Below are 115343 nucleotides of genomic sequence, written 5' to 3' on the forward strand. Positions count from 1 at the left end.
GAGTTTGATAAGGTATTAATATCATTACCATTAAATTCTTTCTGCTTGGCGGTATGTTGCAGCCGACTACGCAATAGGGCAGAGGTGTCTGAGTCGTTGCGGAGTTTTTTATGGAGGTGCAATATCCCTAAGCAATAACGCATTACGCTCTTGCGCTCGCCATAGTCATTGCCGCTGAGCAGGTCGCGTAAACCGCGAACGCCCACCTCAAGGTTTTCGATGCTGCCGTAGGCTTCTTCCACTGTCGTGGCTGAAAATTTAAACAAGCTATCTATTGTGGCTTCAACAGCTTGGGGTTCAGCTTGGCCGGTGCGCGCAATTTGATCGACCAAAACGGCGGCCTGGACTATCGCGGCCAAGGCCAATGTTTGCTGGCGGGCTTGTAGGTTCTTATCTGTTTGGGTGGCGCCCTGATTATTGCTCATTAGTATTGGTAACCCGCTTCGATGATGCCACCGCCTAGGCACACCTCATTATTGTAAAAGACCACTGACTGACCCGGTGTGATAGCACGCTGAGGCTCAGTAAAGTGCACGTCAAATCCTGTGTCTGTTGGGCGTATTTCACAGGCCTGATCCGCTTGGCGGTAGCGAGTTTTTGCTGTGCACATAAGGGGTAGTGTGGGTGCTTGGCCGCTTATCCAGTGAATTTCGCTTACCTGTAAGGCTTGCTTGAATAGGGCGGGATGCTGACTTCCTTGGGCGACTAATAGCACGTTGCGCTCTAGATCTTTTTCAATGACGTACCAAGGCTCTTCGCCGCCGCCTTTCACGCCGCCAATACCTAAGCCTTGGCGCTGGCCAATGGTGTGATACATCAAGCCGCTGTGTTGGCCCATGTCGCTACCGTCCAAAGTTTCGATACGGCCTGGCTTGGCAGGCAAATACTGTTGTAAGAAATCTTTAAAGCGGCGCTCGCCGATAAAGCAGATGCCAGTGCTGTCCTTTTTGTCGTGGGTGATCAGGCCGTGTTTTTCGGCAAGGGCGCGCACTTCGGGCTTCTCAATCTCACCGACAGGGAAGAGGGTTTTGGCTAATTGCTCGCTACCCACTGCGTGCAGGAAGTAGCTTTGGTCTTTATTCGGATCTAAACCTTTTAGAAGCTGGCTTGTGCCGTCAATGTCTCGGCGTCGAGTGTAGTGGCCAGTGGCAATATAATCGGCACCCAAGACCATGGCGTATTCAAGAAAGGCTTTAAATTTAATTTCGCGATTACACAAAATGTCGGGATTCGGCGTACGACCTGCCTTGTACTCGGCAAGGAAGTGTTCAAACACATTATCCCAGTATTCAGCGGCAAAATTGGCCGTGTGCAGGTGAATGCCCAGTTTGTCGCAGACGGCACTGGCGTCCGCTAAGTCGTCTTTGGCGGTGCAATATTCGGTGCCGTCGTCTTCATCCCAGTTTTTCATGAACAAGCCTTCAACCTGATAACCTTGTTGCATCAGGAGTAGGGCAGATACCGACGAGTCGACACCGCCGGACATGCCGACAATGACTTTCGTGTTACTGGGGTGTTGCTGATTCATTCATCTAATCCGTTAAGCTATTTTACAGTGTTGGTGAGCAAGTCTTGCGCTAATAAATCATGGATAGCGGGTAGCGCTGCCCTTTTAAGTACCGCTCTAAGCATTCTAAAACTAATGGGCTGCGGAGCTGGTCACGGCGCTCACGCAGTTCATCGGGTGTCAGCCAAATGGCTTGCTCAATATCGCTGTCTAGCTTTTGCTCTGGGCAAAACGCGATAGGGCGCGCAAAAAAGCTTGTTCGGTGGTAGGTCACGCCGTTGGCGGGCGCGGTATATAAGCCGACGCCGACGACGCCTAATATCTCTACTCGCCACTGGGTTTCTTCTAAGGTTTCCCGATATGCAGCCTCTATTAAACTTTCGCCTTCCTCAAGATGGCCTGCAGGTTGGTTTAGCACTCTGCGCCCGTGTTTGATTTCCTCGACGAATAAAAACTTACCGTCGTTTTCAACCAAGGTTGCGACCGTTACGTGGGGCTGCCAATCCATACAATATTCCGCTGAACAAAGCGCTAATTGTAACAGGGGCAATGTGTTAAGGACTATGTTTGCGGCGTGGCCGGGTTCGGGTTTTATTTCGGCTCACGTGTGGCTTGCCACTTTTGCTAGGTTTGTAGCGGACAAGCTCTGGACCTAAAGTGAGCGAGGTGTATTCGCCTGGTGCTAGGTTTTCAATACTCCAGTCGCCAATGCTGGCGCGAATAAGCCGCAGAGTAGGGAAGCCAACCGCGGCGGTCATGCGTCGAACTTGGCGATTGCGGCCTTCAGTAATCGTTAAGCTCAGCCAACTAGTGGGAATGTTTGCGCGAAAACGAACTGGCGGTGTGCGAGGCCAAAGTATTTCCGGCTCGTCGATTTTATTTGCCACAGCGGGTAGCGTTGGGCCGTCATTAAGTTGCACGCCGGTTTGCAGGGCTGCCACCGCGCTACCAGTGATGTCACCGTCAACCTGTACCCAATATGTTTTGGCCAGCTTGTGGCGAGGATGACTAATTTGATGTTGTAGTTCGCCATCACCCGTCAATATCATCAAGCCTTCCGAGTCATAATCTAGTCTACCGGCTGGATATATCGCTGGGATCCTGATGTAATCAGACAGGTTGGCTCGCCCGTCTGAGTCGGTAAATTGACTCATGACTTGGAAGGGCTTATTGAATAAAAAAAGTTCACTCACGCTAAAATAGGCTCATTCATAGAAGAAATCTGGGTATAAAGTGTTATAATGTCGCGCTTTTTGCAGAAGCTGCATTGTAGCAAATTGCTTTGTTTTCGTTTGTGACCGAGCACGAGCACAGATACTAACTGATAAACCATGGAGTCAAAAATGGGATACCAACATATCAAGGTACCTACTGCGGGCGAGAAAATCACCGTTAATGCGGATCTTTCCCTCAATGTACCCGATCGGCCAATTATTCCTTTTATCGAAGGTGATGGCATCGGGGTCGACATTACTCCGGTGATGATCAACGTAGTTGATGCAGCCGTTGAAAAAGCCTACTCAGGCACTAAGAAAATCAGCTGGATGGAAATTTACACCGGCGAAAAAGCAGCAGAGTTATATGACGGAGACTGGTTCCCCGCTGAGACTCTAGATGCAATTAAAGACTACGTAGTCGGCATTAAAGGCCCACTAACTACACCAGTTGGTGGCGGCTTCCGTTCTTTGAACGTGGCACTGCGTCAAGAGTTGGACCTGTATGTTTGTCAGCGTCCGGTACGTTGGTTTGAAGGCGTGCCTTCTCCGGTAAAAGAGCCGGGCAAAACCAATATGGTTATTTTCCGCGAGAACTCCGAAGACATCTACGCCGGTATCGAGTGGAAAGCAGGTACACCAGAAGCCAATAAAGTGATCGAATTCTTCCAAGAAGAAATGGGCGTGACTAAAATCCGTTTCCCACAGGATTGCGGCATTGGTGTTAAGCCAGTATCTAAAGAAGGTACTGTGCGTTTGGTTCGTAAGGCCATTCAGTACACTATCGATCAAGATTTGCCGTCACTGACCATCGTGCACAAAGGCAATATCATGAAGTTTACCGAAGGTGCTTTCAAAAACTGGGCTTACGAGCTGGCGATGGAAGAGTTTGGTGGCGAGCTGATCGATGGCGGCCCATGGGTTAGCATTAAAAACCCAAACAACGGCAAAGAGATCGTTATTAAAGACGTGATTGCTGATGCCATGCTTCAACAAGTTCTATTGCGCCCAGACGAGTACAGCGTTATCGCCACGCTTAACTTGAACGGTGATTACCTGTCTGATGCACTGGCTGCACAGGTTGGTGGTATTGGTATCGCGCCGGGTGCAAACCTAAGCGATAACATTGCACTGTTTGAGGCGACTCACGGCACTGCACCTAAGTACACAGGCCAAGACAAAGTAAATCCAGGTTCTTTGATTTTGTCTGCGGAAATGATGCTGCGTCACATGGGTTGGAACGAAGCTGCAGACCTGATTATTGATGGTATGAACGGCGCGATCCAGGCTAAGACGGTAACCTACGATTTTGAGCGTTTGATGGAAGGTGCTACCTTACTGAAATGTTCAGAATTTGGTGATGCAATCGTTAAGCATATGGCGTAAAGCTGCTTCACCACCGGCGTATGCCGGTGGTGATATTTTCTGTTTAGAAAAACCTCTTTTTTTATTATTCGTCGTCGGATGCTTGAATATCTGTGGCATGTAGTCCTTTTGGGCCTGGCTCGGCGCTAAATTTCACACTTTGTCCCGCCTTTAATGTTTTGTAGCCCTCCATCGTAATGGCGGAATAGTGCGCAAAAATCTCATCTTCACTATTCTCTGAAACGATGAAACCGTAGCCTTTGGCGTTATTGAACCACTTTACAACACCCTGCTGCATAGCTTTATATCCTTAATTGTCGTTATAGTTATTGTCATATTTACGCAAACTACCTTGTATTTTGCGACATAGCCCCCATTTTTAAAACAGTCCGGCCTCGTCGTCAAGTTAAGAAGATGTAAGTGGTGAAGTTGGTGAATTTCCCTATTGCGCGGGGTTAAAGTGGTGATAAGCTCAGGTAAAGCCAGTGAAAATGCACATTAATATACAGAATTCAGGTGATAAGTCAGATGAAGATCACGGTAACGGCTTAGCAATACAAGAGTCGAAACCGGAACTAAAGAAACCTCGTATGTATGCGGTGGTACTGTTAAATGATGATTACACTCCGATGGAGTTTGTTGTCGAAGTATTAGAGGATTTCTTTTATTTGGATCGGCAGCGCGCCACTCAAGTAATGCTTGCAGTGCACACCAAGGGTAAAGGGGTGTGCGGTGTGTTTACCAAAGATATCGCTGAAACCAAGGCGGCGCAGGTAAACCAATACGCAAGAGATAATGGGCACCCGCTACTTGCTGAGATAGAAGAAAGCGATGCTTGAAGTTTGCAATGTCAAAGGGCGGAAGTAGTCTATGTTGAGCAAAGATCTCGAAACAACATTGAGCCAGGCATTTAAATCGGCTCGTAGTCGCCGGCATGAGTTTATGACCGTCGAACACCTATTGCTGGCTTTAGCGGATAATGAAGCCGCAGTAAAAGTTCTGCTCGCATGTGGCGCAGATTTAACTCAGCTTAAAGGCGAGTTGAAGGAATTTGTTGAGGCGACCACGCCTCGAATCCCCGAAGATGACGCAGAGCGAGACACCCAGCCAACATTGGGTTTTCAGCGCGTGCTGCAGCGCGCAGTGTTTCATGTGCAGTCTTCAGGTAAACAAGAAGTCACCGGCGCAAATGTGCTGGTAGCTATTTTTAGTGAGCAAGAAAGCCAAGCGGTTTACTTCTTGAAATCACAAAATGTAAACCGCCTCGATGTGGTTAATTATATTACCCACGGTATTTCTAAGGTGTCTGGCCCAGAAGGGCTTGAGCATGATCAGCAGCATGACCAAGACGTTGAAAATGCCGATCCAGAACAGCGTCCGCTAGAAAATTTTGCGACTAACTTAAATGAAGAGGCGAAAGCTGGCCGTATCGACCCCTTAATTGGCCGCGCTGAAGAAGTCGAGCGCGTTGCGCAAATACTTACTCGTCGCCGCAAAAATAATCCGCTATTGGTGGGGGAGTCTGGGGTAGGTAAAACCGCCATCGCCGAGGGCTTGGCCAAACGCATTGTTGACGGTGACGTGCCAGATGTCCTTATCGGCAGTGTGGTTTACTCCCTCGATATGGGGGCTCTGCTCGCGGGCACCAAATACCGCGGCGATTTTGAAAAACGCTTAAAAGGCCTGCTTGCGGACCTCAAAAAGCGTGAAGGCGCCATTCTGTTTATCGATGAGATTCACACCATTATCGGTGCTGGGGCGGCTTCCGGTGGGGTGATGGACGCCTCTAATCTGTTAAAACCACTATTAAGCTCTGGGCAAATGCGCTGCATTGGCTCAACCACTTTCCAAGAGTACCGAGGTATTTTCGACAAGGATCGCGCTCTTAGCCGGCGCTTCCAAAAAGTGGATGTTAATGAGCCTTCTGTCGATGACACTTTCTTGATTTTGAAAGGTCTGCGTTCGCGTTTCGAAACCCATCACGACCTTAAATACAGCGACGGCGCTTTACGCTCAGCGGCGGAATTGTCAGCTCGTTATATTAATGACCGCTTTTTGCCTGACAAAGCTATCGACGTGATCGATGAAGCCGGCGCTTATCAGCGACTGCAAAAGCCTGAAGATCGCGTAGAAAAAATTGATGTCGCTGAAATCGAAGCGATTGTTGCCAAAATTGCGCGCATTCCGCCTAAGAGCGTGTCTTCCGACGATAGGGCTTCACTTGCGAAGCTCGAAGACAATCTCAAAATGGTGGTATTCGGTCAGGATCAAGCGGTGGCGGAGCTTAGCGCCTCTATCAAACTGGCCCGCGCTGGTTTGAAATCCGTTGAAAAGCCAATTGGTAGCTTTTTGCTGGCGGGCCCAACAGGCGTGGGTAAAACTGAGATATGTCGTCAGCTTGCCAAATTGCTTGGCTTGGAGTTGATTCGTTTTGATATGTCTGAGTATATGGAGCGCCACACAGTCTCGCGTTTAATCGGTGCACCTCCTGGCTATGTTGGTTTTGATCAAGGCGGCTTGTTAACAGATTCGGTAACTAAACACCCGCATTCAGTGGTGTTGCTTGATGAAATCGAAAAAGCGCATCCCGACCTCTTTAATCTGCTCTTGCAGGTTATGGATCACGGCTCGCTCACGGATAATAATGGTCGTAAAGCAGATTTCCGCAATGTGATATTTGTGATGACGACCAATGCCGGCGCCGAAAGCATGAGTCGTCGCTCGATCGGCTTTACTGAGCAGGATAATCAAACTGATTCTACCGAGGCGATTAATCGCCTGTTTACACCGGAATTCCGCAATCGCTTAGATAGCGTTATTTCCTTTGCGCCGCTGGAGTCAGACGTTATATTAACGGTTGTCGATAAATTCTTGGTTGAGTTGCAGGCGCAGTTAGACGACAAAAAAGTGGTGTTGAGCGTAGATGATGCTGCACGCCGCTGGTTAGTCGACAATGGTTACGACAAAACTATGGGAGCGCGGCCGATGGCACGCATTATTCAGCAGCACATTAAAAGACCGCTGGCTGAAATGGTGTTGTTCGGTAGCTTGGAAAAGCAAGGTGGGCTGGTTAATATCACCGTGAAGGGTGATGGTCTAGCTCTAACCGCAGAAACGGTGGATGAGGAGGAGAGCCAGACCTGCGATTGATCTAATCGCGCTTAACGGCCGCGGAAAGTAATGCGGCCTTTGCTAAGGTCATAGGGGGTTAATTCAACCTTGACCTTATCTCCGGTTAGAATCCGGATGTAATGCTTACGCATTTTTCCTGAGATGTGAGCAGTAACAACGTGGCCATTTTCTAGGCGCACGCGAAAGGTTGTATTCGGCAAGGTGTCAATGACTTCGCCTTCCATTTCGATCTGGTCTTCTTTCGCCATTCGGCAACTATCCTCGAAAGTCTTTAAGAATTAATGATTGAGAAGCACTGAGGCCACGGCGGGCTGTCAAAACTGCGCGCATTTTGCCTTAATTTACCGTGTTTGGCAATTTACATCAGGGCTTGTTAGCTTGTGCTTGATTTAGCTGATCAGATAAGTCGAACCCAGCGACTGTTTATTAGCAGTTCTATTGGCCGGTAGTCGGTTTTGTACGTCATTTTTTGGCAGTCGCGTATCCAATATCCGAGATAGATATAGGATAAATTTCGGGATTTAGCCTGCGAAATTTGCCAAAGAATACCGTAAACACCTAGGCTGCGCTGGCTAAATTGAGGATCGTAAAATGTGTAAATGGCAGATAAACCGTCATCAAGTACATCGGTAACTGCTACAGCGACTAAATCTGCGCCTAAATAAAAATGCACATATTCGCTTGCCGCGTTACTCGGCCCAAGAAAACTGTCGAACTGCTCCTTCGAGGGCGGGAACATATCACCGTCACGATGACGACCATTTATATAGCGCTCGTATAAAGAATATGACTGATCTGACGGTGACGAGAGAATTTTAGTATTTAAATCTGCATTGCGTTTTATCGTTCGCCGTTGGCCGCGTGTAGGAGTAAATAAATTTACTGGAACGCGGCTCGCTATACAATCTTTGCAGCGCTTGCAGTCGGGGCGATATATATGATTTCCGCTACGTCGAAATCCGCGTCGAGATAACTCGCTGTATAATGCTGCCGATGGTGTCATCTCAGGGTCAATGAAGATTGTTTTTGCTTCGCGATCGCCAAAATAGCTACAGGGGTGCGGGTGGGTGGCGTAGAGCTTAATTTCCTTTGAATCAGTCATGCTTATTCCGCTAACGAAACGTTTCCGTATCGCCAATTCATGGCCCATTTATCAACGGGGCGCGCGGCGATATTGCTGTATTGATCCAAGTACTGTTTAAATTTATCGCGATTTATTTCCTGTGCGCCCATGCTGTCAAGGTAGTCATTTCCTACCTGACAATCAATCAGTGGATATCCCCATTCCTGCAGTTGCCCACACAGGTGCACTAGTGCAATTTTTGACGCATTTGCTTCGCGACTGAACATGGATTCGCCGAAAAATAATTTGCCGATGCCCATACCGTAAAGGCCGCCGATCAGGATGTCGTCTCGCCAAACTTCGACAGAGTGAGCCCAGCCGTCGTTGTGAAGGCTTAAATACGCTGCGCGCATATCATCGGTTATCCACGTACCAGGGCGCTTTGGGCTAAGTGCAGCGCAGCCATCTAGCACTGCATTAAAGGCCATATCAAAACTTACAGAATAGTCGCCACGGCGGAGAGCTTTGCGTAGACTCCGGTTAACGTAAATCTGTTCTGGATACAGTATGGTTCTAGGCTGAGGAGACCACCACAGGATAGGCTGGGATTCCTCGTACCAAGGGAAAATACCGCGACGGTAGGCGGCTAAAATACGTTCCTTGCTGAGGTCGCCCCCAACGGCCAGCAAGCCGTTGGGGTCTTCTAAGGCGTTTTCGACGCTAGGGAAGTCCAGCTTATCAGTGTCGAGCCAAGGGATAGTCGGCATGAGATAAGCTGCAATATCTTACGCTAGGTCGTCTAAATAGCGTTCTGCGTCAAGTGCTGCCATGCAGCCAAAACCAGCAGAGGTAACAGCTTGACGATAAATATGGTCAGCGACGTCACCGGCAGCAAAAACACCCTCAATGCTGGTGCGGGTAGCGTTGCCTTCGGTGCCGCTGTGAATTTTTAAGTAGCCGTCTTTCATATCAAGTTGGCCGTCAAAAATATCGGTATTCGGCTTGTGGCCAATGGCGATAAACACGCCGGCAACATCAATTTCTTGGGTGCTGTCATCTTTGGTGCTTCGTATGCGCAAGCCTGTCACACCGCTGTCATCACCGAGTACTTCGTCGAGCGTGTTATTCCACAATATATTTACATTGCCATTCGCTGCGCGCTCAAGCAATTTGTCTTGCAGTATTTTCTCTGAACGTAGGCTGTCACGACGGTGGACCAGCGTTACTTCAGACGCGATATTCGACAAATATAGCGCTTCTTCTACGGCTGTGTTGCCACCGCCGATAACGGCTACTTTTTTGCCTCGGTAAAAAAAGCCATCGCAGGTGGCGCAAGCGGACACGCCTTTACCCATAAAGGCTTCTTCTGAGGGCAAACCGAGGTATTGGGCTGAAGCACCTGTCGCGATGATCAAACTATCGCAGGTATAGGTCTTGCTGCCCTTAAGTGTGAAGGGCTTGTTTTTTAAATCGACTGATTCAATATGGTCGAAAATAACCTCGGTGTCGAAGCGTTCGGCATGCTCCTGCATTCTAACCATAAGTTCTGGGCCTTGAACGCCATTCTGATCGCCAGGCCAGTTATCTACATCGGTGGTGGTGGTGAGCTGACCGCCTTGTTGAATACCCGTTATAACCACGGGGTTGAGGTTTGCGCGGGCGGCGTAAACAGCGGCGGTGTAACCGGCTGGGCCCGAACCTAGAATAATTAGACGGTGGTGTTGGCTGTCGCTCATAAAATTACTGCATTCCATTCAGGGGGAGTGAACTTGGTTCAATCCAAAATGACTGATATAAGGCGCATATCATAGGGGAATTTGTTATCCGCATCAAAATCTCTGTGCGGCGACAAATGCCCTGACATAGTGCTAATATTGGGCCCGATTTGAGATTTTCAATAGGCTTGCCAGCAGCTCATAAACATATAATTTTTTTTCGTGACGGCATCGTGAATGTGTGATTGGCCGTTTAAGCTAGAAGTAACTAGGAAATTGTTTTCTTTTGCCTAAACCGACAACAAAATCAGCGGTGGATAATCGCGAAATATTGCATTTACGTCTTCGTGAAGGGCTGTTAATCGGCTTTGTTGCGGTGTGCATTTACATTTTTGTATCTCTTTTAACCTACAGCGGGAATGATCCTGGTTGGTCTAGAACTGGGAGTGGCGACGGCGTGATGAACGCTGGTGGCCCTGTGGGTGCCTGGCTTGCAGATGTCTTTTTTGCTTTGTTTGGTTACATGGCTTATCTATTTCCAAGCATGTTAGCGTTTCGGGCATGGCGTTTATTTAAGTCGCGTTATCGTCCGCCGGCATTTGATTCACTTATTTTCTCTTTGCGCGTTATTGGCTTGGTATTAGTGATGATATCGAGCACTGGCCTCGCGGCGAACGGTGATTTCGGTACTAGCGGATTACCGTTTGGTGCCGGTGGTGTTTTGGGTGATGCCGTTGGCCACGCCACATTGGCATCTTTTAATGAGTTTGGCAGTCGTTTATTACTGCTGGCAATTTTATTGTTTGGCTTAACGGTATTCACTGATTTGTCGTGGATTAAGTTAATGGATACCGTCGGTGCCTTAACGTTGCGCCTTTATGACAAGGCAAACGATTCAATATATCGTTATCGCCAAGCTCGCGCCGAGCGTAAAAAGGCAGCGCTAGCTGCTAGAGAACGCCACGAGGCGTTTACGACCAAAACTGAAATTCAAAAAACGCGTGTGCCGCCGCAGATAGCGTCCCCACCAAAACCTGCACCTAAATCATCCCGGCCGGATAAAGAGCGTCAAGCCTCGTTGTTTGATGGCCCAGTAACCGGCACCTTGCCGTCATTGAGCCTACTTGATAAAGCCGTGCACAACCCGGATCGGGGGTATTCGCCCGAAACATTAGACGCGATGTCCCGCTTACTTGAAATTAAATTGTTGGATTTCGGGGTGTCGGCAAAGGTGGTAGCCGTCTTCCCTGGCCCTGTTATTACACGTTTTGAGTTAGAACCGGACGCCGGCGTCAAAGTCAGCAAAATATCAAATTTGGTGAAAGATTTAGCGCGATCGTTAGCCGTGATCAGTGTCCGTGTTGTTGAGGTTATCCCTGGTAAACCATACGTCGGCATCGAGATCCCTAACGAGGATCGCGAAATTGTTAATTTCCACGATGTGCTTTCCTCGGAAGTGTTTGAATCCAATAAATCACCACTTACTCTCGCCTTAGGTCACGACATTTCTGGTGAGCCGATATGTGCTGATTTGGGGAAAATGCCTCACTTACTGGTAGCAGGTACTACCGGTTCGGGTAAATCGGTAGGCGTAAATGCCATGCTGATTAGTCTGCTTTACAAGTCAACGCCGGAAGAAGTGCGCTTGATGTTGGTTGACCCGAAAATGTTGGAATTGTCCGTATATGACGGCATTCCACATCTACTAACCCCCGTTATTACCGATATGAAAGATGCGGCGAATGGCTTGCGCTGGTGCGTGGCTGAGATGGAACGTCGCTATAAATTAATGTCGAAAATGGGCGTTCGTAATTTGGCCGGATTTAATCGTAAGGTCAAAGACGCGATTCTTGCCGGTGAGCCAATTAAAGATCCACTTTGGAAACCAGAAGAACACTATCAAGCTGGGCTAGAAGAAGCGCAGGCGCCAGATCTCGAAGTGCTGCCATCGATAGTGGTGGTGATTGACGAATTCGCCGACATGATGATGATCGTTGGCAAAAAGGTCGAAGAACTTATAGCGCGCATAGCACAAAAAGCCCGTGCAGCAGGAATTCATTTGCTATTGGCTACGCAGCGGCCGTCTGTAGATGTAATTACCGGTTTGATTAAGGCCAACGTGCCAACTCGTATTGGCTTTCAAGTGTCGTCTAAAATTGATTCTCGGACTATTTTGGATCAGGGCGGGGCGGAACAGCTTCTCGGCCACGGCGATATGCTGTATTTGCCTCCGGGGGCTGGAATCCCGATGAGGGTTCATGGCGCTTTTGTGTCTGACGAAGAAGTGCATCGCGTGGTTGCTGATTGGAAGCGTCGCGGAGAGCCGCAATATATTGACGGCCTGTTAGAAGAGGGCAGTACCAGCGATGCAATGCCAGGTATGGCGGCAGAGGGTGGTGGCGACAATGGCGAAGGCGATGCGCTTTACGATGAGGCGGTACAATACGTTACGCAAAGTCGACGAGCATCTATATCTGCAGTGCAGCGCAAATTACGCATCGGTTATAATCGCGCGGCGCGATTAATTGAAACAATGGAAGCTGCTGGTGTCGTAACAGAGATGGCCAGTAACGGTAGTCGCGAAGTACTGGCTCCACCGCCACGTGATTAGAAGTGAAAAATATGCGTCAATTGTTTCTATTAGTATGTTTGTCCGTGTTCCAGTTGCCGGTCTTTGCTGAAGGCGACGTTGCGCAACTACATTTGCACCTTTCTGGTGCGCAAAGTATTAATTCAAAATTTGTACAGCAGGTTAGGGATGCCAGCGGCGAGCTCTTGCAGGAAAGCAAAGGCACTATCGCACTGAAGCGCCCCAACAATATCCGCTGGGAAAGCTTAGAGCCGTTCCGCTATTTGCTTGTCAGTAACGGTAAAACCGTGTGGCGTTACGATGCGGATCTTGAACAGTTAAATACTGACCCGTTTGATTCTGAGCTATCACAAACGCCGGCAATGATTATCGGCGCATCGATAGATCAGCTGGCTGCTGACTATGTTGTTAGTGTCATTAAATCCGGCAATACGCGGGAGTTTGTTTTAATACCCAAACAACAGAGTGCGTTTACTGAAATGCGCTTATTGTTCAATATGGGCAAGCTCACGGGTATGCGGCTGACCGACACCCTAGAACAAGCCACCCAAATCGATTTTGTCGAGCCAAAATACAACGTTAAATTCGACGCTAAAATGTTTGAATTTAACGAAGCTGAGGCGAGTAGGTCTTGAGCGACACGCCAGCTGCAATGCCGCTGGCCGCAAGGATGCGGCCGCAAACATTGGAATACTACCTAGGCCAAGAGCACCTGCTAGCAGAGGACAAACCACTGCGCAGAGCGCTAGACTCTGGCCAGCTTCATTCAATGATTTTCTGGGGACCGCCAGGGGTGGGGAAAACTACCTTGGCACAGCTAATAGCTCAGCTTTGCGACGCCCACTTCATCAGTATTTCCGCAGTACTGGCGGGGGTAAAAGATATCCGCGCTGCTGTTGAAGAAGCAAAAAAACAACAGTTTTTTCAGCGTAGGACGATCTTGTTTATCGACGAAGTTCATCGCTTTAACAAGGCTCAGCAAGACGCATTTTTGCCCTATGTAGAAGACGGCACGGTCATCTTTGTTGGTGCTACGACTGAAAACCCCTCCTTTGAAATTAATAATGCACTATTGTCGCGTGCGCGGGTTTACCAGCTAAATTCGCTGAATGACGATGCTTTAATACGCATTATTAAGCATGCCGCTGAGCGAGAAGGGTGGAAGATAGATACCGCACAAATCGCTCGTATTGCCGCCCATGCCGATGGCGACGCGAGGCGCGCGCTCAATCTCATAGAACTGGCTGGCGACATGGTGCTCAGCCGTGGTGAAGCACGAGATTTAAACGAAGAAATAGTCGACCAAGTTTTAAATGGGCAACCGCGCCGATTTGATAAAGGCGGTGATCTCTTTTACGAGCAAATTTCTGCTCTGCATAAATCGGTACGGGGTAGCTCCGCGGATGGCGCCTTGTACTGGTTCGCACGTATGCTGGATGGTGGCTGTGAACCGCTGTATATTGCGCGGCGCCTAGTTCGCATGGCCAGTGAAGATATTGGTAATGCTGATCCGCGTGCACTGCGAATTTGTTTAGACGCTTGGGATGTTCAAGAGCGCTTAGGTAGTCCAGAAGGTGAACTCGCGATGGCGCAAGCTGTGTGCTACCTAGCGGCAGCGCCAAAAAGTAATGCTGTATACACTGCCTACAATGCGGTTCGGCGCGATATAGCCGCCGCGCCCAGCTACGACGTTCCCATGCATTTGCGCAATGCACCGACCGGTATGATGAAGACGCAGGGCTTTGGTGAGGGTTACCGATATGCTCACGACGAGGTAGATGCCTATGCAGCTGGTGAAAATTACCTGCCAGAAGAAATTAAAGACACGGTTTATTACCAGCCGGTTGAGCGAGGTTTAGAGAAGAAAATCGCTGAAAAACTGCGATATTTGCGCCAACGCGATGCGGCGTCACCGTATACACGCTATCGTTAAACCAAATACGGTAGAATAGAGCGCCTCAAAATCGGAGACAACGACGTGCAAGTCTATTTGCTAATTGCCTTAGGTGGTGCCTGTGGCGCTTTAAGCCGCTATGGTATCGGCCGTGCGGTGAATATCTATTTAGCACAAGTGCACTGGCCCTTAGGTACTTTTGCGGTCAATCTTGCCGGCTCATTTACTATTGGCGCGCTCTACGTTTTGATTACCGAAAAATCGACAATACATACCGACTGGCGCTACGTGCTGATGGTGGGTTTTTTGGGGGCATTCACTACGTTTTCGACTTTTTCATTAGAGTCAGTGGCAATGCTAGAGGCGGGTAAAATTACCTTGGCATTACTTTATATGTCGGCAACATTGACTAGCTGCGTTGTCGGTTGCTGGTTAGGTATGAGTCTGGTTCGTTAAACAAAGTATATTAAATACAGATAGTTGGAGATTTATTTTAATGTTAGATATTAAGCAGGTTCGGCTCAACCCTCAGGAAGTTGCCGGCGCGCTGAACAAAAAGTTCTATCGTTTTGACGTAGCAGAATTCGAAGCTCTAGATGCCGTACGTAAACAGGCAGATATGAATAGCCAAAACTTGTTGGCCGAGCGTAAAAAGGCATCAAAGCAAATAGGTGAACTGATTAAATCTGGCCTTAATATCGACGAAGCTAAGGCGCAGGTGAACGAAAGTCTGGCAAAAATTGAAACCGAATTAGAAGCACTCAAGCTGCAAGCAAAAGACGCAAACGAAGCCTTAGATCAGTTATTGATGGCGGTGCCGAATTTACCCGCTGACGAGGTGCCCGAAGGCAAAGACGAATCAAATAATATTGAAGTGTTACGCTGGGGCGAGCCGAGAAACTTTGACTTTGACGTAAAAGACCATGTTGATGTCGGTGAAAATCTCGGCGGTCTAGATTTTGAAGTAGCCACTAAAATTACCGGCAGCCGTTTTGCAGTAATGCGTGGTGGTTTGGCGCGTATGCATCGTGCACTCATTCAGCTTATGTTAGACACCCATACCCGTGAGCACGGTTATCAGGAAGTCTACGTGCCGTATATGGTGAACGCCGATTCGCTGCGTGGCACCGGCCAATTACCAAAATTTGAAGCAGACTTGTTTAAGTTACAAGGTGATTCTGAGTATTACCTCATTCCAACAGCCGAAGTGCCGGTAACTAATTTATATCGCGATACCATTGTGGAGGCTGCTGAATTAGACAAAGGGCTTCGCTTTACTTGTCACACTCCCTGCTTCCGAAGTGAAGCGGGCAGCTATGGTCGTGATACTCGGGGCATGATTCGGCAACACCAATTCGAAAAAGTAGAGTTGGTTCAATTTGTCCGCCCAGATGAATCTGATGCTGCCTTAGAGGCCTTAACTGGCCACGCTGAAGCGATTCTACAGAAACTTCATCTACCTTATCGCAAAGTGATTCTTTGCGGTGGTGACCTTGGGTTTTCTGCCCGTAAGACCTACGATTTAGAGGTGTGGCTGCCGGGACAGAGCGCCTACCGTGAAATTTCATCCTGCAGTAGTTTTGGTGATTTCCAAGCGCGTAGAATGTTAGCTCGCTGGCGTAACCCCGAAACGGGTAAGCCAGAGCTGCTTCATACCTTAAATGGCTCTGGATTGGCGGTGGGCCGCACCTTGGTGGCAATTTTAGAAAATTACCAACAAGCGGATGGCTCGCTAGCTGTTCCTGCCGTACTGCAAGGCTATATGGGTGGCGTAGAGCAGTTATTGCCAGGAGAGTTCTAGCTAAATGGACTTTCTCCCTCTTTTTACTGATCTACGTAATAAACCCTGTTTATTGATTGGCGGTGGTCAAGTTGCGCTGCGAAAAGCACGTTTGTTATGCAAGGCCGGTGCAAAATTAAGACTGGTTGCCCACGACATTCTCCCAGAGTTATCGACGCTGTGCTTGAACGCGGGCGGCGAGTGTATTCGTGGTGATTACGGTGACCATCTGCTAGACGACGTATTTTTAGTTATTGCCGCGACGGACGATCATAACTTAAACAGCCGTGTATCGGCGGCCTGTCACAGTCGACAAATTCCAGTAAATGTCGTTGATAGCCCCGATTTATGCAGTGTGATTCTGCCGGCAATTATCGATCGCTCCCCCTTAATGATTGCCGTGAGTAGCGGCGGAAAAAGCCCGGTACTGGCGCGGATGATGCGTTCTCGCTTAGAGGCTAGTATTCCCGCCGCCTATGGCCGATTAGCCAATTTGGTTGGGCAATTCCGTGACGCAGTAAAAACGCGCTTTGCAGATATTGAAGATCGACGTCATTTTTGGGAGCACACCTTACAAGGCCCCGTTGCCGAAATGGTCTTTGCGGGCAATGAGAAGGCCGCAGCTACTATGCTAGACGACGCGATAAAAAAAGGCACCGTCGACGCCGGTGGCGAAGTGTATTTAATCGGTGCAGGTCCAGGCGACCCGGATTTAATGACGTTTAAGGCGCTACGCTTATTACAACGTGCAGATGTGGTGTTATATGACCGCTTGGTGGCGCCGGCCATTGTAGATATGTGCCGTAAAGATGCCGAGCGGGTATATGTTGGCAAGGCGCGCTCGGATCATGCGGTTCCTCAGCAAGACATTAATATGCTGCTGGTGAAATACGCCAAAGATGGTAAAAAAGTAGCGCGCTTAAAGGGGGGCGATCCATTTATATTCGGTCGTGGCGGTGAGGAAATTGAAGAGCTCGCCGAGCAAAACATTCCCTTCCAAGTGGTGCCTGGTATTACCGCAGCGGCGGGTTGTGCGAGCTATGCGGGTATTCCGCTTACCCATCGAGATTATGCACAGTCAGTACGCTTCGTCACTGGGCATTTAAAGGATCATAGTATTAATTTACCGTGGGACGAATTAGTCAAACCCGCGCAAACGGTGGTGTTTTATATGGGTTTGGTTGGCTTGCCTACAATTTGCGAAAAAATGATGGAATTCGGTAGATCGGAAGATACTCCCATCGCAGTAGTGCAACAGGGCACCACCCCTGATCAAAAGGTCGTCGTGGCTACCTTAGCGACTATGGTTGAAGTGTTAAAAGAGAAGCCTGTGCAGGCACCGACGCTGATTATTGTGGGCGAGGTCGTCAAGCTGCGTGAAAAACTTGCTTGGTATGAAAAGTACGATTTAGCCTCAACGTCCATTTAACGAGACGCCAATTTACACCTAAGCTCAAAGGAGAGTGCGTGAGCGAAACAATCTACGACTTATTTGTTATTGGCGCTGGTTCCGGCGGCGTTCGCGCTGCAAGAATGTCAGCGGGATTCGGTGCAAAAGTTGCCATTGCTGAATCGCGTTATTTGGGTGGCACCTGCGTCAATGTTGGCTGTGTTCCCAAAAAGTTATTTAGCTATGCCGCTCATTACCGTGAAGACTTTAATGATGCTCGAGGTTTCGGCTGGGATAGCGCCGTTAGCGACTTGGATTGGCCACGCCTTAGGGACAATAAAACTAAAGAAATTGAACGCCTCAATGGTATTTATGGCAATTTATTAAGCAATGCCGGCGTTGAGCTAATCAATGGTCATGCGCGCATTGTCGACGCCAATACCGTCGAAGTAGATGGTCATAAATACATAGCTAAAAATATTCTTATTGCTGTCGGCGGTTGGCCCTTTATCCCAGACATTCCCGGTCGTGAGTTGGCGATTAGCTCTAATGAATTATTTTATTTAGATACACTGCCAAAGCACGCTGTCGTCATTGGCGGGGGCTATATTGCCACTGAATTTGCGGGGATTCTTCATGGTTTAGGTATAGAGGTAGAACAGATTTACCGCCGTGATTTGTTTTTGCGAGGATTTGATACAGAAATTCGCGAGCAGCTTGCGGAGGAAATGACGAACAAAGGCGTGAAGTTACGTTTTAATGAAAACGTTACCGCAATCGCTGAAAAAGACGGTCAATATTTGCTGACGCTTGAAAGCGGTGAAAGCTTACTCACCGATAAAGTGTTATATGCCACGGGCCGCAAACCTCTTTTAGAAGGGCTTGGTTTAGAAAATACCAAGGTCACTTTAAACGACAAAGGCTATATTGCGGTCAACGAAGGCTTTCAAACGTGTGAGCCGTCAATATACGCAGTTGGTGATGTAACCGGAGGTATGGAATTAACGCCGGTAGCACTTGCCGAAGGCATGAATTTAGCGAAGCGTTTGTTTAAGGGTGATACCACCGTTCTCGATTACAGCTTTATTCCCACGGCTATATTTTCTCAACCCAATCTTGCGACGGTTGGGTTTAGTGAAGAAGACGCGCGGGAGCGTTTTACTGATATCGCGGTGTATACCTCGCGGTTTACCCACTTAAAACACACCTTGAGTGGCAATAAAACCAAGACATTTTTAAAGCTTGTGGTCGATAAGGCCAGTGATAAAGTGGTCGGCGCTCATATGATGGGTGACGATGCGGGCGAAATCATTCAGGGCTTGGCTGTGGCGATTAAGGCGGGGGCGACCAAGGCCGACTTTGATTCGACGATTGGTATTCACCCCACGGTGGCAGAAGAATTTGTAACTATGCGAGACGCTACTCGCTAAACGTCGAAGCCAGCCGCTACGGGCGTCTGGCTAAACGTTCGGGTAAGAAGTAGGGCAAGGCATCGACCAGAATGTGGCTGGCCTCGGTCAGAAGCGGATCTGGCGCCTTCTCTTTATCCTTGTCCTCTTCCTTCTCGGTTTCTGCCTTCAACTCCGACTCTTCGTCTGTCATCGCGATATCGTCGGCACTTTCGTCTTCAAGAGCATCTAAGGGTTCTTCACCCTTGGCCACTCGGCGACGATTCTCCATCGCTAATTGCTGAACTTTTTGCGCGTCACGCTCTTTCTTCCGAAGATCGATATTCAAAGACAGGTGGGTCTTCGCACGCATTTTCTCAACGACTGAAATCTGTTCTTGTAAGAACTGGAAGTCGGGATCTTTCGCAATGCGCTTGTCGTGCTTGCGTTGCAGGGTGTCGATGCCGGACTTTAGATCAAAATAGTAGCGATGACTTGCCTGGGGAATGCGATCCCAGTGCAGGGCATTATCGAGGACGCTTTCACCGATATCCTCTTGGTTGTAGAGGGGCGGGAAGGCGATGTCGGGGATAACACCACGGTTCTGGGTGCTATCGCCAGAAATACGGTAAAACTTAGATTCCGTGAGTTTAAGTTGTCCGTGGCTCAGGGCATTTACCGACTGAACTGTGCCTTTGCCGAAAGATTGGGTGCCAATCACCAAGCCACGCTGATAGTCCTGTATAGCGCCAGCAAATATTTCCGAGGCCGATGCACTCATGCGATTAATCAACACTGCTAGCGGCCCAGTGTAGTATGGCGAGCTGCGGCGTTTGCCTTCACGTAGAACTCTAGAGTTAGACTGCCTAATTTGCACGGTTGGGCCCGATTCTATAAACAAGCCCACCATGCCATTTGCTTCTGCCAAAGAGCCGCCGCCATTATCACGCAAGTCTATAACAATGCCTTCGGCGCCTTCGCTAAGTAGCTCACCCATAATACGATGCACGTCTCGAGTGGTACTACGGAACTCAGTATCACCCATGCGGTAGGCTTCAAAATCAAGATAAAAGGTCGGGACATCAATCACGCCAACTTTGTGGGCTTCGCCATCACTGTCGGTGATCTCAATCATTTCACCTTTGGCACTTTGGTCTTCCAATTTTACTTCATTGCGTTCAATGGTGATTTCGCGACGGGTTTCGTCACTTTTGGCAATGGCGGGAATTACCTCTAGGCGGACAAACGAACCTGCAGCACCGCGAATCAGATCAACCACGTCATCTAAGCGCCAGCCGATAACGTCCTGCATTTCACCTTTTTTGCCTTGAGCTACACCTATAATTTTGTCTGCAGGTTGTAGTTGTCCTTGTTTATCGGCTGGGCCCGCCGCAACTAGGCGCACGACTTTGGTGTAGTCGTCTTCCATTTGTAGCACTGCGCCGATGCCTTCTAGTTTTAAGCTCATATTAATTTGGAAATTTTCGGAAATGCGCGGCGAGAAGTAATCGGTATGGGGGTCGTACAGTGAGGCGAAGGCATTAGCGTAAATTTGGAAGGCGTCTTCGGCTTCTAGCTGTTTCATACGCTTAATTTGGTTTTTAAAGCGCTTAGTTAATAACTCAATGATGCCTTTGTCATCTTTATCGGCGAGGCGTAAGCCCAACACCCGGTTTTTGATTTGCTTGCGCCAAATTTCATCTGCTTCGGCTTTACTTGCCGGCCATACAGCCTTGTCACGATCGAGCTCAATGTCTTCGTTAACGCTGAAATCCATTACCTTAATGTTATCGGGCAAGGTGTCGAGAGTGCTTTGCAAACGGTCAATCATACGTTCGCGGTAGCGATTAAAGATAAAAAAGCCGGAGCTCAAGTCAGATTTCTTTAGCTCATCGTCTAATTGCATGCTGTATTTTTGAAATTCGGTGATATCGCTCTGGAGTAGAAATAAGCGATTCGGGTCTAGGTCATCAAGAAAAGCATTTAGCAGCTTTCCTGAGAACTCATCGTTTAAAGACATTTTTACATAATGGCGACTATTGAGCTGTTCAACCATGTCGTGAACGGCTGTTTTGTGTGATTTTTCTGGTGCTAGTGGTTTGAGTGCGCTGTCGGCAAAGACAGACAAGCTGAACATAGACAAAAATAGGGCGGTAATGAGCGCGCCAGTAAATTTGTCATTGCGAAGTGATTTTATAGTTAGCATTGAATACCGCATCTCAAAGTTCTAGGTGGACGTGACTATGTTACACCGCCAGCGCAGTTAATGCAGGCATGACTGTGATTTCAAATATGCTCTGCATGGTTAGCTGAGCTGTATGCGAATCTTGCCCGCTTTATTAACAAAATGGACATATTCTTACTTAATTTCCCGCGTTACACTGTTTATATACGCTAATTAACAAGTTAAATGGAGTAATTTACGTGAGTAAAAACCCAAAGTTAGCCGCTGTTGAACAATATATTGCTGCCTTAAATAATGGTGATATGACCGCTATTACTGATTTATACGCGGATGATGCCACCATCGAAGACCCAGTTGGTAGTGAGCCTATTCAGGGGCAAGACGCTATTATACGATTCTATGAAGTCGCATTTAGTTCCGGAATTTCTGCTCGTTTAGAAGGACCAGTTCGATTTGCCGCCAATCACGCGGTATTTCCCTTTGTTGTTGAGCTAAACCCTGGCAATGGTGAAATGCGCATAGAAGTGATTGATCAATTCACCTTCAATGACGATAACAAAGTGATTGCCATGAAGGCCTTTTGGGGGGAGCAGAACATGACCACGGCATAGCGTGGCCATGAACGCTAACAGTCGCTCAAGGGTAGTCGCGGCTGTTAGAACCATTCATTTTTCATGGTGAAGGGAATATTGTCAAAACGACAAAGCAGATCAGCCTGCGGGCCAATTTCTGCTAGCTCCCATTGAACGTAGTAGCGTGCGGCGTGAAGTTTTCCCTGATAAAAATGCGCATCAGCGTCGTGAACATCCTTTTTGCTTAAACCTCGTGCAGCAGTTACCCCCTGTTTTAGCCACAGCCACGACATCAAAATACGGCCAAACAAATCGAGATAAACCGTGGCATTGGCCAAACTTAAGTCGGTGTGTTCGGCCATGTTGCCAAGCAGTGTATTTGTTACGGTGGTTAAGGTTTGCAGGGCGTCAGTAATCGGCTGGATTAAGGGTAGTAATTCTTCAAACTCGCGTGCTTCTGACAACGTGTTGCTGACGGTTTCTATAAATAGGCTAAAACCAGCGCCGTTATTTAACAGTATTTTACGGCCTAATATGTCAATGCCGTGAATCGCTTCCGTGCCTTCGTGGATGGGGTTAAGTCGATTATCACGGTAATACTGCTCAACCGGATATTCTCTGATATAGCCGGCGCCACCCAGTACCTGTATCGCAAGCTCATTGGCCTTTAGCCCATATTTCGACGGCCAGGATTTCACAATCGGGGTTATCAGATCTAACAATAAAAAGGCTTGTTGGCGCTCTTGCTCGGTGTCTGCAGTCCGAGAATCTTCATACAGTGAGGTTGCGTACAGACAAAGGGCAAGCGCGCCTTCGGCATAGGATTTTTGTGCCAATAACATCCGTCGTACGTCGGCGTGCTCAATAATAGGCACTTGCGCTGACGTTGGGTCTTTAATGGAGGGCAGCCTGCCTTGGGGGCGCTCACGAGCGTAATTTAATGAATACAAATATCCCTGATAGCCAAGTACGGCCGCACCTAGACCAACACCGATGCGAGCTTCGTTCATCATTTGGAACATATATTGAAGCCCTTTATGAGCTTCGCCAACCAAATACGCTTTAGCGCCGCCGTTTTCGCCAAAGGTTAATACCGTCGAGGTGGTGTTGCGGTAGCCCATTTTGTGCAGCAAGCCCGCCAGCGCGACGTCGTTGCGCTCGCCAAGAGAACCGTCGGAATTAACTAAAAATTTTGGACATATAAACAGGGAAATTCCCTTGGTACCGGCGGGCGCACCATCAATACGTGCGAGCACCATGTGTACTATGTTTTCTGTGATGTTCTGGTCGCCACCAGATATGAACATTTTCTGCCCTTTTATGAGGTAAGTACCTTCGTCAGCGGGGTAGGCGGTGGTCGTAATATCTGCCAGCGCCGAACCCTGATTAGGTTCGGTTAGAGCCATCGTTCCGGCGAATCGGCCTTCGCGCATGGGCGGTAAAAACGTGGCTTTGTGTTCCTTGCTGCCAAATGAGTGAATCAGATTGGCGGCGCCAATGCTTAAAAATGGATAGGCGGAACTCGCGATATTTCCGGCGTTAAAATACGCCATTGCCGCGCGTAGAATAATTTCTGGTAATTGCAGGCCATCTTCGTCGGCGTCGTAATGTGCGGCTAAAAATCCCGCTTCTGCTAAGGCGTTCCATGCCTCTTTAGTCTCCGGAATCATTTGTACGGCGGTGCCATCAAACTGAGGTTCGTTAGCGTCGCCCTTGGTGTTGTGGTTGGCAAAATACTTCTTGGAAATGGTGTGGGCGGTGTCGAGTGTGGCGTTAAACACCTCCCGAGAGTGGTCTTGGTAACGGGGTCTATTTAGCAGGGCTTCGGTGTCGAGTAACTCGTAAAGCAAAAAATCAAGATCGCGGCTATTTAATAGCGTGTTACTCATAGGTTTATCTCTTCGTTATTAGGTGGGTTTTGTGAAGCAAGGCGTCAAGACTTACGTATTAGCGCGATATTATGTAATGCTGGTGTTGCTATGATTATGCTCATTCACATAAGATTGAACTCTAATGTATTCTCTGCTCACATGTGTTCTCGTGCAAGTGCTGAGCTAAAAAATTTAAGTAACATAAGAAAGGCAAATAATAATGATCCCAATGATGAATACCCAGCTCACAATCACCTCGCTCATGGCTCACGCCGAGCAAATTAATGGCTCAGTTGAGGTTGTGTCAGTCACGGCGGATAACCCGCGCCACAGATACACCTATCGGGAGGCCTTTGCGAGAGCGCGGCAATTGGCAAATGTGTTGCAGAAGTTGGGGCTGGAACAGGGCGATACTGTTGCAACTTTTGCGTGGAATGATTACCGCCATTTAGAAATTTACTATGCGGTATCTTGCTCGGGAATGATTTGTCACACCATTAATCCACGCTTATTCCCTGAACAAATTGAGTACATAGTTAATCATGGTCAAGACAAATGGATTTTCGTCGACCTGACGATGGTGCCGCTGCTGGAGTCCCTGCAGCATCTTATGCCCGAGGTGAAGGGCTTTGTGGTGATGACAGATCAAGCCCATATGCCAGAGACTAGCCTTGCCAATGCGCATTGCTACGAAGCTCTATTAGCTGATCAGCCAACTGAATTTAGCTGGCCCGAACTTGATGAAAATACCCCCTCAGCGCTGTGTTATACCTCGGGCACCACCGGCAATCCCAAAGGGGTGATGTACACCCATCGCTCTACCTTATTGCATTGTTATGCAAGCATTGCACCTGATGTATTCGGCTTATCAGTTAAAGATGTAGCACTGCCGATTGTTCCTATGTTTCACGTAAACGGCTGGGGCTTGGTCTATTCCGCGCCAATGACCGGCGCAAAATTAGTTATGCCAGGCCCCAAAATGGGTTGCGGTGAAACCCTTTGTAAATTGATTAACGAAGAGAAGGTCACCGTTTCTGCGGGTGTTCCCACCGTTTGGCTCGCCTTATTGGATTACCTAAAGAAAACAAACAGCACCATCGACACGCTAAATCGCTTAACTGTTGGTGGCGCGGCCTGTCCTTTCACTATTTTTGATGATTTCCGTAGCAAGTACGGTGTAGATGTACAGCAGGGTTGGGGCATGACGGAAATGAACCCGCTGGGCACCTTTAATGGAAATGCTCCGGCGGTTGTTAATGATATGCCCGCTGAGCAATACGACAAAATGCGCTTAAAGCAAGGGCGTCCGGTGTTTGGTGTAGAAATGAAAATAGTCGATGCTGACAACAAACCTTTACCTTGGGATGGTAAGAGCTCCGGGGCGGTAAAAGTGCGCGGGCCTTGGATTATTAACGAGTATTATCGCTACGACGGTCAAACCCTGGATGACGATGGCTGGTTTGAAACTGGCGATGTAGCCAGTATTGACGAATACGGCTATATGCAGATTACCGACCGGGTGAAGGACGTAATTAAATCTGGCGGTGAGTGGATTAGCTCGATCGAGCTAGAAAATTGCGCAGTAAATCATCCGAAAGTCGCCGAGGCTGCCGTTGTTGGTATGCCGCATCCTACCTGGAGCGAAAGACCATTGCTGCTGGTGATTTTACACGAAGGCGAAACCCTCTCGCGGGAAGACATGTTGGCGTGGTTTGATGGCAAAGTGGCGAAATGGTGGATACCCGAAGAGTGCCTGTTTGTAGATGCGTTGCCACACACAGCAACTGGAAAATTAAGTAAAAAAGACATTCGCGCAGAATATGCAGACTTTAGCTGGCCAAATTGATGACTATTATTTTCAATAATATAAGGGCGACGAATGAAAAATTTTCAGGCATTGCTTGAAGGTGTTAAAGCAACTGATCAAGTAAATGAATACAGCGTTCATATTGACGCCTCATGGCTACAAGGCAGAACCGCGTTTGGCGGCCTAAGCGCAGCACTGATTGTAAAAGCCATGTTGCAGAAAATACCGGCTGATCGACACCTGCGCTCTGTTGCGGTTATGTTTGTGGGGCCGGTACCAGCGGGAGATCATCGTATTACACTTCGCGAACTGCGCGTTGGTGGCTCGGTGACTCATATTCAAGGAGAAATACTGTGCAATGGCGAAGTCGCCGCCACGGTCAGTGCTGCCTTTGGTAAAGATCGGCAATCAGCGGCAAGCCTCGCTGGGCCGGCAATGCCAGATGTAGTCGCGCCAGAGTCCGTACAGGCATTGCCCTTTATAGAGGGTTTAACTCCGACCTTTACTCAGCATTTTGACATGCGTATATGCAGCGGCAGTTTGCCCTTTAGTCAGTCTGAATCGGCCGATTTTTCGCTGTGGCTTCGTTTTAAAGAAGCGGGTGCGGCGGATTTAGCAGCGCTCATTGCCATAGCTGATGTGCCTCCCATGCCTGGGCTGAACATGATTAAAGCCCCTGGTATTGGCAGCTCCTTAAGTTGGTATTTGGAGTTTCCTGAAACGCTCTCTAACGCAGATATGTCGGATTGGTGGTTTTGCGATTACCAAAGCCAAGCTGCAGGTAATGGCTATTTTCACAACCATGCCACCATATGGGGCCCAGACGGCAAGGCAGTTATGTTTAGCCGGCAGGTCGCAACGGTTTTCGAAAAATAAAACGCTGTGATCCGTACAAATAGGGACACAGTCGCGGCTAATCCGTATTGTCAGAATTTTCTACGCTGAGTTTAATAGGTGATAAACTCAGCGTAGAGAAATACATGGCAATTGATCTAAGTCCTTTTATTGAAAATACCGCGCGTCTGCCGTCGATTCCTCGCGTGGTAAGTAAAATTGTTGAGCTAGCCCGATCTGGCGACATCGATATTCAGAATTTAGCCACTCTCATTGCCAGTGATCCTGCTCTAGCGGCAAAGACGTTGCAGTTTGCCAATTCCCCCATGTATGCGAACGAGCACAAAATAGAAAACGTGCGCCGCGCCATTGTCTTACTGGGGTTAGATACTACCGTCAATTTAGCATTGAGCTTTTCACTCACCTCATCGCTAAAAGAACAATCACAATCTGGCTTACATTATCCTTTGCTGTGGCGTCGATCCTTAATTGCCGCCGCTGCTGCACGGGAGCTAGGGCGATTACTAGGTGAGCGCGCAATAGAAGAACTGTTCCTTGCCGGGCTTTTACAAGACATAGGCATGATTGCCATAGATCGCCTTAAGCCCGATTTTTATACCGACTTGCGCAGTGACCAAGTATTCCACCAACGTGTGCGTGAATACGAAATCGAGCGTATGGGCGGAGATCACGCCGAGGCGGGCGCATGGCTATGCAAACATTGGGGTTTAGCAGAAAGAACGAGCCTTGCAATTGCGACCAGTCACCGGCCAAATACCTTTGCCATTACTGATGTAGACGGGCTGTTTATACGCTGTGTTTGTGTTTCTGGCATTGCCGCAGATTACCTAATATTGGGTGAGTCGCCAGACGCCACCAAGCAACTTTACCTTCAGGCTCAGAGGGTTTTGGGATTAGACTCCGCGAAAGTAGACAGACTAATTGGTTTTTTACACGATCAAATTCCAGAAATGGAAGCCTTGTTTGATATAAAACTAACGGAAAGCGCCAGTCAGTCCGAACTACTAGAACAGGCAAATGAAACATTAGCCGAGTTGAATTTACAAAATCTAAGCCGCGGTCGCCAGCGTGGGAAAAAATCACCAAAACTAACAGATGAAAAGCGGCTAGACTCAGCAACAGCGGCATTTTCCCGCGAGTTTATTAATGAATTTCTACCCGATAGCTTTGATTTGGCATGCAGAGCAGGACGAGTCTTAAGCATTTTATTACTCGAAATAACTAATTTTAAAGCAATTAGAAAACCCCTTGGCGACGACCTTAACTACTACTTGCGGTCATTGGCTACTGAATTGAAAAACAAGCTCCGAGCCGGCGATATCATTTCCCGCTATAGCGAAACGACCTTCTTGATACTGCTCCATGACACGGCAGAGCCGGAAGCACACGCCATTGCTCAGCGCCTAATTCAAGCGACTCGGGATGTAAAAAATAACAGTCGTGAAGGTTTAGTGGCTGATCCACTAATTGGTATCGCGACCCACGGGCAAGATATTGAGTTTGAAAACACCGACGAATGGATAGACCATGCTAATAAGAATTTGCGCAGTGTATAGACTGCCAGATCAGTAGGTGATTGCTCTTAAAAGAATAGATTAAATAATATTAGCTAGTACACAGAAAAGTAATGGCTTATTCATTTAGCTGTATTTTCCGGTGTTACTAAAATAATAGCTCACAAAATCAAGTTTCGTATTTTCTTAGAAATGCTTGTCATGGGTGCATTATCTCATTCAATGATTGCCCATGCATTTTTAGGTAGCAATACTCGTAAAATAATCGAGAACACTCATTTGCCACTAGTAATTTTGCGGTAGATGTTTTGGTGTTAACGGTGGGCTTCTAATTTAGTTGATACTGGCGATAAATTCACCACTATTATTTTTATTGAGGCATCATTGATCGCTAGTTTTAATTTGAAGCCATTACTTATCCGTTTCTGACTCGCCCTAAAATTCTCAGTTTAAAACCAAAATTTTAGGCCGATTAGCCACGCCACAGATTCTGTTTTTTGTCCGATATTACGGCTATATTTCGCTGTATTACCAATTTTTTGTTCGTAGCTTACACCGATATAAGGAGCAAATTCACGTCGAATTTCGTAACGCAAGTTAAGCCCTGCTTCGATGTTTGATAGGCCACTACCGGTGTGTGTTGCTCGGTCATTTCGGCCATATATATTGGCTTCGAACTCCGACCTTAGTACCCACTTTTGGGTCAGTAATATTTCATATTCGGTATCAAGTCTAGCTGCAGTTTGGCCATGTTGACCCAGATAGAGTGTGAGTTCTGTTTCAAAAAAGTAAGGCGCCACGCCTTGCAAGCCAAGTGCAAACCACTGTCTATTATCGGTGTTGTTAAAATCACCTCGCCATCCGGCCTGGATATCCCAATAGGGAGAAACTCCATGGCTATACAATAATTCAAGCTCGCTACTTTCACGGTTACCGTCACGGTAATTACCTTCCGTTTTAATCCATAGCTTGTGCAGATCTTTACCTAACCAAGCATCAACATCCCATTGGATTTCACTGCCATCGTTATTATTACGTTGTTCTAATTGATTAAAAGACAACATGCTGAGGACAGGGTCGGCAGCAGGATGGCTAAATACCTGCGATGTTACGCCGAGTAAAATTAGTAGTGTAATAAGCCGATGAGCGGTAGATTTAATGTTCATTACACAGCTCCTTCACTGATAAGGACTTCTCTCATCATACCGGGCATGTGGTATAGCAAATGGCAGTGATACGCCCAGCGGCCAACCGCGTCGGCGCTGACTAGATAACTGATTTTTGAACCGGGTTGAACTAAGACCGTGTGCTTTTTTGGTATATACAAAGGATCGCCGGTTTCTAGCTCACTCCATACGCCGTGTAGGTGAATAGGGTGGGTCATCATCGAATCATTGACTAATACAATACGCAGTCGCTCGCCGTATTTGAATTTTAGCGGGCTTGCGTCGGCAAATGGCACACCGTCCATCGACCACATATAGCGCGCCATATTGCCGGTTAGATGCAGCTGAATTTCGCGCTGTGGATCGCGACGGTCTTCGGTTTTATACAAGTTTCGTAAATCGGAATATCTCAGTACTCGACGACCATAGCGTTGTTGGTGATCGCGCAGCCCAATACCCGGATCATCTACCCCATTCATTGGTGACTCGGTACGCATATCAACTTGGGGCCCAAACTCTGCGTTTACGTGTTTGATTTCACGCTGACTGCCCATTCCTGCGGGGGCAGGTTTGCCTGCCTTATGTGCCGAGTTCACGCCCATATTGTGGTTTACATGTGCGTTTGTCTCGTCGCTTTCTGCCTCCATGGCAGACATATCGTGATTGCTGTGGTTCATGCCTGCCATTGCCATGCCCATATCGCGGTGTGCGAGTAGCGGGGCGTGGTCCATTTTCGGAATCTCAACCTGCCATTTAGGGTTGGGGCTTAATGTTCCTCGACAAAATCCGCTGCGATCTATGCTTTGAGCGAACACACAGTAGGCGCTGTTGTCACTGGGGCTGACAACCACATCGTAGGTTTCTGCAACACCAATGCGAAACTCATCAACACTAATGGGTTCTACGTTTTGTCCGTCAGCGGCAACGACAGTCATTTTTAAACCGGGAATTCGCACATCGAAAATTGTCATCGCAGCGCTATTTATAAATCGCAGACGAATCTTTTCACCGCGTTTGAATAAGCCATTCCAACCCTGTTCAGGGGTGTTGCCATTCATCAGATAGGTATAGGCATGGCCGGTGACGTCAGAAATATCACTTTGACTCATTCGCATGTCATTCCACATGCGGCGCGCTGCCCAACTACGCGATATGCCTTTTTCTTTTATGTCCTTCCATAAGTCCACTGTGGTTCGTTGCTTATAGTTGTAGTAGTCCGCCTGCTTTTTTAGCTTGGCGTAAATATCTTCTGGTGCCTGATCTGACCAGTCAGAAAGTTGAATCACGTAATCGCGGTCGTAACTCACGGGATCAGGATTCGCCGGTTCAATAACGATCGCGCCATAAAGGCCGGTTTGCTCCTGAAATCCAGAATGGCTGTGATACCAGTAAGTTCCGTTTTGCTGAACTTTAAAGGCATAGTCAAAATATTCGCCAGGTTTTATGCCGCCAAAACTCAGCCCTGGTACGCCGTCCATGCCGGTGGGTAGAATCATGCCGTGCCAGTGAATAGAGCTGTCGTGATGTAGGTGGTTATGCACTCGCAAGCTAATATCTTCGCCTTCTTTCCATCGTAAAATAGGGCCCGGAACGCTGCCATTGATGGCGGTCGCTATCTGTTGCTTGCCAGTAAAATTTACATTTTGATGGCCAATATGCAGGTCAAAATGCTGACCTTGAAGGATATCTGGTGATTTCATTTTTTGGGTGTTCGCAGCGCCAAAACTAACAGGTGCGCCGCCTAAGCCAATGAGCGCACCAGCACTGGCGGCGCCCTGCACAAAGCGGCGTCGAGATAGGCCTTGTTGATGTACCGAGTTATTGAAAGAGGAAATGATTTTCATAATGTGCCCTACAAAATATCGCAATCGCTAAGGATCTTTGCCGTTGCCTGCGAGCTAGTCATAGATTCTACACGTAGCCGATGAGGTTAATTCAGGGCCACGGCGCAAAAACTAGTAATTAGATTCGACCGGTAATTAATGGCCGTTACCCGAATTAAAGACGGAATACGCCTGTGTTAGGCTGGAATCGGAGGGCGAAATAGAGAAGCGGTAACTTTTACTTGCTGCTGGGCTATGGCAAGTGAATGTGGGACTTGATGACGACACTCACTGTTTAAAAATACCGTTGTCGGTAGTGCCGGCGTATTGCAATGGACAGTGCAGCAGTCACAATTTAATTCGCAGTTTGCACTCCTTTCTTCGTGTTGCGAATCGATTGATGAGGCCTGCTCATGATGATGGTGAGTTTTAACTTGTGGAAAAATTGTCTGGGTATTTTGTGACGGCACTGGCTGATAAATAGCAAAAGCCATTTTGCTGAAGAACATCAGTAAAATCCAGAGTGCTATATTTTTACGAGTGCGAAAGTTCATTTTAGCTTCGTCGGTTAACCTGCATTACTAGCACAGACATTTTCTAAGCCCGACAAAATAGGGCAGTCTGCACGATTGTCGCCGTGGCAATTAGATGCCAAGTCGGCGAGTAAATCTCTCATTGCCGTGAGTTCGTGAATTTTAGCATTTAATTCATCGATATGGCTTATTGCTAGTGTCTTAACATCTGCGCTCGCTCTGTCTCGATCAGCCCATAAAGATAGTAATTGTTCAATTTGGGCTAATGAAAAGCCCAAGGAACGGGCGCTTTTTATAAAGCTGAGGCTGTGCACATCGTTGTCTGAATATAGTCGGTAGCCCGCTGGAGTACGGGCTGCTTCTTTAATTAAGCCAAGGGATTCATAGTGACGAATCATCTTTACCGAAATTCCGCTGGCTTTTGCCGCCTCACCTATGTTCATTTTTTTACTCCAAATGCATTTTTTATCTTACTCGTGTCAGACATAGCATTTTGACCAAGTTCAGCGCCTTGGTTCCCAGCGCCGTAGCAGTAGCGCATTGCAAATCACGCTAACACTGCTAAATGCCATTGCTGCACCGGCTAAGGCAGGGCCAAGTAAACCGCTGGCGGCTAGTGGAATGCCTAACAAATTATAGATGAATGCCCAAAATAAATTTTGACGGATTTTTTGGTAACTGCGCCGCGAGATGTCAATCGCGTCTGCGATTAGCGTAGGATCGCCCCGCATGAGGGTAATACCGGCGGTGTGCATAGCCACATCAGTCCCTGTCGCCATGGCCATACCTACATCAGCAGCGGCTAGAGCAGGGGCATCGTTAATGCCATCACCGACCATGGCAACAATGTTGTTGGCACTGCGTAATTTTTGAATTGCTTCAGCTTTACCGTCGGGCAGTATATTCGCAAAGAACTCAGCTATACCTAAATGAGTTGCGGTAGCGCGGGCGCTGCCTTCGTTGTCGCCGGTAATCATGACCGTTTTTATACCGCTTTTATGTAGTCGATCAATTGCAGATTGTGCCGTGGGTTTTATTTCGTCACCAAAGGCTAGTAAACCAATTAACTGAGGAGTATCTCCGATTTCGGCAAGCCAAGAGATTGTGCGACCTTGGCTTTCAAGCTCATTCGCTTCGGTCTCAAATTGAGCTATGGAAATTTGAGATTCTTGCATGAGCCTAGTATTACCGAGTATGAAGGTTGTGCCCGCGACGATTGCGCGAATGCCGCGTCCAGCCAAAGTCTTTGGTTTGGTGGCTACATTGAAAGAGATATGTCTTGAATTCGCTTCATCCAATACGGCTTTCGCCAATGGGTGGTCGCTGCTGCTCTGGAGCGCGGCTGCTAATGCGAGTAAATTTTTGGGATTGTTGTCATAGGCAAGCGTGTTGAGCAAACGTGGTTTGCCGATTGTTAAAGTGCCGGTTTTATCAAATACCACGGTGTTAATATTGTGGGCACGTTCAAGCGCCTGTGCATCTTTAATTAAAATGCCGTGACGGGCAGCAACCCCAGTGCCTGTCATGATCGCAGCGGGAGTAGCTAAACCTAGGGCACAGGGGCAGGCTATGACCAAAACGGTGACCGCATTAATAATGGCCTCCTGCAAATGCCCATTATATAAATACCAACTCACCAGTGTGGCAATGGCGATGGCAATGACCACCGGCACAAATACCATGCTCACTTTGTCGACGAGGCGCTGCACTGGTGCCTTTGCGGCCTGCGCGTTCTCCACTAGGCGAATAATACGCGCTAAGGTGGTTTCGGCACCCACCGCTGTTGTTTCTATTAGCAACAGCGCGTCGTTATTTATTACGCCGCCTGCGACCGTGTCTCCCATAGTTTTTTGGACTGGTAGACTTTCGCCGCTAATCATCGACTCGTCTACGCTAGCGCTGCCTTCGACGATAATGCCGTCAACGGGTATTTGCTCGCCGGCTTTAACTACCACAATATCGCCACTGCGGATCTGGTCGATGGCGATGCGTACATCTCCTTGTTGTTGGCGTACTATTGCAGTGTCTGGTCTAAGTGCTTGCAGCGCGCGTATCGCCGCTGTGGTTTGATGTTTGGCACGAGCTTCAAGCCATTTTCCCAGCAAGATCAGAGTGATAACGACCGCCGAGGCCTCAAAATAATAATGCCCCATATTGTGGGTAGAAGGATTTAAATACTGCGTCACTAGCTGGAATACACTTAGTCCGTAGCTGGCGCTAGTGCCTAAGGCCACCAGTAAATCCATATTGCCGGTACCGGCTTTTATGGCGTACCAGGCCGCGCGATAGAAACGCGCCCCCAACCAAAATTGTATTGGGGTGGCTAGTAAAAACTGCAACCATGCTGGTGGCATTAACGGGTAGCCGAGCGCGTCTAAAATCATTCCTAGCACCATCGGTGCCGCGAGCAGAGCTGAAATTAGCAGATGGCGTGTATCTTGGTTTAAGGCAGGTCTTAGTGTGGTGTTTTCTGAATCACCCCCAGTCCCAGAAGCATTGTTATGGCTGGCGTCGTACCCTGCATGTTTTATGGCCGCGATAAGGTAAGCGGTGCTTATACAACCCTTTGCAATAACGACGTGAGCTGATTCTGTGGCCAAATTTACGCTAACATCGAGCACGCCGCTAAGATTGGACAGCACTTTTTCAACGCGGCCCACGCAGGATGCACAGCTCATTCCTGTGATGTTTAAATAAACCTCATCAGTGGCGACTGAGTAACCCGCCTGCTCAATAGCAGAAGACAAAACTTGAATGGTGATTGCGCTATTTAGGCTAATGTGTGCTGACTCTGTAGCTAAATTGACGGTAACGCCGTTTACTTCAGGGAGTTTTGCTAGCTGTTTTTCAATCCGCCCAACGCAGGACGTGCAATTCATTCCTGCAATTGTTAAGTGTATGTCTGTTGACGATGCCTGTGCGCTTGTCATCGCGTATTACTCCGTAACTTAAGATAGACTCTATATGCTAGTAAGACTAATGTCTCCCATGGCGGTAGGGTCAACATTTCTTTGAATCGATTTAAAATGAGACCTCAACATCACGTCACTAGCGAAGCCAAGACGAGGCAAAAAACGGCGCAAAATCGGATAGCGCGTATTAGGCGAAATGCAGCAGCAATCGCCGAGTTCACGTGGGTTAATAAGTATTTTAAGCTGATCTTTAACGCTGCTATTCTGAGCTCTCTAAGCAATACTTATTATTTAGAAATGAATGATCTAGCCTTACAGTGATGTGTTTACTTTGATGAGAATAGCCTTTTCTGTGGTGATTCAGCGAATAGCCACTCGTACGTTTTAGGATGAAAAAATGATTCGTTTTCGTCAAGTTGGATTACTAGTAAGCGTATTGTGTGGGCTCAATATTGCCACTGCAGAGCAGTTGAACATTGCCGTTGCCTCAAACTTTACTGCACCGATGCGTGAAATAGCCGCTGAATTTGAAGGGGCGACAGGGCATCAGCTTAATGTCTCCTTTGGATCATCAGGCAAGTTTTTTGCGCAAATTTCCCACGGTGCGCCGTTTCAAGTGTTTCTATCTGCAGATCAAACAAAGCCGGCGGCGTTATGCAAAGCAGGCTTGGCCGTCACTGGCAGTCAGTTTAGCTATGCCATTGGTGGTCTCGCACTGTGGTCGCCCAACGCAAATGCAGTTGATGACCAAGGAACGATATTAAAAGCAGGAACCTTTAATAAACTGGCTCTCGCAAACCCCTTGCTCGCGCCATATGGTAGCGCTGCGGTAGAAGTATTGCGGCATTTAAAGCTTGAGGACGTGACGCGACCCAAATGGGTGACGGGGGAAAATATTTCTCAAGCTTATCAATACGTCAGTACTGGGAACGCAGCGATTGGTTTTGTTGCTGTTTCTCAGATAAGCGAAAAAGGTATGCTCAAAAGCGGCTCTGCGTGGATGTTGCCGAGCACGTTATATACGCCAATTAAACAAGACGCAGTGTTGCTTACAGCAGCGAAGGATAGCGCCGCGGCAAAGGCGTTCATCGCATTCCTAAAAGGAAATACCGCGCAAAAAATTATTCTCGATTACGGTTATAACGTAGCCGATTCGAATTAATGGTGGTGCGTATGTGTCGCCGTGTGGACCGCAGAGTCATCGCGGCAGGCCTCGTCAGGAAATTCAAATTCTATCGTGGTGTGGCTCAAGGGATGGTCGCGCATTGAATCTGCGATAATAGATTTTAAACGTACTAATTCCGCGTGTTCATAATTCTGCTTTAAAAGCAGGTGTGCAGTTAATACATGCTGTTCGCCATCCAAGGACCAAAGATGAAGGTGATGAATACCACCCACATGATCAATGTTTAATAAGCTTTGCTGTATCTGCTCGCGCAACTCATGATCCGGTGTGGCTTGTAAAAATAAACGCAACGTTTCGGCAAGGTTTTTTGCCACATTGAACAGAATAAACAAGGTGAATCCAATAGACAGAATGGGGTCTAGTATTGGTAGTTCTATAAACATTAAGACAATTGATATTAGTAGTATCGCCACCCAGCCCAGTACGTCTTCTAGCAGATGCCAGTTGAGCATGCGTTCGTTTAAGGTTTTGCCATCGCTGAGTTTAAATGCAGCGTAACCGTTAACCGCGACACCCAAAATCGCCAAACCCAACATGCCGGTAGCGTCGGGCATTTGTGGATTAAGCAAGCGAGGTATTGCTTCACTCATCACCCACACTGAGCCTATTACCAAGATTACGCCATTGATGAGCGCGCCCAGTAATGAGAAACGACTGAATCCATAACTAAAGCGGCTACTAGCTTCTTTTGCGCCTATTTTATTTAGCCACCACGCTAAACCAATGGCGAGACAGTCCCCCAAGTCATGCACGGCGTCGGCCATAATTGCAGTGCTATTGGTCAACCAGCCGCCAATAAACTCGATAATAGTGAAGCAAAAGTTTAGGCTAAATGCCCAGCCGATTCGTTCCGAGGCAGTATGGTGATGATGGTGGTCATGCATATTCATCTCGCTGTACAAATTTAGGGGCTGCGAAACACAATATTGTTCACCCAGAGGCGAACGTTATATGTCGTGTGAGCTTATGCGCTTTAGTGCCAGCTGAAAAGTTTTGGCTAGGGATCTTAGCTTGGAAGCACCCAGCTGATGACAGTGTTCGCCTCATTTCTCCAATGCACGGTGACGGTATGACCTTTTAAAAGCTGCACTGACAAATCAGTAAGTAGACGGAATTCTAGCTCGCAACGGTCGATATGTATTGCCGACATTTTTACGTCTAAGAAATCAAAATAACGACCCACCGCTGGGTGCAGTGCTTTAAACAGGGCTTCCTTGGCTGAGAATATCACCGTAAAACCAAATTCCATATTTACGAAGCTAGCAGATATCAATTCTAATTCTTCTTGGCTGACAATACTTGGGCTCAGCAGGTCACGGTCATTGGCTAGAACAATTGATTCGACATCAATGCCAAGGGAAATAAGCGGTGTTGGAGAAGGGCGAGGCATCATCATGCAGAATGCGCTATGACCATGATGACTGATTGAGCCAAGCACAGTCGTTGGCCATTGCGGTTCGCGACGCGCGCCAATATCAACTATCGCCGGTGTTAAACCTAGCTGAATGAAGGCATGGCGTGCCGCAATGCGTCCCGCAAGAAATTCAGCTTTGCGCGAGTTTGCCGCGTTAATTAGTGTAGCGGGAAGGGCCACATTATAGTTAGAAAACTGCGCGTCGTTATAGCGAGCGGTGTTAAAGCAGCAGTGATAACAGATGCCACCAAAACCGCTTAGCGCGACGAATTTACTCGCAGTAATAAAATCTAATGAGACTGATAGCTCGCTTGGTAATGGTTTACTCAAGTCGCCGTCTGCGCCACGGAATCAGCTTGCGATGTGTAGGTATTGGTTTTGTGATCGAGCAAACCCCATTGAGTAAGCAGGCCTATCGCATTTTGAACACCATTCTCGTCTGCCACTTTTGTGGCTAGTTTAGCGGCTGCGTTTTGCATTTCGGGTACACAAGCCATGTTGATGGCGGTGGTTAATTGCTCCGCTGTGAGTGTTTTGCGCGTAAGCATTTTGGGTGCCACACCATTTTGCTCAAGTCGCCAAGCCCAGAACGGCTGATCACCAAAGAATGGAATAACCACCGAAGGAATACCTGCGCGAATTGTTGCGGCAGTGGTACCTGCACCACCATGATGAACAGCGAGATACACCTTGGGAAATAACCAGTCGTGCGGCGCAGCCTCAATAACTAAAATATTTGGATTATTATTGTGCGCAGCTTTAAGCCCACCCCATCCCGTCGCAATAATTGCTCTGCGCCCAGACTGGGCAATGGCTTGATAAATTAGGGCTGTGAGATTGTCGGTGTCGTCACTCAACATACTCCCAAAACCGATATAAATCGGTTTGTCGCCAGCGGCGAGAAACTGCTTTAGCTCTGCTGATGGCTGCCACTGCGATTCGCCGTTTAAAAACCAATTCCCCGTCACTTGCACACCCGTAGGCCAATGGGGTGACGGTGGGAGTAAGGCGGGGCTGTAGCCGTAAAGAATCCGTCGATCTTCTTTCTTCTGCTGATAATACGGGCCGTACCAAGGTAGTGCTGGTAATTGAAGCGCTTTACGAACTGGGCTGTAAGCCGCACTGAGCATGCGCCACGTAATGGCCCGCAAAAGGTGGTAAAGCATGTTGTTCATTGTGCCGTTACGTGGTTTGTTTGGCGGTGTGAGCATCATGGGCGGAATATCGGGGCAGGGCGTTACCGGCTGCAAATGAGTTTCTACAGCTGGAATATTGAGTGCCTCGCCCAGTGAATTTGCCAGCACGGCCATCATGCCATTGCCAAGCAATAGGTCAGCATCTTTAGCGGCGGTCAAGCCTTCTTCGGCCCAGTGCTGCGCCATGTCTTTAAGATGCTTGCGCGCGGTGCTCATCAAGGATAGCGGATTCAATCCACGCTGAATTGCACGTGGATCTTTAGCCATAAGCTCCAGAAAATCTGCGGTTAAAGGCGCATAACTAAGGCCATGATTAACAACCAACGCTTCACAGGTTTTACCACTGGCGATACAGACTTTATGACCCGCAGCCTGCAAGCCTAGTCCAAGGGCAATAAAGGGTCTAACGTCGCCCTGAGTGCCTATACTAAAAATGGTAATGTTCATTAACAGCCTTCTGGTCTACTAAACATGGTCTCGTTGTAATGAATACGTGTAAAAATTTATGTTCTAAGTGAGTCGGCGATTACGGGGCCAATTTGCTCTAGCGCAGCTGCGTCGAACATTTTTTGGTGATGGCAGTCCACGCTATGAACTGTGAGCTGGCCAACATGGTCTTGCCAAATGTCAGCGCTGTTATGTAATAGATCACCCATTTCGGTTTCTGTGGTTTCAGTTGCGGCAATAAACAACATCGCCGCGTTGATTTTTCCTGGTGTAAATTGTCGGGAAATGACGAGATTGTTCTCGATAATCTGCCTAACGTTCTCAATAATATTACCGTTGCTTTGCTGCATTTCCTTCACAAATGGTAGGTTGTGAATGTCATATTCGCGGCACAAAAGCTCGGTTAGATTGGCCATATTTTCTTCGCCTTGAGGCAATGAGTCCGAGGCTAGGCCCATAAAATTTAAGGCGCTTTGCACTAATTGCGCTTCATCTGCTAGCTGCGCTGGTCCTTGTACATATGGGTAGGAATCTAGCACGGCTAAATAACGTATTTCTTCACCTTCAGCCTCTAAACGCCGTGCGATTTCGTGTGCAACTAGTCCACCTAAAGACCAGCCCAATAGTTTATAAGGCCCAGATGGCTGCACGCGACGCAGCTGCTCAATATATTCGCATGCCATTTCTGAAATGCTCTTGGGTAAGCTTGCAATGCCGTCTTGTTGATATTCTGCCGTTAAACCTCTGGCTTGCAGGCCATAGAGTTTTTGCTCGCTGTCGAGATACCGAGTTAAACCACTGTAGGCCCAACTTAAGCCAATTACCGGATGAATACAGAATAGTGGGCTTGCGGTGCCAGATGACTTAAGCGGTAACATCATTCCCAAGGGATCAACAGATTGATGGTGCTCTAGTTGCGCTGCAAGTTCTGCAATCGTGCTGGTTTCAAAGATGGCTGCGAGAGGAATATCTTGTTTTAGTGACTCACGTAAACGCGAGACCATTCTCGCGGCGGTCAACGAATCGCCACCCAAGTCAAAAAAGCTATCGTGGACGCCGATACGTTCAAGCTCAAAAATCTCACACCACAAGGTCGCGAGTTGGGTCTCTAATGCCGTACGTGGTGCAACATAAGCAAGTGAGACTTGCCACGCCGGCGCGGGTAGGGCGTTGCGATCAAGCTTGCCATTGACGTTGGTAGGTAGTGTGTCAACACACATGAACACCGATGGAATCATATAGTCCGGTAAACTTTTCTCAAGGCGTTTACGAAGCATCGTAGCGTCAATTTTTGCGTTATCGCCATTCTCTAATGTACTCGGAACAATATGTGCTACGAGCTTTTTCTCGCCGCGCGGGTCTTCGCGGAGGGTGACGACGGCCTGCTTTACGCCATCGCAGCGTTGAATATTGGCTTCTACATCTTCTGCTTCTATGCGAAAGCCCCGAATTTTAATTTGGAAGTCATTACGGCCCAAATAATCCAAAACACCGTCTGCACGCCAACGTGCTAAATCGCCGGTTTTATACAGGCGACCATCACCAAGTGGGTTTTTAATAAACCGCTCTGCGGTAAGTTCTGGGCGATGTAAGTAGCCTTTTGCTAGACCGGCACCGCCGATATACAACTCGCCAATTGCGCCTAAGGATACTGGCTGCATTGCTTGATCTAGCACATATACCGTGGTGTTTTGGATCGGGCGACCAATTGGAGGAGAATCTAGATCGGCGCCATCTAGCTTCATGATGGTAGACCAAATTGTGGTTTCAGTCGGCCCGTAAAGATTAATAACCGGGTGGCCTAATTTCCGCATTTTGTGGGCGAGTTGCGCGGGTAATGCTTCGCCACCTACGAGCGGTCGTACATTACTAAGTTGGTTGGCATGATCTGCCAGTAATGCTTGCCAATGCGACGGTGTCGCTTGCATTACGCTAATTTTCTCATCGTTAATGAGCGCGGCAAGTTTTGCAGGGTCTTTTGCTATGTCGCGATTCGAGATCACCACTTCGGCGCCACTAATGAGTGGTAAATACAGCTCAAGGGCGGCAATATCAAATGCGACGGTGGTTAAGGCTAACAATTTATCAGTGGGGCGAATTTGCAATTCATCTTGCATTGCTAATAAAAAATTCAGTAAACCACTGTGGCTAATTTCAACGCCTTTTGGGCGTCCGGTTGATCCCGATGTGTAAATAACATAAGCAGTAGTATTACGGTTTATAGGCGCGGGACTAAGTCTAGTGTCAGTATTAGTTTTGCTTACATCTATAGTATCTAAATTCAGTACAGCGATATCCTTGTTAAACAACGTGCTACTGACTGTTGAGGTGGACAGCGTTAGCGTAGGTCGACCTTCATCGACTACCAAGGCTAGGCGTTCGGCGGGCGCAGTGGGGTCTAGTGGTAAATAGGCTGCACCGGTTTTCATGATAGCGAGTAGAGCTGTTGGCATAGATTCATCGCGGGGTAGCGCAACCGCAACAATATCGCCGGTGCCGATATTACGCTTCAGTAATTCTTGGCTTAGTTGATCAATATTCTGCTGTAGCTGTCGATATGTGAGTTTTTTATCTCCACTTGTTAGGGCGATGGCATCTGGAGTTTTGAGAGCTTGATTGTCAAATAATACTAATAAATTGGTATCTGGTAGCGGCCGGGCGGTGCGATTCCATTCATCTAAGATAAGACTTTTTTCAGATTCAGACAGTAACGTTATTTGACCAATCGGAGCTGTTGGATCGTTTAATACCGCATCGATAAGCCGTACAAAGCGTTCTCGATGGATATCTAACTCATGTTGGGTGTACAACGCAGGATTAGCATCTAAATCTATACGCAAACCCGCTTTGCCGCCACGATCATAGATAAATACGGTTAAGTCTTCGACGGTGCCATTAGACACATTGTGCGCGAGGCATTTATGACCGCCAAATCGCAGATCATAATCGAAGGGTTCTATATTTACACCGACCCAAGAAATTTGCTGCCCTTGGCCTAATAAGCCAAGTTCTCGGCGCAGATCTTCATAGCGAAACATCTGATGTCGCAGCGACTGCCTAACTATTTTTGAGACCTGAGCCGTTAAGGTATTTAAATTTAGCTCCGCATTCATGGCCAAACGAATTGATACCGCATTGGCCATCATGCCAGGAACGCTGCGCATATCGCGATTGGCGCGGGCAGACACTGGCATACCAAATACCAAATCGTCAGACCCGGTCATGCGGTATATATAAGCTGCAAATAAGCTAATTAATATTTGAGGTAAACTCGCCTGAGTGTCTTTACCTAAATTACGCAGCGTGTTGCTAGTGTCTATAGATAGCTGAGCGGTACTTCTGCGCATTCCGCCCGCACGCACCGCATTGTGGCGTGTTAATGAAACGGGTTCTGGTAGGGCGCTCAGTTGACTCATCCAGTAACTACGATCACGCTCATACCGAGCAGAATCACGGTAGTTTTGCTCGTGTTGATGTTGAACATTTAAAGGCAAAAATGGGCTGGGGCCAATGTCGCGGTGTTCAAGTAAGGCGTTATAAATATCGGCGCAGCGCCGTGAGATAATACCGGCACCAAAGCCGTCAAGTACAAGGTGATGACTGCGCTGATACCAGAAATAGCACTTGTCGCTAATTTTAAAAAGAGCACAACGCCATAACGGATCACAGGCGAGATCAACTGGCCGCCGGAGTTCTGCCATCATCCATTCTTCCGCTTCTGCACGAGGGTCATCGGCCTCGCTCAGGTCTATCACCGGAAATTCACCTTTGTAGCGGTCTAGAATTATTTGCCTAGGCCCGTCATCTGTGTCGTGAATCTCAAGCCGAGTTGTCTCTGCTTCTTGGGTTATTTGTTTGATTGCAGCAATGAAAATATCTGTCTTTATATCGCCAAGAATTTCGCAATATTCCGCAATATTATAAATTGCATCTTTGGGGCCAATTTTTTCGCCAAACCATAAACCGCGCTGCGCTTGGGCCAAGGGTAGAGATTTGGTCTCTGGCGAAATTAGTCCGTTGAAGCTTGTATAGCCCCGTTGCTCCTTGAGATCTTCATATGCCTGTTCATCAAGCGATGCATATCCATTTGATTGCTTGACAAGCGCTACCGTAGAGCGTGATTTAGCGGCGGTACTTTCGGTCATTAGACTAATCTCGATAGCAGTGTGTTTTCAAAAAAATCGCGGTGCAAATTAAAAATTTGCTATGTTGCAGTAATATTACTGCGGCAGGGCAGATGCGGATTGTCAGAATAGAGACAGCTATACATGCTTTGATAGGGCAATATTTTTTACTTTTCAAAATGCAAATACGCTTGCAAATTGAATGATTAAAAATACTGTACAGCCCGAGCATATCCCAATAGACCTTCCGTCTTAATGCTACTGGCTGCGGAACCATGATACGTATTTGTACCGTCACTATAGTGTGACATAGTACTCATGAATAGGTATTCGAGACATAGAAATGCCTAGTTTTTTGCCAGTAATACACACATCTAATTAGGTGTGCAGTGCTCATTTATAAATTATGTGTAGTAGTGCTGTGTGACATAGCAATTAATGAATGTCGATTTAATCGAAGTGAAATCTAATTTTATGGGCTGAGAAGAGATGTAAGTAAAACAAAATTGATTCGGCAGGAAACGATACCCAGCCAGAAATGTTTTCATTTTCATGTTGAGTAAAAAGTGATGTGTCGGAGAAGAATTGGCACACGTAGATTATGTGCCTGGATTAAAGTCCTAAATTGGCTTTTGAAATGAGTTTATTCAGAACTGGTTCGTAGTTCATTAACATCGGATTCAAATTACGGCTGCGCTTAACCTCAATGTTTTCTTGAGTCGAGCTAATCGGCAAGTCCAAGAGCCTTTGTAATGACTGCATGGTCGCCGCAGGGTCTGCTATTAATGAGTTGTAATCTATTTCAATAGCGCGGTTACTTGGTAGAGCTGCTATCTCCGTTTTATAGACTGTAACCTGACGCGCGACGTCTTTGGCTAATAGGCGACGAAAAAGACGTGCGCAATTGTTGCGACCTATTAATGTTCTTAAGGCTCTTAATCCCAGCCACGCAATATAGCCAGTGCGATACGCGCTGCGGCCGTGGCCATTGTCCAATAATATTTCAAGGTAGTCTTGCGGCCCTTCTAAATAAGAAAGTAGGGCGTTTAACATACTATTTAGAACGGCAATTGGCTCACGGGAAATATATATAAAACGCGCTTCTGGTGCGTGTTTGAGAATATTTTTTGCGTTGCCGGTATCCCACGGATTTTTGAGTAATACGGCATGTGTGTTCTTTTGAACCGCCAATAATTTCTGACACAAGCGTGTAAATACGACAGCGTTCTTGTCGGCTAATTTAAAAGTACCGCTTTTCTTTCTAAGTAAAAATCCATATTCCTCAACAGCATCGGCGTCTATATGAGTGCCGTCTATGTTTCTATCACTAATGCCTCTGGCTAAAAAATAGCGATTGAGGAGGTCTTTATCGCCTTGCTCCTGACCATTCGCATTATTACTGAGCAGTCTGTCAAAATAGAGAAGGTGATAAAGACTTAAATGTGCAACTGGAAATGATTTTGCCACGCAGTCGTAGAGAAAGGTGGTGCCTGAACGGTGTAAACCCATTATCAGCACAGGCCTAAGTGGCAGGTGCGTGATCTCGCTTAGCAGTGCTTGGTCTTCATCACTAGCGGGAAAGTTGGCGTTTACGGGGCGTTTCATTAAATGACCTTGTCTACCTTGTGATTTACGCAGATAAAAACGACGGCCAGTGTACGCAAATTCATTTTTGAAAACAGGACTGCGTTAACATTACTAGGTATTTACCTAGACGTATCATGTTCGCCGTTTATGTGGCCTTGTGGGAGTTCGGTAATCAGCTTGACCTTTCTCTCAATTCCAATAGACTAAGGCCCTTCAACATCGTTAGGGTTTGGGTCAGGTGCGAAGCGCAAGTTTACGCTGTTTTTTGATTATCATCATAATGCTGCAATCTTTGGCGGCTCTTGCTGATATGCATCAATACCATCAAGCCGATGACCAACACAAAGCAGTAGCAGAGCATATTCACGAAATTGAACTAAACAGTATGGATACCTCTGCAAGTGATTCTCTCGACTGCCATCACTGCTGCCATTGTCACTGTGTTACAGCCTCAGCCATCCCTCCTTCTGATCTCATCACTGGTGTGTGTAACCAAACAAACGCTGTATATAACTACCATCCGCATTATTCCTCGCAAATTAGCAACTCGCTTTATCGCCCTCCAATAGCCTAAGTCTTGCCCAAAGAAGCAGCCGTATATTTTCGGTTTTTGATTTCATTTTGCAGGGTTTACTATGCGTTTTTTCCGTCCTTCGGGTACGACTGTTCGTCGTTGCCTACTTATTTCTTTCGCATCTTTTAGTCTTGCGTCGTTACCAGCGTATGCTAGCAATACGTCGCTGTCGCTAGCTAAAGCGACGGCAAGTACCTTGGCTAATAATCCACAGCTCCACCAGTTTGAGCCCAAAAAAGAGGGGCTAGTTGGCAGGCGTGAAAGTAGTGAGCTACGCCCCAGAATGAATGTCGACATTGAGCTGGAAAACTTTGCCGGCAGCGGCGATTTTTCTTCCACTCAAAATGCAGAGCTGACGCTAGCCTTGTCATCAGTTATTGAGCTAGGAAGTAAGCGCGGGGCCAGAACAATACTGGCAGACTCCAAGTTACAGGCCATGGAATACCATCGGCAGGCTGCTACCTTAGATGTTTTAGGGGGCCTAACACGGGACTTTATTCAAACACTTACCATTCAGGAATATATAGCGCTTGCGCAAGAAGCGCATGATTTGGCGGTTAACACGCTTGCGGTGCTTAAGAATCGAGCTAAACAAGGTGCCGCACCTGATTACGAAGTTAGGCGCGCGAGTGCGGCGCTTGCTCAAGCGAATTTACGACTAAATTCATTGCGCTTGGAACACCAGCGCGGATTGATAAAGCTGGCGGCGTATTGGGGTGAAACAGATCCAGTGTGGACATTGCTTGAAGGTGATCTTTATTACTTCCGCGAGGTAGCTAGTTATAAAGAGTTATATAAGCAAGCTCAGTCTTCACCGGCGATAGCCGTCTTCGCAAGCGAGGCGCGCATCAACGATGCGGAGTTGGCGCTGATAAAAACCCAATCGAGATCGGATGTTAATTGGCGGCTGGGTGTTCGGCAATTTGAAAATAGCGATGAAACCGCATTTGTTGCCGGCCTGTCTATTCCCTTATTTAGCGGAAAGCGTAATAAGGGCGCGGTGAAATCTGCGCGAGCGGCACAGAACGAAGCTGTATTTGAGCAGGCTTCAGCGCAGTTAAAACTACACACTCAGCTTTTTGAGGCTTACTCGCAGCGGCAGCAGCACGTTGCTGCGGCCGATGCTTACCGTAATACCATCTTACCAGAGCTGAGCGCGGCATTGCGTGCGACTCGGCACGCCTATGAAACTGGGCGTTACAGCTATTTGGAGTGGATTACCGCACAAAGAGAGCTACTCGATGCGAAGCAGGCGCTCATCGAAAACGCGGCAGCTGCTTCGCTCAATCAAGCCACGATAGAGCAGCTCATTGCAGAGCCGCTCACGCCTCCGCGTAAGTAAATTAATTTTCGCCAATATGCGTATAAAATTCAGGATATGAGAATGAAACAACGATTAATAGTTAGCTTCACGGCATTGCTATTTTGCCAAGCGAGTATGGCTCTAGCAGACGGGGCTCACCAACATCATGATGAAAATGAAGAGCAATTTAGTCTTGTTATAGACGATGATATTGCGTCTAGGGCCGGTATTAAAACCGCTGTTCTAGGGGCGCACAAAATTAAGCAAACTGCTAGGTTTTACGGAAAGCTCACAACTGCCCCTGAACAAACTAGCCATATACGCGCGCGTTTTTCGGGAGTTATTCATTCTGTCGCAGTGAATATTGGCGACAAGGTAAACACTAACGATAAGTTGGCAATAGTGGAGTCGAATGAAAGTTTAAAGAACTATGAAATTCGTTCTCCTATTCGCGGCACGGTGATTCAGCGACACGCCAATGCGGGTGAAATGGCACGCGATCAAGTACTGCTATCAATTTCAAATACAGACTATTTGTGGGCCGAATTGCGAGTATTCCCCTCCCAACAAATCTCACTTCGGGCTGATCAAAGCGCCTATATCCGTGCCGACAATCAGAGCTTAGCAACTCGTATTGCCCATATATTACCCGCCGAGGGGTCGTCTCCGTATCGTATTGCCCGCGTAAGAGTAAGCAATGCAGACGGCGTATGGTTCCCAGGCCAATTGATTCAAGCCGATGTAGTTGTTAATGAAGTTGACGCCATCTTGGCAGTAAGAAAAGCGGCGCTACAAAGTCTAGATGACAAGCTTGGAGTCTTTGTGAAAGAGGCTGAGGTCTATCGCTTTATTCCACTTGAGCTTGGTCGCGGTGATGCGGACTTTGTGGAAGTTATTTCCGGCATTTCCGCTGACACGGAATATGTAGTGACGAATAGCTATCTTCTCAAAGCAGATATCGAAAAGTCTGAATCTAGTCACGAACACTGAGGGCGTAAAATGATTGATGCAATATTACGCCTCGTAATTGCGCGGCGGGTTCTGGTGTTATTCAGTATTTTGTTAATTATTGTTGTGGGTGTGTTGAGCTATCAACGCCTTGCAATAGATGCAGTGCCTGATATCACCAATGTTCAAGTACAAATCAATACCTCGGCCTCAGGTTATTCGCCATTAGAAGCTGAACAGCGGATTACCTATCCGGTGGAAACCGCTTTGGCAGGGCTACCAAAACTTGCGTATACCCGTTCATTGTCACGCTATGGACTGTCGCAAGTGACGGTGGTTTTTGAGGAGGGCACGGATATTTACTTTGCCAGGAATCTAATCAATACCAAGCTTGCGGCAATGAAGTCTGTGCTGCCTGTGGGAATAGAGCCCGAAATGGGGCCAATCTCTACCGGTCTTGGCGAAATATATATGTATACCGTGCAAGCGGAGCCAAACGCGCGGCAGGCCAATGGTCAACCTTATGACGCGACAGCGTTAAGAGAAATTCAAGATTGGATTATTAAACCGCAGCTGGCGCAGGTAAAAGGCGTAGTCGAAATCAACAGTATTGGCGGCTATAACAAGCAATATCACATTACCCCAGATGTTCAGAAATTATTGCAATTCAATATTAGCTTTGCGGATGTTGCAACGGCTTTACGTGCCAACAATGACAATCGCGGCGCGGGCTATATAGAGCGCAACGGTCAACAATTGTTAGTGCGTTCCCCCGGCCAATTGGCGACGATTGAAGACATTGCCAATATTACCGTGACTGCTAATAACTCAATTCCCGTAAAGCTTGGCGACATCGCGAGTATCGGTATTGGTAAGGAATTGCGCACTGGTGCCGCGACTCAAGATGGCGTTGAAACGGTACTGGGTACCGCAATGATGCTGATAGGTGAAAACTCCCGAATTGTTGCAAAAAACGTAGACCAACGATTGGCAGTTATTCAGGCATCGTTACCAGAAGGCGTTGTTGCCCACTCTGTGTATGACCGAACGACTCTGGTGGACAAGGCCATTGTTACCGTAAGCAAGAATCTACTAGAAGGGTCTCTGCTAGTTGTCGCCGTACTGTTTTTATTGTTAGGTAACTTACGGGCGGCGCTGATTACCGCTGCGGTTATTCCCTTGGCTATGTTAATGACAATTACCGGCATGGTTAAAACTGGTGTCTCTGCAAATTTAATGAGCTTAGGCGCATTGGATTTCGGCTTAATTGTCGACGGCGCCGTGATCATTGTTGAAAACGCTATTCGCCGTTTATCCCAAGCTCAACAAAGTGGTCAATTAGTGTTGCGTGAACGTTTGAATGTGGTTTACGACGCGACCGCAGAAGTGATTCGTCCCAGTTTATTTGGGGTCGCCATCATCACCGTCGTGTATATTCCGATTTTTTCATTAAGCGGCGTTGAAGGAAAAATGTTCCATCCGATGGCCGCCACGGTGGTGATGGCCTTAATTTCTGCCATGATTTTATCTTTGACGATAGTCCCCGCCGCTGTCGCGGTATTTTTAAAAGGAAATATTAGCGAAAAAGAAGGCGTGGTTATGGACGCTGGTAAACGTGCTTATAAGCCGGCTCTACAGTTTGCCTTAAAGTTTCGCTGGTTTACTGTTGGTAGCGCCGGTGGTCTTGTGGTGTTTTGTCTTTATTTATCCACTACCTTGGGTTCAGAATTCGTCCCGCAATTAAATGAAGGCGACGTTGCCTTGCATGCTATGCGCATTCCTGGAACAGGGCTGGAGCAAGCGGTAGAAATGCAAACCCTACTAGAAGAGCGTATTAAATCTTTTCCAGAAGTAGCGACGGTATTTTCCCGTATAGGAACAGCCGAAGTAGCGACTGACCCTATGCCACCTAATGTCGCAGATACTTTTGTTATCTTGAAACCACGTAATGATTGGCCTACGCGATCTAAAACCAAGCAAGAGTTTATTGCAGAGCTGGAGCAATCAATTGAAGAAATACCGGGGAATAATTATGAATTTACCCAGCCAATTCAAATGCGTTTTAATGAATTAATTTCTGGTGTCCGTGCCGATTTGGGGATTAAGGTTTTTGGCGATGATCTAGGTCAATTACTTGCTACTGCAAACGATATTTTACAGGCAATTAACACTATTGATGGCGCCGCCGACGCTAGGGTAGAGCAGGTTACTGGATTGCCGACCTTATCTATAATTCCTAAGCGAACAGCGCTAGGCCGCTATGGATTAAACGTAGCTGATCTACAAAACTGGGTTGCTACGGCAATTGGTGGCGAGAGTGCGGGAATATTGTATGAAGGTGATAGGCGATTTGAATTAATTGTGCGATTACCAGAAACCACGCGACGTGATATAGACCAGCTTGCTTTCTTGCCAGTGCCGTTATCTAACGGCGACTATATACCCTTGTCAGAGATAGCCACCCTAGATGTCTCACCCGCGCCTGCACAAATTAGTCGCGAAAATGGCAAGCGCCGCGTGGTTGTTACCGCCAATGTTAGAGGCCGAGATCTTGGCAGCTTTGTTGAGGAAGTTAAGCTTAAAATTAATAATGAAGTAGATGTTCCAGCAGGATATTGGCTGGGCTATGGTGGCACTTTTGAGCAATTAACGTCTGCGACTCAACGATTATCTATCGTTGTTCCCCTTACCTTGTTGCTCATCATTGGCTTGCTAGTTATGGCTTTTGGTTCACTGAAAGACGCATTAATTGTGTTTAGTGGTGTGCCACTTGCGCTTACCGGCGGCGTGCTAGCCTTGTTTATACGTGGTATGCCCATGTCAATTTCTGCTGGTATTGGGTTTATTGCGCTGTCAGGTGTTGCGGTACTCAACGGTTTGGTGATGGTGTCTTTCATTCGGGAACTATGGCGGGAAAACGGCGATCTTTTACTGGCTGTAACAGAGGGCGCCTTGGTGCGCCTACGGCCGGTTATCATGACCGCGCTAGTAGCGAGTTTGGGGTTTGTCCCTATGGCATTAAATACGGGTACCGGAGCCGAAGTGCAGCGACCATTAGCAACGGTTGTGATTGGTGGGATTATCTCTTCAACCTTGCTGACATTATTAGTGCTTCCGATACTTTATCAATGGTTTCATCGGAACGATAAACCACAGAACTAAAAGAGAAGGGCGCCTGTGTGCGCCCTAATCTGTGCTTTTGTTTTGTGCTAGAAACCGGCTATTTTTCAATATAAACAGTGTTATACAGGGCGTTCTTTACCGCTAGCCGCCCGCTTTTTATCATCTGTCTGCACATACACCGTATCGGTGGTGGACATACTGGCATGGCCTAAATCCTCAGACACATCTTTAAGAGCGCGGCCACGTTCAATCTCTAAGCTCGCGCCAGTATGACGTAACCAATGCGTCGTCGCTTCTTTGAATTTGCTAGCATTGTCTTCACCGTAGCGCGTTTTCATTTGCTCGTAAGCCTGATCGAACACTTCTTGCACCAGGCGTGATAACTGCCGCGCCGTCATTCCGCCGCGACCGCGGATTTTTTCGATAATAGGGTGGTTTTCACCCGTCACCGGTAATTTATTTAAGCCGCGAGAGAGTCTATATCGCGTCAAATAATCTAAAAAACTCGGTGGGACGGTAATATCGCGAACTTTTCGGCCTTTACCATAGATCTTAAGCCACCAATTATTCTCATTATCCTTCCAAAAGTGACTCATTGTTGGCGACCATTCGGGGCGATCTGAATATTCAGAAATACGAAGAAATAAGGTTTTTAAAGACGCAATAAGAAACAAACTGCGCTCGTATCTTGAGTCCTCATCAGCCATTGCATGGGCAACCTGCAAAAGAAATTGCCACTGGTCTTCACTTAAGCGTTTTACATCTTTAACCTGAGCGTCTCTAATTAAGTAGCGGCAATCTTTTTTGGCTATTTGTACGGGGTTGCCGTAGCAGTATTCTTCATCGGTTAAATGTTTGTAAAACGCATTCACGGCGGTGAAGGTTGCTTGCAGGGTTTCTTGCGAGGGGTGATATTTCTTTTTGTCAGGCTTTGAATTGTCGCCTTTGGCTGTCATCAATCTAAATGGCGCCCATTCAGGATTGCTGATGTATAAGCCGCCTGTAAGGTGAAATTTCTCTACATTAGATAGGCATATCCACGTTAACGGTGGTCGCCAGCAAAAATCAGTATATTCTAAAATGTCAGATTTTCGGTATTCGTCGATGGGCTTGTCTTTAATTAAAAAGGCCCAGAGCAGAAACTTTTCGATCTCAGAACGAAATCGCGTGTAAGTATGTTCAGATTTGTTTCGGCCAATATAAGCTAAAAATTCCTGACCCCAGCGCCATGCCTTAAGTTTCCATTGATCGGAATTAGTAAGCAAAGCAGTTAGATCGGGAAACTCCTCAATCTTTACGTCTTTAAGGTCTTTGTATGTTGGGTACAACGGGACAGGTTTAGGGATGGCCATGTTTTATCCTGATATCTGCATATATAAGTGGCTGTATGCCATCATAGCAGCCCACACTCACTATTTCCAATACTGGAGAGTATCGGAAACAATCTATCCAGCAATACAATCTTTCAATCCCCTGCACATCGGTAGTTATTAATGGGAGCTTTCACCCGCCTCATTCAGTGCACAAGTACTATTCTTAAACGCTATTCTTGGTTGTGGACCCGGCCGTCCTAGGTTTAACAAGCTAGGCTTTTTTCGTATGAACTTCGCTTCACAGTTATTGTTATAGAAAACTGTTAACGATGAGAGATCGATGTTTTCTAATGTCATAGCGACAAATTGGTGTTCACGAATAAAATCAACCATCGTATCCAAATCCCTTAGATGGAGGGCCGACGGAGCGAGTGCAGGATATGCTGAGGCGCTCCAAGCAACTAAAATTACGGCAAATGCCCTTTTAATAAGCGTCATATTTTTACTCACCATTTATTTTATGTATCGATCTGCCATTAAACACCCACCCAACAACTATTTTCCATGATGTGATTTTTCAATTAATACCTGCTCTAATTCACGAACAGTGCCTAAGGCGTAACCGCTTTCATCGATGTTACTTAGTCGATAGCTACTCGCCAGATCCGTAATGGCGGGTAAAACGCGGGCCATATATTGATCTAGGTCTTCAGCGTCAGATGACCTTAGTATTAATTCACATTCGGATGCCGCATTTTCTATCTGCCAACCGATATTACCCCAATGGAATGACTTCTTTTGTTTTCTATTTGCATCTTGGAATTGTTTAATTAGCGCAGCATCCATTTCAAGCTGGATACGTATTTTAGCTGCCCAAGATTCAGTGATCGGCGTACTATTAGGCATAAAATGTAAGTAACACAGCCTTACTTTCAATTTTAGCTTGGTCCAATTGTTCACGAACTCCCCTTTTGTCTCAGTGTGGTGTGTTATTCGCACACTATTACAGAGTGATAGTTGATATTTATTCGCGATCAATTATCTCAAATTCTAGTGTATCAAGACGAATATCAACGTTTGCCAATCGTCCCCACCAGTCACACTCCTCAATACAAAGCGTGGCAGAAAGCATATTTCCACTTGAGTGTTCGATATCATCGATCGCATTAAAAGATTTGCTATTTCCAAGCACGTAATACCAAATTAACCATTGGCTATTCTGTTTAAGTATTCCAATCGAAAACGATCCGTAGATACCCTCTTTATGCTCGATAATGGCCCATTGATTTCCCTTTATACCTTCCTCAAAAATAATTTCTTTGCTAGCGCGAGCTTGTGCTAAGAGTCGTTCTATCTGGGCCGTATCATCTACTTTCTTTGGAGAAAGCTGTGCTGTTAATGTATTTAGATACAGGCCGGTTTGATAATCTCCAAGCACATCACGCCATTGATTCGCCACCGACGTCGGCTTGATAAGCTTATCAAAATCACACTCGCAACTAATTTTTTCATTGTTTATGTGCCAATTACTTGTAGCCCTATAACAGCCCGTAATCTCCTTAGGGTTTGAGATGCCCTCTACACTGGGAAGTGTTATTAGCTCCCAAGTGTTTTCTTTACTGAGAGCATAGGCTTGCTCAAGCCCTACCCCATCCATTACTTCGGTCATAATGAAACTAGGGAAATGAGTTTTTTTATTAAGACAAGCACCTAATAATTCGCCACGATTTATTGGTTTCTTAAAAACGTTGTCGCCATCAGCGCTGAGTATTATGATCCCCGGCTCATCTAGACCGCGAGAAATACTTAGCACCATTGGTTTTTGCCCCGGTGCCGACAACTGCCAATTATGGCTGGAATGTTCTAAAGCATGACTGAATGACACAAGAGAAAGCAGAATATAAAGAGTGGATACGCGTGTCATTAGCCCAATGTAAATCATCTAATTATTACCTGAAGGGAGTTAATGGAGCAACGCGGGAAATCGAGGTCTCGTGCCTTGATAACATCATCCTCCGGCATAATCACCGAGTTTGCGTGATCTCTACCACACAAACTATTTATTCGGGTTTAGTAATAACAAGCTTTATTTTATCCTCTGGCAAATTGGGGCTCGTTATATCCATGGTGTGTTTATTTCCATGTATTAACCATGTCTCGCCTAGGCTATTCGCCGTCAAATAACATACTTCACCGCCAATTATGACGCCAGGTGATCGAAAAGGGATCGCGCTTCGCTTTTTCTTGCAGCTCACGCTCGCAATTTCTGGCGAGACTGACGTGACACCAGGGTAAATACCCCACCAACCTGGAAAACCATTACTAATGGATAAGACTTCTTTGGTTTCACCAACGGATAAATAAATGGCTGCAGTATCGTTTTTAGTTTCTATTAAGGATTCATAACTTGCCCTACTTCCAGCGCAAGCCTGCAGTAATATGCTGAGGCCAGCTAAAACTATGATATTTACGCGCATTGTATAAACCTTTTTAACAAGAGCAACGGCTGGTACGTCGCACGCTCGGCAATTTAACACTCACTAGGAGTCCGTAATCCATCTTAACCCTCGACGGATATTAATTGAAGAGCGAATTAGATATCTCCAGTAGTCAAAATATTATTTAAGGATTGTATGTTTCAGGATAATGAAAAAACTGTTCAATACCGCGTCATAAAAATATTGGCGTCAAGACAATTGCCACTAGATTCGGATACTATGCTTTAACCGCCGCCATCCCACCACAACTCCTAGTATAGACAAGCTAAGCCCGCCCAATGAAAGGCTGATAACGACGATGTCCCACAACGGACGTCGCTCCCATAGCCAAATATAATCCCATGAGTGCAAGCCGTTGTAGAGCCAGCGATACAGGCGATTTACTGTGGTGCTTTTATCTAATAGTTCACCGGTTACTAAATTGATATGAAACCATGTACGATCGGCGTCGCTGTATTCAACCCGTAAAATTGGCAGAGGCTTGCCACCCCTTTCCGGATGGCGTGTGAAGTAGTAGCTGTCGTATTGTTCAAGAATGGTGTATCTCGTCACCGTCTCATTCGGCCGTAGCGTACTCGCCATCGTTTTTAATCGCGATAACTCAGGTGCTGGTAGCACTTCTCCATTGCTATTAAGGCGCACCACTCTGCCATCCCTTTGCCAAGCTTGATACACAGCTTGAGTGTCGAAATGAATAAGCTCAACCGAGACGACTGAGTTAGGAAAATTTGGCGCAATTGCAGAAAAATCTTCCGGAACAAGCTCTCTAGTTACGCCGGTGAATTGTTGTTGCTGCCATATTGAGGCAGAGCGTGATGGATTAAGCTTGCCTGGGTTCATCGAGAGCAAACCGCTGAAAATCCACAGCAGTGTTACTGTTCCAAATAGCACTCCGGTAATGTAGTGCCACCGCATTATCCCACGATAGGGAATAGACGGTTTACCGGGTTTGGGCTTGCGCTTCCAGCGCAGCCAACCCATCCACAATCCGGTGAATGAAAGTACGACGCCAGCCGTTGACAGAATGTCTACCGCCCATGCCCACAGGTCCGGAAATTTCCGCAGTACTGTGGGATATAGCCAATGAGTCACCGCTGAAAAGTAATTCAGCACACGCTCAATTCTATGGCTGTCTCGGACCACTTCTCCGGTGGTCGATGACACATAGAGTTCAGTATGCTGGGAATCATTAAAAGCAAAGTGCAGTAAAGGCCGATGAGCATTTAAAGATGATGACAAAGTCCATTGATCTGTTTGCGGGTTACCAATATAACGCGCCGTTATGGCTTTGCCGCTTCCACGAGCAAAGAACTCACTCGCAATACGCGCAGCTAAGTCTGGCTGTATCCTGTTGACCCGCTCTCCGGTATCAGCATAGACAGCACGTACTTGATCGCTACCGACTATATGGATGTAATAAACCGGCCGGCCAAATAACATAGCCAGTCGTATCTTACTTGCGATAACCGGCGCCTTTGGATCAGCAGCCGCTTCGCAGCGAGTTTCCGAGGGCGTAGCCACACATTGATAGTCTTCTGCACTTAACTGCGCGACAGCGTCAGCGGCGCTGTACTTTGACGAGGAAAAATCCAAGGTCTGCTGCCCTGCGAACCGTTCACTTAATGTTAGGTTCGGGTATTCCACATACATCATGAAAATACCGCTGATAAACCACGCACAAAAGAATAGGCATAGAATAACCCCCAACCAGCGATGTAATAAAAACAGCTGACGTTTCCACCACTTCCATTTCAGCACCTTTTTGCTATCGTGTATTACATTGCGCATTATTCAGCAAACCGGTAATGAACACCCAACTCCGCACTGCGTGGGTCGGCTAATCGCTGGGTCAAACCACCTCCCGAAGCCCAAGATGCGTAAGTTTCATCGCTAAGATTTCGACCTCGTAGAGTGAAGGTATATTGCTGCCATTGGTAAGCAACACTTGCATCAACGGTGGTGTAGGAAGCTAGCTGAATTCCATTGTTGTTGTTTGCCTCGCGCTCCCCTACATGCCGCACGCCGCTATTAAATTTCCAGTTACCAAGTACTTTATTCACGTACAAGGCTGCCACCCACTCAGGAACATTCGTGGGAGTATTTCCAGTGCGAGAAATAACTTCAGTGCCTAGATTTTCATTAAACTCATCAAACTCCGCTTTCCAGTTCCACGCCACGTTAGCATCCACGCGCCAGTCATTCGGGAGGCGTGACGATGCCGCTAGTTCAATACCTTGAGATACTTGAGCACCTATCTGAGAGCTTATTCGTATACCATCAATAACATCAGAAGTTAAAATATCGTTCTTCTCAATATCATAAAGCGCAATGGTTATATCTAGGCTGTCGTTCAGTAGACTAGCTTTTGTCCCGATTTCTATTTGCTCGCCTTTCTGTAAACTAAATTCATCTTTGCTAGCATCGAGACTGACTAACTGAGATACCGGCTGAGCAGCTCGGCTGTAACTCGCGTATATATTTAGTTCCGGCATTAGACTATAAACCGCCCCAACACGCCCAGTAACGGGGTAATAGGTTTTATTATATTTGTCTGCACCTGTATAAGATTTGCGCTCAACATCGATTGCGTCGTAACGCAGGCCGCCAATTAACTTTAGTTGGTCGCTAAAATCGAGCACGTTCTCAAAATAGACTGCTGTATTTTGGGTAATTATTTTGGCGGTCCTCTCCGCTTCCGCGTCAGGCCCATAGCCTCGGTCAATATTATGCAAACTCACACTGGATGGGTCTGGCGAATTGGGGTAACTCTGTCCGCTATTGCGATTTTGATTATTGAGATCGTATAGCGTGCCAATTACGAACTGGTTCTCACGACCAAACAGATTACCCTTCCATCGAAAATCTAGTCGATTACCAATTTGCGTATCATCCCGGTAAATTAAGAAAAAACTACTTCTGTCCACCATATTGGTTTGGGGATTCCAAACCGTTTTCTCTGTGTTTCGCCAGTCAAGTTTCTGTGTCGCAAGATACAGCTCATTGCGAACTTCCCAATGGTCAGAAAGGCTAATTTCGCTAATGAATCTACCATACGCATTTTCGGCCTGGGCAAAATTATCCAAATTATTATAATTCTCGCGGCGTGTTCCCTTAGCAATTCGTGGGTTAACCAGCCTGTCCGTACTGGTGTTGGCGGGCCGTATTTCTTGTTCACCGTCAATATTAATGACGGTGTCATACACTACTGGTGTGCCGTAGTAGCTTTTTACATCATCTTCAAAATAGCTAGCGCTAACGGTAAATCTCGCGGCATCATTCGCCCGCCATAATAAGCTTCCGCCGGCTGCATCGTAGACTTCTTCACTACCGTGCACATATCCGCCGCTCTCGTTATGGGAAATATCAGCGCGATAATAAAGGTTCTTTACTGCTGTCGGGCCTCCTACGCCAATCGCTGTGCGGTAATTATCCCACACCCCTGCGCTCATCAAAGCCTCGCCGGAAAAAGCTTGAGTAGGCATTTTGCTAACATAATTTATAGCCCCGCCCACCGCGCCTTCGCCGTGAAGCAATGATGCGGGCCCCTTCAATACTTCGACCTGTTCGAACATAAAACTGTCAAGTGGGCGTGCAGACTGTGAATTGGTATTTTGGCGGACGCCATCGCGCAGAATCGTAATATCGTTACTGCTAAAACCGCGAGTTGAATAGCCTGGAATCGAACCAACACCGGTACCGCCCGTCATGCCCACTGCTGTTTCAACTGCTTCCATTGCCGTGCGGGCACCGTATTGTTGAATCATATTTTGGCTAATAACAGACACACTAGCAGGAAGGTCACGTAAGGAAATATCTAAGCGAGAACCCGTTCCAGATGACTCATCCAAGGCGAGATTTTTGCCATCTTGAATACCGGTAACCAGCATATGTTCGGTGACTTTTTGTTGATCACTGGCTGGTACTTCGTCTGCCATTACAAAGGAAAATTGCGTAGACACCACAGCAATAACAGGGGTAAGAATAAATAATTTCATAGTAAATCCTCAAACGCCCAACCCCGGGCGCATGAAAGTAAGAAAAGCACTGAACAACCGAACTAAGCGGCCTGTAATCAGACTTTCTAAAATTCCACAGAGGATAAATTGGCAGGACAAATTGAAGTACAGCTACGCACTAGCAAGACCGGCGCCAACGCAACCACCCTCCGTGGTTCGTTTGCATAACAGCGGGCCGGTCTCCGGACTCATGAGCATTTAACAAAACCGCCTTCCCATGCCTTAAAGCACAGTGGCAGAGTGGTTTTGTATTAGAGCCAAATCTAGTGGCTCGCTCATTTACCGTTGCGGGGGCAGTGTTGGGTTTGTTTCTGATCGAAATAGAAACACACCAACTTCCCGTTTAATCCCGAACCAGAAAGGTGTCAGGAACCCGTTGTTTGGAATCTATTATCAGACTCCAGCAACGCGGCGAAATCTACAGTTTTTTAAATAACCAGTCAAATATACAGAGCACTTATCTCTGCGACAAATAGTCGCAGAGGGGAAGTTAAAGTTATTAGTGTGGAAATTAAATACGTGACTTGATGACAAACTATATAGGAATATTTCGCAGCTAAAGTGGTTAAATAAATAATTATTTCATCAACTTATAGTTATTAATATTGAAGACTTATGAATAAAAATAATCGAGGGAACTGCATCAAAATCCCCATAAAAACGATTTTTTATATCAGATATAATCTTGGAGCTTTAGCTTTGTAGAAGATCCAGAACCTATCTGGCGGTTGTAGTCCGTATGTTGGGTTGATGTGCGCAAAACCTAACTACAGCGTCTTCAGTGTCACTCTACTCCCCCCCCTGAGCACATCACAATTTGCTTTCATTTCCTTTCTCAATATATAATGAGATCCATTCTCATTTAAGTTCATTCCACCCTTCAGGAACCGTACGTGTCAGGCATCGAGTTAGCCCAACAGACTGAGATTTATAATCTGTACAGCAACCATCATCGGTGGCTGCATAATTGGCTGCGCTCGCGTCTAGGTTGTTCAGAAACGGCTGCCGATCTAGCTCAAGACACGTTTATTCGGATTCTGCAAAAAGATTATTTACCCCAACCGCAAAGTCCCCGCGCCTATCTCAGCAGTATCGCTCGTAATCTTTTGGTCGATTTATACCGCCGCCGCAGTATTGAGCGCGCCTATGTCGATACCTTGGCGCTACAACCGGAGGCGGTGGATATATCGCCGGCGGCTCGGCACGAAATTATTGAAACACTGATGGAAATTGATCGCCTATTGGATGGCATGGGCGAGCGCCCTAGAGAAATTTTCCTTTTGGCACAAATAGACGGTTTGAGTTTTGTGGCTATTAGTCAGCAATTAGGTATCTCTGTTAACACCGTGCGCAAACACTTTATTCGTGCCATGAGCCAATGCCTGCTATTGCTTGAGGACGACTAATGACCAGTGTTAGCCCCGCCGTGATTGAAGCCGCCGCAACTTGGTATGTAGACTTACAAGACGCTGGCGCTGACGAATCTACCCACCGCGCTCATGAGCAATGGCTACTTGCCCACCCTCTTCACCAGCAAGCGTGGGCTCGGGTAGATAAACTGCAACAGACTCTGAACCGAGTGGACGGCAATAGCAGCACCTTGCGTAATGCTAGACTGAGTCGCCGGCAATCTATCAAAGCACTCTCTCTATTATTAATGGCAGGTGGCACTGGCCTAGCTTGGCAACAGCAAGTGGGCTTTCAAAAACTTACCGCGCAATATCACACCAGCACTGGCGAGCAGCGCACTATCACCTTGGCAGATGGTGGTGAACTTGTACTCAATACCGATAGCCACGTTGATATCAACTACAGCAAAACCCAGCGTGAAGTCATACTGCACGGTGGCGAAATTTTGCTTACCACAGGCAAAGACGTAGCCGAGCGCCCGTTTTTCGTCCGCACCCGTCACGGTAGTATCCGCGCTTTGGGCACCCGCTTTTCTGTGCGAGATGACGACCAGCAAACTCGGGTAGATGTTTATCAGCACGCTGTAGAAATCCAGCCAACCGCCGCGCCACATAGCTCCTCGCGAGTAGATGCAGGCCAGCGACTAGAATTTACCCAGCGGCAGGTTCATACACTTAAACCTGTACCCGCCAACAGTGATGCTTGGCGACAACAACTGTTAATTGTGAGCGACTGGCCCTTGGCGCAGTTTCTTGCAGAATTATCTCGCTACCGACCTGGTCGCTTGAGCTGTGAACATGCTGCGGCCGAACTACGAATTTCTGGTGCTTTTCACCTCAAGGATACCAGCGCTGTGCTGGACAATCTGGCCAATACCCTGCCCGTGCAAATTCACTACTTCACCCGCTACTGGGTAAAAGTTGATTTAGCTTAAGCGGCCGACCCAAGTGAATTAAAATTATTTTTGCTCAAGGGGTTGTTGATTTTGATTCTCATTCGACTTGATACATAGAAGCGTTTTTCGAGCGCATAAAATGACCAAGAGGAATTGAGTTAATGAAGCCAACCCCCGCTGCGCTAGCGCTGAGTATTACTCTGCTACTGCCCGCTGTAACCCTACCTCAAATTACACTAGCGCAAACGAACGTATCACCCAGCCACATTAAGGCACTGCAAACAGTGTCACTCTCTATCCCCGCCGGCTCACTCGAAGCGGCGCTTGTGCAATTTTCCACACAAACTGGCACCACTGTTTCATTTACGCCAGATGTAGTGAGGGGTCAAAAAAGCAGCGGTTTGAGCGGCGACTTTAACGCTAGCGACGCGCTTAATCGACTGCTGGCAGGAAGCAGTTTACAAGCTCAGGCGCTGTCGAATGGCAGCTATTCCGTGGTGCAGGTGGAAGTAAATATGTTGCCAGCGGTAAAAGTAAGTGCCGATGCCGCGCCCAATTCCACCCCCCAGAGTCCTTTAGCCTATTTGAATAAAAGCAATTCTTCCGGTGCACTTGGCAACAAACCAATACTTGATACTCCATTTTCCATCACTGTTGTCGACAACAATGAAATAAATCAACGCGGCGCCAAATCGATTGGCCAAATTTTCTTCAACGATCCCTCGGTATATACACCAACCCCTTCTTTTAATACTGATTGGTGGGGCACTCAAATCCGTGGACTTGGGGTCCGCAATTACTATATTGACGGTATTCCATTGATGTTGAACTGGGGCGGAGACTTTCCCACTGAGGTGATAGACAGCGTATCAGCACTCAAGGGGCTGACTGGCTTCATGTACGGGTTTGGAACCCCTGGTGGCGCGCTGAGTTACCAGTTAAAACGCCCGACCACAATTCCGGAAACCTCCGTGCTCATCGGTTACCGTAATCCGCAGTTATTTACTGCCCATGTGGATACGAGTCAAAACCTAGGTAACAACTTCGCCTTGCGCGCGAATTTCGCAACGGAGCAAGGTACCGCCTACAACGCCAGTGAGATTGATCGTAGCGTGGCATCGCTTGCCTTGGATAAGCAGTTCGGCACGTCGCTGATGTGGCAAACTACACTAATTTATGAAGACAGCAAAAACACAGGAGAGCCCTTCCAGCTTTATCTAGACGCTTATGATGTTGCTGGCAGCGGTGACCGCTTGCCAACCGTGACCTACAACTACGACAACATCAACGTCGACAACGCCTACTACAAGACCGAAACACTACTAGCTTCCACAGGTGTTGAATGGCAGATTAGCGATCAATGGATGTTGAGCTATCAGCTCGGTTTTTCGCGTAAGGATCATCGCTCGAATAAAGCGTTTGCAGACCTTCTGAACTCAGAGGGCGACTACAGTGGGGCAATCTATAATTTCGCCGGCCAGCTGAATACGCTCTTCACCCAAGCAATCCTCGAAGGCTCATTATCAGCGTTTGGAGTGAAGCATGAAATCGTAGGCGGTCTGGGCTTGCAACGAAACAAAACCCAGTACAGTAACTTCAACTACAGATCGGATGAATTCATGGGTAACATCTATGAATCTCAGCGATACTTGGTACACCATACGCCAGATTTCTCTCTCAATCCTGCAAGCCCTGAGATTGTTCAGCGGAACGTTTTTGTTAGCGACACAATTCACTTTGACGAGCGTTGGCAGGCGATTGCTGGCTTGCGCTTCACCGACTACCACAATAAATCTGATTACCGAACTCGAGAACTCAGCCCGACACTAGCTTTGACCTACAAACCTGATCCGCAAACCAGCCTCTATATTAGTTATGTTGAGGGGCTTGAGCCTGGCAGTCGTGTGGCTGACCGCTATACCAATGCCGGTGAAGTGTTGGATGCAACCGTTTCCAAGCAAACCGAAATTGGCTTCAAGCGCCAAGTAGATGATTGGGACTATAGCGGAGCAATATTCAGTATCGATCGCGCCAATCAAATGGACGTAGTTAGAGGTAATGATCTTTATCGCACGCAAGATGGCCTGGTCCAATACCAAGGAGCCGAATTGTCGACCGCCTACCAAGTTACCGACAGCCTGAATTTGGGGCTGGGTGCCATCTATCTCGACGCCACGATAGACAAAGTATCCGCAGCCAATGCCATCGTTGAAGGAAACACGCCAGGTAACGCACCCAAATTGCAGATCGTTGCTAATGCACACTACAACATACCGAGCATACCAAGCCTCTCAATGCACGGCGCGGTTCGTTACTTTGACGACACCTACACAAGTGACAACAACCTATTGACGGTACCTAATCGTACGGTGGTCAACACTGGCTTTAGCTACGATTTCGATATGCAAAATCACATCTGGACTCTTGTCGGCAACATCAACAACCTTTTTAACGAGAAGTACTGGGCAAGCGGCGGATATACAGCCGCCAATGTCGGCGAGGAACGCAATATTTCATTTACTCTTAAAGCACAATTCTAAACTCTGTCGCTTGGTAGTACGACGGCTAGCCTTCTAACTGTACCGCAAAGAAAGGTTGCCGAACTAAACAGTCGCGATACCCAATGGAAGTAAGTTGAGTATCGCGAATACTTAAAGTTGTTGATATTTGCCCCTCCTCTACATCCAGACTTTTGAGCAAATCCCACTAAATCGCTCGTTGCTGACAATCAGTTGCATTTACATCCGCACCTACAATACAATGAGATCGATTCTCATTTGCGATAAATAACCTCTTCAGGAATATAACGTGTCAGGTAGCGAGTTAGCTCACACAAGTGATATCCAGCATTTGTACAGCAACCATCACGGTTGGCTGCGGGGCTGGCTGCGCTCGCGGCTAGGTTGTTCAGAGACAGCCGCTGATCTTACCCAAGACACCTTTGTTAAGGTGTTATTGCGAGATACCAGCACAACGTCTATTCGTGAACCCCGTGCCTACCTCACACATATCGCCCGATCGCTGATGATTAATCATTGGCGTCGTCGAGACATCGAACAGGCCTATTTGCAGGCACTGATGATATTACCGGAGCCGGAATCGCCTTCGCCAGAGCATCAAGAACTGATACTTGAAACCCTTTATGAGATTGATGCGGCACTCGACTGTTTGCCCAGCGACGTTAGGCAGGCGTTTTTATTAGCACAACTGGAAGGCATGAAGTATCGCGATATTGCTGTCCGTCTAGCGGTGTCTGAAATCACCATTAAGCGATACATCAAGCGCGCACTGGTTCAATGCATGCTGGTCATGGAGTAAGCGGCGATGTCTATCACCCTAGAACGTAAAGTGCTTGAAGAAGCGGCTGACTGGCTGATAAAAATGCAAGAAGGCCTTATGGACGATGCCGAGATAAACCGCTTTAAACAATGGTTAGCACGTAGCAATGCCCACCGCCAAGCATGGCTGCGCGCCGAAAAAATTACTACCAAACTTGGCACCTTACCGCCTTCAATAGGCATGGCTACTTTGGATCGCCCGAGTAATCTAGAGCGCCGCGAAGTGCTCGCCAAACTTGCCTTATTTATCGCCGCCGCTCCCGTAGGCTGGAGTGTTTGGGACATCACCCATAAACAGCTTCATATTGCTGACTACCGCACCCGCGTGGGCGAACAACAAAAAGTGACCATTGCCGATGGATCGCAAATCACCCTGAATACCGACACTGCCATCGATGTGTCACTCAGTAATGAGCAGCGTTTGATTGTGTTGCGCCAAGGCGAAATTTATATAGAAACCAGCCATCGCAACGATCCTCGTCCATTTCTAGTTAGCAGTGCACAGGGACAATTACGCGCTCTAGGCACCCGATTTACCGTGCGCCAATTTACCGACACTAGCCACTTGGCCGTACTCGAAGGTGCCGTCGAAGTCACTCCAGCTAACGGCCCTGCAGTAGTAATTACTGCAGGGCAACAAACCCCATTTGATGCCCATCAAACCGATAAAATTATGCCTGCAGATGACCTGAACGCCGCGTGGACTAACGGCATGCTCATGGCCGATGCCATGCCTCTACAAACTCTATGTGATGACTTAAGCCGTTTTCGTAATAGCCGCCTGCGGGTAGAGCCAGCCATTGCCAACTTAGCGGTGTCTGGCGCATTCCCTCTTAGCGACATCAACAAAGCCCTAGATATGCTCGCGGCCACCTACCCTATCACCGTCAACAAAGCCTTGTTTGGTTATATGACGACACTTTCGCCAAAATAATTAGGCACAAAACCGTACTATTTTTTGTTTAACGCCCTGTCTTTCGCCTCGCGGTTCTATTGCAAACATCTATTCAAAAATTATTTTTTTAATGCTGATACTTTTTCCTTTTTCACTTGGCAAGGTAAGTACAGAACATATTGATCACTGCACTTACCACAAGGAAACACCATGCGACCGTTCACCCACGCTGCTTTAACTCGACCATTGCTATGCGCGCTGGCGCTTTCTTGCGCAACAGCTACTTTTGCAGACACCGCAACTCAAGCCCAACACTATGAGCTAGCAGCAGGTCCACTTGGCCGAAATTTATCCCTTATCGCCACCCAAAATGGCATTCCCCTCTCTTTTGATCCTGCATTAACTCAAGGCCTGCAAAGCCCCTCACTCGTCGGTGATTACACCCCGCAACAAGCATTGAACTTACTGATCGAAGGCAGCGGTTTGCAAATGGTTCAAAAGGAAGATGGCAGTTACACACTTGAAAAAAGCCCAAATTTAACAAGTTTGCCTGCCGTAAAAATTAGCGCATCGTCAATCAGTTCACCACAAACATCCTTAGATTACAGTCGTGATGAGCTTAATGCGGTGCAGCCCCGTGACGTAAAAGAGCTATTCAAAAAAGACGCCGCAGTCGCCGTTGGCGGATCAATTCCCGTCAATCAGAAAGTATATGTGCGTGGTGTTGAAGAAACCGCAATGGCGGTCAGCATTGACGGCGGTCGCCAGAACAATAAGGTATTTCACCACAATGCCACCAACTTGATTGACCCATCACTACTCAAAGCGGTGCGTGCTTCTGCTGGTGTTGCTGCCGCCGATGATGGCCCTGGCGCGATTGGCGGTAGCTTGGTATATGAAACAGTCGATGTAGAAGACTTGCTATCCCCGCAACGTAATTTTGGTGGCTTTGTTGATGGTCGCTACAGTTCCAACGGCGATCAGCTTACTACCGGCGCTTCTATATACGGCCGCAACAGCGGTTTTGAAGCACTGTTCTATCTGAATCATACCAACGGTGACGATTACGAAGATGGCGAAGGTGACACCGTGCGGTTTACCGAGCCAGGCTTACTCAGCAAATTAAGCAAAGTCGCCTATGAAAATGAACAGGCAGGTCGCTTTGAACTATCGATGGAAAACGTTAACGATGAATCTCAACGTCCTTACCGCGCTAACTTTGTTGGTTTAACCGTGGGCCGTCCTGTACCAGAATCTCGTGTCTATGATCTGACGCGCGAGAGTCTAAATTTCAACTACAGCCGTGACACCGCGCAAGGCTTGTGGAACCCAAGTGTGACGATTGCTAGCGGCGAAACTGAGCTAGAAACCCGTGAAGTGCCGTTGGCCGATCCGACTGCCCTTATTGTTTACACCGGCATTACCGAAAGTCAGTCCATGACCGTTAAAAACACCTTTTACACACGCTTCGGCGAAATTGTCGCAGGAATAGACCATTATGACGACAGCGCTATTTTCAGATACGAAAGCGATCCGGACTTAGAAGAACAAGCAGAAAATTTGGGCGTCTTTATTCAGATGCGTCAGACTTTCGGCGAGCAGTTAAATCTTTCCTACGGCCTACGCCATGACGAGCAAGACTTCACCGGCACCGACGGCTCCAGTCACGATGACGCTGGCGCCAGTGGCAACATTGCTGCCGACTACCAAATTAACGACTATCTCACCGTCAAAGCAGCCTACGCCCAAGTATGGGGTGGCGTCGCACTAGCAGAAAACTTCATTCTCAACGGGGGCTGGAGTTATGACAACATCAAAGCGGTAGAAGCTGAAAACTACAGCTTTGCCCTTCGCACGCAAGTTGATGGTGCTTTTGCGGAAGCCACCCTATACCAAACCGATATTGAAAATGGTCGCACGCCATCCTACGGTGGAGGCCCTGATTTGGTCGCCAACTTTAAAATTGATGGCTACGATATTGTGGTCGGCTACCTCGGTCAGCAAGGTGAGATCACAATGAAATACGCCAATATTGAATCCGAAATGGACGGCATAGTAGCCAGCTCATACGACGGTAATTACTTCACCGTACCCTTGGGCGAAATCATCACCGTTAGCGGAACACTAAATCTATCTCAGATTCCTGTGGCCCTAGGAATGGATGCCGAATTTGCCCTAGAAAATGATGCCGTCGAAGATAGCGGCGCAAAACAAGATAGCTATACCGTCGTTAACGCTTACGTAAATTACGCGGTAAATGAGAGCATGAATCTGCGACTGTCCATCGACAATCTAACTGATGAGTCTTATACAGACAGAGCAAGCTACGGGCAGGAATTTACCACCGTTAAAACACTTTTAGAACCGGGACGGTCTGCCATTTTAAGCGCGCGTTATAGTTTTTAATAATCCGTCCAGACGAGATGAGATGGTACCCCCCTACCATCTCGTCCCTCCGTAAAACACACAGCTATGCACTCTGAGTCAGCTTTCGACTCATCTGAACAGTTTATGCAACAAAATTAACAGCCTTTCTATTAAAAATACGCAGCGCAGTTATCCGGAAGATAGATTCTACTAAAGGCTATATATTCCTTAACGAAGCACAATAAGGAGCCTTATCGGAAGCGTATAACGCGGCCTACTTCCATTGTTGCGGCACTCTAGCAGCCAGAATGATAATTTCCCTGAGGGGGAAAACAAAATATTTTGCACCTTTTTAAGTCTTCATACGTCTTATATATACAAACGCAGTATGAAGCCGGTATTGAAACTTAAAGTCGAAGAATTAATTTTGGTGCTTCACATAAAAAAATGTGATCACAACCCATTCTGAATAAGAACGTAGCTGCTGATTTCCCACGGGTACGGTAGCGAACAAGGAGCTCTTTGTAATGGCTAATGAAAGTCAAGAACTGCGCGACGTGGGTTTAAAAGTCACCCTGCCACGAATACGAATTTTACAAATATTGGAATCATCAGAAAGAGATTCGCATCATCTTAGCGCCGAAGATATTTATAAGATTATGCACCACAGTGGCGATGACACAGGATTGGCTACAATCTACCGAGTACTCACACAGTTTGAGGCGGCAGGCTTAGTTGTTCGGCACCAATTTGCAAACCAGCGCTCAGTATTTGAAATTGCAAAAGGTGATCACCATGATCATATGGTATGCCAAGATAGCGGCGAAATTATCGAGTTTTCTGACCCAATGATTGAACGTCGGCAGCGTGAAATTGCAGAAGAGCACGGCTATGAGCTGATTGATCATTCTTTAATACTGCATGTGCGGGCAAAATAATATATTGACGGCTCAACTTTATACCGCATCGACACGATTGTGCGTAGACACTTTTATTACCCTACTCTTGATCGAATAATGTACTTTAAAGAATCATTAAGCAGCCAGTTAGTATCACTAAAGTAAAGTGACATTACCTTTGTTTCTTTCTTATGCGTAGCCGACCTTAATCTTTACGATCATTAATAATTTCTATCGTCAAATTCTCTCGATGACCGAAAAGAAATTGGGGAGTAACGCCAAACATGGATCTAAATGTTCTAGAAAAATGTGCGCTATCAGAAAAGCCAGCGTCGTGCGCCGCAGCGGTTAAGCTACTCCCAGCTAACGCCGATTCCACCGCAGCTCGCAGACGCGCCCAGCGAACGAAGGCCCTGAAGGTTGTGCCACATTGGCTTCGTAGCAAACGTGCCAAGTGCGCAGCAGAAACATGCACTTCCGAGGCTGCTTGCTCCAAGCTAATAGCTTGGCTGAGATTACGGCGTACCCAACTTTGGATTTGCAACACTCGCGGATCGATTGAGCTTGCTTGATCCCAATTCATCCGTTCTGGTGCAGCATCAACACAGCGTAAAGCAAGTTCTTTGGCGTGATTGCTCGTTAAGGTTTCGACCCACTCAAGTGGGTACACGACTGGAATAACTCTCTGGCCCTGTTGCCGCAATGAGCATTCCTGAAATGCCGAGTGTTCCGGCTCCCAGTACACCATGACCACGTGATTTACCGTCACACAACTATGCTGATATCCCGGAGGAATGAATACTCCCTGCGCGGAAACACGATCACGCTCGCTTGACTCGGTAATTATTACGCCTTCGCGAACAAACGACCACTGCGCCGCATGATGGCTGTGATGTTCTGCATTTAATGCAGGGCCCGCCATGACCAGCCAATGTTCTCCCAAATACAAACGCATTTTTCAATAATCCTGCTCAGTTTATTCAAGCCCCGTTTGGAGTTAGTAAGCAGAATAGCAAAAAATCGAAGAATCAACGGAGATATAAAATGCGCAAGCTACTGCAACTGTTCTACTTTCCAATTTTTTTCATAGGTGGCATGGGAAGCATTGTTTGGATTATCGGCGAGAACCTGCCCATCACATGGGCTTGGCTAGTGATGGCCACCGCCATCGCCCTATCCTTTATCTGCGAGCGCGTTTTACCTTGGCAACCCAGTTGGAACAGCTCTCAAAAAGACGGTTTACGCGACGTACTTCACGTCGCTGTAAACACCAGCCTCACCCACAGCAGTTTACTATTGCTTCCTTTGTTGGCCGCCATGGCACCGCTATCATCTCTTTGGCCTGAACGCTGGCCATTCTGGGGCCAAGTGCTTATGGCAATTCTTATCTTAGACTTTGGTATTGCCGCGGTTCATCATCAAAGCCACAGGTGGAATTGGCTGTGGCAATTTCACGCTGTGCATCACAGCGTAACAAGGATGTACGGATTTAATGGGCTGATGAAGCACCCTTTGCACCAATGCGTAGAAACGGCCATTGGCATCGCGCCATTGTGGATTATGGGAATTCCAGCGGATGTCGCCCAAGCGCTGACATTTTGTGTGGCGCTTCAGTTGCTTCTCCAACATTCAAACGTGGACTATCGAACTGGCCCCATAAAATATCTATTGGCAAATGCAGAAGTACATCGCTTCCATCATTTACGTCCACCAGCAAACGGCGATATCAACTTCGGTTTGTTTACTACAGTCTACGACCATGTCGCTGGAACGTTTTTTTATGATGCTAAAACTGCGCCTAGAGACAGCGAGGCCATCGGACTTAGCGACCAATTCCCACAACGTTACGATCACCAGATCGCCCATCCATTTCTACATATCTTTGAGAAGGCTAAGCGAAGTAAGCACTAATGTATTGACGTATGCAAAAGCTTAAATACATGCTTTTGCATACGTCATTTATTTGGCTAGATGCAGTTTCATATCTGTTTCTACGTGCAATAGTTGTTGTTTTTTTTAATATAAATTAAACATCGATAAGTTATTTAATTGCACTAAGCGGTACCTCTCTCAGCCGTTTACTGCGACCTAGCAGTCTGATCGTATAAAAATTTTATAGATGTGACTTGCTGCATCGCCAATTGTTAAGTCACCGTATTCCCAAACCATCGCTGATACGCTAAAATGCGAACAATTCTCATTTAAACCATCCGATCTCTAACTAACGCTAATCCATGCCATCCCCCACTTTCACATCACTGACACAGGCCGTTGAGGCTTATTACGAGGAGCTGCGGCAGTTTGTCCGCAAGCGCACCGGCTCGTCGTCGATGGCGGAAGATGTGGTGCAGGAAACCTGGATTCGCGCAAACTCAGCTTCGGTGCCTATGCCAGACAATCCCCGCGCGTATCTGTATCGCATGGCGGGTAATTTGGCGGTAGATCAACTTCGGCGGCAGCAGTCGCAGTTACCTAAACCTGTAGAGAGTGGTGATGCCGACGACACAGAAAATACCTTATTTGAGCTGCCCTGCCTCGCGCCCTCTCCTGAAGAAATAGCCGCCTCGCAACGAGAGTTCGCAGTTTTACATGAGGCCGTTCGCGAGCTACCGGATAAGTGCCGCGAGGTGTTTCTGCTATACCGTGGCCACGGTCTAACCATGCGCGAAATTGCCAAGCGCTTAGCCATTTCAGATAAAACCGTTGAAAAACATATCGCTCGCGCTATGGTGCATTGCCGACAACGGCTGCGTGATGCAGGGAGAGATGTTTAGTGATCAGCGCACTGGGGGAAACTCGCGCCGCAACACGTCTCAATAATCAGAAGGCTGAGATTTTTTACTCAACTGCCATGATAAAAACGAGCGTTAACGACGAATCAAGGTTTCTCCAACAATGAGCCCTGTGAGTGACAACAAGAACGATTTACCTGACGCTATGCTGGAAGACGCGGCGATTTGGCTGGCACGGCTAAAGGATAGCCACCAGGATAACGCCGAACAAACCGCGCTGGTTAACGCGTTTACTGCGTGGCTAGCAGCTGATCCTCGTCACCACCAAGCCCACCAAGAAATGGAAAATCTCTGGGGCCGCTTAGACGCGCCCATCAGCCAGTTCATTGCCGAGCAGCACGCACACAACGTGACACCGCTTCGTCGCAAATCCAATACCGTCACTCGCCAAGTAAAAGCCAAACCATCGCGGATTCCTCAAAAACATGCCCGCTTTGCGATAGCGGCGAGCTTAGTCATGGCGCTTCTCATCGGCGTCGGCAACCAGCAGGATTGGCTGAGCCAGTGGCAAAGTGATTACGCCACAACCGTGGGCGAAGAACTACCCATTACTACCGACGACGGCAGCCTCATCACCCTGAACACCAACAGTGCGTTAGTGATGAATTACAGCGCAAACGAACGCAGAGTGCGTTTGCTCAAAGGCGAAGCGTGGTTTGCCGTGTCAGCGGACGACCACCGTCCCTTTATTGTAGAAACCGAAAAAGGCGCCGTGCGGGTAACTGGTACCCAGTTTAATGTTCGGCTTACTGACAAAAACGCCATCGTTAGCTTAGACGAAGGCCAAGTTATTCTCACCTCGCCGAATGACAGTAAAAACTTGCCTGTAGTGCTCGCCCCCGGCCAGCAAGCGATGCTCTCCGGCGACGTGATATCAGCGCCAACAAGCTTTGACCGCACCGCTGTTACTGCTTGGTTGCGCGGGCAATTCGTGTTTTATAACACGCCATTGGCCGACGTAGTCGCCACACTCAACCGCTACCGAGCCGGCCGTATTGTTATTACCAACTCAGACCTCAATGCCCGAAAAGTCAGCGGCATATTTTCAACCAACGAAGCCGACGCTGCGTTGGAGATGATCAGCCGCACTCTCGCCCTCAATGAAACTAGACTGACTGACTACTTAGTTTTACTTAAATAGCCCACATCAAAAAAATTCTATAAATATTTCCCAAATGACTGGGGGATTATTCCCCGCTGTTACGTCTCACCACTAGATGCGAATAAATCTCATTGTTAATTGGGGGCAAAGAACCACAATGAAGCGGAACAAACAACATACGATCAAAGCAAGTTCATGGGTTTTAACAACCGCCATTGCATTAGCAGCGGCGCACACAATGCCAGCGGTCGCCCAAACCAGCGCAAGCGAAGTTAGCCAGAGTAAGCAGCAAAGCTATTCCTTTAACATTGCCGCCAAACCCCTACCCCAAGCCATTGCTGATCTTTCCGCAGTGACTGGCCTGCAAGTGCTGTATACGGAGCAAGCGACATTCAATCGCACTGCGCCTGCCTTGAGCGGTACTTATACTGCGTATGACGCACTGGAATATTTATTAGCAGGAAGTGGTTTGGTCATGAGAGTCACGAGTGAAAATTCGGTGACAATTGAAAAGCAAAGTGGGGATGTCACCACGCTTCCGGCGGTGAAGATATCTAGTTCTTTATTAAGCAGCACTACGGAAGAAACACAGTCATACACCATTGCCGAAACGAACACGGCTACTAAGCTCAAACTAACACCACGTCAAACGCCGCAAATTATCAACTCAGTAACCCATCAAATGATTGAAGATTTCGCCGCCCAAGATATGGAGGATGTACTATCACTTGTGCCCGGCATTAGTACCGGACACGCCGACGATGATCGCCGAACTTATACCGCCAGAGGCTATTCAATGGCAGTTCAGTATGACGGACTCCCTTCCACCTCTGGTATTGATGGCGGCGTAGTTGCCGGCCCAGACAGTGCGCTAATTGATCACACAGACGTACTTCTGGGAGCCGCAGGTTTAATGAACGGTGCAGGACAACCTGGCGGGGTAATCAACATGGTCTACAAGCGACCTACCGACGTTTTTCAAGGTTCTGCCAGTATTAGCGCTGGATCATGGGACCAACAACGTCTTGTAGTTGATTTATCCGGCCCACTCAATGAATCAGGGCGATTGCGCGGGCGCATGATCAGTGTCGATCAATCAGAAGAGTCATTCCGCGATTTTGAAAAAGAAAGAAAAAAAGTTTTTTATGCTGTCGTAGAAGGTGATCTTAGCGACAGCACACTGGTGTCATTTAGTATTCATAATCAAGATATTTATGACAACGTTACAGATCGCAGTGGCTTACCTGCCGACAATAACGGCAAAGATTTGGATTGGAGCCAGTCAACATTTCTAGCGCCAGATTGGAATCACTGGAACAAATACGCCACCACGTACAAAGCGAGGTTAGAGCAGCAATTACCTGCCAATTGGCAACTAACCGTACAGGCTTCGCAATTAACATCTGAAGCTGATTGGTTGTTCGCCACGCTTTCTGATTTTGATTCCGTTAGCGGTGATGCGACGTTTTCCCGTTGGGCTCAGCAAAATAAAGAAACCAGCGATGATTATGAGTTTTTCTTAAGTGGACCAATCAGGCTCTTCGAGCGCGATCACGAAATTGTCATTGGTGGCAACTGGACAGAACGCGTATGGGCTCGCAGCAGTGGGGATGGTACTGATTACGAAACCAATTTGTATAACTTCGACCCTAGGACAAGTATTCCTCGGCCTGAAGTTGCTCTCATACCATCCAAAGATGACCAAATAACAGGCCAATACGGTAGCTACATAGCTGGTCACTTCAAAATAACTGATGCTCTTAATGCAATTCTAGGTAGCCGTATTAGTTGGTATAGCTACGAATTCGGTGCAACCAGTCGTGATGAAAATGCTGAAATAACGCCCTACCTTGGATTAACCTATGAGCTTAATAACTGGGCATCGGCCTACTTCAGTTATTCCGATATCTTCAACCCTCAATCATCTAAAGGCACAGATGGGAATACTCTTGAACCCGAACTCGGGAGCAATTACGAATTAGGCTTAAAGGGTGAGTTTTATAACGGCAAACTTAATGCGTCTATAGCACTTTTTAACATCATCAAAGATAACGAAGCCGAAATTATTTCTAGCATTCCTCCCGATTTGACTAATATCTGCGGCGGCTGGTGCTACGCCCCCAAAGGTGAAACTAAAACGAAAGGATTTGACTTGGGATTATCTGGACAAATAACCCCAGAAATTCAGATCATGGCGGGCTTCACTCAGTACGAAAAAGACGACAACAATGAGACAGTAAATATAGCCAAGCTATCTACGAGTTATTCGCCAAAAGGACAAAACTGGAGCATCGGCGGGAACGTAGATTCAAGTAGCAAAAGTTATACGCAGTGGGGCATGGTTCAAGAAGCACGAACATTAGTTGGTGTCTTTGGCAAATATCAGATAAATCCGCAGATTAATATTGCGTTAAACATCCATAATTTATTGGATGAAGAATACTACGCCAATGCAATTGACTCTGGCTATGGCAGGCAGTACTGGGGAGAGCCTCGCTCTTGGTCAATCACAGCCCATAGTGTTTGGTAGTGAGTGTCCCAGCGATGGCGAGGCGCTCGCCATCGCTCGTCGGGTATCGCTTTGCTCTACCCACAAGACAGCCAGCACCAATTTTAGATTCCAGCTACGCGACAAGTTGGATTAGATTCGAAATCTAATCTTGGCTCAGGACTGCCGACGCAAACCTAAATGCTAATTTCAATCATTTTCAAAAAAGTTTGCACCTTTTGCCTCGCTCATACGTCATTACAGTAAGCAAGGAAGAAACAGGGCTTTTGCCCGCAGGGATGCTCCTTAATTTTTCACGCCCTTCTCGTCCATATCGGAGCGGGACGGGCTTATACCGCCGCGCTGCAAGCATTTTCACGGTAGTTCAAAAATCACTTTAGGTAGGTAAACACTCCATGAAAGAAGGATTTCGCCAGTGCATGGCATGGCTGCACACCTGGTCTGGCCTTGTGGTGGGCTGGGTGCTGTTTTTTGTTTTTGTGACGGGTAGTGCTGGGTACTTTAATACCGAGATTACTCGTTGGATGCAGCCAGAATTACCGCTGCATCAGGCTATGCCACAAAACAACGGGCGACTGGCGATGATGGCGATGGATCGCTTGGAGGAAGCCGCCCCCAATGCCGAATTCTGGAGTATTACCCTGCCCCATCACTCACAGGCGTCTCGTCACTGGGAAGACTTCTCCATTAGCTGGGAGACCACGCCCTTAGCAGGCCATGAGCACGGTATTCGCGGCCGCGAAGTGCTTGACCCCAGCAGCGGCAGCTCCACGAAAGTTATTGACCCCCGTGATACCGGCGGTGGCACCAGCCTTTATGTAATGCATTATGCCCTGCACTACATCGACGCCCAGTTGGCCTTCAAGCTGGTAGGCATATGTACCATGCTGATGTTGATGTCATTGATAACCGGCATCATCACCCACAAAAAGATCTTTAAAGACTTTTTCACTTTTCGTCCCGGCAAAGGCCAGCGCTCGTGGCTAGACGCACACAATGTCATTGGTGTGATGGCGCTACCCTTCTTTTTAATGATTACCTACAGTGGCTTGGTGTTCTTTGGCCTCACCTATATGCCAGCAGGTGTCGCGGCAATATACGGCACCGACGATAAAGCCATCGAGCGTTATGTTGACGATTTATTTGGCGACCACAGCCACGAGGCCATCTCCCGACCCACAGCCTCAGTGCCAGACATGATTGCGAAAGCTGAAGCTGCTTGGGGTAAAGATCAGATCAGGTCGGTATTTATTCAGCACGATGGTGGCGAAGCACCCCGTGTAGATATTGGACGCGCTTACGGCGGTCAGGTACGGATTTTTGATGCTGAAACCATGCGCTTTCACGCCCACACCGGTGAAGCTTTGCCATTAGACCCACCCGATAGCCTGACGATGAAAACCAATGAGACTTTTCGTGCGCTGCATGAAGGGCGGTTTGCAGAGTCATGGCTGCGTTGGCTGTACTTCGTGGCTGGGCTACTCGGCTGTGGCATGATCGGCACCGGCTTGGTGTTATGGACGGTGAAGCGCCGCAAGCAGCACGATGCAGCTAATATTCCCTTTGGTCACCGCCTAGTAGAAGCACTCAATGCCTCCACTATTGCGGGTTTGCCCGCGGGTGTGGCGGTCTATTTTTGGGCGAACCGCTTGTTACCCATCGACATGGCCGACCGAGCAAACTGGGAAATGAACTTTCTGTTTTTGATTTGGGGCGAAGCTTTTATTTACGCCTTTTTCCGCGATATTCGCAAGGCCTGGGTTGAGCTCCTTGGCTTTGCCGCAGTGGCCTTTACCTTGTTGCCGGTGCTCAATGCCCTTACCACCGACAAACATCTTGGCGCTAGTTTGCCAGCGGGCGACTGGGTGCTGGCGGGCTTTGATTTAACCATGCTCGCCCTCGGCCTCGCCTTTGCTTATATGACCATCAAGGTTAACCGCATTTGGCTTAAGAAAGCCGCCCAAACGTCTAAAGCAAACGACAATAGCCTATTGGGAGAAACCGCATGACATCACTGCGTCAATCTTCTCATTACCGCTGGATGGTCGTGTCGCGGGTATTGGCTGCCGTCGTCGGCGGCTATGCTCTGGCCTCTTCTGCCATGGTGTTATTGGCACTGCTTTGGCCCTTGCCAAAAGCCGAGGCTGTCGCCGCCAGCACAATGCTGAGCTTTTTATTGTATGCCTTGATCATTATCTGGATTTTTACCGTTAAACGCTTAAAAACAGTATGGCTGGGCTTAATTTTTTCTACCGCAGTCTGCTCCGGATTATCGTGGTTATTGCTATCGGGAGCGGCTCAGTGACGACAACAAATATCGCCATTTTTATATTTAGTTTATTTGGCTTTGCTGCCTTGGCTATGGCAATGACCCGCCATAGTAAGTTGGTTTTCGGCAAAGCCTTGCCCGCAAACCAACGCGGTGTATTACGTATAGGTGGCTGGTTATTGCTCGCCATTGCCCTAGGTCTTGGAATTTACCAATGGCAATTTGATGTAGGTACCGTTGCGTGGCTGGGCTGGTTAAGTATTGCTGGATTACTAGTGGTATTTAATTTATCGCGCAAGCAAAAACCACATAAAACGCCCCACGCGAATCCAAAAAAACACAACACCGAGAGCAACGACGGTATAGCGGTTTCAGCTGGTATTACGGCGCGACGTCTCCCCGTTCCGTACGCCGCGCTTGCCGCCGCTGCACTGTTAATTCCACTGGCGAGTTTTGGTTGGCAATTGGCGTCCACCCCGAAAAAAGCCCTGCTGCGCGACGACGCCGTACACGGCAAAATAGGCCCGTGGAGCTTTAGCTTAGCGGAAAAAGACCAAGATGCGCCGGAACTGGTGGCGATGGATATTCCCCTTAAACAGTTTGTTATTCGCTTTTGTGATAACTGCGAAACACAGATTCGCATGGCGTATTTTAAGGTGCGTAAACCACACGCGCTACGCGCTGCGGGCAATGCCTTTGAAGGCCGAGGCACTGAAAAAACAGCAGAAATTCCTATACCCGCTGCCGCCACGGAAACTGACGATTTATGGCTAACTGTAGAAGCAAAAAACGGTGAGGTGTATACCCAAGAATTTGCCATTCCGCGATTGTCGCCAGCCTTAAATCAATTCATTAAGGATAAATCATGAAGTTTGCGCTACTCCCCATCGCGCTACTGTGTAGCGCCGCAGTATTTGCCCACACCCCAGTTTGCCGCTGCGAATTGAACAGCAATCAAATTGATTGCGAAGGCGGCTACCACGACGGTTCCAAAGCCGCTGAAGTCAGTATGTCGGTGTATGCCTACAGCGGTGAGGTGCTTGCTTCTGGCAAGCTAAACAAAGCGTCGCGTTTCACCTTTCCGCTACCCACGCAAGCTTTTTACGTCCTCATGGACGCAGGCCCCGGTGAAATGTTCGAGGTAGATTGGATGGATATTAACGGCGTAAACAAAGGAATGTTCGCACCGCAGTAACGGCTAATCATCATGATAACGACGTTAAACATAGGCATTAATGGATGAAATCTTCAAAAATTTTACGCTTAAGCATGACTTATGTTGCGGTGATAGCCACCTGCTTTTTCTGGTGGTGGAGCGGCCAACCACTCTCTGTTTATAAAACTGCGCCACTGAGTAAAGGCAATATTGAGGCAATTGTGGCGGCCATTGGCACAGTGGCGCCACGTGAATCTGTCGATGTCGGTGTGCAAGTGTCGGGGCAAATCACCCGCCTGCATGTTGGGCCGGGTGACACGGTAGAAAAAGGTCAACTCCTTGCCGAGATCGACCCCAGTGTACTGGCGGCGGTAGTAGACGCGGGTCGAGCTGAACTGGCTATGCTTAAGGCGCAGCTACAGGAACGTCAAGCATTGGTAGTATTGGCAGAACAACAAAATGCCCGCCAACGCCAATTGCTAAATGACGGTGCCACCCGCCAAGAAGATGTGCAAACCGCTAAGGCCAATTTGGCCGTTGCACAGGCACGGGTTAGGCAGTTACAGGCAAATATTCAACAAACGCAATCACAACTAAAAGCCGACGAAGCCCGCTTAGGATTTACCCGAATTTACGCGCCAATAGCTGGCACCGTGCTCACTATTGAGGTTAAAGAGGGCCAAACTCTCAACGCCAATTACCAAACCCCCGCCCTGCTTCGCATTGCAGATTTGTCGACGATGCGGGTGCAGGCGAAAGTCTCTGAAGCCGATATCCATCAAATTCACACAGGGCAAACGGTGCGATTTTCTACCTTGGGAAATACCCGCCGTCGCTGGCATGGCGAGGTGGCGCAAGTGCTACCCGCGCCGCCGCCAAGCAGAGAAGAAGAGCAACAAATTAAGGCGGTAACCTACACCGTATTGTTTGATGTAGATAACCGAGATGGTGCATTAATGCCCGGCATGACGGCTCAGGCTGATTTTATTGTGGCCGAAGCTAACAACGTATCGGTGGCGCCCTTAGCCGCACTCACCCCCAGTGCAGAGCACAATAAGTATCTTGCGTGGGTGCTAACGTCTACCGGCACCGCAGTGCAGCGGGTCGTTCAGGTCGGTCGTCGTGACCGCCTCCGCGCCGAGGTAATTGCAGGGCTAAAATCCGGCGAAGAACTGGTGGTCGGCAGTGAAGATTACGCCACGCGTAGGGACAGCTGGCAATGGCTCTAATTTCACTGCGCAACATAAAAAAGCACTATGGTGGCGAAAACGGCACACCCAAAGTGGACGTGTTGCAGGGTATTAATTTAGACATTAACACCGGCGAGTTCGTGGCCCTTGTTGGCAGCTCTGGTTCTGGCAAATCTACTCTTATGCATTTGCTGGGTTGTTTAGATCAGCCTTCTAGTGGCGAGTATTATTTTAATCACCGCAATGTCGCGACACTAGATTTAGATCAATTGGCGGCATTGCGCAGAGAGGCCTTCGGTTTTGTGTTTCAGGCTTACCACCTGATCCCCACCGAAAGCGCTATCGAAAATGTAGAAATTCCTGCTATTTACGCCGGCATACCAGAAGCACAGCGCCAAGCCAAAGCGCGCCAGTTATTACAGCGTTTAGGATTAGCTGATCGCTTGCATAACCGCCCCGCCCAACTTTCTGGCGGCCAGCAGCAGCGGGTGTCTATTGCGCGAGCATTAATTAATGGTGGCAGTGTGATTCTGGCGGACGAACCAACCGGCGCGCTGGACTCTCGCAGTGGCTCAAAAGTCATGGAGCTGCTCCGCGAGCTGGCCGATCAAGGTCATACGGTAATTTTGATTACTCATGATTACAGTGTCGCCTCACAAGCTAGGCGCGTGATTGAAGTACGCGACGGTAAAATTGTGGGCGATAGCGGCGATTTACACACCGCGTCGACAACCTCTTCTGACAATACCGCCACCAACGACGAGCCCTCATCTACGCGAACACAGCAGCAATCTGCGCATCTGGCAGATGAAATTCGCGATGCTTGTCGCGCGGCATGGCGGGTAATGTGGCTAAATCGTTTTCGTACCGGCTTAACGTTACTGGGCATTATTATTGGCGTGGCGTCGGTAATTATTATGTTGGCCGTTGGCGAAGGTGCCAAACGGGAGGTGTTGCAGCAACTCAACGCGATGGGCCCCAATATGATGTACGTCGGCCCCGCCGTACCCGATAGCGGCGGCCCCCGCGGTGTGATTAGCGAAGCTGACATCGATGCCATCAGCCAAATGCCAGAAGTACTGCGTATTATGCCGATTCTTCGCGATCCCGCACTGCTGCGCTACGGCGGCGTAAGCCGCAATTACGAAGTACTGGCCACCAACGAAAGCTTGCCGCAAATTAACCGCTGGCCAGTCGCCCAAGGCCGTTTTTATACCGATGAAGACAATCGTACTATCGCCCCCGTCGTGGTTTTGGGGCACCGAGTTTATACCCGTTTATTTCCCAACGGTGCCGACCCACTCGGCAAGCAAATTCTATTGAATGAAAGCCTTTATGAAGTCATCGGCGTGATGGCTGAGAAAGGTGCAGAATCTGGGTACAACAATCACGACGAGCGCGTATATATACCAAGAAAAACCGGCATGGTTCGTCTGTTTCCCAAGCTGCGGGACGAAAGCTACATCAACCTAGAAATTCGTCATAGTGGGCTAATGGATCAAGCCGAGCAGAAGCTCGAGGCGCTACTGCTAGACCGCCACGGCCGCGACGATTTTTGGTTGACCAACTCGGCGTCCAGACTTGAGGCTGAAATGGCCACGAGCAATAGCATGACCATAATGCTGGGAATGATTGCCGCCATCTCCTTGTTAGTCGGTGGCATTGGCGTAATGAACGTCATGCTAATGACGGTGAGAGAACGCACCCGAGAAATTGGCATTCGGGTAGCAACGGGGGCGCGACAGCGCGATATTTTGCGGCAGTTTATTACCGAGTCCGCCATGGTGTCGCTATTAGGCGGACTAATAGGTGCCGGATTAAGCGGCCTGATTATCATCATTTTGCATTGGGTCGACGTTGCGGTGGCTCCCTCAATTACCGCTCTTTTGGGCGCGGTAAGTTGCGCGCTAATTACCGGTCTCATATTCGGGTTTATGCCCGCCCGCCAAGCCGCGCGCTTGAACCCTGTAATCGCACTGGCGGGGGAATGAGTATGCGTAAAGGTCTAATTATTGTTCTATGTTTTTCACTCGCCGCCTGCAGCGTTGGGGGAATAAATAACAACATCTATACCGACAATACGCCGCAGCTGCCTACTCATTGGCAGCTTGAGGGCAGCACCAGTGCCACGCAAGGTGGAACGTCTGGGCTATGGTGGCAGGCTTTTGGCAGTGAAGAATTACTCCAGCTCATCGAGCAGGCCGAGCAAAATAGCTATAACGTCCGAGCGGCATTGGCGAATATCCGCCGCGCTGAGGCGGCGGTACGCATTGCCGACGCATCATTGTGGCCAGAGCTAGAGGGCACTGTGGAAGCGGGTCGCGCTGGCGAGCTTAATGGCAACAGCAATGAACATTACTATTCTGGGGTGACCGCCAGTTACGAGATCGACTTTTGGGGTGGGCAACGCGCCAATCAAGCCAGCGCTCAAGCCCTACTGGATTATAGTCAATTCGATCGCGACACCCTTGGCCTCAGTATCACCGCAAACGTCGCGCGCTACTGGCTGCAATGGGTGGGTAATCGTGAACGGCTTCAAATTACCGAGGCCAACCTTGGCAACGCTCGACGCCTATTAGATATTGTTGAACTTAAAATAAAAGCCGGTGCCGCCAGCGAATTAGAACAGCTGCAACAACAGGGGCAAGTTGCCGGCCTAGAGCGAGACGTGGCTTGGCTGCGCCAGCAAATGCAAGAAAGCCACACGACCTTAAACCTATTGTTAGGCAGCCCCACGGATATTCCGCTATTCACTAACAGCCTTGCCGAGGTGGAATTTCCTGCTATTGAGACAGGAATTCCCGCTGAGTTATTAGTTCGCAGGCCAGACGTCGCCAGAGCCGAAGCGGCGTTGCGTGCAGCCAATGCCAATATTAGCCAAGCCCGCGCCGCCATGCTGCCTAATATCAGTTTAGCCATGAGCGCCGGCGGCAGCGCCAATCATCTCAGCCAAACATTGCGAGACCCTGTTTACAGCCTAGTAGCAGGTCTCACCGCGCCCATTTTTAATGGCGGTGCATTGGAGGCCTTATTTGATTCTGCCGTCGCCAATCGAGATGGTCTAGTGGCCGACTACCAACAAACAATCGTTGCGGCATTTACCGACACTCGCAATGCCATTAACGCCATTGCGGGTATTGATGCCCAGCGTCGCGCCCAGCAACAACAGTTAGATCTCGCTCGTCGCGCCTATGACTTAGCCGAGGCGCGATATCGAGCTGGCGCTGCCTCATTCAGTACCCTTTTAGATAACCAGACCACCTTATTCTTTGCCGAAGATACCAACGTGGTACTGCGCAGACAAAGCTTGCAAGCCCGCGTGGATCTGTTCCGCGCATTGGGCGGAGGCTGGACGCCAGAACGCATTGCCCAAATTAATCAATACGATATCAACAAGGACGCACAATGACCCATTTCACATTCCAGCGCGGCGCGCTATTTTGCGCCAGCCTTTTGCTGGCTGTTTCAGCGCAGGCACAAACCAGCCCAACAGCTCCGGAGCTAAACACTCAGCCCGATCCCATCTCTATTAGCGCAGACAGCGGGCCAGTTTCCGTCACCGTAGATGAAAATGGCGCCATGCGCGTTGACAGCACTAGCGTGCCAGCCAATGGCGAAGATCCAACAAGCCTTGATGAGGATGCAATCAATACCGACTCAGAGGAAGCAACGCCAAGTGACGACGCTGTTCAGCACGGCGTCTCGACACTCCCCCACAATCTCAGCCCTTGGGGCATGTTTATGCAAGCAGACTGGGTAGTCAAAACCGTGATGATCGGTTTGGCGCTGGCGTCACTGGCAACGTGGAGCGTATTTGTTGCAAAAACCCAAGAGCTAGCAATCCTTATGCGTTTGCAAAGACGCACGCTTAATACCGTGATCGAATCACAAACCCTTGCTGCCGCCAATGACAAGCTTATTGAAACCAAGGGTTCAAACGAATTAACCAAGGCTGCCAGTCATGAGCTTAAATTGTCTGAGGGTGCACTGATAGACGGCGAAGGCTTAAAAGAACGAGTGGCATCACGGCTAGAACGTATAGAGGCGGCCAACGGTCGCGCTGTTAGCCGTGGCACAAGCATTATCGCCAGTATCGGTTCTACCGCTCCCTTTGTCGGCTTGTTCGGCACCGTGTGGGGCATTATGAACAGCTTTATTGGCATATCAGAGGCACAAACCACCAACCTAGCTGTTGTTGCCCCTGGTATCGCTGAAGCACTGCTTGCCACCGCCCTTGGCTTAGTGGCGGCTATTCCTGCCGTGGTGATTTACAACCACTTTGCTCGGCAAATTGCCGCTTACAAAGCGCTGGTAGGTGACACCTCTGCAGCCGTTCTGCGCTTAGTGTCGCGCGATCATAGTCGCTATGTCGTCACCGCTAAACACGACTAAGGAGAAATCACCGTGGCCGCAAAAATTCAACACGACGACGAACTGGTAGAAAATCACGAGATCAACGTCACCCCGTTTATTGACGTTATGTTGGTGCTGCTAATTATATTTATGGTGGCCGCACCGCTAGCCACGGTAGATGTAAAAGTCGACCTGCCCGCGTCTACCGCCGTACCGCAACCAAAGCCGGACGAACCTTTGTACTTAAGTATTAAGGCCGATCACAGTCTTGCATTGGGTAACGACCTCGTAGAAAAAGACGGCTTGATTAAGGCGCTAAATAGCCTGACAGAAAGCAATGTTGAAACACGCATTTTTCTGCGGGCAGATAAAACCGTCGATTACGACACCTTAATGCAAACCATGAACGAATTGCGTGATGGCGGTTATTTAAAAATCGCCCTTGTCGCATTAGAGGCAACAGGCTCATGACACCAAGCGTAGCTCAACGCAAAGAGACCGCCGACATTCGGCCCTTGCCGCAAAAACGTCTACTACCGCAAGGCTGCGAAGCCGAGTTGGTAGACAGTGCAAAACAGCGCCACCAACAGCAACAAGAATATGTGCGTTGGTTGCTCGCGCTACTGGCCGTTGTAGCCTGCTACGGCAGTATTTTAGCGTGGTGGTTTTACAACCCACCGGCGCCTGCATCTCCAATACCACCCGCAGCGGCTATGGTCATTGAACTGGCTCCCGAGCCCGTCGCACCACCGTCTGAGCCTGACTTACCGCCAGCGCCCGAACCCACGCCAGATGTGCTACCACCACCAAAACCTGAACCGCTGCCAGAGCCAAAACCCGAGCCGCCACCAGTTGTCGAGCCAGAAGTCGCCCTGCCTGAGCCAGAACCACAACCAGAGCCGGTGCTAGAAGAACCCGAACCGGAGCCTGAAGAAGCGCTAGACGAACCGCCATCTACCGCCAGCGCGCCACCAGATGCACCGCGAGAAGATACAAAAGCCGCTGCACCCAGCCAAGGCGTGCCCTCATCAGCAGCCAGCGCCAACCACAAACTCACGTGGCAAAACGCCTTGATGATGAAACTAAACGACGCCAAACGCTATCCCAGCCAAGCACGGCGCTACCGTCAACAAGGCGTCGCCTACTTACGTTTTACTATGGACAGAGACGGCAATGTCTTAGCCAAAAGCATTGAACAAACGGCAGGCTACGCTCTACTAGACGAAGAAACCTTAGAATTAATTGATCGCGCTCAGCCGCTCCCTATTCCACCAGATGACGTAGCGGGAGAAACATTGGAGTTTGTTGTGCCGGTAGAATTTTTCTTAAATAGATAAGCGATGGGGTTTTTCATGGAATGTATTTGGCTTAATAAAAAATGGTTACATTCAAAATGAAAGCGCAACAAGATGTGATTCGCCGGGCTGGTTTAAAAATTACCATGCCGCGTATTCAGGTATTACAGTGCCTACAGCACAACCAAGAAAACGGTGCGCACCTTACCGCTGAAGGCATTTACCATTTTATTTTTCAACATGGTGACGCGGTAAGTCAGGCGGCTGTTTATCGCGTGTTATCCCAGTTTGAAGAAGCGGGTTTAGTCCGGCGCCACCATTTTGCAACCAATCGAATGCAGGCCGTTTACGAACTGACACAAGGCGCTACGCATAACCACATCGTCTGTCTCGATAGCGGCTTAATCCTTGATTTCACAGATAACACCCTCAATCAAAAGGCAGACGAAATAGCTGCAGCACGCGGCTACGATTTGGTAAACCGCGAGTTTGTGCTGTATGTGAGGTCTAAAGGCGGCGCGTAAAAAACGTTTGCTGATGTATTCATTCCACGCGACGACCATGTCGCGGGAAATGTCATCCGACTACCACCGTTTAATAACTGGTCTTACCGCGAGATACGGCATAACCCAAGCCGACCGCTATCGGCAAAAGTGCCAAATGTTACGGACAAGGAGTGTCTATCCCCACCCCAAAGGCAGAACACCACCTGATTTTAATTGGGAGCCAACTTATATATTTCGATACAACAACAGAACTAATTTGGAAGAACAGTGTGCAGATGTGGAGCCTAGCTGAAGCAATCTATATAAGGCTCATCTGCATCGGGAAGACATTCATCAAAGGTTGCTTAACTTAAGAACCAACTGAGAGCTTACAAAGCATAGCGAGAAGAATATCACCATCGCCATCACGCCTGCCAAAATCAGGGGTAACGGTCTTTCTTCCGCTAAATCCATTAATCTTTTTCGGCCCTTTTTGTTTTGTAAGGCAAACATCAATGAAAATGCTTGCCCCAGAATTTCAAAAAAACCTAGTGGCTTATTTTCTTCATCTTTCATGTCACAACCCTATATTTTTGCATTGCTAGCAACGACATCATAACACGTGGCTAGGCATAATATTTTGATTGCTGTAATCAGTAGCCTGCCCCGCTCAACCAGAAAATCTAATTAGCTCGTTGTCAATTTGGCTCTACTGCACTTTCTTTTTAATAAACCGACCTAGCTGCAATATTCAAGAATGAGAGGTGAACGCCAGGTTGCATTTAATATGCTTTGCACACTATGATGCGATTGATTCTCATTTATAATTAATCTTTCACGCCCGCCCTCAATAGGAGCCACGGTGTCCAAGCTAAATTCATCGCATTACGCTGGTATTCCTGAGCTTTATACAGAGCATCATAGCTGGCTGCAATTTTGGTTGCAGCGCCGCTTAGGCTGCAGTATGGACGCGGAAGATTTAGCCCAAGACACCTTTGTGCGTGTAATTCGTTCCCAGCAAAACCCCCGGCTTTTGCAGGAGCCACGGCATTTTCTGGTGACAGTTGCCAAGGGGCTGACAATTGATTTATTTCGGCGGCGTAGTTTGGAGCGCCAGTATTTAGAGGCACTGCATAACTTACCTGAGCACCAGTGGCCGTCAGAAGAAGATCGCGCATTAACGCTAGAAGCTTTACTCCAGTTCGACGCAATGCTGGCTGGCTTAGGAGTCAAAGTGCGGGAAGCTTTTTTGCTCTCTCAGTTAGATGGCAAAACCTACCCACAAATTGCAGAGTTATTAGGCGTTTCTTTGCGCACCGTAAAAAATTATATGGCCAAAGCAATGGAAGCCTGTTGCTTGTATCAACTGGAACAAAGGCTATAGCGACCATGCAACAAGATGTTTCTCGAGATGAGTTGAAACAAGCTGTGCACGCGGCGGCGCACTGGTATGCAACATTGCAATCACCGTCGGTTTCAAGCAGCCAGCAACGCGCGTGGCAGGTCTGGCTGGGGCAGGCCAAAAGTCATCAATTAGCGTGGCAGCAAGTAGAGTTTGTGCAGGCGAGCATGAGCCGACTGCCCCCAGAGATCGCCCTTCCCGCGCTTAAAAATACCGCCCTCTCCCGCCGAGATTTAATGCGTCGCTTAGCTATGGTTGCCGTCGCCGCGCCATTGGGTGTGGCCACTTGGCGGCAAACACCGTGGCAAGAATGGCAAGCTAACTACACCACCAATACGGGTGATATCGCTAATTACATTCTATCTGACGGTAGTCACCTTGCGTTGAATACTGCTAGCGCGGTTGATGTTGTGTATAACGAAGATACCCGTCTTATTACTCTTTATAAGGGTGAAGTTCTCATTCAAACCGCGCCAGATGCCCACAGTCCACACCGGCCCTTTGTGGTCGCCACGCCCAATGGTCGAGTCTTGGCTTTGGGCACCCGCTTTACAGTTCGGGTAGACGCCCAGCAAAGCCGAGTAACCGTGCTAGAAAAAGCCGTGAGGATTCATCCTTTACACAGCGCCAACAGTCAGAACCTTAGCCAAGGTCAGGAGCTACGCTTCACCTCTACGCAAATGTCCACTCCGACACATGCTGCGGTCTCAGCAGACGGCTGGCTTCATGGCCATTTAACGGTGGTTGATATGCCCTTGCACGAACTACTGGCAGAGTTGTCGCGTTATCGTCCCGGCCTATTACATTGCAGCAATGATATCGCTGAACTTAAAATTTCGGGGGCATTTCCACTCCGCGACACCGACCGAGCGATTGCAGCCATTACGCTCGCATTTCCCGTACAGGCGCGGCGGTTTAGTCCTTATTGGGTACGCTTAAGCGCAGCTTGAATTATTTTCATTCGTACTTGCACTTTTTACCCCATAAATTCGGCTCTTGATTAGGTCCCCATCAATCCAAGGAGTCAGAATGAGCAGGTTCAAACATAAGCCATTGGCCTTCGCCATAAGCTTGTCACTATTGGCAAGTCCCTTCGCCACCATATATTCCAGCACCGCTGCTGCCGAAGCGGCAATTAACAACACGGCCACCACAATCAAATCCTTTAATATAAACGCCGGCCCCCTTAGCCAAGTACTCAGTCAGTTCGCCGGCGCCGCAGGGGTCGCCCTCTCCTTTGATGCCTCGCTTTTTGTGAATCAAGTGTCGTCAGGTATTGAAGGAAGTTACAGCGTAGAACAAGGTTTTGCCCTATTACTGGCTGGTTCGGGACAAACAGCCGCCCGCCAGAGCAATGGTGATTACGTTCTTAAAAATACCGCTACTAATATGCTCCCCTCGGTAAAAATCTCTGCGTCTACCTTGGGTGCAACCTCTGAAGGTACAGACAGCTATACCACTGGTTCAAACAGTACGGCGACGGGAATGGGGCTGACACTACGCGAAACGCCCCAGTCTGTTTCGGTTATGACCCGCAGCCGGATTGAAGATCAAGGCTTAAATGAAATTAGTGAGGTGTTAGAGCAAACCGTTGGTATTAATTATGTACCTAGCAGTGGGCTGGGTACCGACGGCATTAATTATTACGCGCGGGGATTTGAAGTAAAAAATTATCAAGTAAATGGCGTTTCACGACCAACAACAGTATACGGATTTAAAGAAACCACCGCCGATATGGCTGTGTATGATAAGGTTGAAGTTGTTCGTGGTGCAACGGGCTTGCTTAATGGCGTTGGTCCGGCATCAGCCACGGTTAACTTAATACGTAAACGTGCCACTCGAGACTTTCAAGCTTATGTAGAAGGTCAAACTGGGTCGTGGGATCGCTACCGCACCGAAGCTGATGTAAGTGGCTCGCTGTCTAAAGATGGACACATACGCGGTCGTATCGTAGCTGCCTATCAACAAAATGAATCCTACGTTGACCGTATGCAAATTGAAAAGCAGGTGCTTTTTGCTACTGTGGATGTCGACTTAAGTCATGCTACGGTTTTAACCTTAGGCGCAGAATTTCAGGAGTTTGAAAATCGTGGCGCATCTCGCGGCGGGGTTCCGATTTTTTATAGCGATGGCTCTCGTACTCACTTTTCACGCTCTGCCAACACCGGCGCAAAATGGAATAATTTTTACAATGCCGACCAAGTACTTTTCGGCAATCTAGAACATCTGTTCGACAATGGCTGGACTGCAGATGTAAACATTGAATATTCTCGCCCCGAATACGACGAAACTATAGGCTACCTCCGGGCGTCAAGCTCATCCAGCTTTGACCCCGTTACGGGTGAAGGTGCTAATCTTCTTACTGCTCGCTGGATGGGTGATTTGGAGCAAACGTCGGTGTCATTCAAAGCGTCTGGCCCCTTCGCTTTTTTAGGGTGGAACAACAAACTCGTAATGGGTGCAAACTACAGTGAATCTAGCGACGAAGGCAATAACTACCCCGGCTGGTGGTTAGGCGGCGATTATTCACGCCCCGTTAATCCTTTTGAACTAATTGCCACGGGCGATGTTGAAAAAGCGGATCTTAACTCTTATAGCAGTCGTAACGGCGGTGAAGTAAAACAAAGTGGCGCTTTTACGGCGGTGCAACTCAAACCAATTGAACGTCTTTCTGTCATTGTCGGCGCACGCCTAACAAATTGGAAAGAGCGAGAATGGAATCAAGTCTTAGGTGCGGAACGTATTTATAATGACAAAACGGAAGAGAATGGCGTAGTCACACCCTATACCGGCCTTGTGTTCGACATAAACGAGCAACTCTCCGCCTACCTTAGTTACACCCAGATATTCGAACCGCAAACTGCAGAAGATATTAATGGCAGTACCCTTGCGCCGCTGGAAGGTACAAACAAAGAATTAGGATTAAAAGCGGAGTTGTTTGAAGGGCGATTAAATATTAGCGCGGCCTTATTCCAGGTAGAGCAAGACAACCTTGCCTTGGGGATTCCAGACACATTTAACTCAAAAGGCAACCAGGCGCATATCGCGGTTAGTGGCACCTCATCAGAAGGCTATGAACTGGAAATTTCCGGCGAGTTATTACCAGGCTGGCAAGTCGGCGGAGGAATTAGCCACACCGAAGTTGATGACAAAGATAACAAACCATTACTAAGCCATATTCCTGAAGATAATATTAAATTCTTCAGCCGTTACCAATTTATTGGCGCATTAAAAGACTTAACGGTGGGTGGCAATCTACGCTGGCAGGGTCGCAGCTATAACAAAGATCTCGGCCCCAATGGCGAAGACTTTAGCCAAAGTAATTTTTATATAATCGACTTAATGGCTAAATATCAGCTTATGGACAATCTTCAAACGTCCGTCAATGTTAATAATGTCTTTGATAAGACCTATTACGCAAGCCACGCCAACACTGCAGTATACGGTGCGCCAAGACAGTTTATTGTGTCGGCAAAGTACACTTTTTAATTTTATTAGAACGGAAATCGGGCTGGTAACGGCCCTGTTTATTAAAACCTCCTGGTATTGACTCTCTACCTAACCAATCGGCGCAACCTCCAACACTAATCAAACGACTACCCTGCCGATATGGCCTTTTTGGCAATGGGGCATATTATTGAAATCTGCACTCTTAAGACTCTCTTAATTATCATTGGATATGGTGAAGATGTCGCTGGCCGCATATAACGTTAATTAAGAGAATACCTAGAACTAATGAATACTGCCTCGAATGATACCCCACCTAAAACGTTTCTCTCCGCATATTCAATATTAATCGTTCTTTCACTTTTTTTGTGCGTAACCGCAAATCTAACATTTTTTAAACATGTGTTAGAAATCTATCCATGGGCTACCAATCAAGCATTTATTTTCTCTTTGGCCGTGCTGGTATTTGCGTGCTTACTTTTCTTAGCGGCTATTTTCAGCCTTGTCGTACCGGTGAGAGTCACCGCCGCCATATTTCTAATGGTTGCTGCATCTAGCGCTTACTTTTCAGATACGTTCGGTACGGTTATTGATACTGAAATGCTACGCAACGTTCTTGAAACGAACGCGGCGGAGTCGGCTGATTTATTGAACATGCCACTTTTAGCTCGGCTCTTATTACTAGGTCTTGTACCTTCTCTGCTTGTCTGGCGGCATTGTGAGCGTAACGCTGGATTTGTAAGATCGGCGGTAAGGAATGGGCTTACGGCGGTAATCGCACTCGGTATCGCGGCGGCAAGTATTGCCTCGTTTAGCAGCCAGTATGCGAGTTTCTTTAGGGAGCATAAGCAAGTTAGATACTATATAAGCCCTGCCTACCCTATCTATTCCGCATTTAATTTTGCCGCTAGCTTTATGCCTAGTGGCCCAACGCTACCCTTTCAAGTACTACAAGCGCAGGCAAACATCTTTGAAGAGCAAGAGGCACACTCGGAACTTATTATTTTGGTAGTTGGAGAAACCGCTAGAGCAGATCACTTTTCATTAAATGGCTATGAGCGCGAGACGAATCCTGAGCTATCTAGATTAGATCACTTAATCAGCTATTCCGATATTCAGTCCTGCGGGACTGCGACCGCGATATCTGTGCCCTGCATGTTCTCGTATTCAAGACACGACAATTTTGACCTAAAAAGCGCACGAAATACGGAAAATGGCTTAGATTTACTGCAATCTGCTGGGGTAAATGTACTGTGGAGAGACAATAATTCAAACTCAAAAGGTGTGGCTGACAGGGTGGAATTTGAGAGTTTTAGATCGCCCGCGCGGAATCCAATATGCGATTCAGAATGCCGGGATATAGGGATGCTAGAGGGATTGCAAGAGTATGTTGACGGACATTCCGGCGACACCTTAATCGTGCTCCATCAAATGGGAAGTCACGGCCCTGCCTACTTTGAGCGTTATCCAAAGGAATTTGAACAGTTTACACCAGCGTGTCAGTCGGCTGAGTTGTCTGAATGTACTCAACAGGAAGTGATTAACGCCTACGACAACACTATTTTATATACAGATTATTTTCTTTCGCAGGTCATTCGCTTTTTGCAAGCGAACTCCGGTCACTATGAGACATCGATGTTTTACGTGAGCGATCACGGTGAATCGCTTGGTGAATCCGGGATCTATTTGCATGGAATGCCCTATGGTTTCGCTCCCAAAGCACAAACCCATGTACCCGTGCTAGCGTGGGTTGGTGAGTCGTCAGATATTGATTACGAGCAAAGCAAATTATTAAAGGACATTCCCAATACCCACGATGCGGTTTTTGATACCTTGATGACGGTCTTCGAGGTGACAACAGATTTACTTCCCACGTCAGACGCTAAGCTAGTCACGCTTGAACCTGAGGAGGACGCTGCCGATGTCGCCCGCTAAGCATATCGCTATTTCCATTGTCGTGTTAATAACGCTGATGCTGTGTTTTGAACTCACCAATCTCGACCCTTGGGTGCAAAATTTTTTATACGACCGGCAATCTGGTGAATGGGTTTTAAGTACATCCAATTCGCTCCTTCACCTCCTAGTCTATGACGGCCCCAAAAAATTGCTGGTCCTATTTGAATTACTGTTATTGATCCTAGCCATTTTTTGTCATAAAAGCCCACTACTCAAAAGCTACCAGCAGGGAGTATTGATAATATTAATCGCTTTACCCCTTGGGCCAGCGCTGGTGTCATTCCTTAAGAGCAGCACAAATGTCGCCTGCCCTTATGCACTTACCGAATACGGTGGAAAATTACCCTATATTCGAGTTTTTGAAGCATACCCACAGGATAATCAGCCCCAAAAGCAGCAGCGCTGTTTCCCTGCCGGTCATGCAAGCGGTGGTTTTGCACTGCTGGCACTGTTCTATCTTCCAAAAACCCGCCGCAATAAATACAAAATGGTGGCGACAGCGCTTACTGTGGGGAGTTTAATGGGTGGATATAAAATGATGGTCGGGCATCATTTTTTAAGTCACACCTTGATCTCAATGGTGGTTTGCTGGCTAGTGGTGAATATCGTCGCCCTTTTAGTTCTGCCGTGGCCAAATAAAGATCAATCCACACATGAGTGCGCCCATCCGGAAACCAGTTAAGTATTGTGCAGCTGATTTAGCCGGTTTAGTCATCATCCAAATGCCTTATTAGGTTTTAAGTCAATATGGCAATGTGACGTGCTTTAACGCTCTTCATACGTGGTTCTCCAGCGCGGTCTGTATTATGATTATGCCGGTTCTTACTCTGGCTGACGCTCCGTCATCCGTGCCCGAATGATAACTAATAAGGATTGTAATTCTATGGATCAAAGTATGGTGCGCGCCTTTGCGGGCAATTTTCTTGGTAATGCGCCACTGTGGTATAAAAAAACCATCATTGGCTTTCTGATTTTAAACCCTATTCTCTTTTTTACCGTTGGCCCGTTCATTGCTGGTTGGGCGCTAATTGCAGAGTTTATATTTGCTCTAGCGATGGCACTAAAGTGCTACCCCCTGCAGCCTGGTGGTTTGTTGGCCATCGAGGCTATTGTTATCGGTATGGCCTCGCCAGAAACCGTGTACATGGAGGCCAAAAACAATTTCGAAGTGATCCTGCTATTAGTATTTATGGTAGCGGGCATTTACTTTATGAAAAATCTACTGCTATTTGTTTTTACTAAGTTATTACTCGGTATTCGCTCTAAGGTCGCCTTGTCACTGGTTTTTTCTGGTATGGCCGCGATACTTAGCGCGTTTCTAGATGCGTTAACAGTAACTGCGGTTCTGATTGCCGTCGGTATTGGTTTTTACTCGGTGTACCACCGTGTGGCCTCTGGTGGGCATCATTCACACCATGACCATGATCATGGTGACGACGATAAGGTAACGGATAATTCTCGCGCCGATTTAGAGCAGTTTCGTGCATTCTTGCGCAGCCTATTAATGCATGGCGCAGTGGGTACGGCATTGGGTGGTGTGTGCACTTTGGTTGGTGAGCCACAAAATTTACTTATCGCTGAAAAGATGGGATGGAGCTTCATCCACTTCTTCCAAGTGATGGCGCCGATTACTATGCCGGTTCTATTTGCTGGCCTGTGTACCTGTGCCCTGTTGGAGGTTTTTGGCTGGTTTGGCTATGGTGCAAAACTGCCAGATTCGGTACGTAATGTTTTGGTTGAGTATGACAATGAGCAAGATGAAAAAAGAACGTCATCCGATGTTGCACAGCTTATTGTACAAGGCTTAGTTGCCGTATTTTTGGTTATCGGCCTTGCCTTACACTTGGCTCCTGTTGGCTTGATTGGTTTAACTATTATCGTGCTGCAAACCGCCTTTAATGGCATTGTAGATGAACACCGTATTGGCCACGCATTTGAAGAGGCCCTGCCCTTCACTGCCTTGCTAGTGGTGTTCTTCGCCATAGTTGGGGTAATTCACGAGCAGCATTTATTTAAGCCAATTATCGACACTGTACTTGCGATGGAAGGTCAGATGAGAACGGTAATGTTCTTTGTTGCCAACGGTTTACTCAGTGTGATTAGTGACAACGTGTTTGTTGCGACAGTATATATAAACGAAGTGAAGGCAGCGTTTGATGCTGGTAATTTAACGCGCGAAGAGCTAGAGCATTTGGCTGTGGCCATTAATACTGGCACGAATATTCCAAGTGTTGGTACGCCAAACGGCCAAGCCGCGTTCTTATTCTTGCTGACCTCTGCCCTCGCCCCACTCATTCGTTTGTCGTACGGCAAGATGGTTATAATGGCGTTGCCATATACCATCGTGATGAGCAGCGTTGCGGTTACCGCAGTGTGGTTCTTTGACTAAGTAATAAATCAAAAAACGCACTAAAAAAGGGCCCCTGTGGCACTGCTGTCCCACAGTTTGGGATAAATAAGAAAGCCTGAACCTCTGTTGTTACAATGGATCTGCGAAGAAACTATTGAACAACAAGGGATTCAGGCTTTGTCACATCATAACACCGCATTTCAGCAGCTGCTAAAACCTCTTTCGAGACATGAATTTGAGGGATTGGCCAAACAGCATCATGTTGGACAAAAACTGCGTTCCGCTAGCCGTTGGGATCAGTTTGTCGGCATGGCGATGTCGCAGCTTTCGGGTCGTCAAAGCCTGCGTGATATTCAATCGAACTTGGAGGCGCAGCAACACAAGCTCTACCATCTTGGCGCCAAGCCTATTGCGCGAACGACACTGGCCCGGCTGAACGAGAATCAGCCTGCCGAACTCTACGAAGCACTTTTCCACAAACTGCTGGCTCGCTGTAAATCCCAGCCTGGAAAGCATAAATTTCGTTTCAAAAACCCGCTTTATTCACTGGATGCAAGCGCGCTGGATTTATCCATCAAGCTCTTTCCGTGGGCGGCCCATCGTGATGATGCCGCCAATGTAAAGCTCAGCGTGGGGCTTAACCATGCGAGTGATATTCCAGAGTTTGTCGCCCTGAGTGACGGTAATGAAAACGATATGGTTGAAGGTAGGAAATTCTGTTTCCCCAAAGGCAGTATTGTCGCTTTTGATAAAGGGTATGTGGACTATCAGTGGTTCGCAAGCCTAACAAAACAAAGAGTTAGCTTCGTTACTCGGCTACGTGCCAAGGCTGTCTACCGTGTACTTGAGCGTAGATCTATTAATAAAAAGGCGGACATCACCAGCGACCAAGTCATTGAGCTCAGTAGTGCTCATGCTATTAAGCGCGGGGCGCCCAAGCTGCGTCGAATCGGCTATCGCGATGCTGAAATACATCGGCATTATCAATTTCTGACCAACAACTTTACGCTGTCAGCAGCTACGATTGCGGCCATTTATAAGGACAGATGGAAAGTAGAGCTGTTCTTCAAGGCGATCAAACAAAACCTTAAGATTAAAGCCTTTGTCGGCACCTCTAAGAATGCAGTTTTAACGCAGATATGGATTGCTCTGGTTGTGTACCTACTGGTGGCATTTGCACGTTACAGTGCGAAAGAAGGGTGGACCGTTCAACGCATGCTAAGAGTGTTACAACTGAATCTGTTTGAGAGAAAGGCGCTAATAGAGATCTTTAATCCAAGTCCGCCGCTCAAACAAAAAGACCAACCTCAAATGAGGTTGGTCTTATGACTGTCAAACTGTGGGACAGCAGTGCCCCTGTGGCCCTTTTTTAGTTTGTTAGATGATGAATTCTGTCTTATAGGTGCTAGTTAGTCGAAATAGTTTTCATCGCTAAGAAAACGGACAGACATATCTTGCTTCATTTTTTTGCCACCTAGTTTCGCATCAGCCCCAAGTGTTGTGATTTCAAAGCCAGGGGGAGAATCTGAGCTCTCGTAGTGATAGGCATTGCCCCAAGGATCTTGAGTAAGACTGGCACGACCTATATACGGGCCTTTCCATAATGGCGCCAAGGGTGGTGTTTGCGGTTTTATAAACAGCGCAATCAATCCTTGTTCTTTGCTTGGGTAGCGTTTGTTATCTAGTTTGTACTGGTGTAAGGCGATAGATAGACGGCGAAAATCGTTGTTTACCTGCTCGCTCATCGCACTTCCAAGACGTAAAAAAATAATTATACTGACAGCCAGAATAATGACGCCGGCAATAGCCATAATTATTTTTAACTCCCAGCGTTTAATTCCTAGCTGGAGGTACTTGCGGGAGGTTTTATTCCGATTCGCTACTTTAGCGTGGAGTACGTCAGTCAATATTTACCACTCTTCAACCTACAAAATGCCATTGGCGTCGACTCTGTAATGGCGCATACAGGCGATAGCCTATCCGGCTATAGCCTGTTCTTACATATTCCAGCGACTTTGATTTAATTTGCCAATAACTGAGCTTAAGCTGCGACTAAGGGCACCTTCAGCGGCAAATCCTAAGCGTTCTGGCAGGCTACGTTTTTGACGATACTTAACGGAAAACATGTCAGTATCTGCGCGCTTACTCAGAAGATAATCATCGCTGGTACGAATTTCATCGATTAATTTTTCATCTAAAGCACGCTTTCCGTACCATACTTCACCTGTAGCAATATGGTCGATGTCAAGTTCCGGGCGATTTTCGCTAACAAACTCTTTAAATAATATGTGAGTGTCTTCTAGCTCTTCTTTAAACTTTTGACGTCCCTCGTCGGTATTTTCGCCGACCATCGTCAAGGTTCGCTTATGTGCCCCTGCAGTGTGAAGCTCGATGTCAACATCGTGCTTTTTTAGCAACCGATTAAAGTTTGGAAGCTGTGCCACAACGCCGATGGAGCCGATGACGGCAAAAGGTGCCGCTAATATACGGTTGCCGATGCAGGCCATCATGTAGCCGCCGCTGGCCGCAACACGGTCAATAGATATTGTGAGCGGGATCCCCTGACTTCGTATGCGCTGTAATTGCGATGAGGCAAGCCCGTAGCTATGTACCATTCCACCTGGGCTTTCTAAACGTAAGAGTATTTCGTCTTCGGGCTTTGCGATGGTGAGTACCGCAGATATTTCGTGGCGAAGGAACTCTACTTCGGATGCACTCATATCGCCGTCGAAATCCAGCACGAATAAACGTTTACGCTGTTCCTCTGTGTTTTTCTTGCGATCTTGTTTTTCCTGTTTCTTCTTAGTCTTACGCTCTTTTTTGAAGGCATCTTCGTCGAGAATTTCGAACTTTAACATGTCCTCCCAATCCTCAAACTTGTGATTTAAGGTGGTAACTTCTATGTGACCATCGCTGCTATCACGTTTATTGCGCTGACTCGCTACTGCGATTGCACTGACAACAACGATAACGGCAACAACTACAGTGACCGATTTGGCCAAAAATAAGCCGTATTCCAATAAAAATTCCAACTATGTACTCCCAGAAAGGTATAAAAAGTGCCACATATTGTTATGTGAGTGATTTCTAAGTCAAGTTGGCCAATTACCTAAGGCCTTGACCGCTATTGGGTTTTCAGCCCGTATAAACAAGCCGCTGCGCCCTAAATAAACATTAAATTGCGCACCATCNACCATGGGGGCGAAAACCGCATTCCCATAGTCTGCCTCTACCCATTTATGAAAAAATTCACTACGGCGCAGCCAGCTCCATGTGTCTACCGGTTCAGAGAGATTTATAAGATAGATAGTTCGAGTTAAATTACGCTCTTCTTCGATGCTTTGATAACGCCCCGTCAGCCGTTCTAAACGGAATAGGTTGTCAAAGCCCAAGCGAGCCACCGGCAATGCCCAGCGAATAACACGGCTGTCGAGCTGCCATTGATCTCCCATAAGCAAAAATGTTTGCATGGGCTCGTCATTAACGGTATCCACGCTGACAATATACTGTTGCTTCTCTTTGCCAGCGACGAAAATTCTGGCCACTAATTGCTCATCCGCCAAATGACGATAGCTATAAACGTCTTTAGTCACAATCACAGCCAAGCCAGTAAAACTGACTGATAGTATCACCGCGATTAGGCCGCTAAATATATGTCTACGTAGGCGTAAAATAGCCATAAAACACAGTAAAAAACCAAACCCTGTCAGTATAAGTAATATTTGGTCTAGCCCAATCATCGTATTCACGTCCTTAACTCGCTAATTGAAGCGTCGCAATACTGTCCTCAGCAACCTGAAGGATAGCTTCGTCGGCAATATGCCGTCGGCCTAATTCATTCAGGTAATACTCAATACTAATCATGGCATCCGCGAGGGTTTCTAGCGCTTGCACGTCTGAGGCCGGATTGACTGTATCACGCCCGACGAATTGCCTCATAAACTGACTGGCGCCCAAGGTCACTTGCGGCAGTTTATTGGCATTGATCATCTGAAATGCGCCACGTACTGAGTCGAGCAGCTGCGGCAGGTTTGCAATATGCGTGGGCTCAAAGCCGGAGTCGACATAAGCTGAAATAGCACGCTTTACTAGACCAATTGCAGCTTTGGATTCTTCAATGACGATACTTCTCGCTTCGCTTACCTGATTGTCTACACTGATTGCATCGCGACGCTCTAAACTCAGCTCACCAAGATCTTCATAGTTTAATTTCCGACGATCGATTTGCGCCAAACTACCATCAATAAATAGTAGCGTTTCAGCAAGATCTTCAAGTCGGCTACGCTCTTTACTTAAGTCACAGCCTTCGAGCGCGCGCAATGCATCAGCGTGATCCGTTAGTGCTCCCGCTAATGACGGTAAATTTAGCACTCGTAGGATGTCGGCACTTTGTTTTAGCACTGAGGTGAGCGGCGCTAGCTCTTCACTTTCGCTGCGCTGATGCTGAGCCAACAGTTCGAGGACATCCTTTGCATGTCGAAGCTCAGTGCGCAACTCATGGATAACCGATGACACGGTATCGTAACTTAGCCCTAGCATTATGCCGCGCAAAGTCTTGAGTTGTTCATCATCAATCTCGGCTGCGTGTATTTGTGCGGCTTTCAGCACTTTACCAACCAAGCCTTCTTTGTAGGCACTTATTGTGAGTAGAAAAACAAGTTCTCTTTCCAGTACCTCATTCACAATCATGCGATTTTTTAGGCGCGCGCGCATTTGCCCTTCTAAGCCAGCTAATACACGCTTGCGATGAGCGTTCAACTCAAGACCATTATTAACAAAAGCTTCTAATACGGCGTCGGCTAGCAGCCAGAATCGTTGTTGAGGGCCGGCGTCTATCGCACTACGTAAACGTCTTACCGCCCGTGACATAATAGTAAGCTGCATAGGGTTGTGCGCGTCGCGCAGCAAACCCAAAAGACCACTTTGATACAGATGGTTTATACGTTTTAAGCTTTCGATAAAATCCGCTTCGGCTAAGGGTTTTGTTTTTAAGCGTATGTTTGAGTCGCGACTAAACAAGCTTTCTTCTGCCTCAGAAAAATAACTATCAGGCAGGAGTAACTGTTTATGGGCTGCGCGTAATTCGTTAACGTGAGTAATAACAAGTTGAGCAATTTCAGACTGTCGAGAATGAACAAATTCTAAATAGCGAGGTAGCACAAAAAACGCCGTACTCAGGGCATTTAGCTGCCCCTCCGGCACGGCATTGACGCTTTTAAGGATCGCACCACACAGCATTCGCATTTCATCTGCGAGTAAGGCCGCACCAGGAATTTGAAGTAAGCGTAAGGTGCCACCGACTTGACGTAAGTTTGCTTCACACTGATCGAGTAAAGAAAGATTGTGACGTTCAGACAGGAATGTTTCAAAAACATTGGTGGCCTGCTGCAAGGTCTTGGCGAGCTCGTCTTCAACTATCGCGTAGGAGCTAGTATTTATTTCCACTTTCAATGCCACACAGTTTCCTTATGCCCACAAGGGCTTGCCATCAAGTTCTGCTTTGACTTAGTCGCTTAACTAACGGTTATATATAAACTATTTAGCACCAAAAGCATGAGATGCACAGCATTATTATAGGTTCATGGCACAAAACAGCCTTGTGAATGCGATGTGAATTTATGTTTTGACCTTAGATTATTCTTCTAATGTACGCTGCCAAACGCAGTTGCCATCGCTAGCTTTAGCAACTTCGGCTAATTGCTTCTGATGCAGAGCCAGCTCTTCAGCTGAGGCGGTGATAACACGTAAGCGCCTTGGGGTATTCTCCAAACGGCGATGGTCGCTGGCCGCGCCACCTTCATTTTGTTGCGAACCATCATCTGCAGCTAAAGCCAGCGCCGTTTGCCCGCCGGTCATCAATAAATATACATCTGCGAGAATCTCGGCATCCAGCAATGCACCGTGAAGGTCGCGCTGAGAATTATCTACATAATAACGCTGACATAGTGCGTCTAGGCTATTGCGCTGGCCTGGATGCTTTTGTCGCGCCATGATCAGAGTATCTATTACTCCGCATACGGTTTTTATCTTTGGTGTATTCTTCTGCAGTAGCGCAAATTCAGCATCGATAAATCCTATATCAAACGGCGCGTTATGAATAATAAGCTCTGCACCACGGATAAATTCGAAAAACTCGTCCGCGATCTGGGCGAAGAGAGGCTTATCTTTTAGCATCTCATTAGTGATGCCGTGAACCTCAATGGCCCCTGCCTCAACCTCTCTATCTGGGTTTATATATTGATGATAGTGACGCCCAGTAAGCTTGCGATTAACGAGCTCTACACAGCCAATTTCGATGATGCGGTGCCCAGAGGCGTGCTCTAAGCCGGTGGTTTCGGTATCTAATACAATTTGCCGCATTATGCTTTCTCTAATTCGTCAATGCCGCGATTGGCTAGCATATCTGCCAAGTCGTTCTCGCGATGTCCGCTATGCCCTTTTACCCAGCGCCAATCTATTTGGTGAGCTTGGCATGCCGCATCCAGCTGCTGCCACAAATCGGCGTTTTTTACAGGTTGCTTTGCGGCAGTTTTCCAACCGCGCTTTTTCCAATTTATCATCCATTCGGTGATACCTTGGCGAACGTACTGTGAGTCTGTAGTTAAGACCACGTCACAGGGACGGGTTAAGGCCCGCAAAGCCTCGATTGCAGCCATCAGTTCCATGCGGTTATTCGTTGTGGCAGCTTCTCCGCCGAATAAGCTTCGCTCTTTTCCTTGGTAGCGTAATAGCGCACCCCAGCCCCCTGGTCCGGGGTTGCCACGGCAGGCGCCGTCGGTAAAGATTTCAACTTTCTCTTGGGTTTTGGTCATAATCAGCTCGTGATTTAATCGTTCGGGTTGCACCCGCCATGGCAGGATGACGAAGTATTTTTGCCCGACGAGCTAGGTTTTGTGCCGAGGGACTTAACGGAGCGCGGTATTTTGTCGCGCTTAAGATGAAAACGCCACCCATTGGTACATTTTTGGGTACAGTTTTATGGGACATAAAGTAATTTGGACTGCTTACTGGTACGCGATGAAACCCGTATTCTACAACATTGACTTCAAACCCCAGTAATGACAACCAATCTTGTAAGCGATGAATAGGCAGGCGGTGATTTTGCCACATAGCGCTGCGCTTTAACCGTCCCAACATCCCCCGCATTGCTAGCAGTGAATAGGGATTTATGCCGCAAATCACAACTTTGCCGTGAGGCACAATAACACGCTCAACTTCGCGTAAGACTTTATGCGGATTATCTACAAACTCTAATAAATGATGAAGCACAACGACATCTTGAGATTCACTTGTAACTGGTAAATGCTCAAAATCACATACAACATCAAGAACTTGACTCAATCCGTAATGCTGCATACCGCCTAGACAAAACTGGCGCTGGAATACGTTACTCGCAATCGGGCAGCGCTCAGGAATAACGCTTAAATTTAATAGGTTATACTTGGCCGTCGATGCATCGCTGATGGCATCAGCAATTAATGGCCGTTCTTCAGCCAGTACCGTGCGCCCAACGGGCCCGTGAAACCACTTCCGCAGGGCCGGCAAGAGTATCTCTGGAGAGTGTTGAGTACGCCAATTTGCCATGCTTTATCCTCTAACGAAACCCCTCTTCCGCCTATTGCAGCGGGACTCAGGAATGTTTATGCTTCACAGTCTGCCTAAAAATAATGATTATGCTGTCAATATCACCCATTTCTGCATTTAGCGACAACTATATCTGGTGTGTCGCACGTCACGGAGAGGCTATCATTGTCGATCCTGGCGACGCTGCGCCTGTATTACAGTACTTAAAAGAAATGGACTTAAAGCTGTCTGCAATCATTATTACACACCACCACTACGACCACGTAAACGGCATTGAGTTGCTATGCGAGCATTACCCTAATATTCCCGTGTACGGGCCAGAAAATCAATGCAAAGGCATAAGCCATCGCCTTAAACACAATGATCGTATTACTCTGCTAGACCATTCCTTTCAGGTTTTAGCGGTTCCTGGGCACACGCTTGATCATATAGCCTACTACCTAGAAAACGCGCCATCCGCTCCCGTAATATTTTGTGGCGACACCCTCTTCGCTGGCGGTTGCGGTCGACTTTTTGAAGGCACTCCGGAACAAATGCTTAGTTCACTCGGACTAATCCAAGCTTTACCGGGTAATACAGCTGTCTATTGTGCACATGAATATACCTTGAATAACCTTCGATTTGCCCGCGCGGTAGAGCCAGACAACCGTGAATTACTTATTCGGTTTGAGGAAGCGCAGGCACAACGAGACGATAATATACCCACTGTCCCCTCTAAGCTGGCACTCGAATTGCTGACAAATCCATTCTTAAGAACGGATAATACAGACGTACAAGAGCGAGTAGCCGCACACGCAGGGCTTAAGTATTGGAATGATAACGATATTTTTGCAAACCTACGCGCATGGAAGGATAACTTTTGAACGACGTTAACGAATATATTGATAATGACAACAACCTGTAGCTACCTTAATAAGCTCGTTTTTGGTGCAGTGCTGATATCACTGCTGGCGGCGTGTGCCCAAACGCCGCAGCAACGCAATGCCCGTGCTAAACACGACCAAGTGTACTGCGACCGAAGTGAAAACAAAAACTCCAAACTATGCAAATATCAAGAAGTGGTAGAACGCCAAAAAAACGGAAGTGATCCCGCAAAAGAAACACTAGATGGCCTAAAGCTCAAACCGCGAAGTAATGTACAAACCGCAAAAATCGGCAAAGTTCCTCCAGTACAAAAAAGTAACGCTATACCCACAAAAGTCGCTACGGCGAAGCCAACGACTGCCGCTAATAGAGCAGTTACTCGCCCCTCACAAAAACATTCCCAAGTTTGGCCTCGGCTAGCGTCGGATCTTCGCTTCGGTGCCTTAGGACGAAATTCAGCCGTAGAAGAGCGTGAAGAATGGTATGCCGAACACTCATACTACCTTGCTAATATCAGCAAACGTGCCGCCCGCTATATCTACTATATTTTAGAAAACTTAGAAGAACGTGATATGCCAGCCGATCTGGCTTTACTGCCTTTCGTCGAGAGCGCATATGATCCTTTCGCGTATTCACATGGTCGCGCCTCTGGTTTGTGGCAATTTGTCCCCAACACGGCAAAGCATTTAGGTATAGATCAAAACTGGTGGTACGACGGGCGTCGTGACGTTATTACGGCAACGGACTCAGCCCTCGACTACCTTACGGACTTAAATAGACGCTTCGGTGGCGACTGGTTGCTAACGCTAGCCGCGTACAATGCCGGCGCAGGCACCGTAAACAAAGCAATTACCAAGAACAAAAAGAAAGGATTACCTACGGATTTTTGGTCTCTGAAACTACCAAAAGAGACCAGAAACTATATACCTAAGATGCTGGCATTGGTGAAGATTTTCAAAAATCCCGCCTCCTATAACCTTACGCTGCCGTCAGTGCCTAATCAGCCACACTTTGTTACGGTAAATACTGGCAGCCAGCTTGATTTAGCCCAAGCGGCAAAATTAGCTGAAATTAGTGTTGATGAGCTATACCGTCTTAACCCAGGGTTTAATCGCTGGGTGACAGCGCCAGAAGGGCCGCACCGATTATTAATTCCTCAGGCTAAAGCCAAAGAGTTTACTACCCGATTACAGAAAATCCCCCCACGAGATAGGGTCCGCTGGCAGCGTTATAAAATTCAACATGGCGATAACCTTGTAGCGATCGCTCGGCGCCACCATGTTGATGTTTCGACTTTGCGAGCCAGTAATCAGCTTGATAGTGACGTTTTACAGATTGGCCAAGAACTACTCATTCCCGACGCTGGCAATGGTGTTTCTCCGCTAAAGGATTTGAATCGCGGTTTGGCCTCTACCGATGCCTCGCGCATTGAGTACAAAGTAGCTAGCGGTGACACAATTAGTGGTATCGCGAGTAAGTACGGCGTTAGCAGCAAGCAGATATTTGCGTGGAATAACCTCTCTACCGCTTCCCTAATAAAACCTGGGCAAAAATTGATTGTGTGGGGAAAGGCGCCACAAAAGTCCGACAAAGGGATCATTCGTAAAGTTGGCTATAAAGTCCGCAGCGGTGATTCACTCTCGGTGATTGCTAGCCGATTCAACCTTCGCATACGCGATATACTTGAATGGAATTCGATTAAAACCAGTCAATACTTACGTCCTGGGCAATCCTTAACGCTGTATGTCGATATCACACACGCCGATCTTTAACGGCGTTTTGATATAGTATAGCCTCTTCGCTTTCTTCAGGTTTTAATTGCGTTTATGACAGGCTATTTTGTTCGCCGTTTTTTATTAATTATCCCCACCTTTATCGGAATCACCCTATTGGTTTTTGCCATTACTCGCGTGGTTCCTGGCGGTCCAATTGAACGATTGATGACCCAAGTTCAGCTAGGTGGCGAGACCGGCTCGCTGCACCGCAGCCAAGGCGGCGGTACACTTTCAGACGAACAAATGGAGGAATTGAAACGGTATTACGGCTTTGATAAACCCATGCTATCGAGCTATGTGATCTGGCTTAAAAAAGTCCTGCAGTTTGATTTGGGGCTTTCAACCCGCTACCAAGATCCAGTATGGCAGATTATTAAAGAACGCTTTCCAATCTCCATTTTTTATGGCCTCAGCACCTTGGTTTTAACCTACGCAGTCTGTATTCCACTGGGTCTAGCTAAAGGCATGTACCACGGCAGCACCCTCGATAGCTGGTCCTCCGCAGTGGTATTTTTAGGCTATGCCCTACCCAGCTATGTTATCGGTATTGCCTTGATTTCCCTGTTTGCGGGCTATTGGGATATGTTTCCGCTAGGCGGTTTTATTAGCGACAACTATGATGAATTTAGTGCTTGGGGAAAGGCAAAAGATATATTCAGTCACGCCGTGCTACCCCTAATTGCCTACCTAGCGGGTAGCTTTGCGGTGACCACGCTGATGATGAAAAACTCGCTGATGGACAATTTATCTGCGGACTATATGCGCACAGCTGCAGCCAAGGGTTTGAGCAGAAGCGAAAGCGTGCGCAAACATGCCCTTCGCAATAGCCTAATTCCGGTGGCGACCTCGTTTGGTAGCAACATCTCCCTGCTTTTAGGTGGTTCGTTCCTCATTGAAACGATCTTTAACATTGACGGCATTGGCCTCCTTGGCTACGAAGCCATCATCGAACGAGACTACCCCATCGTAATGGGGATATTAGTGATCTCCTCGCTGTTGTATTTACTAGGTAATATATTATCGGATATATGTGTAGCCCTAGTTGATCCCCGTATTCGCTTTGGCGGAGGTCATGGCGCATGAATGTATTTAAAAACCCCGTTGCTAAAAAGCGTTGGCAGCGATTTCGTCAATCTCGTCGCGGCTACTATTCCGCATGGATATTACTGGTATTAACCCTGTGTAGTTTTGGTGCCGAGATGTTTGCGAATAATCGCGCCATACTTGTCGTGCATCATGGGCAGTGGCATTTCCCGATTTATGGCGATGTGCTTTCCGGCAAGGACTTCGGGCTAGATTACAGCTATGAAGTTAATTATCGAGAGCTAAAGGCTGGTTTAATTGAAGATCCAAACAGCTGGATATTAATGCCCCCAATTCCTTTCAGCCCCCTTGAAACGGATTTAATTGCCGGTGATTTCCCACCCCACGCACCATCCGTCGATACTCGGCATTACCTTGGTACTGACACCAGTGGCAGAGACGTGGCTGCACGCCTTATTTATGGCTTTAGAACGGCGATAATTTTTTCGCTCTTACTTTTGTTTTTTAATTACTCGGTGGGTGTGGCCATCGGTTGCATGATGGGGTTTTGGGGAGGCGCCTTCGACCTTTTCTTTCAGCGTATTATTGAAATTTGGTCCAATATTCCATTTTTGTACGTCATCATGATAGTCGCCTCGGTGATTACCCCAGGGTTTTGGACGCTGCTTTTCATCATGGCATTTTTTGGCTGGACCAGTATGACCTGGTATATGCGAACCGCCACCTATAAAGAAGTCGCCAGAGATTATGTGATGGCCGCCCGCGCTTTAGGGGCGTCGGGGCCACGGATTGTGTTTCGGCACATATTGCCAAACAGTGTGTCTACTTTAGTGACCTTTGTACCCTTCTCGGTTGCATCAGGCATCACCTCACTTACCGCCTTAGACTATTTAGGTTTTGGCCTGCCACCACCAGTATCAAGCTGGGGGGAATTGCTCAAACAAGGCACCGAAAACCTCGAAGCACTTTGGCTGGTAGGCTCAGTTGTTTCTGCCATGACCGTTATTTTAATGCTGGTTGCCTATATTGGCGAAGCAATACGCGATGCCTACGATCCACGAAAATTCAGCTTTTATGAATAAGTCTAACTATGCGTAATTTACTGCTCGGTCTATTTGTCACGTTCGCGGGTGTTATTAGTATTAGCGCTCAGGCTCTGCCAGAGAAATTGCCCGACAATTTAGTTTGGCAAACCAATTTGAGTGACCCGATTTTTGCCGATCCACATGCAAAACGTGGCGGTCGCTACCGGAGCTTTGTTATCACCTTCCCCCTCACATTACGCTTGGTGGGGCCCGATTCCAATGGCAGCTTTGCAAACTATATGCGCGCCAACAATATGAGTTTAGTTGGTATTCATCCCAACACCCGAAACCCCATTCCTGAGCTGGCTACTGAATGGGCCTTCGGAGATGACGGCCACAGCATTTATTTTAAGCTTGATCCTGACGCGCGCTGGNCTGATGGCACACCGGTCACCGCCGATGACTACGTATTTGGCTTGGAATTTATGCGCTCCAAATTCATTTTGGCGCCCTGGTACAACAACTATTTCAGTGAAATCATCACTGATCTTGTTAAGTACGATGACTACACAATAGGTATTGAGGGTGCTAATCCTAAACCAGAGGATGAGATGTTGTTTGAATACAGCGTTTCACCTGTGCCCGCACATTTTCATAAGCTCGACGAAAATTGGGTAAGGGATTACAACTGGCGTATAGAACCCAATACCGGCCCTTACAAAATTAGCGAAATTCGCAAAGGCAAGTATGTCGAATTCACCCGTAAAGAAGACTGGTGGGCTAACGACAAGCGTTATTTTAAATATCGCTACAATCCAGATCATATTCGCGTAAAGCTAATCCGCGATTTCAACATTGCCTACCAGTATTTTCGTAAAGGCGAGCTAGACACCTTCCCCTTATTAATGCCGCGCTTTTGGCATAAAAAGGCCCAAGGTGATATTTATGAGAACGGCTACGTCGGTAAAATTAAATTTTATAACGATGTACCACAACCCACCAGCGGGCTGTTTTTAAATGAAGACGCCGCTCTTCTAAACGACGTTAATGTCCGCTATGCCATTGCGCATGCCTTAAATATCGACAAAGTGATAAACACGGTATTGCACGGAGATTATGAGCGCTTAGAAACAGCGCATGATGGTTTTGGCGATTACACCAATACCGCAATTCGGGCGCGAAAATTTGATCTTAAGAAAGCGGCAGAGTATCTCGACAAAGCCGGTTGGAACGAACGAAATAGCGACGGGATTCGGATTAAAAGCGGCAATCCACTGAAAATACGCATCACCTATTTCAGAAGCGAACATAACGATAGATTGGTCATTCTTGCTCAAGAAGCACGTAAAGCCGGCATCGATTTCCAATTGCAGTTATTGGATATGTCTACCGCCTTTAAGCAGATAATGGAGAAGAAACATCAGGCCGCATGGATGGGCTGGGCTGGTAGCGGTTTATCGCCCAGTTACTGGCAATCATACCACTCCGACAACGCTCATAAGCCGCAAACAAATAACATCACCAATACCGACAATAAAACCTTAGATGCCAAAATAATGGCCTATCGCGCCGCCACCAACAAAGCCACGCGGGTTAAGCTAGCCCATGAGGTTGAACAGATGATTCACGATCAAGGCTCATTTATTCCCACGTTTAAAGTGCCCTATACCCGCGAAGCGTTCTGGCGCTGGGTAAAACTACCGGCTAGCCACGCCACCCGCACCAGCGACGTGGTTTTTGATCCTCTAGGCACCACCGGCGGACTTTTTTGGATTGACACCGAGGATCAGCAGGCAACCTTAGAGGCGAAATCTGACGGCAAAATACTACCAAAAATCATGATCTTAGATAAGACTTGGGCGGTAGCACCATGAGATTGCTGTCAGTTCAAAATTTATCGGTTTCAATACGTGGTGACGATGGCATTGCCCGTGAACTGGTCAGCTCCATTTCATTCGATATTGCTGCAGGGGAAACTCTAGGCTTGGTGGGCGAATCAGGTTGCGGCAAGAGCCTCACTGCGATGTCAATTTTAGATTTACTGCCCAAACCCCAAGCCGCTCGCAGCAAGGGAAGCGTTCTATTTAAAGGCGAAAATATTAGCACTGCGAATCAACCTCGCCTGCGTCAAATTCGCGGAAAAAATATCGCGGTTATCTTTCAAGATCCAATGACAGCATTAAACCCCGTGCAAACCGTCGCGCAACAAATTATTGAAGTATTACAGATTCACTTCCCCAAGCAATCCCGCAGCGCCCATCGTCACCGAGTGCTCGAATTACTACGCGAAGTCGGTATACCGGCTCCCGAGGAGCGTCTGTCAGCCTACCCCCACCAGCTCTCTGGTGGTATGCGACAGCGGGTAATGATTGCAATGGCCTTAGCCTGCGAACCTGACCTGTTAATTGCAGACGAGCCTACTACGGCGTTAGATGTCACAATCCAATCGCAAATTGTCCGTTTATTAAAGGGTCTGCAGGCCAAAAATGGTATGGCGATGTTATTTATTACCCACGACCTCGCCCTAGTGTCTCAAGTAAGTGATCATATTGCGGTTATGTACGCTGGTAAAATTGCAGAATACGGCAAGGCCCGCGATGTCTTTGCTACGCCGCATCACCCCTACACACAGAGCTTGTTAGCCGCGCTGCCAGGTATCCATCATCCCCCCAAATCGCCACTGCTCGCTTTAGAAGGACAAGTTCCCGCAATTGAGAGTATGCCAAGCGGCTGCCGTTTCTCAAATCGCTGCCGCTTCGTTGCTGAGTTTTGTCACCACAACGTGCCGCCAGTAGAGCATATAAGTGATACAAACACCGTGGCCTGCCATCGCTGGAAGGAGATCAATTCATGAGCGAGGCGGTTTTAGAGGTGCGCGACTTAAAACTGCATTTCTCCCAGCGCAGCGGCGTATTCGGGCGAGACCGCACAGTGGTAAGAGCGGTAGATAATGTCAGCTTTGAATTGCATAAAGGTGAAACCCTCGGCTTGGTCGGAGAATCTGGCTGCGGTAAAAGTAGCTTAGGCAAAGCACTCCTAAATCTACACAAACCCAGCGCGGGTAAAGTTATCTATCAAGGGAAAGATATCGCAGGCTTATCAGATAAAGCCATGCGGGAATACCGCCGTTCTTTGCAAATCATCTTTCAAGACCCCTTCGAATCTTTGAATAGTCGGCACACAGTATCAGCAATCTTAGAAGAACCCTTGCTAATTCACCGCATTGGTGACCGTGCCAGCCGCACCCAACGCGTGGCCGCGCTTTTAGATATGGTGGGTTTACCAAGCTCAGCCGCTAGTAAATATCCCCACGAGTTTTCTGGCGGGCAGCGGCAACGCATAGGCATTGCGAGGGCAATTGCCTTAAACCCAAGTGTGTTGATTTGTGATGAGGCCGTCTCTGCATTAGACGTGTCGGTGCAGGCCCAAATACTGAATTTGTTATTAGAAATACAACGTGAACTCCATCTAAGTATGTTGTTTATCTCTCATGATCTTGGCGTTGTTCGGCATATGAGCGACCGGATCGCGGTAATGTATTTAGGCCAAATAGTGGAAATTGGCGATGCCCAAGCGATCTATCAACAAGCGCGCCACCCATACACCCAAGGATTGCTAGCCGCTATTCCCCGTCTAGGGAGTTCACCTGAGGAGAGCAGCCAAATTGGCGGTGATATCCCGTCGCCTATAGCGCCACCTTCAGGCTGTCGCTTTCACACACGCTGCGCCCACACCCAAGCCCAATGTAAGATCCAGCCACCCGCGCTGCGACCGGAAGGCAGTCATTTTACCGCCTGTCATTTTTGGGAAGATCTCAAACCGGCCTAGTTTGTATTCAAGGAAAGAAAACGACGGTAATAGCGTCCATTTTTCATCCAATACGGGGTAAACTCTTGTCCTTTCATTTGTTGCCCTGATGTAAGCCAAGCCATTCAAACAGGGCCCTAATCGCAAATTCAACTACTTAAGGTTTAGCGTGCGTAACATCTACCCGTCACATAAAGATCGTGTTCCGCTTAAATATGCGCGCAGTATGCTTCAAGTGGCTGAGGCTCAAGGCTATAACAGCGAAGAACTATTAAAATCCTTAGATTTACCAATAGACCCACTGGCAGCAGATGCCGATTTAAGCGCCTTAATCGATGGCCGTTATTACAGCCAGATCTACCGCCGCGTGATGTGGTTGCTACAAGATGAATCCTTCGGGCTTGGCTTAGATCAACGCACACCAGCGGGCAGCTTTCGCATGCTCTGCCTGTTTATTATTCATTGTGAAACCCTCGAACAAGCTCTGCGTCGTGCCGCTGAGTTTATCAACTTTTGCCACACCCTCACCAAGGCACCTAGCAGCTATAATAAACCTATTGAACGCCTAGGCGACGGCACGGTGCTTTATCGTTTTCCTGAGAATATAGACCTCGTCACAGTCGATGATATTGATACTGCCAGCACTACAATAGCTCACACCATGGCTATTTGGCGGCGCTTTTGTCAGTGGCTAATAGGTAAACCGCTAGATTTAATCGCTGTTCATTTACAAGCAGATGCCCCAGAGCGAGCGGAATATTTCGAGCAGTTATTCGGCTGTGAAATACGTTTTGGCTGCGAGCACAACGCATTTTTGCTTGCGGAATACTGCCTAGATTGCCCGCTCATTCACACCGAAGAGTCGCTGCGTAAATTTCTGCGCAACGCGCCATATCACTTATTGGTCTCGCAGGAAGACGATGACAGCTCCCTGCTTTCACAAATGAAACGTATTGTGGGCAGCGACTTAAGCCACGAATTTCCCAGCGTGGTAGTGATGGCAGAGCAATTAAATATGTCGGTACGAACCCTGCGCCGGCGGTTGAAAGATTTGGATACCACCTACCAGCGCTTTAAAGATGAGCTACGCCAAGAGCACGCCACACGCTGGCTTAACCAACCTGAGCTGAAAGTTAATGCGGTGTCTGCCCTGCTTGGTTTTGACGAGCCCAGCGCCTTCCACCGCTCGTTTAAAAAATGGACGGGGATGACACCCGGCGAATATCGCGCCAGTCGTCAGCCCCATATAAATATTGAGAAGGCATGAAAATGCCTAATTTATTACATGAGATATAAGATTTAATATCATGAATACACTAGATTTAATTCACGCAACACCACAATTTAACGCCGAGTCTATACCCGCTAAAATTCGGGCTATTCCCGCATTACTCCCACCGTCGCAGCGAGAGGCGTTTCGTAAATTACCGTTTGATCGCATGCATAACTTTCGCGACCTTGGGGGTTATCGCACCACTGATAATCGTCAACTTAAATGGGGCCGCGTTTATCGCGCAGATAAGCTCTCGTCACTTAGCGATGAAGATCAGAATTACATTTTACGATTAGGTATTCGCCAAGTTAGTGACTTTCGCTCTAACGAAGAGCGCCAAGACGCGCCCCATAAGCTGCCCACGAATGCCGGCATTACCGTCAATGAATTACCGATTACCGTCGACGCTGCACAAATCGAGCGCATTACCGCGCAGCTACACGAAGAAAATGTCACAGCCGACGATATGGCGCATTTTTTAGTTGAGGCGAATCGCGAAATGGTCGAGCGCTTCACGCCTATTTATAAGCAATGGTTACAAGCCCTGCTTAGTGAAGACAGCTACCCTCAGGTATTCCACTGTACTGCTGGCAAAGACCGCACTGGGCTGGGTGCAGCTTTGTTGTTAAGTATTCTCGGCGTACCGCATGACACCATTGTTCAGGACTATCTCGCAACTAATACCTTCACCGCCGCCAGAGTTGACCATATTGTGCATTACGTTCATGAAAAAACGATGCACCAAGTTAACCAAGACGTAATCCGCACCCTGTTTACGGTACAGGAGCACTACCTGCGTGAAGCCTTTGTAACAATTGAAGAGGAATACCAAGACCTCGACAATTACATAGAAACCGCCCTAGGTTTTACTCAAGTAGAACGAACGGCCTTGCAAGCATTATTACTTGAACCGGCTAGTGACGTTTGATGCCACAACTAGCTTTGTTCGATACGCCCTTTGGCGAGCTACAGCTCAGCCGCCGTCCCCATAGAGAACGGGAAACTCTGCAAGCTTGGGACGCCGCAGATGAATATCTGCTACATCACCTTGCTAGTAATGAAATTGCAGCAGATAGCCGCTTTCTCATTGTTAATGATAGCCAAGGCAGTTTATGTACGGCCTTAGCATCCTACAACTGCACCCTTTGGGCAGACTCCGCGATAGCTCAGTTCTCCGCCAATGAAAACTGCACAGGCAATCACCGTAAGGCGCCGGAATTTATTCCTGCAACCGACATCCCTCAGGGGGCGTTTGATTATATTTTATACAAACTTCCGAAAAGCCGATCTTTGCTGAAATATCAATTACAGCATCTGGCAGCTTTAGTTTCGTTACCGGAGCGGTTTATCGGCGCGGCAATGGCGCGCCATATTGATCAAAATGTGGTTGCCGCATTTGCTGATTATATTGCCCCCGCCAGACCGAGCTTAGCCCGAAAAAAATCTCGGCTCATTCAATTGCAAAGCGCGCCGCAATCCACCGCGATTGACGATGACATCAAGACCATAACGCTGCCAGAACACGATTTAACATTGCATAACCGAGCGAATGTGTTTTCTCGTGACAAGCTGGATCGCGGCAGCCGCCTGTTGTTGCAAGGCATGGATAAATTATTGCATCCACAGCGGGTCTTAGACTTAGCCTGTGGCAACGGCCTGCTGGGTGTTTATGCTGCCCGAAAATGGCCAGACGCGAGTGTTCATTTTTTCGACGACTCTTTTCTGGCAATCGATTCGGCACGCAAAAATGTGATAGCCAATTCAATTGCCGCCGATGCGAACATCCACTTTAGTGCTGACGATTGTCTGTCGAACTACGACGGCGAGGCATTTGATTTAATCCTGTGTAATCCGCCCTTCCACCAAGATCACCATGTGGGCGACCATATCGCTCAAACCATGTTTCGCGACAGCGTAAAACATCTTGCGCCAACGGGAAGGCTCTGTGTGGTGGGCAACCGCCATTTGGGCTATCACGTTGTGCTGAAAAAGTTATTTGGCCACTGCGACATTATCGAATCCGATTCGAAATTTGTGGTTTTATTAGCCTATCGCTAAACACTAGCAATACGCGTGTAACCCGCCAAACGGATGATGCCGCGATTTTTTATGAGTGCTATTTTAGGCTCATAAATTTATCGCTTGGATAATCTACATAGCAATGCCCATTCATGTTGTTTTCGTCTGCCTAGGTAATATCTGTCGCTCCCCCGCCGCCCAAGGCGTGTTCGAGCAGCTAGTGCACGCGGCTGGCCTAGACGAGCTAATAAGCGTCGATTCCTGCGGCACCGCTGCGTTTAATATTGGTAAATCACCGGACGGACGCTCGGTAGGCGCCGCGCTACGCCGTGGTTATCGCATCGATCATCAAATTGCTCGCCAAATCGACGACGCCGATTACGCCCGGGCCAACTATGTCGTGGCCATGGATCGTATGAATTTGACCAATGTTACGGCATGGGCCCCGAGGGGGTATCTAGGCGAAATAAAGTTGCTAATGGACTACTGCGGACACGCTGGCAACACCCAAATTCCAGACCCGTATTATGGTGAAGATTCAGCCTTCGACCAGGTGATTGCTCAAATTGAAATTGCCAGCCAAGGCCTACTGCATTACATCTGTGAAAAGCACGGCTTGGCCCTAGCGCACTGATATTAATAAAAATAATAGGAAATACCCATGCACTTTGTTTTATCAACCTCCTTCAGCAGTGTTGCCGATTTAAAGCAGTTAGCCATTGCCGCGGATGATTGCGGCTGGGAAGCCATGTCGTTTTCGGATCATGTGGTCAATCCAGAAAAAATTACCACTCCCTACCCTTACACAGAAAACGGCGAACGACGCTGGCAACCATTTACCGACTGGCCCGACCCCTGGGTAATGATTGGCGCCTTGGCGAGCATTACAAAAAATCTCAAATTCACCAATAATATTTTTGTGCTGCCCATGCGCAACCCCTTTTTGGTGGCCAAGGCGATCAGTACCGCCGCTATTATCTCGGACAACCGGGTGATTCCCGCTATTGGCGTGGGTTGGTCTAAAGACGAGTTTGAGCTGCTTCAGCAAGATTTTCATACCCGCGGCAAACGTGCTGACGAGATGATTGAGATTATGCGGCTGCTGTGGACTGGCGAGCTAGTCGAGTACCAAGGCAAGCACTACCAATTTCCACCATTAGAAATGAACCCCGCGCCAAGCGCATATATTCCCATTTGGGTAGGTGGTATTAGCGAGGCGGCGATGCGCCGCGCAGCAAGAATTGGGGATGGCTGGGTGACAGATTTGCAAAGCAGTGCGGAAATTTTGGCCTGTATAGCGAAAATACAGCAGTACCGGCGCGAGTATGGCCGCGAAAATACGCCCTTCTCGGTAATGGCGACGCCATCAGATGCGTTTACGCCTGATGCATATAGGCGTCTTGCAGAAGGCGGTGTGAGTCATATTTTGACCCAGCCATGGCCTTTCTACCACGGCGACACCCAAGACTTAGCCAAGAAAATTGATGGCATTAAACGCTACGCCGACGACTATATCGCCGTAGTAAATAATTAAATTTGCTGCGTCGTCCTGCGCTATTAGCGCTGCAAAAACACCGCGCTTTCTACGTGGTGGGTGTGGGGAAACATATCTGCCATTGCCGCATCGACAATGCCAAAACCCGCCTGCTGCAATACGACTAAATCCCGCGCCAAGGTCGCCGGATCGCAGGATATATACACAATATGGCTTATGGCTTTATTGGCTGCCAACTGTTCGCACAAGATTTTAGCGCCAGCGCGAGGTGGATCAAGAATCACTTTATGGCAGGCAGCGGGAATAGTAATCGCGGCGACATCAAATAAATCGGCGCAATAA

The 115343-nt window shown here is 47.8% G+C and carries 96 protein-coding genes and 1 riboswitch (2 of these 97 only partly in view); of the genes, 60 read left to right on the forward strand and 36 right to left on the reverse strand.

The window, feature by feature from the left end:
* The 4 genes in view from hflD to GVJ32_RS17070 are tightly spaced (at most 49 nt apart) and all read right to left on the reverse strand, a layout consistent with a single transcriptional unit that may run on beyond the window.
* Positions 1-425 carry the 5' portion of a high frequency lysogenization protein HflD gene (gene hflD / locus GVJ32_RS17055; RefSeq protein WP_159241285.1) on the reverse strand. It extends 241 nt beyond the left edge of the window, so the window shows 425 of its 666 coding nt (coding positions 1-425); it begins with the start codon at positions 423-425; its stop codon lies beyond the left edge, outside the window.
* Positions 425-1528: a tRNA 2-thiouridine(34) synthase MnmA gene (gene mnmA, locus GVJ32_RS17060; protein WP_159241286.1), complete on the reverse strand. Its 1104-nt coding sequence runs from the start codon at positions 1526-1528 to the stop codon at positions 425-427. The genes hflD and mnmA overlap by 1 nt, the downstream gene beginning before the upstream one ends.
* Positions 1529-1577: 49 nt before the next feature.
* A complete protein-coding gene (locus GVJ32_RS17065; protein WP_159241287.1) occupies positions 1578-2015 on the reverse strand; it encodes an NUDIX hydrolase in 438 nt (145 codons plus the stop codon).
* A gap of 46 nt (positions 2016-2061) precedes the next feature.
* Positions 2062-2700 (reverse strand): pseudouridine synthase, encoded by a 639-nt coding sequence (locus GVJ32_RS17070; RefSeq protein ID WP_159241288.1) that lies wholly within the window; start codon positions 2698-2700, stop codon positions 2062-2064.
* 150 nt (positions 2701-2850) lie between these two features.
* Here GVJ32_RS17070 and icd point away from each other — a divergent pair, with 150 nt between their 5' ends.
* Positions 2851-4107 carry an NADP-dependent isocitrate dehydrogenase gene (gene icd, locus GVJ32_RS17075; RefSeq protein WP_159241289.1) on the forward strand — a complete coding sequence of 419 codons (1257 nt, stop codon included), beginning with the start codon at positions 2851-2853 and terminating at the stop codon, positions 4105-4107.
* Positions 4108-4171: 64 nt separating this feature from the next.
* On the opposite strand, the gene GVJ32_RS17080 is transcribed toward icd, so the two are convergent.
* Complete coding sequence (locus GVJ32_RS17080; protein WP_159241290.1) at positions 4172-4384, reverse strand: cold shock domain-containing protein; 213 nt, start codon at positions 4382-4384, stop codon at positions 4172-4174.
* Between the two features lie 193 nt (positions 4385-4577).
* Here GVJ32_RS17080 and clpS point away from each other — a divergent pair, with 193 nt between their 5' ends.
* Together clpS and clpA are read left to right on the forward strand one after the other, a co-directional pair.
* Positions 4578-4925 (forward strand): ATP-dependent Clp protease adapter ClpS, encoded by a 348-nt coding sequence (clpS, locus tag GVJ32_RS17085; RefSeq protein ID WP_159241390.1) that lies wholly within the window; start codon positions 4578-4580, stop codon positions 4923-4925.
* 31 nt (positions 4926-4956) lie between these two features.
* Positions 4957-7236 (forward strand): ATP-dependent Clp protease ATP-binding subunit ClpA, encoded by a 2280-nt coding sequence (clpA, locus tag GVJ32_RS17090; RefSeq protein ID WP_159241291.1) that lies wholly within the window; start codon positions 4957-4959, stop codon positions 7234-7236.
* 11 nt (positions 7237-7247) lie between these two features.
* Here clpA and infA read toward each other — a convergent pair whose 3' ends face one another.
* From infA to trxB, 4 genes are all read right to left on the reverse strand, one after another.
* Positions 7248-7466: a translation initiation factor IF-1 gene (gene infA / locus GVJ32_RS17095; protein WP_008247839.1), complete on the reverse strand. Its 219-nt coding sequence runs from the start codon at positions 7464-7466 to the stop codon at positions 7248-7250.
* A 149-nt stretch (positions 7467-7615) separates the two neighbouring features.
* Positions 7616-8320, reverse strand: a complete 705-nt coding sequence (locus GVJ32_RS17100; protein WP_159241292.1) for an arginyltransferase — start codon at positions 8318-8320, stop codon at positions 7616-7618.
* A gap of 2 nt (positions 8321-8322) precedes the next feature.
* Entirely contained in the window at positions 8323-9048 is a 726-nt protein-coding gene (gene aat, locus GVJ32_RS17105; RefSeq protein ID WP_159241293.1) for a leucyl/phenylalanyl-tRNA--protein transferase, read from the reverse strand.
* Between the two features lie 18 nt (positions 9049-9066).
* A complete protein-coding gene (trxB, locus tag GVJ32_RS17110; RefSeq protein WP_159241294.1) occupies positions 9067-10017 on the reverse strand; it encodes a thioredoxin-disulfide reductase in 951 nt (316 codons plus the stop codon).
* Positions 10018-10282: 265 nt separating this feature from the next.
* On the opposite strand from trxB, the gene GVJ32_RS17115 reads away from it, so the two are divergent.
* The 7 genes from GVJ32_RS17115 to gorA are packed head-to-tail and all read left to right on the forward strand — an operon-like array spanning position 10283 to position 19080.
* Positions 10283-12607: a DNA translocase FtsK gene (locus tag GVJ32_RS17115; RefSeq protein ID WP_200841463.1), complete on the forward strand. Its 2325-nt coding sequence runs from the start codon at positions 10283-10285 to the stop codon at positions 12605-12607.
* 11 nt (positions 12608-12618) lie between these two features.
* Positions 12619-13221 carry an outer membrane lipoprotein chaperone LolA gene (gene lolA / locus GVJ32_RS17120; RefSeq protein WP_159241295.1) on the forward strand — a complete coding sequence of 201 codons (603 nt, stop codon included), beginning with the start codon at positions 12619-12621 and terminating at the stop codon, positions 13219-13221.
* A 17-nt stretch (positions 13222-13238) separates the two neighbouring features.
* Positions 13239-14519, forward strand: coding sequence for a replication-associated recombination protein A (locus GVJ32_RS17125; RefSeq protein WP_159241392.1), 1281 nt, complete (start codon positions 13239-13241; stop codon positions 14517-14519).
* A 45-nt stretch (positions 14520-14564) separates the two neighbouring features.
* Positions 14565-14936: a fluoride efflux transporter CrcB gene (crcB, locus tag GVJ32_RS17130; RefSeq protein WP_159241296.1), complete on the forward strand. Its 372-nt coding sequence runs from the start codon at positions 14565-14567 to the stop codon at positions 14934-14936.
* Positions 14937-14976: 40 nt separating this feature from the next.
* On the forward strand, positions 14977-16281 hold the full coding sequence (gene serS, locus GVJ32_RS17135; RefSeq protein ID WP_159241297.1) for a serine--tRNA ligase: 1305 nt from the start codon (positions 14977-14979) through the stop codon (positions 16279-16281).
* A 4-nt stretch (positions 16282-16285) separates the two neighbouring features.
* Positions 16286-17689: a siroheme synthase CysG gene (gene cysG / locus GVJ32_RS17140; protein WP_159241298.1), complete on the forward strand. Its 1404-nt coding sequence runs from the start codon at positions 16286-16288 to the stop codon at positions 17687-17689.
* Between the two features lie 38 nt (positions 17690-17727).
* Entirely contained in the window at positions 17728-19080 is a 1353-nt protein-coding gene (gorA, locus tag GVJ32_RS17145; RefSeq protein WP_159241299.1) for a glutathione-disulfide reductase, read from the forward strand.
* 16 nt (positions 19081-19096) lie between these two features.
* Here gorA and GVJ32_RS17150 read toward each other — a convergent pair whose 3' ends face one another.
* A complete protein-coding gene (locus GVJ32_RS17150) occupies positions 19097-21244 on the reverse strand; it encodes a carboxy terminal-processing peptidase (protein WP_235035187.1) in 2148 nt (715 codons plus the stop codon).
* 218 nt (positions 21245-21462) lie between these two features.
* On the opposite strand from GVJ32_RS17150, the gene GVJ32_RS17155 reads away from it, so the two are divergent.
* Positions 21463-21834: a nuclear transport factor 2 family protein gene (locus tag GVJ32_RS17155; RefSeq protein WP_235035188.1), complete on the forward strand. Its 372-nt coding sequence runs from the start codon at positions 21463-21465 to the stop codon at positions 21832-21834.
* A gap of 44 nt (positions 21835-21878) precedes the next feature.
* On the opposite strand, the gene GVJ32_RS17160 is transcribed toward GVJ32_RS17155, so the two are convergent.
* Positions 21879-23684, reverse strand: a complete 1806-nt coding sequence (locus tag GVJ32_RS17160) for an acyl-CoA dehydrogenase (RefSeq protein ID WP_159241301.1) — start codon at positions 23682-23684, stop codon at positions 21879-21881.
* Positions 23685-23886: 202 nt separating this feature from the next.
* On the opposite strand from GVJ32_RS17160, the gene GVJ32_RS17165 reads away from it, so the two are divergent.
* From GVJ32_RS17165 to GVJ32_RS18520, 4 genes are all read left to right on the forward strand, one after another.
* Positions 23887-25512, forward strand: coding sequence for a long-chain fatty acid--CoA ligase (locus GVJ32_RS17165; protein ID WP_435808094.1), 1626 nt, complete (start codon positions 23887-23889; stop codon positions 25510-25512).
* Between the two features lie 33 nt (positions 25513-25545).
* Positions 25546-26349, forward strand: a complete 804-nt coding sequence (locus GVJ32_RS17170; protein ID WP_159241302.1) for an acyl-CoA thioesterase — start codon at positions 25546-25548, stop codon at positions 26347-26349.
* 104 nt (positions 26350-26453) lie between these two features.
* Positions 26454-27884, forward strand: a complete 1431-nt coding sequence (locus GVJ32_RS17175; RefSeq protein WP_159241303.1) for an HDOD domain-containing protein — start codon at positions 26454-26456, stop codon at positions 27882-27884.
* 159 nt (positions 27885-28043) lie between these two features.
* Complete coding sequence (locus GVJ32_RS18520) at positions 28044-28145, forward strand: universal stress protein (protein ID WP_353652910.1); 102 nt, start codon at positions 28044-28046, stop codon at positions 28143-28145.
* A gap of 146 nt (positions 28146-28291) precedes the next feature.
* On the opposite strand, the gene GVJ32_RS17180 is transcribed toward GVJ32_RS18520, so the two are convergent.
* The 5 genes from GVJ32_RS17180 to GVJ32_RS17200 all read right to left on the reverse strand — a co-directional run bounded on the left by GVJ32_RS17180 (position 28292) and on the right by GVJ32_RS17200 (position 34294).
* Complete coding sequence (locus GVJ32_RS17180) at positions 28292-29008, reverse strand: copper resistance protein B (RefSeq protein WP_159241304.1); 717 nt, start codon at positions 29006-29008, stop codon at positions 28292-28294.
* Positions 29008-30852 (reverse strand): copper resistance system multicopper oxidase, encoded by a 1845-nt coding sequence (locus tag GVJ32_RS17185; RefSeq protein ID WP_159241305.1) that lies wholly within the window; start codon positions 30850-30852, stop codon positions 29008-29010. Before GVJ32_RS17185 ends, GVJ32_RS17180 begins: the two co-directional genes overlap by 1 nt.
* A gap of 176 nt (positions 30853-31028) precedes the next feature.
* On the reverse strand, positions 31029-31385 hold the full coding sequence (locus GVJ32_RS17190) for a hypothetical protein (protein WP_159241306.1): 357 nt from the start codon (positions 31383-31385) through the stop codon (positions 31029-31031).
* A 14-nt stretch (positions 31386-31399) separates the two neighbouring features.
* Entirely contained in the window at positions 31400-31807 is a 408-nt protein-coding gene (gene cueR / locus GVJ32_RS17195) for a Cu(I)-responsive transcriptional regulator (RefSeq protein ID WP_159241307.1), read from the reverse strand.
* Between the two features lie 60 nt (positions 31808-31867).
* Positions 31868-34294: a heavy metal translocating P-type ATPase gene (locus GVJ32_RS17200; protein WP_159241308.1), complete on the reverse strand. Its 2427-nt coding sequence runs from the start codon at positions 34292-34294 to the stop codon at positions 31868-31870.
* 379 nt (positions 34295-34673) lie between these two features.
* Between GVJ32_RS17200 and modA the strand changes: the two genes are divergently transcribed.
* Positions 34674-35438, forward strand: coding sequence for a molybdate ABC transporter substrate-binding protein (gene modA, locus GVJ32_RS17205; protein WP_159241309.1), 765 nt, complete (start codon positions 34674-34676; stop codon positions 35436-35438).
* On the opposite strand, the gene GVJ32_RS17210 is transcribed toward modA, so the two are convergent.
* The 5 genes from GVJ32_RS17210 to GVJ32_RS17230 all read right to left on the reverse strand — a co-directional run bounded on the left by GVJ32_RS17210 (position 35435) and on the right by GVJ32_RS17230 (position 44248).
* Complete coding sequence (locus GVJ32_RS17210; RefSeq protein ID WP_200841464.1) at positions 35435-36346, reverse strand: cation diffusion facilitator family transporter; 912 nt, start codon at positions 36344-36346, stop codon at positions 35435-35437. The genes modA and GVJ32_RS17210 overlap by 4 nt on opposite strands.
* A gap of 122 nt (positions 36347-36468) precedes the next feature.
* Positions 36469-37206, reverse strand: coding sequence for a 4'-phosphopantetheinyl transferase family protein (locus tag GVJ32_RS17215; protein ID WP_159241311.1), 738 nt, complete (start codon positions 37204-37206; stop codon positions 36469-36471).
* A complete protein-coding gene (locus GVJ32_RS17220; RefSeq protein WP_159241312.1) occupies positions 37203-38519 on the reverse strand; it encodes a glycosyltransferase in 1317 nt (438 codons plus the stop codon). The genes GVJ32_RS17215 and GVJ32_RS17220 overlap by 4 nt, the downstream gene beginning before the upstream one ends.
* Before the next feature lie 56 nt (positions 38520-38575).
* The gene (locus GVJ32_RS17225; protein ID WP_159241313.1) at positions 38576-42664 is read right to left on the reverse strand and encodes a non-ribosomal peptide synthetase; all 4089 of its coding nucleotides are present in this window, start codon (positions 42662-42664) and stop codon (positions 38576-38578) included.
* A gap of 591 nt (positions 42665-43255) precedes the next feature.
* The gene (locus tag GVJ32_RS17230) at positions 43256-44248 is read right to left on the reverse strand and encodes a sulfotransferase (RefSeq protein ID WP_159241314.1); all 993 of its coding nucleotides are present in this window, start codon (positions 44246-44248) and stop codon (positions 43256-43258) included.
* A gap of 617 nt (positions 44249-44865) precedes the next feature.
* Between GVJ32_RS17230 and GVJ32_RS17235 the strand changes: the two genes are divergently transcribed.
* The 3 genes from GVJ32_RS17235 to GVJ32_RS17245 are packed head-to-tail and all read left to right on the forward strand — an operon-like array spanning position 44866 to position 50217.
* On the forward strand, positions 44866-46146 hold the full coding sequence (locus GVJ32_RS17235) for a TolC family protein (protein WP_159241315.1): 1281 nt from the start codon (positions 44866-44868) through the stop codon (positions 46144-46146).
* A gap of 42 nt (positions 46147-46188) precedes the next feature.
* A complete protein-coding gene (locus GVJ32_RS17240; protein WP_159241316.1) occupies positions 46189-47097 on the forward strand; it encodes an efflux RND transporter periplasmic adaptor subunit in 909 nt (302 codons plus the stop codon).
* Positions 47098-47106: 9 nt separating this feature from the next.
* Positions 47107-50217: an efflux RND transporter permease subunit gene (locus tag GVJ32_RS17245; RefSeq protein ID WP_159241317.1), complete on the forward strand. Its 3111-nt coding sequence runs from the start codon at positions 47107-47109 to the stop codon at positions 50215-50217.
* An 80-nt stretch (positions 50218-50297) separates the two neighbouring features.
* On the opposite strand, the gene GVJ32_RS17250 is transcribed toward GVJ32_RS17245, so the two are convergent.
* The 6 genes from GVJ32_RS17250 to GVJ32_RS17275 all read right to left on the reverse strand — a co-directional run bounded on the left by GVJ32_RS17250 (position 50298) and on the right by GVJ32_RS17275 (position 57984).
* Positions 50298-51530: a tyrosine-type recombinase/integrase gene (locus GVJ32_RS17250; RefSeq protein WP_159241318.1), complete on the reverse strand. Its 1233-nt coding sequence runs from the start codon at positions 51528-51530 to the stop codon at positions 50298-50300.
* Between the two features lie 516 nt (positions 51531-52046).
* Positions 52047-52451, reverse strand: coding sequence for a hypothetical protein (locus GVJ32_RS17255; protein WP_159241319.1), 405 nt, complete (start codon positions 52449-52451; stop codon positions 52047-52049).
* A gap of 64 nt (positions 52452-52515) precedes the next feature.
* Complete coding sequence (locus GVJ32_RS17260) at positions 52516-53433, reverse strand: hypothetical protein (protein ID WP_159241320.1); 918 nt, start codon at positions 53431-53433, stop codon at positions 52516-52518.
* A 118-nt stretch (positions 53434-53551) separates the two neighbouring features.
* A complete protein-coding gene (locus GVJ32_RS17265) occupies positions 53552-53968 on the reverse strand; it encodes a hypothetical protein (RefSeq protein WP_159241321.1) in 417 nt (138 codons plus the stop codon).
* Positions 53969-54193: 225 nt separating this feature from the next.
* Complete coding sequence (locus GVJ32_RS17270) at positions 54194-55777, reverse strand: PepSY domain-containing protein (RefSeq protein WP_159241322.1); 1584 nt, start codon at positions 55775-55777, stop codon at positions 54194-54196.
* Positions 55777-57984 (reverse strand): TonB-dependent receptor, encoded by a 2208-nt coding sequence (locus GVJ32_RS17275; RefSeq protein WP_159241323.1) that lies wholly within the window; start codon positions 57982-57984, stop codon positions 55777-55779. The genes GVJ32_RS17270 and GVJ32_RS17275 overlap by 1 nt, the downstream gene beginning before the upstream one ends.
* A 177-nt stretch (positions 57985-58161) precedes the next feature.
* Positions 58162-58397: riboswitch (cobalamin riboswitch) on the reverse strand.
* Positions 58398-58898: 501 nt separating this feature from the next.
* On the opposite strand from GVJ32_RS17275, the gene GVJ32_RS17280 reads away from it, so the two are divergent.
* The 7 genes from GVJ32_RS17280 to fur all read left to right on the forward strand — a co-directional run bounded on the left by GVJ32_RS17280 (position 58899) and on the right by fur (position 67848).
* The gene (locus tag GVJ32_RS17280; protein WP_159241324.1) at positions 58899-59411 is read left to right on the forward strand and encodes a sigma-70 family RNA polymerase sigma factor; all 513 of its coding nucleotides are present in this window, start codon (positions 58899-58901) and stop codon (positions 59409-59411) included.
* Positions 59411-60349 (forward strand): FecR domain-containing protein, encoded by a 939-nt coding sequence (locus GVJ32_RS17285; RefSeq protein WP_159241325.1) that lies wholly within the window; start codon positions 59411-59413, stop codon positions 60347-60349. The genes GVJ32_RS17280 and GVJ32_RS17285 overlap by 1 nt, the downstream gene beginning before the upstream one ends.
* Before the next feature lie 245 nt (positions 60350-60594).
* Complete coding sequence (locus GVJ32_RS17290) at positions 60595-62850, forward strand: TonB-dependent siderophore receptor (RefSeq protein WP_159241326.1); 2256 nt, start codon at positions 60595-60597, stop codon at positions 62848-62850.
* Positions 62851-63118: 268 nt separating this feature from the next.
* The gene (locus tag GVJ32_RS17295) at positions 63119-63628 is read left to right on the forward strand and encodes a sigma-70 family RNA polymerase sigma factor (RefSeq protein ID WP_159241327.1); all 510 of its coding nucleotides are present in this window, start codon (positions 63119-63121) and stop codon (positions 63626-63628) included.
* A 6-nt stretch (positions 63629-63634) separates the two neighbouring features.
* On the forward strand, positions 63635-64582 hold the full coding sequence (locus GVJ32_RS17300; RefSeq protein ID WP_159241328.1) for a FecR domain-containing protein: 948 nt from the start codon (positions 63635-63637) through the stop codon (positions 64580-64582).
* A gap of 171 nt (positions 64583-64753) precedes the next feature.
* Positions 64754-66949, forward strand: coding sequence for a TonB-dependent receptor (locus tag GVJ32_RS17305; RefSeq protein WP_159241329.1), 2196 nt, complete (start codon positions 64754-64756; stop codon positions 66947-66949).
* Positions 66950-67437: 488 nt separating this feature from the next.
* The gene (fur, locus tag GVJ32_RS17310) at positions 67438-67848 is read left to right on the forward strand and encodes a ferric iron uptake transcriptional regulator (protein WP_159241330.1); all 411 of its coding nucleotides are present in this window, start codon (positions 67438-67440) and stop codon (positions 67846-67848) included.
* Between the two features lie 166 nt (positions 67849-68014).
* Here the strand turns inward: fur and GVJ32_RS17315 are convergent, their stop codons facing one another.
* Positions 68015-68764, reverse strand: a complete 750-nt coding sequence (locus GVJ32_RS17315) for a helix-turn-helix transcriptional regulator (RefSeq protein ID WP_200841465.1) — start codon at positions 68762-68764, stop codon at positions 68015-68017.
* 89 nt (positions 68765-68853) lie between these two features.
* On the opposite strand from GVJ32_RS17315, the gene GVJ32_RS17320 reads away from it, so the two are divergent.
* The 15 genes from GVJ32_RS17320 (at position 68854) to GVJ32_RS17390 (ending at position 84999) form a co-directional block, all read left to right on the forward strand.
* Positions 68854-69720: a sterol desaturase family protein gene (locus tag GVJ32_RS17320; RefSeq protein WP_159241331.1), complete on the forward strand. Its 867-nt coding sequence runs from the start codon at positions 68854-68856 to the stop codon at positions 69718-69720.
* 323 nt (positions 69721-70043) lie between these two features.
* The gene (locus GVJ32_RS17325) at positions 70044-70583 is read left to right on the forward strand and encodes an RNA polymerase sigma factor (RefSeq protein WP_159241332.1); all 540 of its coding nucleotides are present in this window, start codon (positions 70044-70046) and stop codon (positions 70581-70583) included.
* 121 nt (positions 70584-70704) lie between these two features.
* Positions 70705-71742 (forward strand): FecR family protein, encoded by a 1038-nt coding sequence (locus GVJ32_RS17330; protein ID WP_159241333.1) that lies wholly within the window; start codon positions 70705-70707, stop codon positions 71740-71742.
* Between the two features lie 118 nt (positions 71743-71860).
* The gene (locus tag GVJ32_RS17335; protein WP_159241334.1) at positions 71861-74233 is read left to right on the forward strand and encodes a TonB-dependent siderophore receptor; all 2373 of its coding nucleotides are present in this window, start codon (positions 71861-71863) and stop codon (positions 74231-74233) included.
* Between the two features lie 374 nt (positions 74234-74607).
* On the forward strand, positions 74608-76221 hold the full coding sequence (locus tag GVJ32_RS17340) for a PepSY-associated TM helix domain-containing protein (RefSeq protein ID WP_159241335.1): 1614 nt from the start codon (positions 74608-74610) through the stop codon (positions 76219-76221).
* Positions 76218-76517, forward strand: a complete 300-nt coding sequence (locus tag GVJ32_RS17345; RefSeq protein ID WP_200841466.1) for a hypothetical protein — start codon at positions 76218-76220, stop codon at positions 76515-76517. The genes GVJ32_RS17340 and GVJ32_RS17345 overlap by 4 nt, the downstream gene beginning before the upstream one ends.
* Entirely contained in the window at positions 76514-77350 is an 837-nt protein-coding gene (locus GVJ32_RS17350; RefSeq protein WP_159241336.1) for a DUF3325 domain-containing protein, read from the forward strand. Before GVJ32_RS17345 ends, GVJ32_RS17350 begins: the two co-directional genes overlap by 4 nt.
* Complete coding sequence (locus GVJ32_RS17355) at positions 77347-77676, forward strand: hypothetical protein (RefSeq protein ID WP_159241337.1); 330 nt, start codon at positions 77347-77349, stop codon at positions 77674-77676. Before GVJ32_RS17350 ends, GVJ32_RS17355 begins: the two co-directional genes overlap by 4 nt.
* Before the next feature lie 44 nt (positions 77677-77720).
* Positions 77721-78866 carry an efflux RND transporter periplasmic adaptor subunit gene (locus GVJ32_RS17360; RefSeq protein ID WP_159241338.1) on the forward strand — a complete coding sequence of 382 codons (1146 nt, stop codon included), beginning with the start codon at positions 77721-77723 and terminating at the stop codon, positions 78864-78866.
* Positions 78857-80818: an ABC transporter permease gene (locus GVJ32_RS17365; protein WP_159241339.1), complete on the forward strand. Its 1962-nt coding sequence runs from the start codon at positions 78857-78859 to the stop codon at positions 80816-80818. The genes GVJ32_RS17360 and GVJ32_RS17365 overlap by 10 nt, the downstream gene beginning before the upstream one ends.
* A 2-nt stretch (positions 80819-80820) precedes the next feature.
* Positions 80821-82236 carry an efflux transporter outer membrane subunit gene (locus GVJ32_RS17370; protein ID WP_159241340.1) on the forward strand — a complete coding sequence of 472 codons (1416 nt, stop codon included), beginning with the start codon at positions 80821-80823 and terminating at the stop codon, positions 82234-82236.
* The gene (gene exbB / locus GVJ32_RS17375; RefSeq protein ID WP_159241341.1) at positions 82233-83219 is read left to right on the forward strand and encodes a tonB-system energizer ExbB; all 987 of its coding nucleotides are present in this window, start codon (positions 82233-82235) and stop codon (positions 83217-83219) included. The genes GVJ32_RS17370 and exbB overlap by 4 nt, the downstream gene beginning before the upstream one ends.
* A gap of 12 nt (positions 83220-83231) precedes the next feature.
* Complete coding sequence (exbD, locus tag GVJ32_RS17380) at positions 83232-83651, forward strand: TonB system transport protein ExbD (RefSeq protein ID WP_159241342.1); 420 nt, start codon at positions 83232-83234, stop codon at positions 83649-83651.
* Positions 83648-84517 carry an energy transducer TonB family protein gene (locus GVJ32_RS17385; RefSeq protein WP_159241343.1) on the forward strand — a complete coding sequence of 290 codons (870 nt, stop codon included), beginning with the start codon at positions 83648-83650 and terminating at the stop codon, positions 84515-84517. Before exbD ends, GVJ32_RS17385 begins: the two co-directional genes overlap by 4 nt.
* A 56-nt stretch (positions 84518-84573) precedes the next feature.
* Positions 84574-84999, forward strand: coding sequence for a transcriptional repressor (locus tag GVJ32_RS17390; protein ID WP_159241344.1), 426 nt, complete (start codon positions 84574-84576; stop codon positions 84997-84999).
* Between the two features lie 315 nt (positions 85000-85314).
* On the opposite strand, the gene GVJ32_RS17395 is transcribed toward GVJ32_RS17390, so the two are convergent.
* A complete protein-coding gene (locus tag GVJ32_RS17395) occupies positions 85315-85536 on the reverse strand; it encodes a hypothetical protein (protein WP_159241345.1) in 222 nt (73 codons plus the stop codon).
* A gap of 286 nt (positions 85537-85822) precedes the next feature.
* Here GVJ32_RS17395 and GVJ32_RS17400 point away from each other — a divergent pair, with 286 nt between their 5' ends.
* From GVJ32_RS17400 to GVJ32_RS17430, 7 genes are all read left to right on the forward strand, one after another.
* Positions 85823-86344, forward strand: a complete 522-nt coding sequence (locus tag GVJ32_RS17400) for a sigma-70 family RNA polymerase sigma factor (protein WP_159241346.1) — start codon at positions 85823-85825, stop codon at positions 86342-86344.
* 5 nt (positions 86345-86349) lie between these two features.
* On the forward strand, positions 86350-87312 hold the full coding sequence (locus GVJ32_RS17405; protein ID WP_159241347.1) for a FecR domain-containing protein: 963 nt from the start codon (positions 86350-86352) through the stop codon (positions 87310-87312).
* A 79-nt stretch (positions 87313-87391) separates the two neighbouring features.
* Complete coding sequence (locus GVJ32_RS17410) at positions 87392-89851, forward strand: TonB-dependent siderophore receptor (protein WP_159241348.1); 2460 nt, start codon at positions 87392-87394, stop codon at positions 89849-89851.
* Positions 89852-90097: 246 nt separating this feature from the next.
* Positions 90098-91744, forward strand: a complete 1647-nt coding sequence (locus tag GVJ32_RS17415) for a phosphoethanolamine transferase (protein WP_159241349.1) — start codon at positions 90098-90100, stop codon at positions 91742-91744.
* The gene (locus GVJ32_RS17420) at positions 91731-92447 is read left to right on the forward strand and encodes a phosphatase PAP2 family protein (RefSeq protein WP_159241350.1); all 717 of its coding nucleotides are present in this window, start codon (positions 91731-91733) and stop codon (positions 92445-92447) included. Before GVJ32_RS17415 ends, GVJ32_RS17420 begins: the two co-directional genes overlap by 14 nt.
* Before the next feature lie 201 nt (positions 92448-92648).
* Positions 92649-94154: a sodium/proton antiporter NhaB gene (nhaB, locus tag GVJ32_RS17425; protein WP_159241351.1), complete on the forward strand. Its 1506-nt coding sequence runs from the start codon at positions 92649-92651 to the stop codon at positions 94152-94154.
* Between the two features lie 138 nt (positions 94155-94292).
* Positions 94293-95444 (forward strand): IS4 family transposase, encoded by a 1152-nt coding sequence (locus tag GVJ32_RS17430; RefSeq protein ID WP_159241397.1) that lies wholly within the window; start codon positions 94293-94295, stop codon positions 95442-95444.
* 80 nt (positions 95445-95524) lie between these two features.
* Here the strand turns inward: GVJ32_RS17430 and gspG are convergent, their stop codons facing one another.
* From gspG to GVJ32_RS17465, 6 genes are all read right to left on the reverse strand, one after another.
* Complete coding sequence (gspG, locus tag GVJ32_RS17435) at positions 95525-96022, reverse strand: type II secretion system major pseudopilin GspG (RefSeq protein WP_159241352.1); 498 nt, start codon at positions 96020-96022, stop codon at positions 95525-95527.
* A gap of 90 nt (positions 96023-96112) precedes the next feature.
* Positions 96113-97147 (reverse strand): protease SohB, encoded by a 1035-nt coding sequence (gene sohB, locus GVJ32_RS17440; RefSeq protein WP_159241353.1) that lies wholly within the window; start codon positions 97145-97147, stop codon positions 96113-96115.
* 721 nt (positions 97148-97868) lie between these two features.
* The gene (locus tag GVJ32_RS17450) at positions 97869-99572 is read right to left on the reverse strand and encodes a hypothetical protein (protein WP_159241355.1); all 1704 of its coding nucleotides are present in this window, start codon (positions 99570-99572) and stop codon (positions 97869-97871) included.
* 177 nt (positions 99573-99749) lie between these two features.
* Positions 99750-100475, reverse strand: coding sequence for a DNA polymerase III subunit epsilon (dnaQ, locus tag GVJ32_RS17455; protein ID WP_159241356.1), 726 nt, complete (start codon positions 100473-100475; stop codon positions 99750-99752).
* Positions 100475-100927 (reverse strand): ribonuclease HI, encoded by a 453-nt coding sequence (rnhA, locus tag GVJ32_RS17460; RefSeq protein ID WP_159241357.1) that lies wholly within the window; start codon positions 100925-100927, stop codon positions 100475-100477. Before rnhA ends, dnaQ begins: the two co-directional genes overlap by 1 nt.
* Positions 100902-101699, reverse strand: coding sequence for a class I SAM-dependent methyltransferase (locus tag GVJ32_RS17465; protein WP_159241358.1), 798 nt, complete (start codon positions 101697-101699; stop codon positions 100902-100904). The genes rnhA and GVJ32_RS17465 overlap by 26 nt, the downstream gene beginning before the upstream one ends.
* A gap of 89 nt (positions 101700-101788) precedes the next feature.
* On the opposite strand from GVJ32_RS17465, the gene gloB reads away from it, so the two are divergent.
* From gloB to GVJ32_RS17525, 12 genes are all read left to right on the forward strand, one after another.
* On the forward strand, positions 101789-102562 hold the full coding sequence (gene gloB, locus GVJ32_RS17470) for a hydroxyacylglutathione hydrolase (protein ID WP_200841467.1): 774 nt from the start codon (positions 101789-101791) through the stop codon (positions 102560-102562).
* Between the two features lie 24 nt (positions 102563-102586).
* Complete coding sequence (locus tag GVJ32_RS17475) at positions 102587-104335, forward strand: lytic transglycosylase (RefSeq protein ID WP_159241359.1); 1749 nt, start codon at positions 102587-102589, stop codon at positions 104333-104335.
* A 54-nt stretch (positions 104336-104389) separates the two neighbouring features.
* Complete coding sequence (locus GVJ32_RS17480; protein ID WP_159241360.1) at positions 104390-105421, forward strand: ABC transporter permease subunit; 1032 nt, start codon at positions 104390-104392, stop codon at positions 105419-105421.
* On the forward strand, positions 105418-106464 hold the full coding sequence (locus GVJ32_RS17485; RefSeq protein ID WP_159241361.1) for an ABC transporter permease: 1047 nt from the start codon (positions 105418-105420) through the stop codon (positions 106462-106464). Before GVJ32_RS17480 ends, GVJ32_RS17485 begins: the two co-directional genes overlap by 4 nt.
* A 257-nt stretch (positions 106465-106721) precedes the next feature.
* The gene (locus tag GVJ32_RS17490; protein WP_435808095.1) at positions 106722-108281 is read left to right on the forward strand and encodes an extracellular solute-binding protein; all 1560 of its coding nucleotides are present in this window, start codon (positions 106722-106724) and stop codon (positions 108279-108281) included.
* Entirely contained in the window at positions 108278-109261 is a 984-nt protein-coding gene (locus GVJ32_RS17495; RefSeq protein ID WP_159241363.1) for an ABC transporter ATP-binding protein, read from the forward strand. Before GVJ32_RS17490 ends, GVJ32_RS17495 begins: the two co-directional genes overlap by 4 nt.
* Positions 109258-110235, forward strand: a complete 978-nt coding sequence (locus GVJ32_RS17500) for an ABC transporter ATP-binding protein (RefSeq protein WP_159241364.1) — start codon at positions 109258-109260, stop codon at positions 110233-110235. Before GVJ32_RS17495 ends, GVJ32_RS17500 begins: the two co-directional genes overlap by 4 nt.
* A 148-nt stretch (positions 110236-110383) precedes the next feature.
* Positions 110384-111481, forward strand: a complete 1098-nt coding sequence (locus tag GVJ32_RS17505) for an AraC family transcriptional regulator (RefSeq protein WP_159241365.1) — start codon at positions 110384-110386, stop codon at positions 111479-111481.
* Between the two features lie 40 nt (positions 111482-111521).
* On the forward strand, positions 111522-112415 hold the full coding sequence (locus GVJ32_RS17510; RefSeq protein ID WP_159241366.1) for a tyrosine-protein phosphatase: 894 nt from the start codon (positions 111522-111524) through the stop codon (positions 112413-112415).
* On the forward strand, positions 112415-113545 hold the full coding sequence (locus GVJ32_RS17515; RefSeq protein ID WP_159241367.1) for a class I SAM-dependent methyltransferase: 1131 nt from the start codon (positions 112415-112417) through the stop codon (positions 113543-113545). The genes GVJ32_RS17510 and GVJ32_RS17515 overlap by 1 nt, the downstream gene beginning before the upstream one ends.
* A 103-nt stretch (positions 113546-113648) precedes the next feature.
* Positions 113649-114140 (forward strand): low molecular weight protein-tyrosine-phosphatase, encoded by a 492-nt coding sequence (locus tag GVJ32_RS17520; RefSeq protein WP_159241368.1) that lies wholly within the window; start codon positions 113649-113651, stop codon positions 114138-114140.
* 27 nt (positions 114141-114167) lie between these two features.
* Positions 114168-115040 carry an LLM class F420-dependent oxidoreductase gene (locus GVJ32_RS17525; protein WP_159241369.1) on the forward strand — a complete coding sequence of 291 codons (873 nt, stop codon included), beginning with the start codon at positions 114168-114170 and terminating at the stop codon, positions 115038-115040.
* A gap of 23 nt (positions 115041-115063) precedes the next feature.
* On the opposite strand, the gene rlmD is transcribed toward GVJ32_RS17525, so the two are convergent.
* On the reverse strand, positions 115064-115343 hold the 3' portion of the coding sequence (rlmD, locus tag GVJ32_RS17530; protein ID WP_159241370.1) for a 23S rRNA (uracil(1939)-C(5))-methyltransferase RlmD. The gene runs 1037 nt beyond the window's last position; 280 of the gene's 1317 nt are visible here — the last part of the coding sequence; its start codon lies off the right edge, out of view — the gene reads right to left on this strand; its stop codon occupies positions 115064-115066.

It is taken from the genome of Zhongshania aliphaticivorans (genome assembly GCF_902705855.1).
GTDB classification, from domain to species: domain Bacteria; phylum Pseudomonadota; class Gammaproteobacteria; order Pseudomonadales; family Spongiibacteraceae; genus Spongiibacter; species Spongiibacter aliphaticivorans_B.

Coding starts and splice junctions, on each gene's coding strand:
- mnmA (WP_159241286.1), bottom strand. CDS start 1,528: ATGAATCAGCAACACCCCAGTAACACGAAAGTCATTGTCGGCATGTCC.
- GVJ32_RS17065 (WP_159241287.1), bottom strand. CDS start 2,015: ATGGATTGGCAGCCCCACGTAACGGTCGCAACCTTGGTTGAAAACGAC.
- icd (WP_159241289.1), top strand. CDS start 2,851: ATGGGATACCAACATATCAAGGTACCTACTGCGGGCGAGAAAATCACC.
- GVJ32_RS17080 (WP_159241290.1), bottom strand. CDS start 4,384: ATGCAGCAGGGTGTTGTAAAGTGGTTCAATAACGCCAAAGGCTACGGT.
- clpS (WP_159241390.1), top strand. CDS start 4,578: ATGCACATTAATATACAGAATTCAGGTGATAAGTCAGATGAAGATCAC.
- clpA (WP_159241291.1), top strand. CDS start 4,957: ATGTTGAGCAAAGATCTCGAAACAACATTGAGCCAGGCATTTAAATCG.
- infA (WP_008247839.1), bottom strand. CDS start 7,466: ATGGCGAAAGAAGACCAGATCGAAATGGAAGGCGAAGTCATTGACACC.
- GVJ32_RS17100 (WP_159241292.1), bottom strand. CDS start 8,320: ATGACTGATTCAAAGGAAATTAAGCTCTACGCCACCCACCCGCACCCC.
- aat (WP_159241293.1), bottom strand. CDS start 9,048: ATGCCGACTATCCCTTGGCTCGACACTGATAAGCTGGACTTCCCTAGC.
- trxB (WP_159241294.1), bottom strand. CDS start 10,017: ATGAGCGACAGCCAACACCACCGTCTAATTATTCTAGGTTCGGGCCCA.
- lolA (WP_159241295.1), top strand. CDS start 12,619: ATGCGTCAATTGTTTCTATTAGTATGTTTGTCCGTGTTCCAGTTGCCG.
- GVJ32_RS17125 (WP_159241392.1), top strand. CDS start 13,239: ATGCCGCTGGCCGCAAGGATGCGGCCGCAAACATTGGAATACTACCTA.
- serS (WP_159241297.1), top strand. CDS start 14,977: ATGTTAGATATTAAGCAGGTTCGGCTCAACCCTCAGGAAGTTGCCGGC.
- cysG (WP_159241298.1), top strand. CDS start 16,286: ATGGACTTTCTCCCTCTTTTTACTGATCTACGTAATAAACCCTGTTTA.
- GVJ32_RS17150 (WP_235035187.1), bottom strand. CDS start 21,244: ATGCTAACTATAAAATCACTTCGCAATGACAAATTTACTGGCGCGCTC.
- GVJ32_RS17160 (WP_159241301.1), bottom strand. CDS start 23,684: ATGAGTAACACGCTATTAAATAGCCGCGATCTTGATTTTTTGCTTTAC.
- GVJ32_RS17165 (WP_435808094.1), top strand. CDS start 23,887: ATGATCCCAATGATGAATACCCAGCTCACAATCACCTCGCTCATGGCT.
- GVJ32_RS17170 (WP_159241302.1), top strand. CDS start 25,546: ATGAAAAATTTTCAGGCATTGCTTGAAGGTGTTAAAGCAACTGATCAA.
- GVJ32_RS17175 (WP_159241303.1), top strand. CDS start 26,454: ATGGCAATTGATCTAAGTCCTTTTATTGAAAATACCGCGCGTCTGCCG.
- GVJ32_RS18520 (WP_353652910.1), top strand. CDS start 28,044: ATGGGTGCATTATCTCATTCAATGATTGCCCATGCATTTTTAGGTAGC.
- GVJ32_RS17180 (WP_159241304.1), bottom strand. CDS start 29,008: ATGAACATTAAATCTACCGCTCATCGGCTTATTACACTACTAATTTTA.
- GVJ32_RS17185 (WP_159241305.1), bottom strand. CDS start 30,852: ATGAAAATCATTTCCTCTTTCAATAACTCGGTACATCAACAAGGCCTA.
- GVJ32_RS17190 (WP_159241306.1), bottom strand. CDS start 31,385: ATGAACTTTCGCACTCGTAAAAATATAGCACTCTGGATTTTACTGATG.
- cueR (WP_159241307.1), bottom strand. CDS start 31,807: ATGAACATAGGTGAGGCGGCAAAAGCCAGCGGAATTTCGGTAAAGATG.
- GVJ32_RS17200 (WP_159241308.1), bottom strand. CDS start 34,294: ATGACAAGCGCACAGGCATCGTCAACAGACATACACTTAACAATTGCA.
- modA (WP_159241309.1), top strand. CDS start 34,674: ATGATTCGTTTTCGTCAAGTTGGATTACTAGTAAGCGTATTGTGTGGG.
- GVJ32_RS17210 (WP_200841464.1), bottom strand. CDS start 36,346: ATGCATGACCACCATCATCACCATACTGCCTCGGAACGAATCGGCTGG.
- GVJ32_RS17220 (WP_159241312.1), bottom strand. CDS start 38,519: ATGAACATTACCATTTTTAGTATAGGCACTCAGGGCGACGTTAGACCC.
- GVJ32_RS17225 (WP_159241313.1), bottom strand. CDS start 42,664: ATGACCGAAAGTACCGCCGCTAAATCACGCTCTACGGTAGCGCTTGTC.
- GVJ32_RS17230 (WP_159241314.1), bottom strand. CDS start 44,248: ATGAAACGCCCCGTAAACGCCAACTTTCCCGCTAGTGATGAAGACCAA.
- GVJ32_RS17235 (WP_159241315.1), top strand. CDS start 44,866: ATGCGTTTTTTCCGTCCTTCGGGTACGACTGTTCGTCGTTGCCTACTT.
- GVJ32_RS17240 (WP_159241316.1), top strand. CDS start 46,189: ATGAAACAACGATTAATAGTTAGCTTCACGGCATTGCTATTTTGCCAA.
- GVJ32_RS17245 (WP_159241317.1), top strand. CDS start 47,107: ATGATTGATGCAATATTACGCCTCGTAATTGCGCGGCGGGTTCTGGTG.
- GVJ32_RS17250 (WP_159241318.1), bottom strand. CDS start 51,530: ATGGCCATCCCTAAACCTGTCCCGTTGTACCCAACATACAAAGACCTT.
- GVJ32_RS17260 (WP_159241320.1), bottom strand. CDS start 53,433: ATGATTTACATTGGGCTAATGACACGCGTATCCACTCTTTATATTCTG.
- GVJ32_RS17265 (WP_159241321.1), bottom strand. CDS start 53,968: ATGCGCGTAAATATCATAGTTTTAGCTGGCCTCAGCATATTACTGCAG.
- GVJ32_RS17270 (WP_159241322.1), bottom strand. CDS start 55,777: ATGCGCAATGTAATACACGATAGCAAAAAGGTGCTGAAATGGAAGTGG.
- GVJ32_RS17275 (WP_159241323.1), bottom strand. CDS start 57,984: ATGAAATTATTTATTCTTACCCCTGTTATTGCTGTGGTGTCTACGCAA.
- GVJ32_RS17285 (WP_159241325.1), top strand. CDS start 59,411: ATGACCAGTGTTAGCCCCGCCGTGATTGAAGCCGCCGCAACTTGGTAT.
- GVJ32_RS17300 (WP_159241328.1), top strand. CDS start 63,635: ATGTCTATCACCCTAGAACGTAAAGTGCTTGAAGAAGCGGCTGACTGG.
- GVJ32_RS17305 (WP_159241329.1), top strand. CDS start 64,754: ATGCGACCGTTCACCCACGCTGCTTTAACTCGACCATTGCTATGCGCG.
- fur (WP_159241330.1), top strand. CDS start 67,438: ATGGCTAATGAAAGTCAAGAACTGCGCGACGTGGGTTTAAAAGTCACC.
- GVJ32_RS17315 (WP_200841465.1), bottom strand. CDS start 68,764: ATGCGTTTGTATTTGGGAGAACATTGGCTGGTCATGGCGGGCCCTGCA.
- GVJ32_RS17320 (WP_159241331.1), top strand. CDS start 68,854: ATGCGCAAGCTACTGCAACTGTTCTACTTTCCAATTTTTTTCATAGGT.
- GVJ32_RS17325 (WP_159241332.1), top strand. CDS start 70,044: ATGCCATCCCCCACTTTCACATCACTGACACAGGCCGTTGAGGCTTAT.
- GVJ32_RS17330 (WP_159241333.1), top strand. CDS start 70,705: ATGAGCCCTGTGAGTGACAACAAGAACGATTTACCTGACGCTATGCTG.
- GVJ32_RS17335 (WP_159241334.1), top strand. CDS start 71,861: ATGAAGCGGAACAAACAACATACGATCAAAGCAAGTTCATGGGTTTTA.
- GVJ32_RS17340 (WP_159241335.1), top strand. CDS start 74,608: ATGAAAGAAGGATTTCGCCAGTGCATGGCATGGCTGCACACCTGGTCT.
- GVJ32_RS17345 (WP_200841466.1), top strand. CDS start 76,218: ATGACATCACTGCGTCAATCTTCTCATTACCGCTGGATGGTCGTGTCG.
- GVJ32_RS17355 (WP_159241337.1), top strand. CDS start 77,347: ATGAAGTTTGCGCTACTCCCCATCGCGCTACTGTGTAGCGCCGCAGTA.
- GVJ32_RS17360 (WP_159241338.1), top strand. CDS start 77,721: ATGAAATCTTCAAAAATTTTACGCTTAAGCATGACTTATGTTGCGGTG.
- GVJ32_RS17365 (WP_159241339.1), top strand. CDS start 78,857: ATGGCTCTAATTTCACTGCGCAACATAAAAAAGCACTATGGTGGCGAA.
- GVJ32_RS17370 (WP_159241340.1), top strand. CDS start 80,821: ATGCGTAAAGGTCTAATTATTGTTCTATGTTTTTCACTCGCCGCCTGC.
- exbB (WP_159241341.1), top strand. CDS start 82,233: ATGACCCATTTCACATTCCAGCGCGGCGCGCTATTTTGCGCCAGCCTT.
- GVJ32_RS17385 (WP_159241343.1), top strand. CDS start 83,648: ATGACACCAAGCGTAGCTCAACGCAAAGAGACCGCCGACATTCGGCCC.
- GVJ32_RS17390 (WP_159241344.1), top strand. CDS start 84,574: ATGAAAGCGCAACAAGATGTGATTCGCCGGGCTGGTTTAAAAATTACC.
- GVJ32_RS17395 (WP_159241345.1), bottom strand. CDS start 85,536: ATGAAAGATGAAGAAAATAAGCCACTAGGTTTTTTTGAAATTCTGGGG.
- GVJ32_RS17405 (WP_159241347.1), top strand. CDS start 86,350: ATGCAACAAGATGTTTCTCGAGATGAGTTGAAACAAGCTGTGCACGCG.
- GVJ32_RS17410 (WP_159241348.1), top strand. CDS start 87,392: ATGAGCAGGTTCAAACATAAGCCATTGGCCTTCGCCATAAGCTTGTCA.
- GVJ32_RS17415 (WP_159241349.1), top strand. CDS start 90,098: ATGAATACTGCCTCGAATGATACCCCACCTAAAACGTTTCTCTCCGCA.
- GVJ32_RS17420 (WP_159241350.1), top strand. CDS start 91,731: ATGTCGCCCGCTAAGCATATCGCTATTTCCATTGTCGTGTTAATAACG.
- nhaB (WP_159241351.1), top strand. CDS start 92,649: ATGGATCAAAGTATGGTGCGCGCCTTTGCGGGCAATTTTCTTGGTAAT.
- dnaQ (WP_159241356.1), bottom strand. CDS start 100,475: ATGCGGCAAATTGTATTAGATACCGAAACCACCGGCTTAGAGCACGCC.
- rnhA (WP_159241357.1), bottom strand. CDS start 100,927: ATGACCAAAACCCAAGAGAAAGTTGAAATCTTTACCGACGGCGCCTGC.
- GVJ32_RS17465 (WP_159241358.1), bottom strand. CDS start 101,699: ATGGCAAATTGGCGTACTCAACACTCTCCAGAGATACTCTTGCCGGCC.
- gloB (WP_200841467.1), top strand. CDS start 101,789: ATGCTGTCAATATCACCCATTTCTGCATTTAGCGACAACTATATCTGG.
- GVJ32_RS17475 (WP_159241359.1), top strand. CDS start 102,587: ATGACAACAACCTGTAGCTACCTTAATAAGCTCGTTTTTGGTGCAGTG.
- GVJ32_RS17480 (WP_159241360.1), top strand. CDS start 104,390: ATGACAGGCTATTTTGTTCGCCGTTTTTTATTAATTATCCCCACCTTT.
- GVJ32_RS17485 (WP_159241361.1), top strand. CDS start 105,418: ATGAATGTATTTAAAAACCCCGTTGCTAAAAAGCGTTGGCAGCGATTT.
- GVJ32_RS17495 (WP_159241363.1), top strand. CDS start 108,278: ATGAGATTGCTGTCAGTTCAAAATTTATCGGTTTCAATACGTGGTGAC.
- GVJ32_RS17500 (WP_159241364.1), top strand. CDS start 109,258: ATGAGCGAGGCGGTTTTAGAGGTGCGCGACTTAAAACTGCATTTCTCC.
- GVJ32_RS17510 (WP_159241366.1), top strand. CDS start 111,522: ATGAATACACTAGATTTAATTCACGCAACACCACAATTTAACGCCGAG.
- GVJ32_RS17515 (WP_159241367.1), top strand. CDS start 112,415: ATGCCACAACTAGCTTTGTTCGATACGCCCTTTGGCGAGCTACAGCTC.
- GVJ32_RS17520 (WP_159241368.1), top strand. CDS start 113,649: ATGCCCATTCATGTTGTTTTCGTCTGCCTAGGTAATATCTGTCGCTCC.
- GVJ32_RS17525 (WP_159241369.1), top strand. CDS start 114,168: ATGCACTTTGTTTTATCAACCTCCTTCAGCAGTGTTGCCGATTTAAAG.